This is a genomic window from Dactylosporangium sp. CA-233914, assembly GCF_050942935.1.
In the GTDB taxonomy this organism is placed as follows: Bacteria; Actinomycetota; Actinomycetes; order Mycobacteriales; family Micromonosporaceae; genus Dactylosporangium.
The window spans coordinates 3465780-3581122 of sequence record NZ_CP192030.1 but is presented as its reverse complement, the minus strand read 5'-3'; the positions used below and the strand labels follow the sequence as shown (position 1 = coordinate 3581122).

The 115343-nt window shown below is 69.4% G+C and carries 93 protein-coding genes (2 of these 93 cut by a window edge); 47 read left to right on the top strand and 46 right to left on the bottom strand.

Features of this window, described 5'->3' with window-relative positions:
- The 5 genes in view from ACQPY0_RS16465 to ACQPY0_RS16445 are tightly spaced (at most 46 nt apart) and all read right to left on the bottom strand, a layout consistent with a single transcriptional unit that may run on beyond the window.
- On the bottom strand, positions 1-840 hold the 5' portion of the coding sequence (locus tag ACQPY0_RS16465; protein WP_432989630.1) for a hypothetical protein. Its footprint begins 378 nt before the window's first position; only the first 840 of its 1218 coding nucleotides appear in the window; it begins with the start codon at positions 838-840; its stop codon lies beyond the left edge, outside the window.
- The gene (locus ACQPY0_RS16460) at positions 833-1654 is read right to left on the bottom strand and encodes a hydrogenase maturation protease (protein ID WP_432989628.1); all 822 of its coding nucleotides are present in this window, start codon (positions 1652-1654) and stop codon (positions 833-835) included. Before ACQPY0_RS16460 ends, ACQPY0_RS16465 begins: the two co-directional genes overlap by 8 nt.
- Positions 1655-1666: 12 nt before the next feature.
- A complete protein-coding gene (locus tag ACQPY0_RS16455) occupies positions 1667-3271 on the bottom strand; it encodes a nickel-dependent hydrogenase large subunit (protein WP_432989626.1) in 1605 nt (534 codons plus the stop codon).
- A 46-nt stretch (positions 3272-3317) separates the two neighbouring features.
- Positions 3318-4289: a hypothetical protein gene (locus ACQPY0_RS16450; protein WP_432989625.1), complete on the bottom strand. Its 972-nt coding sequence runs from the start codon at positions 4287-4289 to the stop codon at positions 3318-3320.
- 15 nt (positions 4290-4304) lie between these two features.
- Positions 4305-4877: a DUF1641 domain-containing protein gene (locus ACQPY0_RS16445; protein WP_432989623.1), complete on the bottom strand. Its 573-nt coding sequence runs from the start codon at positions 4875-4877 to the stop codon at positions 4305-4307.
- A 315-nt stretch (positions 4878-5192) separates the two neighbouring features.
- Here ACQPY0_RS16445 and ACQPY0_RS16440 point away from each other — a divergent pair, with 315 nt between their 5' ends.
- The 7 genes from ACQPY0_RS16440 (at position 5193) to ACQPY0_RS16410 (ending at position 10851) form a co-directional block, all read left to right on the top strand.
- A complete protein-coding gene (locus ACQPY0_RS16440) occupies positions 5193-6242 on the top strand; it encodes an AraC family transcriptional regulator (RefSeq protein ID WP_432989621.1) in 1050 nt (349 codons plus the stop codon).
- 48 nt (positions 6243-6290) lie between these two features.
- Complete coding sequence (locus ACQPY0_RS16435) at positions 6291-6632, top strand: hydrogenase maturation nickel metallochaperone HypA (protein WP_432989619.1); 342 nt, start codon at positions 6291-6293, stop codon at positions 6630-6632.
- A 1-nt stretch (position 6633) separates the two neighbouring features.
- Positions 6634-7413, top strand: a complete 780-nt coding sequence (gene hypB, locus ACQPY0_RS16430) for a hydrogenase nickel incorporation protein HypB (RefSeq protein WP_432989617.1) — start codon at positions 6634-6636, stop codon at positions 7411-7413.
- The gene (locus ACQPY0_RS16425; RefSeq protein ID WP_432989615.1) at positions 7400-8068 is read left to right on the top strand and encodes a response regulator; all 669 of its coding nucleotides are present in this window, start codon (positions 7400-7402) and stop codon (positions 8066-8068) included. The genes hypB and ACQPY0_RS16425 overlap by 14 nt, the downstream gene beginning before the upstream one ends.
- The gene (locus tag ACQPY0_RS16420) at positions 8065-9219 is read left to right on the top strand and encodes an ATP-binding protein (RefSeq protein ID WP_432989613.1); all 1155 of its coding nucleotides are present in this window, start codon (positions 8065-8067) and stop codon (positions 9217-9219) included. The genes ACQPY0_RS16425 and ACQPY0_RS16420 overlap by 4 nt, the downstream gene beginning before the upstream one ends.
- Positions 9220-9363: 144 nt before the next feature.
- The gene (locus tag ACQPY0_RS16415) at positions 9364-9828 is read left to right on the top strand and encodes a hypothetical protein (RefSeq protein ID WP_432989611.1); all 465 of its coding nucleotides are present in this window, start codon (positions 9364-9366) and stop codon (positions 9826-9828) included.
- 81 nt (positions 9829-9909) lie between these two features.
- Positions 9910-10851, top strand: coding sequence for a hypothetical protein (locus ACQPY0_RS16410; protein ID WP_432989609.1), 942 nt, complete (start codon positions 9910-9912; stop codon positions 10849-10851).
- Between the two features lie 136 nt (positions 10852-10987).
- Here ACQPY0_RS16410 and ACQPY0_RS16405 read toward each other — a convergent pair whose 3' ends face one another.
- Both ACQPY0_RS16405 and ACQPY0_RS16400 read right to left on the bottom strand, forming a co-directional pair.
- Entirely contained in the window at positions 10988-11461 is a 474-nt protein-coding gene (locus tag ACQPY0_RS16405; protein WP_432989607.1) for a hypothetical protein, read from the bottom strand.
- 119 nt (positions 11462-11580) lie between these two features.
- Positions 11581-12522 carry an ArsR/SmtB family transcription factor gene (locus ACQPY0_RS16400; protein WP_432989605.1) on the bottom strand — a complete coding sequence of 314 codons (942 nt, stop codon included), beginning with the start codon at positions 12520-12522 and terminating at the stop codon, positions 11581-11583.
- A 410-nt stretch (positions 12523-12932) separates the two neighbouring features.
- Between ACQPY0_RS16400 and ACQPY0_RS16395 the strand changes: the two genes are divergently transcribed.
- From ACQPY0_RS16395 to ACQPY0_RS16355, 9 genes are read left to right on the top strand one after another with little or no spacing between them, the layout of a single operon-like run.
- Entirely contained in the window at positions 12933-13826 is an 894-nt protein-coding gene (locus ACQPY0_RS16395) for an ABC transporter substrate-binding protein (RefSeq protein WP_432989603.1), read from the top strand.
- A 59-nt stretch (positions 13827-13885) separates the two neighbouring features.
- Entirely contained in the window at positions 13886-15001 is a 1116-nt protein-coding gene (locus tag ACQPY0_RS16390) for a M24 family metallopeptidase (protein WP_432989601.1), read from the top strand.
- A 15-nt stretch (positions 15002-15016) separates the two neighbouring features.
- Complete coding sequence (locus ACQPY0_RS16385; protein WP_432989600.1) at positions 15017-15721, top strand: GntR family transcriptional regulator; 705 nt, start codon at positions 15017-15019, stop codon at positions 15719-15721.
- Positions 15718-16515, top strand: a complete 798-nt coding sequence (locus tag ACQPY0_RS16380; RefSeq protein WP_432989598.1) for an ABC transporter ATP-binding protein — start codon at positions 15718-15720, stop codon at positions 16513-16515. The genes ACQPY0_RS16385 and ACQPY0_RS16380 overlap by 4 nt, the downstream gene beginning before the upstream one ends.
- On the top strand, positions 16512-17264 hold the full coding sequence (locus tag ACQPY0_RS16375; protein WP_432989596.1) for an ABC transporter permease: 753 nt from the start codon (positions 16512-16514) through the stop codon (positions 17262-17264). Before ACQPY0_RS16380 ends, ACQPY0_RS16375 begins: the two co-directional genes overlap by 4 nt.
- A 38-nt stretch (positions 17265-17302) precedes the next feature.
- Positions 17303-18475 (top strand): mandelate racemase/muconate lactonizing enzyme family protein, encoded by a 1173-nt coding sequence (locus ACQPY0_RS16370; RefSeq protein ID WP_432989594.1) that lies wholly within the window; start codon positions 17303-17305, stop codon positions 18473-18475.
- The gene (locus ACQPY0_RS16365) at positions 18472-19569 is read left to right on the top strand and encodes an NAD/NADP octopine/nopaline dehydrogenase family protein (RefSeq protein WP_432989592.1); all 1098 of its coding nucleotides are present in this window, start codon (positions 18472-18474) and stop codon (positions 19567-19569) included. The genes ACQPY0_RS16370 and ACQPY0_RS16365 overlap by 4 nt, the downstream gene beginning before the upstream one ends.
- Positions 19566-20561 (top strand): LLM class flavin-dependent oxidoreductase, encoded by a 996-nt coding sequence (locus ACQPY0_RS16360; protein ID WP_432989590.1) that lies wholly within the window; start codon positions 19566-19568, stop codon positions 20559-20561. Before ACQPY0_RS16365 ends, ACQPY0_RS16360 begins: the two co-directional genes overlap by 4 nt.
- Before the next feature lie 34 nt (positions 20562-20595).
- Entirely contained in the window at positions 20596-21819 is a 1224-nt protein-coding gene (locus tag ACQPY0_RS16355) for a cytochrome P450 (RefSeq protein ID WP_432989588.1), read from the top strand.
- Between the two features lie 85 nt (positions 21820-21904).
- Here the strand turns inward: ACQPY0_RS16355 and ACQPY0_RS16350 are convergent, their stop codons facing one another.
- A complete protein-coding gene (locus ACQPY0_RS16350) occupies positions 21905-26725 on the bottom strand; it encodes an AAA family ATPase (protein ID WP_432989586.1) in 4821 nt (1606 codons plus the stop codon).
- Between the two features lie 478 nt (positions 26726-27203).
- Between ACQPY0_RS16350 and ACQPY0_RS16345 the strand changes: the two genes are divergently transcribed.
- From ACQPY0_RS16345 to ACQPY0_RS16325, 5 genes are all read left to right on the top strand, one after another.
- The gene (locus tag ACQPY0_RS16345) at positions 27204-27401 is read left to right on the top strand and encodes a helix-turn-helix domain-containing protein (RefSeq protein WP_432989584.1); all 198 of its coding nucleotides are present in this window, start codon (positions 27204-27206) and stop codon (positions 27399-27401) included.
- 92 nt (positions 27402-27493) lie between these two features.
- Positions 27494-28306, top strand: a complete 813-nt coding sequence (locus ACQPY0_RS16340; RefSeq protein WP_432989582.1) for an ABC transporter ATP-binding protein — start codon at positions 27494-27496, stop codon at positions 28304-28306.
- 2 nt (positions 28307-28308) lie between these two features.
- Positions 28309-28593 carry a hypothetical protein gene (locus ACQPY0_RS16335; protein ID WP_432989580.1) on the top strand — a complete coding sequence of 95 codons (285 nt, stop codon included), beginning with the start codon at positions 28309-28311 and terminating at the stop codon, positions 28591-28593.
- Positions 28590-30044, top strand: coding sequence for a hypothetical protein (locus ACQPY0_RS16330; protein WP_432989578.1), 1455 nt, complete (start codon positions 28590-28592; stop codon positions 30042-30044). The genes ACQPY0_RS16335 and ACQPY0_RS16330 overlap by 4 nt, the downstream gene beginning before the upstream one ends.
- Before the next feature lie 88 nt (positions 30045-30132).
- Positions 30133-30840, top strand: coding sequence for a hypothetical protein (locus ACQPY0_RS16325; protein ID WP_432989576.1), 708 nt, complete (start codon positions 30133-30135; stop codon positions 30838-30840).
- 30 nt (positions 30841-30870) lie between these two features.
- Here the strand turns inward: ACQPY0_RS16325 and ACQPY0_RS16320 are convergent, their stop codons facing one another.
- The 9 genes from ACQPY0_RS16320 to ACQPY0_RS16280 all read right to left on the bottom strand — a co-directional run bounded on the left by ACQPY0_RS16320 (position 30871) and on the right by ACQPY0_RS16280 (position 40266).
- Positions 30871-31419: a MarR family winged helix-turn-helix transcriptional regulator gene (locus ACQPY0_RS16320; protein ID WP_432989574.1), complete on the bottom strand. Its 549-nt coding sequence runs from the start codon at positions 31417-31419 to the stop codon at positions 30871-30873.
- 105 nt (positions 31420-31524) lie between these two features.
- A complete protein-coding gene (locus ACQPY0_RS16315; RefSeq protein ID WP_432989572.1) occupies positions 31525-32484 on the bottom strand; it encodes an electron transfer flavoprotein subunit alpha/FixB family protein in 960 nt (319 codons plus the stop codon).
- Between the two features lie 9 nt (positions 32485-32493).
- On the bottom strand, positions 32494-33273 hold the full coding sequence (locus ACQPY0_RS16310; protein ID WP_432989570.1) for an electron transfer flavoprotein subunit beta/FixA family protein: 780 nt from the start codon (positions 33271-33273) through the stop codon (positions 32494-32496).
- 64 nt (positions 33274-33337) lie between these two features.
- Positions 33338-34807, bottom strand: a complete 1470-nt coding sequence (pntB, locus tag ACQPY0_RS16305; protein WP_432989568.1) for a Re/Si-specific NAD(P)(+) transhydrogenase subunit beta — start codon at positions 34805-34807, stop codon at positions 33338-33340.
- A gap of 3 nt (positions 34808-34810) precedes the next feature.
- Entirely contained in the window at positions 34811-36424 is a 1614-nt protein-coding gene (locus ACQPY0_RS16300; protein WP_432989566.1) for a Re/Si-specific NAD(P)(+) transhydrogenase subunit alpha, read from the bottom strand.
- Positions 36364-37230, bottom strand: coding sequence for an SDR family NAD(P)-dependent oxidoreductase (locus ACQPY0_RS16295; protein ID WP_432989564.1), 867 nt, complete (start codon positions 37228-37230; stop codon positions 36364-36366). The genes ACQPY0_RS16300 and ACQPY0_RS16295 overlap by 61 nt, the downstream gene beginning before the upstream one ends.
- Positions 37203-38423 carry an imidazolonepropionase gene (gene hutI, locus ACQPY0_RS16290; RefSeq protein ID WP_432989562.1) on the bottom strand — a complete coding sequence of 407 codons (1221 nt, stop codon included), beginning with the start codon at positions 38421-38423 and terminating at the stop codon, positions 37203-37205. The genes ACQPY0_RS16295 and hutI overlap by 28 nt, the downstream gene beginning before the upstream one ends.
- Before the next feature lie 40 nt (positions 38424-38463).
- Positions 38464-39768 (bottom strand): NAD(P)/FAD-dependent oxidoreductase, encoded by a 1305-nt coding sequence (locus tag ACQPY0_RS16285; protein WP_432989560.1) that lies wholly within the window; start codon positions 39766-39768, stop codon positions 38464-38466.
- 54 nt (positions 39769-39822) lie between these two features.
- Positions 39823-40266, bottom strand: a complete 444-nt coding sequence (locus tag ACQPY0_RS16280; RefSeq protein WP_432989558.1) for a nuclear transport factor 2 family protein — start codon at positions 40264-40266, stop codon at positions 39823-39825.
- Positions 40267-40436: 170 nt separating this feature from the next.
- Here ACQPY0_RS16280 and ACQPY0_RS16275 point away from each other — a divergent pair, with 170 nt between their 5' ends.
- The 3 genes from ACQPY0_RS16275 to ACQPY0_RS16265 all read left to right on the top strand — a co-directional run bounded on the left by ACQPY0_RS16275 (position 40437) and on the right by ACQPY0_RS16265 (position 43981).
- Positions 40437-42422, top strand: a complete 1986-nt coding sequence (locus ACQPY0_RS16275) for a flavin-containing monooxygenase (protein WP_432989556.1) — start codon at positions 40437-40439, stop codon at positions 42420-42422.
- A gap of 54 nt (positions 42423-42476) precedes the next feature.
- Positions 42477-43361: an alpha/beta fold hydrolase gene (locus tag ACQPY0_RS16270; protein ID WP_432989554.1), complete on the top strand. Its 885-nt coding sequence runs from the start codon at positions 42477-42479 to the stop codon at positions 43359-43361.
- A 179-nt stretch (positions 43362-43540) separates the two neighbouring features.
- Positions 43541-43981 (top strand): HutD family protein, encoded by a 441-nt coding sequence (locus ACQPY0_RS16265; protein WP_432989552.1) that lies wholly within the window; start codon positions 43541-43543, stop codon positions 43979-43981.
- Between the two features lie 7 nt (positions 43982-43988).
- Here ACQPY0_RS16265 and ACQPY0_RS16260 read toward each other — a convergent pair whose 3' ends face one another.
- The 7 genes from ACQPY0_RS16260 to hutH form a co-directional block, all read right to left on the bottom strand.
- A complete protein-coding gene (locus tag ACQPY0_RS16260) occupies positions 43989-45275 on the bottom strand; it encodes a formimidoylglutamate deiminase (protein WP_432989550.1) in 1287 nt (428 codons plus the stop codon).
- A complete protein-coding gene (locus tag ACQPY0_RS16255; protein WP_432989548.1) occupies positions 45272-46483 on the bottom strand; it encodes an allantoate amidohydrolase in 1212 nt (403 codons plus the stop codon). Before ACQPY0_RS16255 ends, ACQPY0_RS16260 begins: the two co-directional genes overlap by 4 nt.
- A 243-nt stretch (positions 46484-46726) precedes the next feature.
- Positions 46727-47500 (bottom strand): alpha/beta fold hydrolase, encoded by a 774-nt coding sequence (locus tag ACQPY0_RS16250; RefSeq protein ID WP_432989546.1) that lies wholly within the window; start codon positions 47498-47500, stop codon positions 46727-46729.
- Positions 47472-48260 (bottom strand): amino acid ABC transporter ATP-binding protein, encoded by a 789-nt coding sequence (locus ACQPY0_RS16245; RefSeq protein ID WP_432989544.1) that lies wholly within the window; start codon positions 48258-48260, stop codon positions 47472-47474. The genes ACQPY0_RS16250 and ACQPY0_RS16245 overlap by 29 nt, the downstream gene beginning before the upstream one ends.
- Before the next feature lie 14 nt (positions 48261-48274).
- Positions 48275-49159 (bottom strand): amino acid ABC transporter permease, encoded by an 885-nt coding sequence (locus ACQPY0_RS16240; RefSeq protein ID WP_432989542.1) that lies wholly within the window; start codon positions 49157-49159, stop codon positions 48275-48277.
- 268 nt (positions 49160-49427) lie between these two features.
- Complete coding sequence (locus tag ACQPY0_RS16235; RefSeq protein WP_432989540.1) at positions 49428-50345, bottom strand: ABC transporter substrate-binding protein; 918 nt, start codon at positions 50343-50345, stop codon at positions 49428-49430.
- Positions 50346-51214: 869 nt separating this feature from the next.
- Complete coding sequence (gene hutH, locus ACQPY0_RS16230) at positions 51215-52747, bottom strand: histidine ammonia-lyase (RefSeq protein ID WP_432989538.1); 1533 nt, start codon at positions 52745-52747, stop codon at positions 51215-51217.
- Positions 52748-52921: 174 nt separating this feature from the next.
- Between hutH and ACQPY0_RS16225 the strand changes: the two genes are divergently transcribed.
- Complete coding sequence (locus ACQPY0_RS16225; RefSeq protein ID WP_432989536.1) at positions 52922-54004, top strand: NADP-dependent oxidoreductase; 1083 nt, start codon at positions 52922-52924, stop codon at positions 54002-54004.
- 21 nt (positions 54005-54025) lie between these two features.
- Here ACQPY0_RS16225 and ACQPY0_RS16220 read toward each other — a convergent pair whose 3' ends face one another.
- From ACQPY0_RS16220 to ACQPY0_RS16210, 3 genes are all read right to left on the bottom strand, one after another.
- Positions 54026-54883, bottom strand: coding sequence for a MurR/RpiR family transcriptional regulator (locus ACQPY0_RS16220; protein WP_432989534.1), 858 nt, complete (start codon positions 54881-54883; stop codon positions 54026-54028).
- 1 nt (position 54884) lies between these two features.
- Positions 54885-56915, bottom strand: coding sequence for a hypothetical protein (locus ACQPY0_RS16215; RefSeq protein ID WP_432989532.1), 2031 nt, complete (start codon positions 56913-56915; stop codon positions 54885-54887).
- Positions 56916-57308: 393 nt separating this feature from the next.
- A complete protein-coding gene (locus ACQPY0_RS16210) occupies positions 57309-57704 on the bottom strand; it encodes a winged helix-turn-helix transcriptional regulator (protein WP_432989530.1) in 396 nt (131 codons plus the stop codon).
- 143 nt (positions 57705-57847) lie between these two features.
- On the opposite strand from ACQPY0_RS16210, the gene ACQPY0_RS16205 reads away from it, so the two are divergent.
- Positions 57848-58423 carry an NADPH-dependent F420 reductase gene (locus tag ACQPY0_RS16205; protein ID WP_432995268.1) on the top strand — a complete coding sequence of 192 codons (576 nt, stop codon included), beginning with the start codon at positions 57848-57850 and terminating at the stop codon, positions 58421-58423.
- Between the two features lie 243 nt (positions 58424-58666).
- Entirely contained in the window at positions 58667-64150 is a 5484-nt protein-coding gene (locus ACQPY0_RS16200) for an AAA family ATPase (RefSeq protein WP_432989528.1), read from the top strand.
- A 76-nt stretch (positions 64151-64226) separates the two neighbouring features.
- Here ACQPY0_RS16200 and ACQPY0_RS16195 read toward each other — a convergent pair whose 3' ends face one another.
- The 9 genes from ACQPY0_RS16195 to ACQPY0_RS16155 all read right to left on the bottom strand — a co-directional run bounded on the left by ACQPY0_RS16195 (position 64227) and on the right by ACQPY0_RS16155 (position 74133).
- Positions 64227-65246 carry a nucleoside hydrolase gene (locus ACQPY0_RS16195; protein WP_432989526.1) on the bottom strand — a complete coding sequence of 340 codons (1020 nt, stop codon included), beginning with the start codon at positions 65244-65246 and terminating at the stop codon, positions 64227-64229.
- Positions 65247-65476: 230 nt separating this feature from the next.
- Entirely contained in the window at positions 65477-66460 is a 984-nt protein-coding gene (locus tag ACQPY0_RS16190) for a sugar phosphate isomerase/epimerase family protein (protein WP_432989524.1), read from the bottom strand.
- A gap of 5 nt (positions 66461-66465) precedes the next feature.
- Positions 66466-67902, bottom strand: coding sequence for an FGGY family carbohydrate kinase (locus tag ACQPY0_RS16185; protein WP_432989522.1), 1437 nt, complete (start codon positions 67900-67902; stop codon positions 66466-66468).
- Positions 67895-68857 carry a transketolase family protein gene (locus tag ACQPY0_RS16180; protein WP_432989520.1) on the bottom strand — a complete coding sequence of 321 codons (963 nt, stop codon included), beginning with the start codon at positions 68855-68857 and terminating at the stop codon, positions 67895-67897. Before ACQPY0_RS16180 ends, ACQPY0_RS16185 begins: the two co-directional genes overlap by 8 nt.
- A complete protein-coding gene (locus tag ACQPY0_RS16175) occupies positions 68854-69735 on the bottom strand; it encodes a transketolase (RefSeq protein WP_432989518.1) in 882 nt (293 codons plus the stop codon). Before ACQPY0_RS16175 ends, ACQPY0_RS16180 begins: the two co-directional genes overlap by 4 nt.
- 76 nt (positions 69736-69811) lie before the next feature.
- Complete coding sequence (locus ACQPY0_RS16170; RefSeq protein WP_432989516.1) at positions 69812-70807, bottom strand: D-ribose ABC transporter substrate-binding protein; 996 nt, start codon at positions 70805-70807, stop codon at positions 69812-69814.
- Positions 70808-70868: 61 nt separating this feature from the next.
- Positions 70869-71948 (bottom strand): ABC transporter permease, encoded by a 1080-nt coding sequence (locus ACQPY0_RS16165; protein ID WP_432989514.1) that lies wholly within the window; start codon positions 71946-71948, stop codon positions 70869-70871.
- Positions 71945-73471 (bottom strand): sugar ABC transporter ATP-binding protein, encoded by a 1527-nt coding sequence (locus tag ACQPY0_RS16160; RefSeq protein WP_432989512.1) that lies wholly within the window; start codon positions 73469-73471, stop codon positions 71945-71947. The genes ACQPY0_RS16165 and ACQPY0_RS16160 overlap by 4 nt, the downstream gene beginning before the upstream one ends.
- Positions 73468-74133, bottom strand: coding sequence for a DUF2291 family protein (locus tag ACQPY0_RS16155; RefSeq protein ID WP_432989510.1), 666 nt, complete (start codon positions 74131-74133; stop codon positions 73468-73470). Before ACQPY0_RS16155 ends, ACQPY0_RS16160 begins: the two co-directional genes overlap by 4 nt.
- Positions 74134-74347: 214 nt before the next feature.
- Between ACQPY0_RS16155 and ACQPY0_RS16150 the strand changes: the two genes are divergently transcribed.
- Positions 74348-75346, top strand: coding sequence for a sugar-binding transcriptional regulator (locus ACQPY0_RS16150; protein ID WP_432989508.1), 999 nt, complete (start codon positions 74348-74350; stop codon positions 75344-75346).
- 614 nt (positions 75347-75960) lie between these two features.
- Positions 75961-77382, top strand: a complete 1422-nt coding sequence (locus tag ACQPY0_RS16145) for a nucleoside hydrolase-like domain-containing protein (protein WP_432989506.1) — start codon at positions 75961-75963, stop codon at positions 77380-77382.
- Between the two features lie 180 nt (positions 77383-77562).
- On the opposite strand, the gene ACQPY0_RS16140 is transcribed toward ACQPY0_RS16145, so the two are convergent.
- The 3 genes from ACQPY0_RS16140 to pruA all read right to left on the bottom strand — a co-directional run bounded on the left by ACQPY0_RS16140 (position 77563) and on the right by pruA (position 80761).
- Positions 77563-78102, bottom strand: a complete 540-nt coding sequence (locus tag ACQPY0_RS16140) for an AAA family ATPase (RefSeq protein ID WP_432989504.1) — start codon at positions 78100-78102, stop codon at positions 77563-77565.
- 88 nt (positions 78103-78190) lie between these two features.
- A complete protein-coding gene (locus tag ACQPY0_RS16135) occupies positions 78191-79120 on the bottom strand; it encodes a proline dehydrogenase family protein (protein WP_432989502.1) in 930 nt (309 codons plus the stop codon).
- Between the two features lie 15 nt (positions 79121-79135).
- On the bottom strand, positions 79136-80761 hold the full coding sequence (gene pruA, locus ACQPY0_RS16130) for an L-glutamate gamma-semialdehyde dehydrogenase (RefSeq protein ID WP_432989500.1): 1626 nt from the start codon (positions 80759-80761) through the stop codon (positions 79136-79138).
- A 109-nt stretch (positions 80762-80870) separates the two neighbouring features.
- Here pruA and ACQPY0_RS16125 point away from each other — a divergent pair, with 109 nt between their 5' ends.
- On the top strand, positions 80871-82475 hold the full coding sequence (locus tag ACQPY0_RS16125; protein ID WP_432989498.1) for a PucR family transcriptional regulator: 1605 nt from the start codon (positions 80871-80873) through the stop codon (positions 82473-82475).
- Between the two features lie 20 nt (positions 82476-82495).
- A complete protein-coding gene (locus tag ACQPY0_RS16120) occupies positions 82496-83221 on the top strand; it encodes a MerR family transcriptional regulator (protein WP_432989496.1) in 726 nt (241 codons plus the stop codon).
- 11 nt (positions 83222-83232) lie between these two features.
- On the opposite strand, the gene ACQPY0_RS16115 is transcribed toward ACQPY0_RS16120, so the two are convergent.
- Positions 83233-84198, bottom strand: a complete 966-nt coding sequence (locus ACQPY0_RS16115; RefSeq protein ID WP_432989494.1) for a GntR family transcriptional regulator — start codon at positions 84196-84198, stop codon at positions 83233-83235.
- A gap of 138 nt (positions 84199-84336) precedes the next feature.
- Between ACQPY0_RS16115 and ACQPY0_RS16110 the strand changes: the two genes are divergently transcribed.
- The 3 genes from ACQPY0_RS16110 (at position 84337) to ACQPY0_RS16100 (ending at position 87387) form a co-directional block, all read left to right on the top strand.
- Positions 84337-84936 (top strand): GNAT family N-acetyltransferase, encoded by a 600-nt coding sequence (locus ACQPY0_RS16110; protein ID WP_432989492.1) that lies wholly within the window; start codon positions 84337-84339, stop codon positions 84934-84936.
- The gene (locus ACQPY0_RS16105) at positions 84906-85850 is read left to right on the top strand and encodes an alpha/beta fold hydrolase (RefSeq protein ID WP_432989490.1); all 945 of its coding nucleotides are present in this window, start codon (positions 84906-84908) and stop codon (positions 85848-85850) included. Before ACQPY0_RS16110 ends, ACQPY0_RS16105 begins: the two co-directional genes overlap by 31 nt.
- A gap of 397 nt (positions 85851-86247) precedes the next feature.
- Positions 86248-87387, top strand: coding sequence for an acyltransferase family protein (locus ACQPY0_RS16100; protein ID WP_432989488.1), 1140 nt, complete (start codon positions 86248-86250; stop codon positions 87385-87387).
- 66 nt (positions 87388-87453) lie between these two features.
- Here the strand turns inward: ACQPY0_RS16100 and ACQPY0_RS16095 are convergent, their stop codons facing one another.
- Positions 87454-89262 (bottom strand): endonuclease/exonuclease/phosphatase family protein, encoded by a 1809-nt coding sequence (locus ACQPY0_RS16095; RefSeq protein WP_432989486.1) that lies wholly within the window; start codon positions 89260-89262, stop codon positions 87454-87456.
- A 240-nt stretch (positions 89263-89502) separates the two neighbouring features.
- Entirely contained in the window at positions 89503-92136 is a 2634-nt protein-coding gene (locus ACQPY0_RS16090; RefSeq protein ID WP_432989484.1) for a ricin-type beta-trefoil lectin domain protein, read from the bottom strand.
- 270 nt (positions 92137-92406) lie between these two features.
- On the opposite strand from ACQPY0_RS16090, the gene ACQPY0_RS16085 reads away from it, so the two are divergent.
- The 3 genes from ACQPY0_RS16085 to ACQPY0_RS16075 all read left to right on the top strand — a co-directional run bounded on the left by ACQPY0_RS16085 (position 92407) and on the right by ACQPY0_RS16075 (position 95594).
- Positions 92407-93726, top strand: coding sequence for an ABC transporter substrate-binding protein (locus ACQPY0_RS16085; RefSeq protein WP_432989482.1), 1320 nt, complete (start codon positions 92407-92409; stop codon positions 93724-93726).
- 72 nt (positions 93727-93798) lie between these two features.
- Positions 93799-94764, top strand: coding sequence for a carbohydrate ABC transporter permease (locus ACQPY0_RS16080; protein ID WP_432989480.1), 966 nt, complete (start codon positions 93799-93801; stop codon positions 94762-94764).
- On the top strand, positions 94761-95594 hold the full coding sequence (locus ACQPY0_RS16075) for a carbohydrate ABC transporter permease (protein ID WP_432989478.1): 834 nt from the start codon (positions 94761-94763) through the stop codon (positions 95592-95594). The genes ACQPY0_RS16080 and ACQPY0_RS16075 overlap by 4 nt, the downstream gene beginning before the upstream one ends.
- On the opposite strand, the gene ACQPY0_RS16070 is transcribed toward ACQPY0_RS16075, so the two are convergent.
- Entirely contained in the window at positions 95587-96720 is a 1134-nt protein-coding gene (locus ACQPY0_RS16070) for a LacI family DNA-binding transcriptional regulator (protein ID WP_432989476.1), read from the bottom strand. The genes ACQPY0_RS16075 and ACQPY0_RS16070 overlap by 8 nt on opposite strands.
- 66 nt (positions 96721-96786) lie before the next feature.
- Here ACQPY0_RS16070 and ACQPY0_RS16065 point away from each other — a divergent pair, with 66 nt between their 5' ends.
- The 4 genes from ACQPY0_RS16065 (at position 96787) to epsC (ending at position 104876) form a co-directional block, all read left to right on the top strand.
- The gene (locus ACQPY0_RS16065) at positions 96787-98865 is read left to right on the top strand and encodes a glycogen debranching N-terminal domain-containing protein (protein WP_432989474.1); all 2079 of its coding nucleotides are present in this window, start codon (positions 96787-96789) and stop codon (positions 98863-98865) included.
- A 204-nt stretch (positions 98866-99069) separates the two neighbouring features.
- Positions 99070-101097, top strand: a complete 2028-nt coding sequence (locus tag ACQPY0_RS16060; RefSeq protein ID WP_432989472.1) for a phosphocholine-specific phospholipase C — start codon at positions 99070-99072, stop codon at positions 101095-101097.
- Positions 101098-101398: 301 nt separating this feature from the next.
- Positions 101399-104044: a magnesium-translocating P-type ATPase gene (gene mgtA, locus ACQPY0_RS16055; RefSeq protein ID WP_432989470.1), complete on the top strand. Its 2646-nt coding sequence runs from the start codon at positions 101399-101401 to the stop codon at positions 104042-104044.
- Positions 104045-104327: 283 nt separating this feature from the next.
- Complete coding sequence (gene epsC, locus ACQPY0_RS16050; RefSeq protein ID WP_432989468.1) at positions 104328-104876, top strand: serine O-acetyltransferase EpsC; 549 nt, start codon at positions 104328-104330, stop codon at positions 104874-104876.
- Positions 104877-104931: 55 nt separating this feature from the next.
- Here the strand turns inward: epsC and folE are convergent, their stop codons facing one another.
- Complete coding sequence (folE, locus tag ACQPY0_RS16045) at positions 104932-105528, bottom strand: GTP cyclohydrolase I FolE (protein WP_432989466.1); 597 nt, start codon at positions 105526-105528, stop codon at positions 104932-104934.
- A gap of 158 nt (positions 105529-105686) precedes the next feature.
- On the opposite strand from folE, the gene ACQPY0_RS16040 reads away from it, so the two are divergent.
- From ACQPY0_RS16040 to ACQPY0_RS16020, 5 genes are all read left to right on the top strand, one after another.
- The gene (locus tag ACQPY0_RS16040) at positions 105687-106343 is read left to right on the top strand and encodes a helix-turn-helix transcriptional regulator (RefSeq protein WP_432989464.1); all 657 of its coding nucleotides are present in this window, start codon (positions 105687-105689) and stop codon (positions 106341-106343) included.
- Positions 106344-106536: 193 nt separating this feature from the next.
- A complete protein-coding gene (locus ACQPY0_RS16035; RefSeq protein ID WP_432989462.1) occupies positions 106537-107952 on the top strand; it encodes an alpha/beta hydrolase fold domain-containing protein in 1416 nt (471 codons plus the stop codon).
- 58 nt (positions 107953-108010) lie between these two features.
- Positions 108011-109222 (top strand): sensor histidine kinase, encoded by a 1212-nt coding sequence (locus tag ACQPY0_RS16030; RefSeq protein ID WP_432989460.1) that lies wholly within the window; start codon positions 108011-108013, stop codon positions 109220-109222.
- Positions 109219-109914, top strand: coding sequence for a response regulator (locus ACQPY0_RS16025; RefSeq protein ID WP_432989458.1), 696 nt, complete (start codon positions 109219-109221; stop codon positions 109912-109914). Before ACQPY0_RS16030 ends, ACQPY0_RS16025 begins: the two co-directional genes overlap by 4 nt.
- A 69-nt stretch (positions 109915-109983) precedes the next feature.
- Positions 109984-112074, top strand: coding sequence for an MMPL family transporter (locus tag ACQPY0_RS16020; RefSeq protein ID WP_432989456.1), 2091 nt, complete (start codon positions 109984-109986; stop codon positions 112072-112074).
- 62 nt (positions 112075-112136) lie between these two features.
- On the opposite strand, the gene ACQPY0_RS16015 is transcribed toward ACQPY0_RS16020, so the two are convergent.
- Together ACQPY0_RS16015 and ACQPY0_RS16010 are read right to left on the bottom strand one after the other, a co-directional pair.
- Positions 112137-114020: a multicopper oxidase family protein gene (locus ACQPY0_RS16015; RefSeq protein WP_432989454.1), complete on the bottom strand. Its 1884-nt coding sequence runs from the start codon at positions 114018-114020 to the stop codon at positions 112137-112139.
- On the bottom strand, positions 114017-114475 hold the full coding sequence (locus ACQPY0_RS16010; RefSeq protein ID WP_432989452.1) for a DUF6220 domain-containing protein: 459 nt from the start codon (positions 114473-114475) through the stop codon (positions 114017-114019). Before ACQPY0_RS16010 ends, ACQPY0_RS16015 begins: the two co-directional genes overlap by 4 nt.
- Positions 114476-114827: 352 nt before the next feature.
- On the opposite strand from ACQPY0_RS16010, the gene ACQPY0_RS16005 reads away from it, so the two are divergent.
- Positions 114828-115343, top strand: the 5' end (the start) of a protein-coding gene (locus tag ACQPY0_RS16005) for a sensor histidine kinase (RefSeq protein ID WP_432989450.1). Its footprint extends 654 nt past the window's final position; 516 of the gene's 1170 nt are visible here — the first part of the coding sequence; it begins with the start codon at positions 114828-114830; its stop codon lies beyond the right edge, outside the window.

The window sequence follows — 115343 nt, the reverse complement described above, 5'->3', positions numbered from 1 at the left end:
GCCGATCGCCACGCCGAGCCGCAACTGGTCCGACGCCTCCACCATCGGCATGGTGAGGTACGCGGTGCCCAGGTTGGCGTGCGCGGCCGCGTACAGCTCGGGAGCCTGTTCCCGCGTGACGAGCTGCAGCGCGCAGTGATAGTGGTGCACCGCGCGGGTCACCAGCTCCGGCCGGTCCGCGGCCAGCTCCTGGTAGGTCGCAGCCAGCTCGACGTGCTGCTCGGCGCAGCCGAGGGCAAGGTCGGTGCCGCTCAGCAGGCCGATCCCGGCGGTGAGGTGTTCGATCGCCGCCGCCGGCGCGCCGGCGTGCTTGTGTGCCTGCGCGATCGCCCCGTGCAGCACGCCGGCCAGCGCGGAGGACACCGGCGCGGCCGCTTCGATCGCCCGGTTTAACCGGGACACCGCACCGGCGCTGTCGTCCGCGGCGAGCGCCGCCACCGCCTGGGCGGCGAGCGCCATGGCGGCCAGTTCGCCGGTGAGGCCGCTCGCGTCCGGCACGGCGTCGCTGCGCCCGGTCGCGAACGCGACCACGTCGACGAGCGGGGCCAGCTCGGCGCCCAGTGCCGCCCGCAGTTCGCTGGGATCGGCCGAATCGGGGTCGAGTACGAACCGGTTGAACCGGCTGACGGCGTCGTCGCCGGCCAGTTCCCGCAGGGCTGCCGCGTCGTCGCCGGCCAGGGCGAGCTCGTGCGGGCGCAGGGCCGGTGGCCAGGCCGCGGGCAGGCGACCGGCCAGCAGTCCTTCCCGGATCGGCTCCAACTCGCGCTCCGGCGGCAGCAAAAGGAACCCGAACGGCAGTGGGAACGCACCGAACGGCAGTGGGCGGCGGGGCTCAGCCATGACGGTCCTCACTGGTCACGCTCCGGCGGATGCGCAGGACGCCCTGGCCGCTGTCCCAGCGCGCCGGCCGGGATCCGACGGGTACGTCGTCGCGTAGTGCCTCCCGGACCAGCACGCTGCGGTCGCCGGCCGGGTTGCGCCGCTTGAGCAGCAGACCGCCGTTGTCCGTGGCCCGCAGCGGCACCAGCCACACCTCATCGTCCTTGTCCAGCACGACGGCGGCATCGGCGGGAAAGTGCCGCGCGGCCGACCCGGCGTCGAGGCGCAGGTATCCGTCGTCGGTGAACTCGACGACCAGCTCGTCGGCGGCGAACGCCGGCTCGTCCCGGATCATGCCCAGCACCCTCCGCATCGCCGCGCGGACGGCGGGGCCGAGCTCCCCACCAGGCGTGAAGTCGGCCGCTTCGATGAGATAGACCGTCACGTCGCGCGGGTACGCCTCGCCGAGCAGCCAGCGGGCGAACGCGAGAGCATGGTCCCACCGGAACGAGTGGGTGTGCAGCCCGGACAGCGGCGGCAGTTCCTCGACCGCGGGCCCGGGAATCCGGTACACGGTTCCGGGTTCGCCGCCGCTGGTGCAGGCATCGACCAGGATCACCCGCTGCGCGCCGCGCATCTGGAAGGCCACGTCCATGCCGGCGGTCCCTCCGTCGACCAGCCGTACGCCGTCCGGAACGCCGCCCTCCCACAGGTGGCGGATCAGGATCGGCCCGACTCCGTCGTCGGCCCGCAGCAGGTTGCCGCAGCCGACCACGAGCAGGGCGTGCGTCGACCAACTCGCCATCTGGTCGACGTACGCCACCGGTTCGGCCATGCTCACTGCCCCTCAGACGGACCCGTTGATGACGAACTTGCTCAGCTCACGGCCCTTGCCGTCGTAGGCGTGCACCGTGCAGACGAGGCAGGAGTCGAACGAGCGGGCCACGTGGCCGAGCTCGACCGGGTCGTCCTGGTCCACGACGGGCGATCCGACCAGCGCCTGCTCGATCGGGCCGAGCATCTCCTGCGCGTCGCGCGGGCCGATGTTCCACGCGGTCGGCGTGATCACCTGGTAGTTCGCGATCTTCCCGTCCTCGATGACGATCCAGTCCGACAGCGATCCCCGGGCCGCCTCGGTCGAGCCGAATCCCTTGCCCTCGGCGTACTCGGTCGGCTTGGTGTAGAAGGAGTCGTGCAGGTCGATCTGGTCCAGCCACTTCCGCACCCACTGGTAGTACTTGGGTGCCTCGTGCATGCGGGCGAGCTGCCGGACGAACACCGACGGCCCCTTCTTGGCCATGATGTCCATGAACAGCGGGTCGTCGTCCTGGTGCGCCGCGGCCCCCGGCGCGCCGGCGACGATGCGGCGGGCCAGCGGTCCGGCCTCCAGCGGCACGTAGCCGAGGCCGGGCACGTCGTAACGCGGCGACTTGGCGAAGCTGTACTTGCCCTGCGCCCGGGCCTGCGCCGGGTCCAGTGGCTTGGTCTCACCGTCGAACGGGTGACGCGCCTCGGTGCCCTCGTAGAAGGAGTGGGTGACGTCCTCCCGGACCCGGGCCTGGTCGAACTCGCTGAACCGGCCGCCCGCGTAGATCCCGGAACGGCTGATCAGCGCGGCGTTGCGCCCTTCGATGGTCGGGTTCTCGTAGAGGTCGGGCAGGAAGTACGTCCCGGTGGCGAGGAAGTTGCCGACTCCGGCGCCGTACTTGTCCAGCCCCACGTCGAGGCAGAACCGGATGAAGAAGCCGCAGTCGCTGTTGTGCTGGGCCTCGTTCTCGTCCACCCAGGCGAGCACGTCCTCCCAGGTCCGGTTGGCGAGCCAGCGCTCGACCGAACAGCCCAGCCAGTGCTTCTCCAGCCAGTTGACCTTCCAGTGTTCGAGGATGGCGATGGAGCGGGTGATGTCCGACAGCGTCGGCGCGCACATCACCCCGCCCGGCACCATGAAGCTCGAATGGGGCCACTGGCCGCCGAAGATGGCGTACACCTCCACCGGCTTGGCCGAGAGCACCACGCCCGGGCCGTAGCTGGCACCCACGTACGGAGCGAACCGGCGTACGGCCTCGTCGTACAGCGGCGACCGGGCGTAGTTCTTGTTCGTCAGGTCGATGGCGAACAGGGCGTAGAAGTATCGCGGAATGCTCTGCAGCGTCTCGCACGCCTGGGCGATGTTGCGGATCAGGGTCGCGTTGGGCGGCAGGTGGGTTCGCCACGCGGTGTCCAGCGCGTAGGCCGACTTGTACAGGTGGCTTCCGCCGCAGATGCCGCAGATGCGCGGGGTCACGATCAGGCCGGCCTGCGGGTCCTTTCCCTGCAGGATGATCTCGAAGCCGCGGAACATCGCCGCCTCGGTCCACGCCGACGTGACCACGCCGTCCTCGATGGTGACACGCACGTCGAGGTCACCTTCGACCCTGCCGAGCGGGCTGACGAACAGGTCAACTGCCGTCATGGATCTCCTCCTCCAGTGGCTGATGGGACGGGGCGCGAGGCCCTCGTCAGACGACGAACATGTCCTCCTTCGACCACTGCGGCGCCGCGATCCGGGCCGCGGTGGCGTGGGCCATGTACGTGAGGTGGTCACTGCCCTCGGGCACCTCGCGCGGGATGACGCCGCTGACCTTCTGCGTCTTGAACACCGTGCCGGGGGCGAGGTCGAAGAACGGGTACTCGGGCTCCGTGCAGCCCGTGCACGGCATGCCGGCCCGGGTCTTGGACGACTGGCGGTTCCACAGGATGCGGTTGCACGGCGAGTGCGTCATCGGCCCGCGGCAGCCGAACTCGTAGAACAGGCAGCCGGTGCGGGTGCCCTCGCCGAATGCCGTGGTGGACTGCTTGTACTCGAAGAACTGCACCCGGGTGCAACCGGTCTGCGTGAACGTCTTGAAGAAGGTCTGCGGCCGGTGCAGCTCGTCCAGGGCGATGTCACCGGCCCGGCCGGTGGCCAGCGCCACGATGATCTGCGTGATCCAGTCCGGGTGAGCCGGGCAGCCCGGGACGTTGATGACCGGCAGCCCCGACTTCGAGCGGAAGGACGGCCCGAGAAAGCCGCCCTTCTCCCGCTTGTGGAACTGCAGGCCGGTCGAGTCGGTGGGGTTGGGGGCCATCGCCGGGATGCCGCCCCACGCGGCGCAGTCGCCGATGGCCACGACCACGCTCGCCTGCGCCGCCAGGTCGGTGACCCAGTCCTTCATCGGCCGGCCGGCGAACACGTCGTAGCGGCCCGAGCCGTCCGGCCCGTTCATGACGGTGCCTTCGAACACGAAGATGTCCAGCGCCCGGGTGCCGTCCGCGCAGTCGCGGAACAGCTGCTGAGCGTTGTTGCCCAGTTCAAGGCCGAGGGACGGATGCCAGAGCAGGTCGAGGCCGAAATCGGTGATGAGGTCGACGACATTGGGCTCTTCGGCGTTGAGGAACGACATGGTGTTCCCGCTACATGCGCCGCCTTGGAACCACAGCACTGACGACATCGCGTTCCTTCCGGGTCAGGCGTGCGAGGACTGGGTGGTGCCGGCCTTGCGGTCGGCGGCGAGCTCCTGGCCGAGGGCTTTCGCGATGGACACGGCGAAGGTGAGCGCCCGCGCGACGTCCTCGTCCCGGGAGGCCCGCAACAGCGTGCGCAGTCCGGCCTTGCGGGCCGGCTCACGCTTCGCTTCGGCCGCACCGCGTACTGCGGCGCGGGAGACGGTCGAGGCCAGCTCGATCAGGCGCGGGTCGCTCAGCTCGGAGTCCGCGACGTTCTCCAGCACCGGCAACATGGTGAGCACGGCCGGGGCGGCTGCCACACACTGCTGCCCGAGGTCGAGCAGTGCTCCGACGTCGACGGACGAGCCGGCCGGGCGCAGTTCCCGGACCGCCTCGCCGATCGATTCGGCGATCGTGTCGCCCCGCTGCAGCAGCCCGTCCAGCCCCACCACCAGCAGCGCCAGCAGGTCGAGGTGGTCGAGCAGCCGGTTGAGCGACTCGACCGTCCTCGGCTCGGCCAGCCGGGCGAGCAGGTCGTTGAGGGGCTCCGGCGCTACGCCGGCAGCGGGATCGGTGTCCAGGGCAGAAACCACGGGTACCTCCGAGCTGTCCGGATTGTTGTCATGCATCCGGCGCGTTTCCGCTGCGTTACGCCGAGGCACCGGACTCTAGGCGTACGGCCTGACGGGTGCCTATCGCGAAAGCGCAGCTCCTATCAAGTTCGCGCAACTTTCGCGGTTGGTGCCCCAGCGGCTATCCGAGAAGCGCAGCTTTCGCGTGCCACCGCAGCCAGCATAGTCGGCATAATGCGCAAAACGGGCCATGCCCGGGGTACCCGATCCGGAACACAACTGTCATGATTGCGAAACCTCAGCCAGCCACGGAGAGTGGGGATTCGGTTGTCCCGGTTGTCGAGGCTCGCCTTCATCGACACCCGGCGGACGCTTGAGCCGGTCCGCCGGCGGATCCGCTCGCGCGGGGTACCACCGGCGCTGAGCGGGCACGAGGTGTTCTACACCGAGGACACCGGCGAGGCCGAGCACCTGATCGGCAAGACGCTGGCACCCACCCGGCTGACGCTCGGCGAGGTCGGCGCCCGCGGCTTCGCGGCCCACCTGCACGGCGTCCGGCTGCGCGACATCAGCCTGCTCTACCTCGACCTGCACGTGGCGGCGACGCTCGACATCGAACAGTGCGGGCCATACTATGCCGTCCACATGCCGACCAACGGTCGCGCGGTCGGCACGATCAACGGCCACGGCATCGAGGCCAACACCGTCATGGCCCTCGTGACGAACCCGCAGGACCGCATGCAGGTGCGGCTCGACCACGACTCGCCACAGCTCATCGTGCACATCCGGCAGGACGCGCTCGATCGGCATCTCATGCGCCTCATCGGCCGCGTGCTGTCGCACCCGGTCGGCTTCGAGCCCACCTTCGACCTCACCACCGCCCCGGCGATGCGGTGGAACGGGGCCATTCAACTGCTGCACACGGAGGTCTTCTACGAAGGCTCACTGGCCCACAAGGGGCAAGGAATCGGATCGCTCGAGGAGTTCATCATGAGCAGCCTGCTGCTGGTCCAGCCCTCGAACTACCACTCGCTGCTCGCCGTCGCGCCGACCCGCCCCGGCCGGCGCGCCGTTCGCAACGCCCTCGACTACATCGAGGCGCACCTGTCCGAGCCGATCACCATGTCCGATCTCGCCGAACACACGGGCGGCAGCATCCGCTCGATCCAGCAAGGATTCCGCGACGAGCTCGGCTGCACGCCCATGGCCTACCTGCGCGACCGGCGGTTGGAACGGGCCCACCAGGAGCTCATCGACGCCGACCCGGCGGCCGGGATCACGGTGACCGACGTGGCCCAGCACTGGGGCTTCAACCACCTCGGCAGCTTCGCGGTGTTGTACCGCAAGCGGTGGGGCGAGTCCCCGTCGGAAACGTTGCGCAGGTAGGCAGGCGTCGAGGTACTGTTCCGCACTCAATCCATCCGGGAGTCGCCGATGCACGAGTTGTCGCTCTGCGGAGCCATCGCCGACATCGTCACGCGCCACGCCGAGGGCCGGCCCGTGCAGACCATCCACCTGAGAATCGGGCAGTTGCGCCAGATCGTTCCGGACACGCTCGTGTACTGCTGGTCGCTGTTCACCGCCGATACCGCGCTCGCCGGCTCGCGCATCGACGTCGAGCACGTGCCGGCCCGGCTCGCCTGCCGTGCCTGCGGTGACCGGCGGGAGTTGGACGCGGCCCCGGTCTTCGCCTGCCCGTCGTGCGCCGGCACCGACCTCGAGGTGGTCACCGGCGAAGAGTTCCTGATCACCTCACTCGACCTCACGGGAGCTTGACATGGGCCGCTTTCACCGTCATGACGACGGCACCGAACACGAGCACCACGACGACCACGCGGGCCACGACCACTCCGGATACGCCACCGGCGTCGAGCGGGTCGAGGTGCTGGAGCGCATCTTCGACGAGAACGACCGGTGCGCGGCCGAGAACCGGGCCGTCTTCGCCGCGCACGGGCTCCACGTGGTCAACCTGATGTCCTCGGCCGGCGCCGGCAAGACCACGCTCCTGGCCCACACCCTGCGCCGCCTGGCCGGGCAACTGCGGGTCGGCGTCATCGAAGGGGACATCGAGACGAGCCTCGACGCCGACCGGCTCGCCGGGTTCGGCGCCGCCATCACACTGGTGAACACCGGTGCCGGCTTCGGCGGCGAATGCCACCTCGACGCGCCGATGGTCCGCTCGGCGCTGCCCCGGCTCCCTCTCGCCGAGCTCGACCTCATCGTCATCGAGAACGTGGGAAACCTCGTCTGCCCGGCCGAGTTCGACGTCGGCGAGTCCGTCCGGGCCATGATCTACGCCGTCACCGAGGGCGAGGAGAAGCCGCTCAAGTATCCCGTCATGTTCCGCGCGGCCGACCTCGTCATCGTGAACAAGATCGACCTGCTGCCCTATCTGGACTTCGACGTGGAGCTCTTCCGGGCCAACCTCCGCGCGGTGAACCCGGCGGCCACCGTGCTCGAGGTGAGCGCCCGCACCGGTGCCGGCATCGACGAGTGGTGCGCCTGGCTGCGTGCGCGCCACACACCGTCCACAGTGGTGTCCGGTGCACCCGGCTGACCGGACCGCGATCCGGGTGCTGCTGGTCGACGACCACGAGATGGTCCTGCAAGGCCTGCGCGCGATGCTGTCGCGGTTTCCGGACGCGGTCACGGTGATCGGTTCGGTGAGCGACGAGGCGGCCGCGGTCGAAGCCGTCCGCGAGGACCAGCCGGACATCGTGCTCTGCGATGTGCGCCTGCGCCACGGCAGCGGCTTGGACGTGTGCCAGGCCGTGCGCGCCGCGGAGCCGAAGACGAAGGTTGTCTTCCTGACCGTGTACGACGACGAGCAATACCTCTACCAGGCGCTACGGGCCGGCGCGTCCGGGTATCTGCTCAAACGCGTCGACGGCCACGAGCTGGTGCGGCACCTGGAGAGCGTGCAACTGGGCGATGTCGTCATCGATCCCGGCCTGGCCGGGCGGGTCGCGGCCACCGCCGCGCACCTGCGGCAGGGCGAGTTCTGGCCCGGCGCCCGGCTCGGTCTCACCCAGCGCGAAAGCGAGGTCCTGGCGCTGCTCGTGGGTGGCTTGTCGAACAAGGCGATCGCGGCGCGTCTGGTGGTCAGCGACGACACCGTGAAGACGCACCTGCGCGGCCTGTATCGCAAACTCGAGGTCAACGACCGCGGTTCGGCCGTCGCGGTCGCGCTGCGGGAAGGACTCTTCCATTGACGGATCTCATCGACGACGTCCGTCGGTGGGTGACTCGCGAGCCGTCGCTCGCCATTGTGCTCGACCGGGTCGCCCGCAGCCTCACCGACGCGCTGGCCGCCGACGGGTGCCTGGTGTTCCGGGTGACCGGCGAGGGGGAACTGGTACTCACGGCCGGCCACCCGGCACCGGAAGGGCCCGAGCTGCGTCTGCCGCGCGGCTTCGGCGTAACCGGCCGGGTGGCAGTCGACGGGATCCCGGTCGTCCTGGTCGACGACCACCCCCGCAATGCGCGCCACCGGGAACTGCTCGGCCTGGCCGCGGGCGAACCGGTGTCCCGGCTGTGCGTACCGGCGCGGGTGCCCGACGCGGGAAGCGCAGCCGTCCTGGCGGTGTTCAGCCGCCGGCGGCACACGTTCAGCAACGCCGACGTCGACACCGCGCAGGCGGTGGCCGACCTGGTCGGGCTGCGCATGCACCTGTCAGCCGTGGCCGCGCTCGCCGGCGGCTACCGCGACCGGTGGAACAACGCGGTGGCGACCACGGTGGCGATGCAGGAGGCGGAACGCCGCCGGATCGCCGGCGACCTCCACGACGGTGTGACGCAGGCGATCGCCAGCCTCAGCTTCCACCTCTCGGCCGCGAAGTCCGCCCTGCGGGACGGGGACATCGCCGACGTCGTGACCCAGGTCGACGCGGCCCGGTCCCTGGCCGACCTCGCCTTCGGCGAGACCCACAGCGCCATCACCGGGCTGCGCAGCCCGGTGCTCGACGACCTCGGTCTCGCCGCCGGCCTGGTCAGCCTGGCCCGCTCCGTGCCCAATCTGCCGATCCGGGTGGACGCGCAGGATCTGTCCCTGCCGGACCATGTCCGCACCTCGCTGTTCCGGGTGGCGCAGGAGGCGGTCCACAACATCGTCAAGCATGCCGCGGCCGACAACGCCGTCATCCGGCTGGTGCGACGCGGCCGCATGGTCGCGCTGATCGTGAGCGACGACGGCCGCGGCTTCGAACCCACGCAGCAGCGGGCGCCGCAGGCACCGGGTGCCGGCGTCCCGCACGGCCTGCGCGGCATGGCCGAGCGGGTTCACCTGATCGGTGGCACGCTGCACCTGCGCTCCCAGCCCGGCCAGGGGACCACGATCGAGGTACGGGTGCCCGACGCGTCCTGACCGCTCAGCCGCGTTTTGCCGGCAGCGTCGGCTACGCCTTTGCATCGAGGCGCAAAGGCTCGATCTGAGGTGCCGATTGTTGAACCCTGGGTTCAGGCAGCCAGTCCGGCGCCGAGTCTTCACCAGACCGATAAGGGGTCAACCATGCTCCGAAAGGCTCTCACCACCTTGCTGGCAACCGCCGCCGTCTCGGGCGCGGCGGTGGTCATGGCAGCCGCACCGGCGTCGGCTGCGGACTCTCCGACGTGGTGCGGCAACTGGCTGCAGAACCCGGCGAACGCGTCGAGCATCAAGGCGGTGCCCAACACCCAGACCAGCGTCTTTGGCACGTCGGCGTACATCCGGGTCAACGAGGGGACATACGGAGGCCGCTGGTTCGCCTGGGCCAAGGTCTACAACCCGCAGGAGAGCGGCCAGGTCGCCCTCATCTGGAGGTACACGTCGAACAACAGCCTTTACCAGTGCGGTAACCGTGACGGCGTCGGCGGCTATTCCTGGGACTACACCGCCGGCGTGCGGGACACCCAGTCGTCCCTGGTCCAGGCGAAGTACTCCCGCAATGGCTCCTTTGGTCCGTTCACGTATGGAGCGGCAGTCGCCTGGCGGTAGGCAACCGTCCCTCGCAGCGTTCGGGCCGTCGACAGAAGTCGGCGGCCCGGCGCCACCACAGCGACGCGAAGGTGAGGAACCATGTGGAAGGTGAACTGGGCGACCTGCGCGTTGGTGCTGGTCGCGGCGACCGTGACAGGCTGCTCGACCGACGAACGTGCCCAGTTGCCGCCCATTCCCGTTGTTTCGCAGGCGGGTACCGCCGTCGACCTGAGCCTGCCACTGGACGCATATGAGTTGTCACCGGGCGAGAACCACCAGGTGCAGCGGGCGGTGCTGCGGACCCTGGGAAACTGCCTGGACGCCTTTGGCCTCCAGGTGCCCCTTCCCGAGACGCGGATGGCGACCTATCCCGTACACGCTACCCAACTCAACTGGCTCGGCGTCTACGACGTGGCAAGATACGGCTACCAAGGGCCACCGGGATTCGCCGAGGAGATGTCCGCGGCCGCGCGGCGGGGAAGCAGACCGATCGCCTTCTCGAACGAGGCGCTTGCCGTGTTCATCGGCGAGGTCGCCACCCACGCCGGCCGACCGGTTCCCGCCGGAGGCTGCGACGGAGAAAGCCAGCGGGCCGTGAACGGCAGCCAGGATCCGCCGACGATCGCCGGAATCGACCCGGCAGTGCCGGCCGAGCAGGGCATCCAATGGCTCGAACAGCAGGCTGCGGACCGCGCCCGCGCCGACAAGAGGTTCCACGCCGTCACCGACCAGTGGCGCGAGTGCATGAACCGGCGCGGCTATCGATACGCCACCCCTGACGAGGCGCAGAGTGACCCCCGGTGGAACGGTGACCAGAGCGAGAATTCAGCGTCACCGTCCCGCGACGAGTTGGACACGGCCCTCGCTGATCGGGCATGTCGAGAGGCGACCAACATGTCCGGGGTGCTGAAGTACCTGATTACGGAGCAGGAGAACCAAATCATTGACACCCGCTCCGACACCGTGCACCAGGTATCGGACCTCCTGCGAAGACGAGCCGGACACGCCGCCCGAATCCTCGGCGAGCCTCGGGCTGGATAGTCCCGCATCGCCGCCGTGGCGCATCCAGGGTTGTGGAAGAGAGTCAGCGGCCACCGCAAGATCTGACGATCACGCGGTGGCCGCGCTTTCCACCCGGTCCGACCAGCGGCATCTCGAATGGCGGCTGCCGTACTGATCAGGTGCCGACCGTGATCCACTCGGAGCACGTGGCGTCGTAGATCGCATTCGCCGGGTAGTTGCCCGAGCAGGCCCGGAAGGTGACCTGCTTGAGTGTGATTCCCGGCTGGTTCTCCGGGAACGACTTGTTCACGTAGCGCCAGCCGGCGGCCTGGCCGGCGGTGTTCCAGATCGTGCCCTCGCGGACGATGGCGCCGACCGGACTCACCTCGTCGTCGAAGAATCGCCACTCGATGACGACCGGGTAGCCGTCGGCCCACGAGTCGGCGATCCGGAACCACTCGCCGTACGGCGCGAAGCACCCGACGGCGTTGGCGCTGCCATACGTGCAGTGCCAGTCCTGACCCGCTCCCGGCCCCACCGCGTCGGTCGCCAGCTGCTTGCCGTCGGCCGCCGCGGCGGGCGATCCAAAGCCCAGAACCGCGATCCCCGCGGCGGCTACCGCCAGTGCTGCCGCTCGTATCCGTCTCATTCCCGCTCCCTTTCCTGTACGCCAGCCTGGTCGATCGCGCTCGATGCGTCCACTGTGGCCGATCAAGGAAGCTGGTTCCACCCTTTGCCGCAGCGCGCAATAGCACAGTTCAACGCAGGTCAGACCGGGAGTTCTCCGTTGAGCAGAGCGATGCCGAGCCCGGTGGCCCGGTGCCATACCGAGCCGCCGCGCCGCCGGGTCTCCACCAGCCCGGCAGCACGCAGGACGGCGGAGTGGCGACTCACCACCGGGTCCGCGACCCCCACCCGCCGAGCCAGATCCCTGGTACTGCCGCCGCCCGCCGCCGCCTCCAGGACCGCCGCGCGGGTGCTGCCGAGCAGCGCGACGACCGGCAACGCCCCGTCCCGCCCAACGGAGGCGTCGCGGAACAGACCCAACCGCGGAGCGAGCGGGTACACCAGGACGGGCGGCCGGTCGGCGTCCAGCAGCGTGATCGGCTGTATCCGGCAGAAGAAGGAGGGAACCAGTACGATTCCCCGCCCCCTCAGATACACGTCCTGCTGCGCGTACACCGGTATCAGCAACACCGGCGGCTGCCAACTCACTCGGGGGTGAAGGCTTGCCAGGAGCCGGTCGACCCCACCGGCCAGCAGCGCGTGCGCCCGGCGGGCCCGATCCGCCTCGGCCTGCGCGCGAAAGGCGTCCCGGTGCGGCGCCAAGGCCAGCCGGTGGTAGGCCGCGAGCGCGGCTTCGAGACGCCGCAGCGCGGAAACCTCGCCCCTGCCGACGGCCCCGGCCCAGGCGCTGATCGGACTCCCCCCGGCCAGGGTCTCGATGTCCGCCCTCAATTGCTGGCGCGGGGTGGACAGCAATCGGTCGGCCAGAACCTCGAATTCGGCGTTGCCCCGCCCAGGGGTGAGGAAATCGGGCGAATACCCCCAGGGCCGGGCCAACTGCGCCAGCAACCGCACCGAATCGGGCCTGGCGGAGCGCACCCGCCGGAGCCACCCACCGAACAGCACTGAGGCACCGCGCTCCTGCAGCAGGTGCAGGCTGAGGAGCGTCTCCCACAGCGGATCGACTCCGTCGGCGACGGTCACCCGCCGCAGGTCCTCGCTGGTGAAATGAATACGCAGCACAACGTTCCCCCGATTTGCGATACGCCACAATCGAGTATCGCCAATGGCATGAAGGGGCCGCAAGCCATCACAGGACGTGCAAATCGCCCCTCCTCGCTGGTATTGCAGCATTTTCCGCCAACCCGCCGGGGCAGGGCGCCGACACCAAGTCGTTACCGATTGGAAACCTAAAAGCAACAAGGCGCTCCTAGCGTCCTCGTCACGCTTATATCCAAGAGATATCCATGCTGGATCTAACAGACGGTCGAGGGTTCGCGATGCTTCGAGAGCGGCTTGTGGTAGTGGCGGCGGTCCTCGCGACTGTCGGTATGGGTGCTTCGGCGTGCGGTTCCGGTTCGCCGAAGAGCGCGGCGGACAGCGGCGGCGGCGCCGTGAAGCCGGTCAGTTTGCAGCTTGACTACCTGGCCGGTGCTCAGCACACGGGCTACCTGGTGGCCAAGGCGAAAGGCTTCTACAAGGATGCCGGCATCGACGTCGGCATCACCGAGGGCCAGGGCTCGGTCACGACCGGAACGCTCGTGGGCCAGGGCAAGGCGGACTTCGGGATCATGGGGGCCGGCGAGATCCTCGCGGCCGCCTCGAAGGGCATTCCGCTGACGGCGGTGTTCACCCAGATCCAGAGCTCACCCACGGCCATCGTCTACAACCCGGCGAAGGTGCAGTTGAGCAAGCTCGCAGACCTGTACGGACACAAGCTCGGGGTCACGCTGACGAGCACGGTCTACAAGGAGTGGCTGTCGGTCGCGGCCGCGAACCATCTCGATCGCACCAAGATCGAGGAGGTGAACGTCGGCACGAACCTGATACCGGCGATGCTGGCCGGCGACGTCGACGCGATCGTGGCGTACCCGTACAACCAGGGCGTGTCCCTCGGCCTGCAGGGGCTCGCGGTGAAGTCGCTGATGCTCGCCGACGCCGGCGAGCCGGCGATCCCGAACTCGGCCGTCGTGGTCAACAGCGCATTCGCCCAGCGCGACCCGGCGTCGGTCAAGGCCTTCGTCACGGCGACGAAGCAGGGCTGGGAGTACACCAAGGCACACCCGGACGAGGCGCTCGACATCCTCGCAGCGCAGTACCCGAAGCTCAATCCCGAGGCGGGTAAGCAGATGCTGCCGATGATCCTCGCGCTGATGGGCGACGCGTACGGCCGCTACGACGAGGCCGCGTGGACGAATCTGCTGGAGCTGTACAAGAGCGAGAAGCTGCTCGGCTCGAAGGCGATCACGCTCCCGGACGTCTACAACGCGTCGTACCTGGGTTCTTGACCGCCCCGTCCAGCCGCCACGGCAAGAGTGAATTACCACAGCAAGAGAAAGAGAGCCCCGTGACCCGAGACGTCGCAGCGTTCCGGCCGATCATCGACGACCTGCGGGTCGACGGTCTATTGCTGATGTCGCCCCAGTCGTTCATCTGGTCCACCGGACTGCGCATCCCGTCGCACAGCCTGATGCGCTGGCGCTACGCGTGCGCCTTCGTCAACGCCGCCGGTGTCGACGCCGTTCTCAGCGTCGACATGGAGGCCAGCACGGTCGCGGAGGCCCTGCACGGGCCGGCGCTCTACGTGTGGCGCGAGTTCGACGACGACGCCATGGCCGTTCTCGCCGGCATGATCCGCGAGCGGGCCGGGACCGGCCCGCTCCGGCTGGGCGTCGAGACCGACTACCTCCCGGCGCGAGCGATGGACGCGCTGCGTGACCTGCTGCCGGCGGTGACCTGGGTGCCCTGCGAGGAGGAGGTCGCCCGGGGCCGGATGTCGAAGACGGCGGACGAGACCGAAGTGATCCGCAAGCTGGTGACGGCCTCGGACTCGGCGCTGGCCGACGCGCTGGCGGCGGTCAGGGTGGGCGACACCGAGTTCGAGATCGCGGAGCGGATCGTGTCCTCGCTGTACACCAGCGGCGTCGACGAGCACCGCGCGCTCATCGTCGCCAGCGGTCCCCGCAGCCAGTACCCCAACGTGCCCCCGTCCGATCGAAAGATCGAACACGGCGACCTGATCCGGGTCGAGGTCTTCGGCGGGGCCGGCGGGTACCACGGCGGCGTGGCCCGGACCGCCGTGGTGGGCGAGCCGGCGCCGGAGGTGGCGCAGCTGTGGAGCGCGCTCAGCGGCGCCCGCTCCGCCGGGCTGGCGGCGTTGCGCCCGGGCGCCGATCCGCGCGCCGTCTACGCGGCCTACGTCGAGGCCCTGGGCCCCCTCCGCGAGTACGCGATCGCGTTCTGGGGGCACGGGATGGGGCTCGACCTGCATGAGCCGCCCTACATCAGCGCGGGCTCGACCGACGAGCTGATCGAGGGCGCCATCGTCGGTGTCGAACCGTTCGCGATGGTCCCGGGGCGATTCGGCCTGCAGGTCAAGGACGTTGTGCGCCTGACGTCCGGCGGCGTCGAGCTGTTGTCGCAGCGATTGGACGGCGGCGTGCTCCACGTCGTCGGTGACTAGCGGAGCATTCTACCTATGGAGATTCCCACGAGCCGCTCGGCGGCGAAACCGGACGAGACCAGTCAGGCCCAGTTCGCGTACGAGGGGCTTCGCCGGCTGGTCCGCGAAGGACGGTTCAAGTTCGGCGAGCTCGTTTCCGAGCAGGCCCTCGCCGAGGAGGTCGGCGTCGGCCGGACGCCGATCCGGGAGGCGGTCTCGCGGCTGGCTCACGAGGGGCTGCTGCACCGGATCGCCAAGCGCGGGGTGATGATCCGCCCGCTCGATCTCGACGAGATGCGCGACCTCTACGACGTCCGCGAGGTGATGGAGGTGCTCTGCGTGCAGCGGGCCGTGCAGTACATGACGGACGCCGACGTCGAACGGCTCGCGAGCACGATCGAGGCGGCGCGGCACGCGGTCGAGACGGGCTGCACGTGGCTGGACTACCGGGCCTTCGACCGGCGATTCCACGAGCAGCTGTGGACGGCGAGCCGGAACAAGCGGATCATCGCGTACCTCGACTCGCTGCACGACGCGTCGATCCTCGACCTGACCTTCCAGCGCGGCATCGACATGCCCGCCCAGGGCCAGACCTCGATCCGGGAACACACCGCGATCTACGAGGCGATCGCCGCGCGCGACGCCGACGCGGCCGCGGCGGCGGCCTCGCAGCACGCGCGTTCCTATCAGAAGGTCCTCACCGCCCAGATCATCGGGGACCGAGCCGAGGTCCGGCGATGACCGGCCCCGCGGCCGCGCCGGCCCACGTCGACCTGGACGGCATCCAGCTGCGGTACCGCAGCAAGAAACGCGACGTCGTCGCCGTCGAACGGGTGGACATGAGCGTCCGGCGCAACTCGTTCGTCAGCATCATCGGACCGTCGGGGTGCGGCAAGAGCTCGCTGTTGAAGGTGATCTCCAAGGTGCTCAAGCCCCACTCGGGCCGGCTGCGCTTCGACGGCGTGCCGGCCGAGGACGTCGACGTCACCGGAACGCTCAGCTTCATGTTCCAGCAGCCGCTGCTGCTGCCGTGGCGGACGGTGCTGGACAACGTCATGCTGCCGCTGCAGATCACCCAGCGCAAGGTCGGCCCCGAGGGCCGCGCGCTGGCGATCGGCCTGCTGGAGACCGTAGGCCTGCGGGACTCGTTACGCCTGCGCCCGCACGAGCTCTCCGGCGGCATGCGCCAGCGCGCCGCGTTGGCCCGGGCGCTGGTGACCAAACCGAAGCTGCTGCTGATGGATGAACCGTTCGGCGCGGTCGACGAGATCACCCGCGAGCGGCTCCAGGAACAGCTGCTCACGCTCTGGCAGCGGGAGCAGACGACGATCGTCATGGTCACCCATCAGATCGAGGAGGCGATCCTGTTGTCGGACCAGGTCGTGGTCATGTCCGACGGCCCGGGAACGGTGCTGGCCACGGTGCGCATCGACCTGCCCCGGCCGCGCGATCCCGAGTCGCGCCGGACGCCGGAGTTCCATGAACTCGTCGACCACCTGCGGGGCCTGCTGCATCCCAGCGCGGTGCGGCCATGAGGTGGCGGCCTGCCGTCCTCGCCGCGGCGGTCCTGCTCGCGTGGGAACTCGTCGTGCGGGTCCTCCATGTCGCCGACTACCTGGTGCCCGCGCCGTCGACCGTCTTCTCCGGCATGTGGACGCAGCGCGAGTACCTCTGGCAGAACATCGGCCCCACGGCGTACGAGATCTGGACCGGCTTCGCGCTCGCCGTCCTCATCGGTCTGGGTCTGGGGCTACTCGTCTCGCTGACCCGGTTCGGCGACGAGGCCGTGATGCCGCTGCTCGTCGCCACGCAGTCGGTGCCCAAGACCGCGCTCGGGCCCGTCTTCGTCGTGTGGTTCGGCTACGGCTCGCTGCCGAAGGTCGTGATGGCCGGGGCCCTGGCGTTCTTCCCGATCGTCGTCAACCTCGTTCGCGGGCTGCGCGCCGTCGAGCCGGAGATGGTGCAGTACCTCGTCACGCTCGGGGCATCGCGGCTCGACGTGGTGTGGCGGCTGAGACTGCCGGCGGCGCTGCCGTACCTGCTGTCCGCCATGAAGGTCGCGATCTCGCTGGCCACGGTCGGCGCGATCGTCGGCGAGTTCCTCGGCGCCTCGGAGGGGCTCGGCTACGTGATGCTGCAGGCGAGCAACAGCTACGACACCAGCACGCTGTTCGCCGCACTCGTGGTCACATCCGTCATCGGTGTCGTCTCGTACTCCGTGATCAGCCTGATCGAGCGCTTGACGCTCGGCTGGCAGCCGGCCGCCCTGGCCTCCGCCGCGTAACCCCGGCCCGCTCGCGGCGCCTCATCGAGAGGGAAGAAGTGAAGATCGAAAGCTTTGTTCTGCATCGCGTCAACCTTCCGCTGCGCCGGCCGCACCGCTGGGCCGGGCTCACCGAGGACATCGGCCGGTACCTGCTGCTCGAGGTCGTCTCCGACAGCGGCGGGCACGGCTGGGGGGAGGCGACGGCGCTGGCCAGCTGGGGCGGAGACCACGGCCGGTACTACGGCGAGACCCTCGACACGGCCGACTACGTGCTGCGCGAACTGGTCGCGCCGGCCGTGCTCGGCGTCGCGTTCACCGACCGGCACGAGATCCTGGCGCTCGCGGACGCGCAGGTCCGGGGCCATCCGTACGCCAAGACCGCGTTCCAGTGCGCCGTGCTGGACCTGCTCGCCCGTGACCTCGGCGTCCCCGTCTACGAGCTGCTCGGGGGCAAGCGCCGCGACCGGATCGAGCTGGGCCACAGCATCGGCTTCATGGACACGACGACGGCCGTTGCCGAAGTCCTCGCCGCCGTCGCGGAGGGAGTGCGGGCGATCAAGGTCAAGGTCGGCCAGGACGCCGACCGTGAGGTGGAGCTCATCCGCCGCATCCACGAGGAGGTCGGTGACACCGTGCACCTCGCGGTGGACGCCAATCGGGCGTGGTCCAGCGCGGTGCAGGCCGAGCGCGTCCTGCGGCGCCTCGCCGACGTCCCGCTGCGATACGTCGAGCAGCCCACGGAGAGCCTGGCCCAGCTGGAGAGCCTCGCGGCCCGAATCCCCTTCCCGGTCATGGCGGACGAGTCGATGTGGACCGCGTACGACATGGCGGAGATCGCCCGGCACGGCATCGTGCAGCGGGCCTCGATCTACACCTCCAAGGCGGGCGGGCCGATCGGCGCTCTGGCGGCGGACGCGGTGGCCACGGCGTTCGGCATCGGGACCAACGTGAACGGCTCCGGGGAGACCGGCGTCGGCAACCTCGCCAACCTTCACCTGGCCGCCGCGATGACCAGCATGTCGGAGGCCTGCCTCGTGCCGCTGTCCACCATCGCGGAGGACCCCCGGACCACGGTCGCCGGCCGGATGTACCTCGACGACGTGCTCACCGAATCGATGGACTACGTCGGCGGCGACGTGATGATTCCGACCGGCCCGGGCTGGGGCATCGACGTCGATGCGGCCAAGATGGAGCGGTACACCGTGAGCAGCGAGGTGGTCCGGAAGTGAACGCGGACAGCTTCGTCATCGTCGGCAACGGCTCCGGCGGATGCGCCGCGGCCGCCACTATCGCCCAGCGCGGCATCCCGGTCCAGCTGTACGGGCGCGACGCCGCCAAGACCGAGCGGTTCCGCGCGGCGGGCGGCATCACGCTCGTCGAGGGCGCCGCCCGGACCACCACGACGAACGTCGAGTTCGTCTCGGAACTCGACGGCGCGGCCGCACCGGGCGCCAGGATCGTGGTCATGGTGCCCACATCCGCCATCGGGCAGTACGCGCGGATGCTGGCCCCCCATCTACGGCCGGGCAGCGCGGTGCTGCTCGCGCCCGGGCACACCGGTGGCGCGCTGGCCTTCCGTACCGTCGTGCGGAGCCTGCGGCCGGATCTCACCGACGTCGTCATCGGCGAGACCTGCACGCTGCCGTTCGTCGCGCGGCTGACCGGCCCCACCGAGGTGGCGGTGTGGCGCCGGCTCGACAACCTGCTGACCGGCGTCCTCCCGGCCACCGCCACCGCCGCCCTGGTGTCCACCTTCGCCGCCGCGTTCGACGGCCTGGTACCGGCCGGCTCCGTCATCGAGTCATCGCTGTCCAACCTGAACGCGGTCATGCACCCGGCCGGAATGATCGGCAACGTCGGCTGGATCGAGGCGACATCCGGCGGCTTCCGGTTCTACCGGGAAGGTGTCACGCCGGGCGTGGCCCGGATCATGGACGGCGTCGACCGCGAGCGGCTGGCCATCGGCAGCGCGTACGGCGTCGAGCTGCCCGGTTTCCGGGACATGTTCCACGCGGCCGGCCTGATCACGCAGGAGGTCTGGGCCCGGCACGACACGTACCTCGCCGTCCACCACAGCGGCCCGAACAGCGAGATCATGGCGCCCGGCTCCCTGCGCGACCGCTACGTCGAGGAGGACGTCGGCGCCGGTCTGGTCGCCATGCGCGCGCTGGCGCGGTGCGTCGAGGTGCCCACCCCGGTCATCGATGCCCTGATCGCGCTGGCCGGCGTGGTCAACGACACGGACTACCTGAGCGCCGGAATGACCGCGGCGCGCCTGGGCATCGACGGTCTCGACCGCGATCGACTGCTGGCGTCGCTATGACCGCGGGCGCGTTCGAGTTCTCCTGCACGACGATCCCGTCGCGGCAGCCGGCCGAGCTGCGCGACCTCGCGCTCGCCGCGACACGGCTGGGGTACGACCGGTTCTGGGTGCCCGACCAGGAGCTGTACGCCGACCCGTTCCTGCTGCTCAACGACATCGCGGCCGCCACACCGATCCACCTCGGGCTGGCCCTGACCAATCCGTTCAGCCGCCATCCGGTGCAGATCGCGCGGGCGATGGCATCGCTCGTCCATCTGGACCGGCGCAATCCGGCGCAGCGCAGCTGGGTGCTCGGCCTCGGCATGGGCAACGTGAACCTCGTCCTCAACCCGCTGGGCCTGGGCGCCGGCGCGACGACGTCCCGCCTGGTGGCCTCGATCTCGCTGGTGCGGGCGCTGCTCGCCGGCGAGACGGTGCAGCCGGCACCGGACGCATTCGTGCACACCGCGCTGTCGCTCGACATCGAACCGGCCGACTGCCGGATCTATCTGGGCACCCGCGGCCCGAAGACGCTGGCCGCCGGCGGACGCGTGGCCGACGGCATCCTCGCCGAGGCGCTCTTCCGGCCCGAGCTGGTGCGCTGGACCCGGCAGCAGGCCGGCCTGCTCCCCGGCGACCGGCACGTCAGCTGGCAGACCGTCGTGATCCTGCGTCCCGGTGAGGCGATACCGGAGGCTGTGCGGCACTTCGCCGCCATGCTCATCCGAACCACGGCCCCGGCGGTCCTGGAGCTGATGGGGGTGTCGGATCGGGCCCGCACGCGAGCGCGCGAGCGGCGGTTGACCCCGCAGGACGTGACCGACGACGACGTCCGCCGCTTCGTCGCCTGCGGTTCGACGGAGGAGATCGCGGCCATGGTGATGGCGGCCCAGGACGCCGGAGTGACCGGGTGGACCGCCATCTTCCTGGGCGGCGCCGCCCGGATCGCCGACGCCATGCACGAGTTCGCCGAAGGTGTCATCGCTCCCGTCCGCGCCCGTTCCACGGGCTGATGAGCGTCCGTTCCGCTGCCATGAGGAGGCGACTGTGACCATCCCACCGGATCTGCCCGCGGGCACGCTCGTGTCGGACGTGGACCCGTACACCGACGCCGCGCTGGAGGACCCGACCGAGTTCCACGACCTGCTGCTCGGTGACGCGCCGCTGGTCTGGCTGACGAAGTACGGCGCCTACGCCGTGGGCCGGCACGAGACCGTCCGCGAAGGGCTCCGCGACTGGCGCCGTCTGATCTCCAGCGCCGGTGTCGGGCTGACCGATCGGCGTACCCAGGGCATGTGGCGCACGCCCAGCCTTCTCCTCGAGGCCGATCCCCCGGAGCACACGTCGCGGCGCGCCGTGCTCAACCGGATGTTCTCCCCCAGAGCGCTCGGCGGCCTGGAGGAGACGTTCGACCGAGCCGCGGACGCGTTGATGGACGAGATCCTCGAAGCCGGAACGGTCGACGGCGTGCGAGACATCGCCGAGGCGTACCCGCTGAAGGTCTTCACGCTGGCCTTGGGCCTCCCGCCCGACATCGCGCCGCACCTGGTCATCTACGGCGACGTGGCCTTCAACGCGACCGGCCCGGCCAACGAGCGGACGCGGCGTACACTGGCCGCCGCCGAGGAATCGATCGCCGTCGTCACCCGGATGACCCAGGACCGCAACCTGCAACCCGGCAGCCTCGGCGCGCTGCTGTGGGAGGCCGTGGACGCCGGCGAACTCGCCGCCGACGAGGCGCCGATGCTCATGCGGTCGATCCTCGGCGCCGGGGTGGACACCACGGTGGCCGCCCTCGCATCCGCCATCCACCAGCTCGCCACGCATCCCGGGCAATGGGCGCGACTGGCCCGCGACCCGGGCCTGGCGAAGGTGGCGTTCGACGAGGCGATCAGGGTCGACTCTGCGGTGCAGATGTTCTACCGGCTCGCCGTGACCGACACCGACCTGCCGGGCCCGGTCCGGCTTCCGGCCGACTCCCGGGTGCTGCTGAGCCTGGGCGCCGCCAACCGCGACCCGCGCCGGTACGAGCATCCGCACCGCTTCGACGTGATGCGCGCGGCCTCCGGCCATGTCGGCTTCGGAGTCGGCATCCACGCCTGCGTCGGCATGCATCTCGCCCGGCTGGAAGGCCAGTCCCTGCTGTCCGCCCTGGCCCGCAAGGCCGGCTCGATCGAGCCCGCGGGCAAGCCCGAACGGCTGCTGAACAACACCCTTCGATGCTGGGGCTCGTTGCCCATCACCGTACATCCGCCGCGATCGACCGGCTGAGCCTCGGCCCCGCCCTGGCACGGCTCGTGGGTCTCGGTGGTGATCGGCGGCCGGCCCGATCGCCACCGCGATGCGACGGACGCGGTCAGCAGGGGGTGACGTCGCTGTTCGTGGCGGTGAGCGGGAGCTCTACGCGCAGGCTGGTTCCCGCCCCGCGGGGGCTGTGGAGGGTGATTCGGCCGCCGAGTGCTTCTACTCGGTCTTTGAGGCCGAGCAGGCCGGTGCCGCGGGTGAAGTCGGCGCCGCCGATGCCGTCGTCGTCTACTGCGACGTGCAGGACGGTGTCGGCGGGGTCGGTTTCGGCGGTGACGGTGACGGTCGAGGCGTGTGCGTGTTTGGCCACGTTGGTGAGCGCCTCGGCGACGACGTAGTAGGCGCTGACCTCGACGTGTTCGGACACCCGCGCCCCGGTACGCAGGTCGAGGTGGACGGGGATCGGGCAGCGGCGGGCGAGCGCGCGTAGTGCTGGGCGGAGGCCGCCGTCGGTGAGGATCGCCGGATGGATGCCGCGGGCGATCTCGCGTAGCTCGTCCAGCGCGTCGGTTGCCGTGGCGACGGCGTGGTTGAGCTGTGCGCTGAGCGCGTCGAGTTCGGGTGGCAGCGTTGCTTGTGCCGCGCGGAGTTGCAGGGCCAGGGAGACCAGTCGCTGCTGGGCGCCGTCGTGCAGGTCGCGCTCGACGCGTCGGCGGGTCTGGTCGGCGGTGGCGACGATCCGTGCGCGGGAGGTGGTGAGTTCGGCGTAGAGGTGGGTGTTGTCAAGGGAGACGGCGAGTTGGCTGGCGATGAGTTTGACGGCGTCGAGTCGTTCGGTGGTGAAGGCGCCTCGGATCAGGCGGTTTTCCAGCAGTAGTACGGCCCGTAGCCGGCCGCGGCTGAGGACGGGTACGGCCAGGAGTGAGCAGCAGCCGAGGCCGGTGAAGTAGGGGTCGCGGGCGAAGCGGTCGTCGCGGGTTGTGTCGGCCACGACCAGTGGTTCACCGATACGCTGAACGTATCGCAGCACTGACATCGGGACCGCGTGTTCGGTGCCGCCGTGTTGGGTCAGCGGCAGCCAGTCGTGCCGCTCGTCGCTCCACAGCGGCAGGTTGACGTCGGTGGCACCGGTCATGGCGCTGACCACCTGGACCACGCGGGCGTGCAGCCGTTCGATGCTGGTCTCGGAGCTCAGGGCCTGCGAGGCGGACAAGATGCCGAGCAGGTCGAGCGCTCCGGTGGTGACGGTGGCCCGTTGGTGCGGGGAATCCCCGGTCTGGTTCCCGTTCTGGTCAGCGCGCTGCGCGACGGTGGTGCCGGGTTGTGGGCGCAGGGTCGGGTAGGCCCAGTCGAGTTGGTCGACTTTCGCGGTGGCACCCCAGGCGAGGTACTCCTGGCGCGCTTCGAGAAGCAGGTCGTAGCCGGCGTATTCGAGGCCGTGGGCGAGGTGGAAGCGGGCCGCGTGCTCGGTGATCAGGGCTCTGTGCCATGGCCGCTGATACTGGGCGGCCTCGCGCCGGGCGGCGTCGAAGGCGAGGGCGGCGGCATGGAAGTCACCGACCGCCCACGCCCGCTCCGCCTCGAGCAACCGGAGCAGGTGCTGGAAGTTCGCCGGCGCGTCCGCGGCGCGTGCGGCCAGCCACTGCGTCACCTCGTCCAGTTCGGTCAGCAGAGCGCCGCGCTCGCCACCGTGGCTGGCTTGAGCCTGCCCGGCGAGGGCCAGCCCCCGCAGCAGGTAGGCCATACCGGTTACATAGAGACCCAGGACAGCCGGTACCAGCGACATCGCCGCCGTGGCGTGCCGCGTCAGGCCGGCCGGATCAGCGAGGATCGCGGCGGCGGCCGCGCGGGTGACGTGCGCGTGGAAGAGCGCCGTCGGGTTGCCGGCGTACCGGTCGATGGAGACCGCCTCACCGGCTACGGCGGAGCTTTCACCGCGCAGCACACCGGCCAGCCACCGGAACGAGTCGAGCCAGTGGGTAATCTGTTCGTTGCCGGTACGGTGCACGAAGGCCAGTCCTTCCTCCACCTCGGCGACGTAGAAGTCCAGCGATGGTGCGCAATCCAGCAGGCTCGCCGCGGTCGGGGAGTAGCTGTATCCGGCGTTGGCCAGGTAGCCGCCCGCGATCAACCCTTCGCGGGCCCGCTGAACTGTTGGGACACTGCTTTCGATCGGCTCGAACCAGCAGCTCACGAGAGCGGACAGGAAGCGCACCTCTGAGGTGTCGGGCTCGTAGCCGCGCGCCTCGCTGAAGGCCAGGATGCGCTGCGTCGCCTGATACGCGGCGCGGTCACTGCGCAGCCCCACCGCGGCGAAGGCAGCGGTACCGGCCGGTCCAACCAGGGTACGGGCAGGGCCGTGCTCGATCCATATCCGCAACCCCTCCAGGCTCAGCCAGGCATACAGGGGAAGGTCGGCGAAGTAGGCCGCCGGGAAGAGCGTGTCGAGCAGACGGGTCGCGGTGAGCAGTGTCGGCTCGGTGATGTCCGGCCGAGTCAGCCCGTCGGCGTCTTGCTCGAGCCACCGGTACAGATAGTTGAGCTGGTGGTCGAGCTCCATCGGGAGCCGGTCTGTGGCTGGTACGGCGATGCCGAGCTCCTGCAGCGACTCCAGGCCGAGTCCGATCGCCTCCGCAAAACGGTGCTGGTGGGTCAGGCTGCGCACCTGGATGCACGTCGCGTCCGCACGCTGCATGGTGGTGCTGGACAGCCGGTCGATCGAGCGGTACTCCTCGTCCGCCTCCTCCAGGCGTCCCATGCTGTACAGCGCGGTGTGGCGGGCGGTATGCACCTCGATCAGCGTGGCGGTCTCACCCGGGTCGATGAGCTGCAGCGCGGCGGCCAGCAGCCTTTTCACCAGCACGTAGTCCCCGATCAACGCGGCCTGGTCGGCGCCGCGCCGCAGCAGCCCCGCCACCCGACGCCGCTCCACGGCGTCGTCGACCGCGTCGACCACCGGGAGATACTGCTCCGCCGCGACCGCGTACAACTCCGGCACCGCCGCCAGCCGCCGCGCCATGGCCAGGTGCAGGGCGTGTCGCTGCTGGGGATGCAGCCCGCGCAGGATCACCTCACGGATCCGGTCGTGTCGAAACCGCACCGCCTGATGTATCCCGGGCTCCACCACCAGGAGGCCCTCGTCGAGGGCGGGTGCCAGCCGCTGATCCACCACGCTCGCCGGCTCGCCGGTGGCGGTCTGCAACAGGCTCAGCTCGACTCGCCCGCCGAGACACGCCATCTCCTGCACCGTCTGCCGCGACGCCGGCGGCATCGCCTGAACACCGGCCGCCAGCAGCCCGGCAACCTCGGACCGGCCCAGGTGAGCGCGTAGGGCCGCCGCGTCCCACCGCCACCCGGCGGCCGTCGCGGCCAGCACGCCGTCACGTCGCAGCGCGTTGAGCACCTCCACGATCTCGTAGGGATTGCCGGACGGGTTGATCACGTCGACCAGGCCCGCCGCCGTGGCCCGGTCCACGCGCAGCATCTCGGCCACCATGGCGACGCAGCCGGACACTGGCAGGTTGACCAGCCGTAGGTGCTGGACTCCGGCGAGTTCACGCCATCGGGACAGCGGCGCCACCAGCGGATGCGCCGGGTCCACGTCGTCCTCGCGGTACGTGGCCACCAGCAACAGGCCGTCGATCCGCTCCCCGCTCAGCACGAGGTCGACGAAGCCGAGTGGCGTACGCCCCGCCCACTGCAGGTCATCGAGGAAGAGGACCACCGGCCGTTTGCGCGAAGCGACCGCGCGCAACACGTCCACACCCACTCGCTGCGCCCGGACCTGCGCGGTCAGCGGATCTCCCGCATCGGGCGGCACCGCCAGCAGCGCCGCGAACTCAGGCACCACCGCGGTCATCAGGCCCGCGTTCTGGCCGGTCGTCTCCAGGATCCGATCGCGGACCTTGGCCAGCTCGTCCTCCGGCTCGGCCAGCAACAGCCGACCCAACGCGCGGAACGCCTGATGCCCCCCGTTGAACTCCAGATCCCGCCGGTACTCGTCGAACTTGCCCGCCACGAACCAGCCGTCGCCGGCCGTCACCACCGGCCGTAGCTCGTCGACCAACGCCGTCTTGCCCACCCCCGGCGCCCCGTCGACCAGCACTCCGCGGCACCGGCCCGCCAGCGCATCTTCGAACGCCGCCTCCAGCGCCGCCACCTCGTCATCGCGTCCGACCGGCCGCGACGGGGGCAGCAGCCGCAGCGGAAAATCGCACTCGCCGACCCGCAGCGCAGCCGCTTCCGGGCGCACGCCGGTGTCCCGCAACCGCTCCAGGTCGTGGATCACGCCCTCGGCAGTCTGGTACCGGTTGTCCGGTTCCTTCTCCAGCAGATGCATGATGATCTCGGACAACGGCTCCGGCACCGCGGGGTTCACCCGCGCCGGCGGCACCGCCACCCGCGCCAGATGATCATGCGTGAGCCGCAACGGATCCCCGGAACCAAACGGCGGCGCACCCGTTGCCGACTCGTACAACGTCGCACCCAACGCGTACAGATCGGCCCGCTGATCCACCGGCCGGCCAGTGCGCCCCGTCTGCTCCGGCGCCAGATACGCCAACGTCCCCACGATCTCGGTGTGATGGGTGAACTCGGGACGGATCTCGGCGAACAACGTCGCCAAGGCGAAATCCACCAGGCACGGCGCACCGTCACGGGAGATGAGCACGTTCGCCGGTGTGATGTCCCGGTGCAGCACATCCCGCCGGTGCATCCCCGCCACCGCCCGGGCCAGTCCCACCGCCAGCCCGACCAGCTCACCAACCGCCAGCGGCTTCGCCAACCCGGCCAGGCTCACCGCACCAGCGTCCGCCAGCACGATCGACCCCGGGCACCGCGACACCTCCACCAACTGCGCGACCCCTTCGACGCCGCGCAGCCGCTCCAGTATCGCCAGCTCGTGTCGCACCCGCCACTGGGCATCCGGTCCCAACGGCTCCTTGCGGACAACGACATGCCCATCGACACACAGCCGAGTGACGCGGGTGTGTTCGCTCTCGTGCACCACGCCCCGAGCGGCCGAATCTCGCCTAACCATTGTTTCAGCTGCCCCCATCCGACAGCCTCACACACAGAGTCGAAACCGCCTCATGCCCTGCATACCCCCATTTCAGGGCAACGGCGAGCGGCGCGCTGCCGACCGCGACCATCACCGGCTCAGCCGGCGAGTCCCATGCCCCAGCCCCATGCGACTGGTGTAGATGGTGGCCGCCGCCGACGCGACATCCATCGCCTTGTATCCGCACGACTCACGCCATTAGTGCGATTACTTAAGCGGGGTGACGGCACCTCGGGGTATCGAGGTCTTGACGGCTCCGATCGCTCCGGCCGAGCTGATACACTCGGATCAATCATTCGACCATGATCGATTTGATTGCGGCGACTCACATGGAACCCTCGGGGGAGGTTTCGTGCACGTCGGTTACCTCAAGACCTTTGTCGAGATCGTCGAGTGTGGATCAATATCCCAGGCGGCCAGGAACCGGCATTGCTCGCAGTCCAGCGCCCTCATCACCCAGGCCTCCGTCGGAGCGGTTGCGATCGCCGGCATCGGAAAGACCGATAACCCGAAAGATACCGATTCTTATATCACGAATGCCGATGGCTAAACGATTCCGAAACCTTGCCGTGTACATCGGATTCGACTGCTTCGAGTTCCGCAGCCAGAACCAGCCGTCGGCGATAGTCAGTGGAGGGCAGGATGGGCGACACCCCGCCGGAAACGGTGCTCGAAGTGGCCGGGCTGACGAAACGGTACGGCCGATTCCTGGCCGTCGACGACGTCAGCCTGCACGTCGCCGCGGGCTCCGTGACCGGACTTCTCGGCCCGAACGGCTCCGGCAAGTCGTCCATCCTGCATTCCGTCACCGGCGTGATCGAGCCGACCGCCGGCTCGATCACGATCGCCGGGCACGGCCATCAGAGCCCGGAGGCGAAGCGCGAGCTCGGGTTCGTGCCCGACGACCTCGCACTGCCGACCAGCCTCACCGGCGCGGAGTTCCTCGACCTGGGCCGGCGGCTGCAGCGCGAGTTCTCCACCGAGCTGATGGCCGACCTGCTCGACCTGCTCGACCTGACCAGCGCCACCCGCAAGCTGGTGGCCGAATACTCCCACGGCATGAAGCGCAAGCTCCAGGTCGTGTCGGCGCTGTGCCACGGCCCGGCACTGCTCATCCTCGACGAGCCGTTCCGCGGCCTCGACCCGGAGGCGGCGGTGGTGCTGCGCGCCCTCGTCGAGGCGTTCGTGGCCCACGCGGGCGGCGTGCTCGTCGCCACCCACGACCTGCTCACCGCGCAGACGTTCTGTGACCAGGTGTGGATCATCGCCGGCGGCCGGCTGGTCGCCGGCGGGTCGCCGGCCGCGCTGATGGCCGAGTTCGGCCGGTCCACGCTCGAGGACGTGTTCCTCACCGCCACCGGCATCGAGTCGCGCGCGCAGGGCGCCCGGGCCCGCATCCGGGAGATCTCATTGCTCGGCCGGCGCCACGAGCCGGTCGCCGGAGTAAGGAGCTGACGATGGGACGCAACAACCGGTGGTTCCTGGCGTTCGGCAGCGGTGCCGTCCTCGCCGTCTTCGCCGTGATCGTCATCGCCGTCGGCGGCATGATCACGGCGGTTTCCAACGAGCGCACGGTCGACATCCCGCTCCTGCTGACCGCGCACTCAGGGACCGGCCAGGACCTGCTCTCCGTGGACCTCAACCCGGTCGGGCTGCTGGTCTGGCTGCTCGCGCTGACCGTGCTCGTCGGGCTGCCGATCGGCCTCACCCGCCGCCGGACGAGCGCGAACGGGGCTCCGTGAGGAGCGTTACCGCCGTCGCCGAGGCCATGCTGCGCAGCTGGCGGCGCGAGATGATCCGGGCCCTCGGCGACAGCGTCGGGGCCTACCGGGCGGTGGTCGTGACGCTGTTGCTGGCCGCGGCCGGGTGGGTGTACCTCGCGGTCAGCACCCGCAAGGCGGTCGGCGCCGACGAACTGCACCGGGCCGGCCTGCACGAGCTGCTGCTGGCGCTCACCCTCAACCTCACCCTGGCCACCGCCGCGCTCGGCGCCGTCGGGCTGATCCTGCTCATCCCCAACGAGTCGGCGTTCGGCACGCTGCTGGCGACCGCGCCGATGCGGGCCGTCCAGCGCCGGCTCGCCCTCGACCTCCCGGCGATGCTGCTGACGCTCGGCCTGGCCGGGTCGATGTCCGCGCCGTTCCTATGGCTGTCGATCCAGGGGGCGCCGGGCCCGGCCGAGGTCACCGCGGTCGTCGCGTCCTGGCTGGCGGTCGCGCTGGGCGGGATGCTCGTCGCCGCCAGCGTCTTCCGGCTGCTGGTCAGCCTCACGGTGCGGCTCGTGGGCATTCACCGCCCCCTCGCGCAGGCCGTGGGCGCGTTGGCGATGTTCGGGCTCGTCGGGTACCAATGCGTCGCCAACCAGGCGAGCACGGACGACCCGACCGCGGCCCGGTGGCTGCTGCGGGCGCTGACCCACGCCAGCCTTGCCGCCCCCGCCGGCGCGCTCGCCATCGCGTTCAGCGTCGTGCTCCTGGCGGCACTGGTGTGGTGGGCCACTTCCAGCCTCGTCGATCGGCACCCCGCCGGCGACCGTTCGCGGCTGATCGGCCTGCGCACCGCCCGCGTCGGCCGCCGCCCGCGCTCGCTCACCCTCCTCGAACTGCTCCAAGCGACCCGCCATCCCGGCAACGTGGCCCTGATCTTCGTCCTGATCGGCGCCGCGATCGCGGTGGCCGTCGTGGAACCGGTCCGTGACGTCCTGTTCTGGCCGGCCGGCGGGCTGCTCATCTTCGCGATGCTCGGCCTGGTCCCGCTGTCCAGTTACGGCGCCACCTGGACCCACCACTGGATCTACCGGGCCGCCACCGCGAGCCGCGGCCGCTGGGTCGGGCCGAAGTGGGCGGCGACGGCGATCCTGTGGCTGGTGGTGTTCGGCGCGATCAGCGCCGCGCTCCTCGCCACCCCCGGCTGGGACCCGGGCCTCGTGCTCGGGGCCACCCCGCCGATGGTCGCCACGTTCGCCACCACCATGCTGGTCGGGCTCGTCATCCCGGTCGGCGAGGAGCAGCCGCTCTCGTCGGTCGCCGCGGTCGTGCTGGCCACGACGGTCGGGCTGGCGGTCTCGATGGCCTTCAACGAGCTCGCCGCCAGCAACGTGCTGCCGATCGTGGTGGTGGTGCTCGTGATGGGCGGCGGCATCCTGCTGTACCGCAGGCTCGCCCGCTGGCGGGAACGTGACCTCGTCTTCTGATCGCGTCGCCGGCCCAGTGCTCCACCCGAGCGCCGGTGTCGAGCCCGGTGTGCCGGGGGTGCTGCACAATGCGCACCGTGCGGTTGATGTGGCGGTACCGGAAGGCGAGTGGGACCTCTTCACCCGCGCGCACGCCGCAGGCCGATTGCCGCTCGCCCCGGCCGACATCGGCCCCGCCCTGGGCCTCACCCGACTGCGCGCCGTCCACGTCCGGTTCCCGCCGGGCGCACCGCGCCGCGCCGCCCTCCGGGCACTGCGGCACGGCGACGACGCCGAGTTGCGCATGCTGCTGGACCTGGCGATCCGGCGGGTCCCCGTGCCCGCCGGAGCGCCCCCGGCCGTCGCCCGCTGCGTCGCCCACCTGCTCGGCCGGGCCTGGCGCACCCTCGCCCTGCTCGGTCTGCCCGTGGCCGCCGTGGCCCGGCTGCTCGGCGGCGACCCGGCCGCGGTGCTCGCCGCCGCCCTGACCCCGGCCGCCGTCGCGGTCACGCTGGCCCTGCACGAGGCCGCCCACCTGATCGCGCTGCGCCGCCGCACCGGCCACCCCCGCACGGGCGCCCTCCTCATCGGCCCGTGGCACCTCGCCGTGATCCGCCCCGACCTGACCGGCGCCCCGCTGCGCTGGGTCGCCGCCACCGGCCCGCTCACCGGAGCGGCCGCCGCCCTCCCCCTGACCGTGGCCGGGGCGTGGCAACCCTGGCTCTTCGCCGCGGGGATCGCGGCGCTGGCTGTGCACCTGGCAAACCTTTGGCCAACGTCGGTCGACGGCCGTCAGCTGTGGCGCGGCCTCGCCTGACCGTTGATCCGATGAACGTGCGGCTCGCGGTCAGGCCCCGGGAGGCTGCGATCCCGCGTGGGGTATCGGCTGGTACCCGTCGGCGATTGCCGCGTCTGCCAACTTTGCGAGCAACCGCCTCAGTTCCTCGCGGTCGGCGCGAGGCCAATCGTCGAGGGATTCTCGTAACCGCTGTTCGGCATGGCCGATGATCTTCTCCCCGATGTCGCGTCCCCTGGACGAGAGGGCGATGAGGACCCCTCGGTCGTCGGCCGGGTCCGCAGTCCGGAGGATGAGATCGGCCTCCTCAAGGCGCCGGGTGATCTTGGTCATGTTGGAACGTCCGGTGCCGAGCGCTCGGGCGAGCTCGGTGGGGCGGAGTGCTCCTCGGTAAGCCAGTTGATTGACGGCGAGGAAGAGCACGACGTCGTCGACCGGAAAGCCGGCGGCCTTCATCGTCGACACCCGAACGTCGTGGCTGTCCGACCAATGGACGATGGCCCCCAGCGATGCGAGGAGGCCGCCCGGGTCGACCCTGCGAGCGGGTGACAGATCCACACTGCCGGCCGATGCCAGCTCGTGGGCGGCGGGTCGAGGCACACGCCCTCCTCTCAGCAACGCGGGCCCCAGCCTACGTGGACGCCTCCTCGCGGCCGCTCGCGGCTCGGATCTCGGCAGCGAGCGATGGCCGGGCAACGCCTCCTGTCACCTGCGCTTGCGGATCTCCTCGGCGGCCTGCGGGACGACCGTGAACAGGTCGCCGACGACGCCGTAGTCGGCGACTTCGAAGATCGGGGCCTCGGGGTCCTTGTTGACCGCGGCGATGGTCTTCGAGGTCTGCATGCCGGCGCGGTGCTGGATGGCGCCGGAGATGCCCAGCGCGACGTACAGCTGCGGGGAGACGGTCTTGCCGGTCTGCCCGACCTGGAACTGGTGTGGGTAGAAGCCGGAGTCGACCGCGGCGCGGGACGCGCCGACGGCGCCGCCGAGCAGGTCGGCCAGTTCCTCGACCAGTGTGAAGTTGTCGGCGTTGCCGAGCCCGCGGCCGCCGGAGACGATGACCGAGGCTTCGGTGAGCTCGGGGCGGGTGCCCTTCTGCTCGGCGACGCGCTGCACCACCCTGGCCAGCTTGTCCGTCTCACGAACCTGCACGGTGAGCTGCTCGACGGCCGGTGTGGCCGGCGCCGGGGCCGGGGTGAGCGAGTTCGGGCGGACGGTGACCAGCGGCAGGCCGCGGGTGACCTTGGACTTGACGATGGTGGAACCGGCGAACGCGACCTGCGTGGCGGTGCCGTCCGCATCGAGGGCAACCACGTCGGTCAGGATGCCGTTGTCCAGCTTGACGGCCAGCCGGGCGGCGATCTCCTTGCCCTCCTGCGACGAGGCGAGCAGCACCGCGGCCGGCTGTACCCGCTTCACGAGGTCGGCGAGCACGGTGGCCTTCGGCGCCACCAGATAGCCGTCGATCTCCTCACTCTCCGCGGCGTAGATCTTGCCCGCGCCGAACTCGCCCAGCTTGGCGGCCAGCGCCTGTGCGGCGCCGGCGCCGCCAAGCACGACCGCGGCCGGGGTGCCCAGCTCGCGGGCGAGGGTGAGCATCTCCAGCGTGACCTTCTTGACGCCGAATTCCCGGGTGGCTTCGACGACGACGAGAACCTCAGACATGCGGACCTCTCACACGAACTTCTCGGTGGCGAGGAACTCGACCAGCTGCACGCCGCCGGAGCCCTCATCGGTGACCTTGGTGCCGCCGGACCGCGGCGGGCGCGTGGAGTGCTCCAGCACCGTGCTGGTGGCGCCGTCGAAGCCCACCTCGGCGGGGGCGACGCCCAGGTCGGCCAGGGACAGCGTCCGCAGCGGCTTCTTCTTCGCCGCCATGATGCCCTTGAAGGACGGGTACCGCGGCTCGTTGATCGTGTCCCACACCGACACCACCGCCGGGGTCGAGGCGGTGACCACCTCGTACCCCTCCTCCGTCTGCCGCTCCACCGTCAACGTCGCCCCGTCCACGGTCAGCTTGCGCGCACCGGTCAGCGCCGCAACACCCAGCCGCTCCGCGATCATGTGCGGCAGCACCTGCACTCGACCATCAGTCGACTCCGAACCGCACAGCACCAGATCCGCATCGAGCTGACCGAGTGCGGCCGCCAGGACCTTCGAGGTGGCCACCGCACACGAGCCGTGCAGGGCATCGTCCACCACGTGCACCGCCTTGTCCGGGCCCATCGACAGCGCCTTACGGATCGACTCGGTCGCCCGGTCCGGACCCATCGTCAGGATGGTGACCTCACCGCCGTGCGCCTCCTTGATCTTCAACGCCTCCTCGATGGCGTACTCGTCCATCTCGTTGATCACGTTGCTCGCCGAACCGCGGTCGACGGTGTTGTCGTCACTGCGCAGGCTGCGGTCCGCGCCCGAATCAGGCACCTGCTTGACGAGTACGACGATATTCATCGCGCTTCGACGTCCTCTCTACGCTCAGTTGGATGAGATCTCTTCGGTCCTGATACCCGATGGATCAGGCCAGCGCCGGACGACGGACGGTTGCCCCGCTCACTTCTGAAGCACGGTCCAGGGCGCGGAGGATATCCTCGACGCGCTCCTTGGCGTCGCCGAAGAGCATCTGGCTGTTGTCGCGGAAGAACAACGGGTTCTGCACGCCGGCATAGCCTGTGGCCATCGACCGCTTGAAGACGATCACGTCGTGGGCGTTCCAGACCTTGAGAACCGGCATGCCGGCGATCGGCGAGGACGGGTCCTGCGACGCGGCCGGGTTGACCGTGTCGTTGGCGCCGATGACCAGGACCACGTCGGTGGCGTCGAAGTCGTCGTTGATCTCGTCCATCTCGAGCACGATGTCGTAGGGCACCTTGGCCTCGGCCAGCAGCACGTTCATGTGGCCGGGAAGGCGACCCGCCACGGGGTGGATGCCGAACCTCACGTCGACGCCCTTGGCCCGAAGCTTCGCGGTCAGGTCGGCGACGGGGTACTGCGCCTGCGCCACCGCCATGCCGTAGCCGGGAGTGATGACGACCGAGGATGCGCCGGCCAGCAGTTCGGCGACGGCGTCGGCCTGGATCTCGCGGTGCTCACCGTAGTCCTTGTCGCCGGCGGGGCCGGCCTCGATGCCGAAGCCACCGGCGATGACGGAGATGAAGGAGCGGTTCATCGCCTTGCACATGATGTAGGACAGGTAGGCACCGGATGAGCCGACCAGCGCACCGGTCACGATCAGCAAGTCGTTGTTGAGCAGGAACCCCGAGGCGGCCGCGGCCCAACCCGAGTAGCTGTTGAGCATCGAGACCACGACCGGCATGTCGCCGCCACCGATGGAGGCGACCAGGTGCCAGCCCAGGGCCAGAGCGAGCACCGTCAGCCCGACGAGGACGACGTCCTGGCCGGTGCTGCCGGCATCAACGGCGACGTAGACGACGGTGAGGATCGCGAAGAGGACCAGCGAACCGACGTTGATGAAGTTCTTGCCCGGCAGCATGAGCGGGGCAGACTTCATCTTCGCCGAGAGCTTCAGGTTGGCGACGATCGAGCCGGTGAACGTGACCGCGCCGATGAAGATGCCGATCGAGACCTCGGCCTCGTGGATGTTGTTGAGGCTCTCCAGCGCGTAGTGCGAGCCCTCGAGGTGGCCGCTCCAGCCGATCGCGACGGCGGCGAGGCCGACGAAGCTGTGCAGCAGCGCGATGAGCTCGGGTATTCCGGTCATCTCGACGATCTTGGCCCGCCACAGGCCGATCACGGCACCGATCGTGATCGAGGCCAGCATGAGCGGGATCGAGATCGTGCCGCCGTCGAGGTCGGTGGTGACGTCGATGACCAGAATGACGGTCGCGACGAGCGCGATCGCCATGCCGACGATGCCGTAGGTCAGGCCGTTCCTGGCGGACTCGTGCTTCGACAGGCCCGCCAGCGAGAGGATGAACAACAGCGAGGCGACGATGTACACCGCGCCAGTGGAAGAGACGATGTCCATGGCTCAGGCCCCCTTGTTGAACATGCCGAGCATGCGCCGCGTGACCGCGAAGCCACCGAAGATGTTGATCGAGGCAAGCAGGGTCGCCGCGGCGGCGAGGATCCGTATGGTGGTGTCCTCCGAGGCGACCTGGATCAGCGCGCCGACCACGACCACGCCCGAGATGGCGTTGGTGACCGACATCAGCGGCGTATGCAGGGCGTGCGCCACCTTGCCGATGACGTAGTAGCCGATCACGATCGAGAGCATCAGCGTCGTGAAGTGCCGCGGGACCGGGTCCGGCGCGGTCGCGTTGACCAGCCAGAACAGGGCAGTGCCGCCCAGCACCAGGCCGGCCTTCGCACCCGCGGACAGCGGCGCCTTCTCCTTCTTGGCCGCAGCGGCGGCCGAGGGTGTCGCGGCCGAGGGGGCGGCCGAGACCTGCACGGGCGGCGGCGGCCAGGTGGACTCGCCCTCCTTGACGACGGTGATGCCACGCTGGACGACGTCGTCGAAGTTCAGCGTCAGGTTGCCGTCCTTCTCCGGCGTCAGCAGCTTGAGCAGGTTGACGACATTGGTGCCGTACAGCTGCGACGTCTGCGCAGCCAGGCGGCCCGCGAGGTCGGTGTAACCCAGGATCGTCACGCCGTTCTCGGTGACGACCTTCTGATCCGCCACGGTGCCCGCGACGTTGCCACCGTTGGCCGCGGCCATGTCGACAATCACGGAGCCGTTCTTCATGCCGGCCACAGCCTCGGCGCTGAGCAGGTTCGGCGCAGGGCGTCCCGGGATCAGTGCGGTGGTGATGACGATGTCGGCGGCACGCGCCTCCTCGTCGTACATCGCGGCGGTCGCGGCCTGCTGCTCCTCGGTCATCTCCCTGGCGTAGCCGTCGGAGGACTGCTCCGCCACGAACACGGACGTGTCCAGCTCAACGAACTGCGCGCCCATCGACTCGACCTGCTCGGCCACCTCGGGACGCACGTCGAACGCGCGCACGACCGCACCCATCGCCGACGCGGCACCGATCGCGGCCAGACCCGCGACACCGGCACCCGCCACGAACACCCGGGCCGGCGGGATCTTGCCCGCGGCCGTCACCTGGCCGGTGAACATCCGGCCGAACTCGTGCGCGGCCTCGACCACGGCGCGGTAGCCCGCGACGTTCGCCATCGAGGACAGCACGTCCATCGGCTGCGCGCGCGAGATCCGCGGCACCGCGTCCATCGCGAGCGCGGTGACGCCCTGCGCTCGCAGCTTCGCCAGCAGCTCGGGGCTGCGGCCCGGCGCCATCATCGAGATGATCGTGGCGCCCCGCCGGAGCCGGCCGATCTCCTCGTCGGTGGGGGCGTTGACCTTCACGACGACGTCGGCGGCCCACACCTCCTCCGTCGTACCGACCCGGATACCAGCACCGGTGAACGCGCTGTCGGGCTGGTCGGCGAGGTCGCCGGCGCCCGACTCGACGATCACGTCGTAACCGAGGCCGGTCAGCTGGGACACGGTCCTGGCGGTCGCCGCAACCAGGGCGCCCTGTTTCGACTCGCTCGGGATGCCGATGAGCATCGATACCCTCCTCAGTAGAGAGCCTTCCCGCCATCGAGACGGATGACCGTGCCGTTCAGGTAGGGCGAGCACGTCGAGAGGTAGAGCAGCGTCTCCGCGACATCGTCGGCATCCCCGTTGCGGAACTCGTACCGCGTCCCGACCCGGTAGGTGTCGCCGTCGACGAGCGGTTCACCACGATAACGACGCAGCGCGTCATTGGTGCCGTCGTCCGAGCGGAAGAACTGCGTCGGTGCCACCGCGTTGCATTGCACCGTCGGAGAAAGCGCGACGGCGAGCTGCTCCATGAGCCTGATCAGAGCCGTCTTGGACAGGCCGTGCGGAATGAGATTCGGCCATGCCTCGTTGGTCGAGTTTCCCACCAGCGCGATGATCCTGCCGTACCCCTGCTTCTTCATGACCGCCGCTGCGGCTTGGCTGAGGAAGAACGGTCCCCGGATGTTGACCCCGAATGAGGCGTCGAAGTCGTCCTCGGTCACGTCTTCGAACTCCTTCGCGCGAAGGGAGCTCGCATTGTGGATCAGCACGGAGAGATCGCCGCGCCAGGCCGCCGCTTGGTCCACGAGCCGGCGGCCGTCCGCGGTGTCCGACACGTCCGCCTCCACGGCGATCGCCTCGCCGCCCTCGGAGCGGATGAGCCCGACGGTCTTCTCGGCGAGCTCCGCCTGCTTCCAGTGGTTCACGACCACGGCCGCCCCGGCCGCTGCGAACCTGCGCGCGAACACGCGGCCCGCACGTTCGGCCGCGCCGGTGATGAGGACCGTCCGGCCGGCGAGAGTTGAGTTCATGATGTCTCCAAACAGGCAGAGTGAGGGGTTTGCATGCTCGGGTGTCCCCGGCGGACGGGAAGTCAGACCTGGCGGATGCCGGCCCGCCACACGGCGCTCGTGAGCGGGACTCCGGGACGGTAGGCGAGATGGGTGACCGAGGGCGCGTCCAGCACCTGGAAATCCGCCCGCCGGCCAGGACCGACCACCCCGACGGCCGGCTGCGCCGTGCCCCGGGGATCGAGCCACCCCTCCTCGTCCATTCCCAACGCGATCGCCCCTCCCAGCGTCGCCGCGCGGACCGCCTCCTGCACGGTGAGACCCATCTGCAGCACGGCGGTGGCGACGGAGAACGCCATCGAGGTGGTGAAGGACGTGCCGGGGTTGCAGTTCGAGGCGATCGCGACGACCGCGCCGGCGTCCAGGAGACGCCGGGCCGGCGCGAGCGGCATCCGAGTGGAGAGGTCGCAGGCCGGAAGAACCGTCGCGACCGTGCCTCGCCTCGCGTCCGCCCACGAGGAGGCCAGGGCCGCGACGTCGTCGTCGGTCAGGAAGCCGAGGTGATCCACGCTGAGGGCGCCGTACTCGACAGCGAGCCGCACCCCTGGCCCGTGCCCGAGCTGGTTGCCGTGCAGGCGACGCGCCATTCCCCGCGTCCTGGCCACGTCGAGGATCCTGCGCGTCGCCGCCTCGTCGAAGGCGCCGACCTCGCAGAAGACGTCCACCGCCGACACGAAGGGAGCGACGGCCTCGAGCATCGGACCAGCGACGAGCGCGACGTACTCGTCCGGGTCGGCGCCCGCAGGCACGACGTGTGCGCCGAGGAACGTCACCGCGTCCGCGTGCCGGCCGGCCAGGCGGGCTGCCCGTACCTCGTCGGTCAGCGTCAGGCCGTACCCGGTCTTCGTCTCGATCGTCGTCGTCCCGCCACGGCGCGCCTCCGCGACGAGCCTCTCGATATTTCCCTCGAGATCCGCGTCGCTCGCCGCCCGCGTGGCCTGGACCGTCACGTTGATACCGCCCGCCGCGTACGGCTCACCGGCCATCCTCGCCTCGAACTCGGCAGTGCGGTCCCCGGCGAAGACCATATGGGTGTGGGAATCGACCCAACCCGGGAGCACAGCTCGTCCGGCCAGGTCCACCCTCCGGTCGGCGGGGGGCGCCGCACGAGACGGCCCGACCCACGCGATCCGATCTCCTTCGACGACCAGCGCGGCATCGGGGACCCGCCCGCCGTTGGCCTCGTCGTTCGTGGTCAGCTCTGAGATGCCGTCGATGACGACGGCTTCCTGTGGCTCGTTCACGTCCTCATGCCTCTGTCCGGTCCGCATGCTGGCAGGCCCGTCATCCCCGGGACTGACCCTTGCGCGGATCACGCAGCCGGGAGAACTGCGCAGTCGAATAGGTGCGCCCGCTGGTCGGGGCGAGGAACGGTTCTGCGGTGTGGTCCCGGCCGTCCAGCTCTGTCTCGATGACGTGGCGAAGTAGCTCACCCACGACCGGCGCCGTCTTGAACTGTGTACCCGAGGTCGCCATCGCGACGAACAGCCCGTCGAAACACGTCCGGTCGTAGATCGGCAGCCAGTCCTCCGCCGCGTCGTACAGCCCGACGACGCCGGCTCGAGCACGCGGGATGCCCAGCGCCGGGATGCGCCGAGCCAGCCGCAGCGTCGCGCGTTCCCAGCCGTCGGCAGTCACCAGCGGGTTGAACACATCGGGGTCCTCGATGACTGTCTGCTCCTCGACGAGATCACCGTTACTGCCACCGAGGAACGCGTTGCCTAGCTCTGGACGAAAGTTGATGTTGAGGTCGCCGTCCACGAGGTGTACCCCTTGAAGCGCGAGGTCCAGCCCAGCAGGCGCGGGCACGTGGACCAGTTCCTCCCGTATTCGCCGGGTTCGGACCCGGAAGTCGGAGGTTCCGCCGATCGCACTGACCAGTGAATCGGAGTGCGGTCCGGCGGCGACGAGAACAGCCTCCGCTCGCAACCTGCTGCCATCGGCCAGCGTCGCTCCCACCGCGCGGGCACCCTCGAGATCGATCCGAGCGACAGTGGTCGACGACCGCAAGCGGGCACCTTCTCTGCGGGCCGCTTGCATCAGATTGACTGCCGCGAGGGTCGGGTCACCGACGTACCCCGACTGCGCGGTGAAGAGAGCGCCACGCAGGAACTCTGTCGGCTCCGACCAGAACTCGTCGTCGTCCACGGGCCGGGGCGGTCCGAACCGGTGGAAGTCGAAGTACGGGAATTGATCACTCATTTCGTCCAGCGACCACTCGTCGAACGAGACCTCGGCGGCCCTCATCGCCGCCGCGGCCCGCTCGACGAACCCGGTCCCGGCGTCGAGGATCAGCGAGCCACACCGCACGAAACGCGTGACCAACTCAGTGCTGTCGGCACCGAGGAAGTCGCGCCAGTTGTTCCACACGGTCAGGGAGTCGGCAGCGAGCGCTGAGCTCTGCACGTCGCTCGCGTGGACGCGGATGATGCCTGCCGACGACCCGGTCGAACCGTCGCCGACCCCGCTGTTGCGATCGACCACGAGCACGTCGTGGCCAGACTTCGCCAGCGCGAAGGCGGCGCTGGCGCCGATCACCCCCGCCCCGATGATCAGCACGTCAGCGCGATTCTCTACCTCGGTACCCATGCTCCCTCACAGTCTGGATCAACGCGGCGCTCGACGATCGTTGACGGCGCGGACTCAGAGACCCCAACCGGCGTGAGGCTGAAGAGCACCCTTTTGCTTGACGAACGACTCGCGCAGGTCTGCGACCCTGTCCCCGGCGAAGGTCAGCAGGAAGTTGCCCGCCAGGGTGTAGTCCTCCCCGCCCGAGCGGAGGGTGGCCCACCATTCGACACCCACCCGGTCTCCCTCGATCACCGGTGTCCCGTAACGGAAGTCGACATCGGATACGCCAACGAGCGCGGCATCCCAGAACCCCGCGATGGCGTCGTGGCCGACGAACGGCTGCTCCAGAAAGGGACTGTTCCGGTAGCTGGCGCCCTCGGTCATGATGGCCGCCGCCCCCTCCACGTCGCCTTCGCGCCACACCCGCCCGAACTCCTCCAGCCATGCCTTGACGACGTCAGCCGAAACGCTCACTTGTTCTTCCTCGCTCTCGTTGGGGCGGAACCGCTCGGCCACGGTGCGGCCGGCATCGCGGCCGGCCGTTCACCCCGGCCCGGCACAACTCTATGCGAACTGCCGCCGCTAGCATAGTATTATGCGAGCGAGAAACGGCCAGCTCTGACGGTGCTCATCCCGCACGGACGTCCGTCTCACTAGACCTACAGACGAGGGGGGTAGCAACCCGAATGGCACCGACTCCCGAACCTGATGCTGACGAGATCCATCGGTTCGACGACCTCTACCAGGTCTCCCAGTCCGAAGCGATCGTCGAGGACGACGAGTTCCTCAAGCAGGTATCGGCCGGCTCGGAGCTGCCCGTCCTGCTCGCTGCGCTGGCGGCAGCGCTCGGCGACCCGTCGATCCTGCACGCGGACCTCCAACCGCCCCTGACGCCGATCGACACGCAGCCGCACCCGCACGGAGGGATGTCGGAGGAGCAGAAAGCAAAGGCTGTCGCCGTCGCCGCCGCTGCGCTGACCGCCCTGCGCGACAAGGGGATCACCACGGTCGACGTGCTGCCGGACGAGACAGTTCGAGAGATCCTCCACTATCTCAGCGGCGGTCGAGACGAGTGGTACCGGATGCTGACCCATGAGCTCGACCTCGCAACCGACAAGGGCGGCCGGCCGTCTTGGAAGTTCGGGGAGGTCGCGAACGGACGACCCTTCCCCACGCTCATCATCGGCACAGGTGTCGCGGGGATCGCCGCCGCTCACCGATTCGCCCAGGCGGAAGTGCCGTTCACCCTGATCGAGGCCAGCACTTCCGTGGGAGGTACGTGGGCGAAGAATGCCTATCCCGGGGTCCGTCTCGACACTCCCACGTTCGGATACTCCTACTCGTTCGCGCAGCGTGGGGATTGGCCGCACCAGTTCGCGCAGGGCGGTGAGATCCTCGACTACCTCCGCGACGTGGCCGAGCGCGCCCGAATCACCGACCGGATCGAATTCTCGACCAGGCTCCTCCGCCTGCGCTGGGACGACGACGGCAGGTTCTGGGAGGCGACCACCCGCGGGCCGGACGGCAGCGAGCAGGTTCGCCGGTTCGCTGCGGTGGTCAGCGCGTTGGGCCAGCTCGACAGACCGAACATCCCGGAGTTCGAAGGCCAGAGTCTGTTCCGCGGAACGACGATGCACTCGCAGGAGTGGGATCACGCGGTCGACCTGAAGGGCAAGCGGGTTGCCGTCATCGGCACCGGCGCGAGCGCCTACCAGATCGTGCCGGCCATCGTCGGGGATGTGGATGCCCTCACCGTCTTCCAGCGCAGTGCGCCGTGGATGCTGCCGGCACCGAACTATCACCACCCGGTGACGGACGCGTTCAGCTGGCTCGCGCGGAAGGTTCCGCACTATGCGCAGTGGTACCGCCTCTGGGTGATCCTCACGGGCATCCCCGGACGGACCCACACCGTTACAGCGGAAGCGGACTGGCCCGGTGCGCCGCTCAGCGTCTCGGCCAAGAACCAGGAGCTGCGGGAGTACCTCATCACCCAACTCGAGGCCCAGTTCCAGGGCGCCCCGGAACTCCTCCAGCACGTCGTACCGGCGTACCCGCCCGGTGCCAAGCGCATGCTCCGGGACAACGAGGTGTGGGCCGCCGCGCTGCTCGCCGAGAAGACGACGCTCGTGACTTCTGGAATCGAGCGGTTCACCGAGGACGGGATCGTCGACACCGACGGTCTCCTGCACGAGGTGGACGTCATCGTATACGCGACGGGCTTCAAGCCGTCCGACTATCTCGACGAGGTCGAGGTCCTGGGACGCGACGGTATGGAGATCCATGAGTTCTGGGATGGTGACGCACGCGCCCACAACGGCGTCATGGTCCCGGGGTTCCCCAACTTCTTTCTCATTTACGGCCCCAACGTGGGTGGCGTTGTCGCGGGCAGCTTGCACTTCATGCTCGAGCGCGCGGTCGAGTACTCACTCAAAGCGATGCACGAGGTTCTACACCGGGGGGCGGCCGCGATCGACGTACGCAGGGAAGCGCTTGACCGCTTCGTCGCGTGGGTCGACCAGGGCAACCGGAGGATGGCGTGGGGCCAGCCGTATGTGAGCACCTGGTACCAGAACCGGCACGGACGGGTGTCCCAGATCTGGCCGTACACCAATGTGGAGTACTGGGAGATCACCGAGTCGGTCATCGAGTCGGACCACGAGTTCCTCGACTGACCGCCAGTTCCCTGATGACCCCTGGCACCTGCATCGCTCGACAGGAGACACCGCATGTCGGCAATCAAGCGAGACCAGATCAGCGTCGGCGGGCTTGTGACGAGCTTCCTGTCGGCGGGATCCCCATCCGCACACCCCCTGCTGCTGCTGCATGACGGGGCATGGGGTGGTTCGGCCGAGGCCAGCTGGATCAACGTGATCCCCACCCTGGCGGAGTACTACAGGGTGATCGCACCAGACCTCTACGGCTACGGGGCCTCCAGCAAGATGGTGCAGCTCGACGTGGCGCCGTACGAGTTCCGGCTCCGCCAGGTAGCGGCGCTGCTCGATGCGCTCAGGCTGGAGGACCGCCCCGCCCATCTCATCGGGAACTCCTTCGGCGGCGCCATGGCGTTGCGGGCAGCGACCCTGCCCTGGTTCTCGTGGCGCATCAGGACGGCCGTGTCGATAGCGGGAACGGGTGGCCCGTACCGCACCAAGGAGGCGTTGGCCGCGCTGTCGCACTTCGACGGCTCCCAGGCGGACATGCTGCGGATCGTACGCCTGCTCACCGGTCATTTCCCGGCGATCGACGAGCACGTCGAGCTTCGGCTACGTGACGCGCGCGACCCAGGTCACTACCGAGCCGTCGCTGCCGCCGGGCTCGCCACCCCGTTCGAGGGCACGCCGAGGCCCCACGACGACTACCCGCGGAGCCTCCGAACGGTCCGCACGCCACTAGCGCTGGTGAGCGGACGCCAGGACAACCTCGTCGAGCCGGACTGGGCGCACAGGATCGCCGAGCACGCACCCAGCTGCACGGTCTACGAGATCGACGCGAAGCACTCACCCAACATCAGCGACCCCGAGACGACGGCGACTCTCCTGCTCACGATCCTGGGGGAGCTCGAGAGTGGCGCCGTGGCGCAAGACCACACCGCGCTCGCGACGAATCGGTGACGCGCAACCCGGCGGTCCGCCACGGCGCCAGTCGCGTTCGCGGGGATCTCGCTCAGGGGACCGCAGACGCCCCGGCGAGCGGGCCCCTTGGCGACGGCGGCCTGCCGGCACCGCTGCGCCGCTTCTGCCAGCTCCGGCCGACTCATTGGGCGACGGGTGCGGGTGTCACCCGCGAAGTGGTGTCCTACCACGAGAGCCAGGAGCTGGCCACCGGCCGGCCACCCTGGCGCCTGAGCATCGCCGACCTGACCGGACCAGGCCCGTTCTCAAGCCTGCCGGGGATCACGCGCACCTTCGTTCCGGTTGACAGCTCCGTCGAGCTGCGGGTGGACGGTGAGACCCGGCGCATCGCCGCAGCCACGCCGTTCTCGTTCGCCGGCGACTCCGAGACGATACTGGTCCGGCTGACGACGCCGTGCCGTGCCGTCAACCTCATGGTCAAGGCCGACGACTCCGACCCCGCCGAACTCCTACCCTGCCGGTTTCCGTGGCTGGAGTTCCCGACGGCCGCCGTCGTGATCGCCCTCACCGCTGGCCGCGGTACGAGCAGGTTCGACGTCTGGCGACCGTCGGCCGCCCTCGACGGGCTAGGGGTGCGGCGGTGGCTCGCGGTTCGGTGACCTCAGCCTAACGGCCGGGACGGGTCAACCGACCGCCGACGATGGTTGCCCGTACATCGCCGGCACGTGCCGCGAGTGGCAGCTGCCACGGGTCGACACCTCGGAGCCTCGTCGACGTCGTGTCGATCTCGACCGCGTCCCAGTGCTCGCCCACGCGTAGTCCCGGGAGAGATCCAGGATTCCGCGACAGGCCGAGGGATTCGTACCCCCCGACTGTTCCCGCCGCCCAGAGCGTTTCCGGCGGGAAGACCCCACGCCGCTGCAGCCGCAGGCGCTGGTCGAGCTCCAAACGGCTGAGCTCCTCGAGCGGATCGATCACGACGTGCTGGTCCGAACCGATGGCGAGGCGTGCCCCCGCGTCCTGAAGCTCGGGGGCAGGGCCGATCCCGTCGCCGAGATCGGCTTCGGTCGTGGGACACATCACGATCGTCGCGCCGACGTCTCCGAGCAGGCCGATGTCGCCAGTGGTCAGGTGCGTCGCGTGAACCGCGGAGAACCGCGACGACACCAGCCCGTGATCCGCGAGCAGCCCGACCGGAGTCAGGCCGTACGCCTCGATGCATGCCTGGTTCTCCGCAGGCTGCTCGGACACGTGGGCGTGCAGCGGCACGTCCTGGGGCAGGCCGTCGGCAATCACGGAGAGGTCGGATCGCGACACGGCTCGGACCGAGTGTATGGCGGCGCCCAAGGTGACGAGCCCGTCGCCTCGTCCGGAAAGCGTGTCGCGCAGACGATGCCAGCGCTCCAACCAGCGATGGGCGTCTCCGTCGCCGAACCGCTGCTGCTGCGCGCCCAGTGGCTGGTGGACGCCACCCGACAAGTAGCAGGTGTCCAGCAGTACCAGCCGAATGCCGGCGGAAGTCGCCGCCGCCACCAGCGCCAGCTCCATCTCGTGACCGCCGTACGGCGCTCCGCCGGGCTGGTGGTGCAGGTAGTGAAACTCACCGACTGCCGTGTAGCCGGCGTCGCGCATCTCCTTGAAGACCCGCTCCGCGATGATGTGGTAGCTGTCCGGCGTCAGACGGTTGGCAACGTCGTACATCTGGTGCCGCCACTGCCAGAAGTCACCTCCGTCGGCGTGTGTACGACCGCGCAGCTCTCGATGAAACGCATGGGAATGGGCGTTCGCGAATCCGGGCACGACCACCCCGAGCACGACGTCGCCGGGCTGCGGAGGCACGCCGGCGACGACCTCGACGACCACGCCGTCCACCGCCTCCACCCGCACCCGCTCGGCCAGGCGCCCCTCCACGAGCGCGACCTCGCAGTGGACGCGCTGCCGCTCGCCGCTCATCGGGAGGCCTCGCCGGTGAGGTTCCGGAGAACGGCGGCAAGCCCTTGGGCTCCGGCCTCGCAGTCCTCCTCGCGGGCGGCCTCCTCCGGGGCGTGCGAGACGCCAGTCGGATTCCGAACGAAGATCATCGCGGATGGGACGTACGCTGAGAGGACACCCGCGTCGTGGCCGGCGCCGGTCGGTATCGCCGGCACGCCGCCGAGAAGACCGGCGATCCTCGCCGTGAGCGGCTCGTCGAAGAGGACCAACGGCGAGAACGACTCCTCGTGGACCTGAAGAGCGCAACCCTCGGCCGCAACCCGCTTCTGGATGAGCGCGATCGTCGCGTCCAGTTGCGCGCGTACCTCCGAGTCCGAATGAGCCCGGATGTCGAGCCAGGCGTCAACCCGCGAGGCGATGACGTTCGTGCCGTTCGGGGTGACCGAGATGCGGCCGACGGTGCCACGAGCAGCCGGTCGCTCCAAGGCGATCTCGCGGACCGCGAGAGCCGCCGACGAGACCGCGACCACCGGGTCGCGGCGGCCGTGCATCGGCGTGGTCCCGGCATGGTTACCCTCCCCGACGATCGAGAGCCGCCACCTGCCGTGCGACATGATCGCCGAACCCACTGCGAGGGGGAGACCACGGTCCTCCAGGTCGAGGCCCTGCTCGACATGAAGCTCGAGGAACATGTCGATGCCAGCGAGGCGGTCGGGGTCCGGGCCGATGGCGGAGATCTCCAGGCCCGCCTGCCGCCAGGCCTCCTCGAGGGTGACGCCACCGCGGTCGACCCGGGCGAGTGCGTCCTCCGGCGCGATCTCACCGACCATCAGCCGAGAGCCCAGGCACGGCATGCCGAAGCGGGATCCTTCTTCCTCCGCGAACGCGCACACGGCGATCGGCCGTGCGGGACGCCAGCCCTCAGCCTTGAGGATCGCGACCGCCTCGAGTGCACTCACCACGCCGAGTGGTCCGTCGAACGCACCTCCGCCGGGGACGGAGTCCAGGTGACTGCCGGTCGCGACGGCTCCCCGCCGGGACTCGCCCCACCACGCCCACAGGTTCCCGTTCCCGTCCAGCTCGACGGATAGACCCAGTGCCTCTGCTGAGCTTCTGAACCAGCTGCGAAGCGCCACCTCCGCCGGGTCCAGCAGGTGACGCGAGTAGCCACCGCGGACGTTGTCCCGGCCGATCGCGCTGATCTCCGCCAATCTGTCACGAACCGACACGGCGCCCGCTCCTTGCGTCGACGCGCGTCATTGGTCGCCGTCGGCCGATAGCGATGTACTCATGGAAGGGTGTACTCGGCATAAGTTCTGTCAACGTCGTTTCTATCGGAGGACACAAGTCCTCAGCGGCATCTCGAGTTCGTCAGCAGGCGCGTTCTACATGTCGCCTCCTTCGGCACCACGACATGGCAATGGCGGTTCGGTCTTCCACTCTCGAACGTGACGTCACGCGCGGTCGGCGGCTCACAGACCAAGGAAGAAGTCGACCAGCAGGCCCGCGACGATCGTGGGCTGCTCGATGGGCGCCGCATGCGCCGCACCAGGGACGCACTGGACGGACCCGCGCGGCAGCTTTCGAGCGAGCTCCGCCGACTTGCGCTCGGGGACGAGCTGGTCGTGCTCGCCCCACAGCGCGAGGGCGCGGACGTCCATCCGTGGCAGGTCAGCGGAGACGTCGTAGGCGGCTAGAGCCTCGCACGCCCACGCATAACTGCGGTCGTCGGTGCGACGAAGTGCCTCGACCATCGACGCCGCTCGCTCGCCGCGGTGCTCCCGCGTCGCCGGCGCGAACCAGCGCTGCAGCGATCCCTCCGCCAGCGCTTCAGTCCCTTCCAAGCGCACCGAGGCAGCGCGTTCAGCCCAGGCCGCCGGCGCGTCGACGTTGGCGCCGGTGGAGATGACCGCAACGCCGTCGATGCGCTCGGCATGGCGGAGGGCCACGTCCATCCCCACGGTGCCACCGATGGAGACGCCCGCGTACAAGAACTTGGCGACCCCCCGTGCACCGAGCTGACCGACCACCGCGTCGGACAGGTCGCCGATCGTGAACGCGCCGTCGGCGGCGGGCGATGCGCCGTGCCCGGGAAGGTCCCAGGTGATGACCCGGAAGTGCTGTGCGAGCAACGCGGCCGCGTCGGCCCAGAGGTCGGATGACGTACCCAAGGAATGGCCGAGGACCAGAACCGGAGCATCCGCGGCGCCGCGTGGCTCACCGAACGCGATCTGCAGGCTGACCATGAGGACTCTCACTCTTCACGTGGTTCAGGAAGTTCTTCGTACGCTCGGACGTCGGCGAATCGATCAGCTTCTTGGCGTCGTCGATCTCGACGATCCGTCCCTGATCCATGAAGGCAACCCGATCGGCGACGTCCCGCGCGAATCGCATCTCGTGGGTCACCACGATCATGGTCATCCCCCGCTCGGCCACGCGACGCATCACCGACAGCACCTCCCCGACGAGCTCGGGATCCAGGGCGCTCGTCGGCTCGTCGAACAGCATGAGCTTCGGCTCCATGGCCAGCGCGCGGGCGATGGCGACACGTTGCTGCTGCCCACCGGAGAGGTGGCGCGGGTACGAGTTCTGCAGGTGCTCCAGTCCGACGTCGGACAAGGTCTTCCGCGCACGGGCGACCGCCTCGCTCTTCGCGAATCCCCGGACCTTGATGAGGCCGATGGTCACGTTCTCGAGTGCGGTCAGGTGGGAGAAGAGGTTGAAGTGCTGGAAGACCATGCCGATGCGCTGGCGGTACTTCGCGATCTCGGCCTCGCTGGGCTCGTGGAGCTCGCCATTCTTGACCGTCGCGCCCGCGAAGTCGTTCTCTACCTGGATGTAGCCGCCGTCGATCTGTTCGAGGACGTTCACGCAACGAAGCAGCGTACTCTTTCCGGAGCCTGACGGTCCGATCAGACACAACACCTCTCCGTGCATGACGTCGAGGTCGATGCCTTTGAGGACGTCTATCTCGCCGAAGCGCTTCCGCACGTCCCGGATGGTCACAAGTGGCCGCTGCTTCACTTCGACGCCTCCTCGACCCGAGATTTCACAAGTTTCCTCTGCGGTCCTGCGGACAGGGAGTACTTCTTCTCGAGGAAGTGCTGGCCCAGGGTCGCCAGCATGACGATCGCCAGATACCAGAAGCTGACCACCAGGAGGAGCGGGATGACCTTGAAGTTGGAGCCGTAGATCTGCTGGGCCCGGGTGAGCAGGTCGCCTCCACCGATGACCGCGACGAGCGAGCTCGCCTTGAGGAGGCTGATGAACTGGTTGCCTGTCGGCGGAATAATGACCCTGATCGCCTGTGGGATGACGATGGTCCGCATGGTGAGGCCACGCTTCATTCCCAGGACCTGGGCCGCCTCACGCTGGCCGGGAGGCACCGACATGAAGCCCGCTCGGATGATCTCGACCATGAAGGCACCCTCATGCAAGGAAAGGCCGATGATGGCGGCCGTGAAACCGGTGATGAGGGTGTTCGTTTCCCAACTGGCTCCGCCGAACCCGATCCGCGGGATGAAGAGTGCCGCGTTGAAGCAGATCAGCAGGAGAACAAGCAGTGGCAGCCCTCGGAACAACCCGACATATGCCTTGACGAAGGCGCGGAAGACGGGGTTCCGGGACTCACCGAGAAGGGCGAGCAGGCAACCGATCAGCACTGCGATCAACTGGGAGACCAACGAGAGCTTGACCGTCATCCACAAGCCCTCCAAGATGGGATCGGCGAAGAGGTAATCACCTATGACATCCCATTCCAGGTTCTCGTTCGTCACGAGTCCGTAGACGAGGAGGCCCAGGATCACAACCGCGACAAGCCCGCTGATCCAGTAGCTCGGGTGCCTGCGTGGCCGGGGTTTCGCGAATGGATCTCGCACTTCGACGTCAGCTGCCGGGTGTGTCACGGTGCACCTTCTCTTGTTTTTCACTACGCGCGGGTCACGTTGGTGGCGTTCCAGACGTATAGGGGCCTGGTCGACGCTCCTCGTGGCGCTCGCGACAGGCGGTCGGCGTGGACCGCCGGGTTTGGCACTCGAGTCAGTCTGACCACAGGGTCTGGTGCGGCGTGGATGTCCGCGCCGCACCAGACCTGCGTCCCACGAGTCCACGACGATGCGTCAAGAGGTCATCGAAGAGCTCGGGGCGACGCCCATATCGGCGCGTGCTCCTCGGTCAGGAGCCGCACGACCCGCAGATCTTCGGCAGTTCGAGGGGGCGCTCGGTCGCCAGGTTGATGCCGGGCTTGTCCAACGCGATGTCGTTGAGCTCCCACTTCGACATGACCTTGCCGTAGGTGCCGTCCTTGACGATCGCCTCGAGCGCACCGAGCAGGGCCTTGGCCGTGTCGTCAGCCTTGATGTCCACCACGATGCCGACGTAGGTGCGCGACAGGAGCGGACTCGGGATGACCTTGAAGCGGCCGTTGCTGGCCTTCGCCTGCCACACTCCGGTCGCAGTGTTACTGAAGGCGAAGTCGATCCGTCCGGACTGCAGTGCGGTGTTCTGGTCGCCGGCGGTCGGGAAGTTGGTGATCTGGAGCGCGTCCTTGCCCTCCGACTTGCAGTTCTTCGAGAACAGTTCGGCGTCTTCGACGAACTCGGTTCCCGTCTGAACACCCGCCTTCAGCCCACACGTGGTCAGGGGATTCGCCGTGATGCCGTGCTTGTTCTCGGAGGTCGTGATGACACTCTTGGTGGCGTAGGCGTAGTCGACGAACTTCACCGTCTTCTGGCGCTCCAGGTTGTCGGTGATGCACTCCATTGCGGCATCGAACCGACCGCTCTGGACTCCGGGAAGCAGGCCGTCGAAGGCGATCCCCTCCTGGCGGATCTCGACGCCGAGTCGCGGTGCCATCTCCATCAGGATGTCATGGTTGAAGCCGTCGATCTTCCCGGACTGGTTGGTGAAGTCGCACGGCGGGTACTGCGGATCGGTGGCCACAGTGAGGACGCCCGAGTCCCGCACCTTCTGCGGCAACAACTTATTCAGTTCCGGGACGAGCAGAGCATTGTCCTTCGGCGTGCTGGCCTCCGCCCCGCAACCGCTCACGAGGAGCGCGGCGGCAGCAAGCAGGGAGAGGGTGGCGATCACTACACGGCTTCTCGGCATCGTTGGCTCCTGGGGGCTACTCGAGGCTGAAAGTGAAAGAAACCATTCAGCACTGGCGGAACGGTATCCCCTTCCATGCAGCACGGCAAGCCCTTCGCGCATGCGATCTGCGGATGCCGCGCAGGTGCAACACAATCGTGTTCAGATCGCCCTCGCAGAGACCGTTGGGCAGCCGGGACCTCGGCAAACTCGTGACGGGTGTCCGGCTTGAGGTGCTTGGCGCGGACGCGCCCTTGCCGGCAACCGCTCCTGAACCGCGATCGGGGAATGGGTCGGTGATGTCGACCCTGGCGGCCGAATACCGCCGCCCACTATGGGGCATGCGCGACCGCTACCAAGCCACCGTCTGCGCCCGCTGCCACGGCAGCATCCATGAGCAGCCACACACGCAATAGCAACACTGGAGAGCCGCGATGCGGGGACTCGCACGTCCGGTTCGGGCAACGGACCGGCCAACCGGCCGGCACCGCGCCCTGAGCCGACTTCCCGCACCAGCAACTGGCCGGCCGGCCCTGGCGGCTCATGCCCAACGCCGACCGCGACACCACCCGCGAATCCGCACCCGCATCGACTCCCCCACACCGCGCAGGCGACGCGGATCCGACGCCGCCGACGCCGTCTCGACGAGCCGAAACGCTCCACCACCGAGACCGTCTACGCGATCACGAATCTCCGCGCACACCAGGCGAAACCGATCACGACGAGCTTCGCCGGCGGGTGTGGGTGGCGGCCGACCGAGAGCCGGAACCGACCGCGGCGAGCGCTCAGAACGGACGCAAAGGGGGGTGGGCACGTCATGCCCACCCCCGTGGCGAGGCCCACCTCATTCGGCAGGAGCGAAGAACTGACGGTCAGGCGTCAGCTTCCAGCCGACCACCGACGATCTCGATGAACACCCCGTCAAGGATCTCCGCGGCAACGGCCTCCATCTCCCCCGCCATGATGCGGTCGTCCTCGAGGAACTCGGCCTTGGAGCGGACAAGGTCATAGGTGGGGCGATTCGCCGGCGCCGGGGTCCCGCCGTTCCTCAGGTCCAGGCCCTGGGCAGCACACAGCAGCTCGATCGCGATGATGTACCCCGCGTTGCGCACCATGGGACCAAGGCGCACGGAAGCATGCGTCGCCATGCTGACGTGATCCTCTTGGCCGGCGGAGGTCGGAATGCTGTCGACGCTGTTCGGAGTCGCCTTGGCGCGATTCTCCGCGACGAGCGCGGCACTGGTGACCTGAGCCATGATGAACCCCGAGTTCAGACCCGCGTTGCCAACCAGGAACGGCGCCAACCCGCTCATGGAGGCATCCATGAGCATTGCCTGGCGGCGTTCGGAGATCGACCCGATCTCGCAGACCGCCATGGCGATGATGTCCGCGGCGTAAGCGATGGGCTGGCCGTGGAAGTTCCCGCCCGACAAGATGACACCGTCGTCGGGGAACATCAGCGGGTTGTCGGAGACCGCGTTGACTTCCTGCTGGATCGTGCGCGCGGCGAACGTCAGGAGATCCAGCGCTGCCCCCATCACCTGTGGCTGGCAGCGCAGGCAGTAGGGGTCCTGAAGCCGACGCCCCTCGAACTCCACGTCGAGGACCGAACTGTCGGCGACCAGGCGCCGCAGGAGGCCTGCGACCCGGATCTGGCCGGCGTGCCCGCGGATCTGCTGGATGCGGTCGTCGAGAACGACCTGTCGACCCGCCGTCGCCTCCAGCGTGAGCGCACCCGCGGCCAGGCCGGCGTTGAACACGGCCTCGGCGCCGAAGAGTCCGCGCAGGGCGATGGCGGTGGATGCCTGGACCCCGTTCAGGAGTGCCACCGCCTCCTTGGGGCCCAGTTCGACGGGAGCGAGTCCGACCTTCGCGAGACCCTCTACAGCGTTGTAGGTAACGCCGCCGATCCGAACGCGGCCCTCTCCCATCAGTGCGCCGGCGAGGTGCGCCAGCGGCGCCAAGTCTCCCGAAGCTCCGACGGAGCCCTGCGTTGGGATGACAGGCAGCACATCCGCGTTGATCATGTCCACGAGCATCTCCGCGGTCTCGACGCGGATTCCGGAGTGCCCGCGCGCAAGACCGATGAGCTTGATGACCATGATGGCGCGGACCGTATCGTCAGGAAGCGGGTCACCCACCCCGACCATGTGCGACAGCACCGACCGGCGTTGCAGCTCCACGAGGTCCGAAGGCGAGATCCGTCGGTCCGCCAGCTTCCCAAAGCCGGTGTTCACCCCATAGACCACATCTCCACGGCTGATCGCGTCCAGGATCACCTGGTTCGCGCGTCGCAGGTTCTCCACCGCCCCAGGAGCGAGCGCTACGTGGACAGGGCCCCGGAATACGGGACGAAGCGTCTCGAGGCTCAAATGCTCGCCCGTGATCGTGATGGTGATGCTCACGATGATCAATCCTCCTGTTCGCTGATCTCTTGAGGCTCACATTCGACGGTCGACCCAGCGACGGGAGCGACGGCAGCGACGGGTCGCCCGGCGACCCGCGTCCTCGACGTCGAGCGAGGACTTGCCCTTGCTGTAGAAAAGCATTCACTTGCCTCGGGAACCGTATCCCGCTCTATGCAGTGCGGGCAACCTTCAGTTATGTTGCCCCGTGTGAGCCAGTCCCGTGCCGTCGTCCTCGCCTCCCGACCCGTCGGCGAGCCCGTCCGCTCGAACCTTCGTCTCGAGACGCGCGAGCTGCCGGCCGTCGGCGACGGCCAGGTGCTGCTGAGGACGATCTACCTCTCGCTGGACCCGTACATGCGTGGCCGGATGAACGCATCGCGCTCCTACGCCAAGCCGGTGGAGGTCGGCGCGGTGATGGAAGGCGGTACCGTCTGCGAGGTCCTCGAGTCGGCGTCGCCTTCCTTCAGCCCCGGCGACATCGTCCTCGCGCACTCCGGCTGGCAGACCCACGCCGTGCAGGACAGTCAGCCCCTGCGCAAGATCGACCCGGCCAAGGCGCCTATCTCAACCGCGCTCGGGGTGCTCGGCATGCCCGGTTTCGCGGCGTACGTCGGACTTACCGAGATCGGGCGCGTCCGCCCGGGCGAGACGCTCGTGGTGGCGGCCGCGACCGGGGCCGTCGGGTCCGTCGTCGGCCAGATCGCGAAGATTCAGGGCGCCCGCACCGTCGGTATCGCGGGCGGCGCCAGCAAGGTGGCATGGCTGCGCGAGCTGGGATTCGACGTCGCCCTCGACCATCGTTCACCCACCTTCAAGAACGAGCTGAGCGAGGCCGTACCGGACGGAATCGACATCTACTTCGAGAATGTCGGCGGCGCCGTGTGGGAAGCCGTCTTCGATCACCTCAACGATTTCGCACGGGTGCCCGTCTGCGGCCTGATCTCTCAGTACAACCAGACGTCCGCGCCGACTGGGCCCGACCGGCTCCCGCAGCTGATGAGCGCGATCAACATCAAGCGACTCGTCGTCCGCGGCTTCACGCAGCGAGACTTCATCTCGACCCACTACTGCGACTTCCAGCGCGACATGTCGGCGTGGCTCGCAGACGGCCGGATCAAGTTCCGAGAGGATTTCGTCGATGGGCTCGAGAACGCCCCCGACGCGTTTTTCGGCCTCCTGAAGGGGAAGAATTTCGGGAAGCTCATCGTCAAGGTCGCCGACGACCCCACGCGCCCCGCACCGCCCATGCCGTGATGCGCTGGCCGGCAGCCTCGGTCACTCCTCGAAGACCACGAGGTCGGTGGCGTGTCGTTCAAAGCGCTCGAGCCCGTCCTGTGAGGCTTCGGGTTTGGAGTCGGCCATGGCGTGCAGGAGCGCAGACGAGGCGATGTTCATCGCCGCGGACGTGTCGAAGAGCAACCCACTCCCGAGCCTGACGGTAATGAGCTCATCGGTCTCGTGCCCGACGGTCGCAAACGACTCGTCACTGAGAACCGCGGCCTTGAGCCCGATCTGTCTCGCGTAACGCACCAGGTCACAGGCTTCCCGCGGATAGCGTGGGAGGATGAACGCCAGGCACCAGGTGCCTCCCTCCGCCGCCGCACGAGCAAGGCTCTCCTTGGCCTCGGTGTCGCCGCGGTCGATCACCGAGATGTTCGGGTGCACCTTGGCACCGAGGTAGGCGAAGTGCTGGGCAAACGAACGCGAGATTCGCAACCCGATAACCGGCAGTCGCTGCGAGGACATGAGGGCGGACCCGACCCGGGAAATCTGCTCCTCGAGGGTGACCGACTGGCCGAGCCATTGAAGATTGGCCACCTCGGCCCCGATCGCCTCGGCCAACGGACTCGTGCTCTCACCTGGGGGCGAAAGTGCCGACATCTCGGAGCGGGCCCACTTCTGCAGCGCTCGCTTGAAGTCCGAGAACCTGGCGTAACCGAGCGCGGCCGCGAACCGCGAGACCGAAGGCTGACTGACACCGACCTGCCGCGCGATGCTCTCGCTGGTGAGGAACGCCGCAGCATCACGGTGATCGATCACATAGCGCGCGATCCGTCGTTGCGCAGGCGACAGCCGAGCACTGGTCAAGCGCTCATAGACGTCGGCCGGCGCCGTGGCCACAGTGGCGGTCATTTCAAGATCTCCTAAGGCCTGTTGCAAACTCGGGTTTGGTGTCCGGGTTGTGAACAGTCCGGGTTGTGCGTCTCGTCGTTCCGGTGTGGTCCCGCATGTTGGGGTGCGGGCCTGGTCCGGGGTTGTCGAGCGCGTCGTTCCGGCAGTTCGCCGAGCACGCCGGCACCAGCCGTCTGGGGTGGCTGGTGCTGCGCTGCGGCCGCCGCGGCCGGGCACTGGTTGGGTGCCGGTCGGGGCGGTGGTGTCCGCTTGACTCAGGCAGGGCTCCTTGCAGCCCCTCATTGATGGCATCCACGCCGTGGGTGGCGAGGGTGGTCTGCGCGGCGACCCAATCCACCCGGGCGGTGCCGGGCACGGCCGGGTCGCTCAGCACGGTGTGCGCGCCGACGAGGGCGGCGACGAGGTCCCGGTCGCCGGTCAGGCCACACTGCGGGCAGGTGTGACGGCGGTGGCGGAGGTGTTTGGGGACGCGGGCGGTGCAGAGGCAGTGCTGGGTCCAGGCGGTGTGCCGGGTCCCGGCCCGGACCAACCCACCACCACCAGCCAACGCGGCAACCTTGGCGGCTTCCCGATCGACGGCGGCGACGAGGATGCCGGGGGTGAAGGCGTGGATGCCGCGGCCCCACCGCCGCGCCCACACCCGCAAGTCACCGGCCTCCACGACCAGGTTCGGGCCATGGGTGGCGACGATGCCGGCGGCGACGATCCGGGCGCGGGTACGCCCGGCCTGGGTACGGGCCGCGCCGTCGACGGCGGCCTGAGCGCGTAGCCGCAGGTAGCCGGCCGAGAGCTGGTCGCGGCGGTAGGCCTGCACTGGGATACCTGCCGTGTTGGCGATGCGGGCGCCGCCCGGCACGGCTACCTGCACGGGGGGCAGGCCGGCGGTTCGGCGACGGTCGGCTCGCCGCTGCTGCCGGGGCGAGAGCCGGTATTGGGTGGGGTTGGTGGCGCGGCGGGAGCGTTGCAGGGCGCGGTTACGCCGCCGCTGCCGCAACCGTTCCGCCGCGAGCCGGTCGGCGTCGGCGCCGGTCTTCGTGATCTGGGTGGCCCGCACCCCGGCACCACCACCGTCGATCGGGACGGAGACGACGGCCAGGTTGGACACGTTGACGTCGACGCCGCCGCGCCGGTGCAGGGCCGCGGCCGTCTGGCGGCGGGCCACGACCGTGAGGGAGGTGTAGCCGGGGCCGAGGACCATCAGGTGCGCCTCGTAGCGCCACCCACCCAGTGCGCCCGGGTCGCGATACCGCACGAGGTCGATCTTGTGCCAACGCTGCGGGTCGGCGAGGTAGTGCTCCAGCACCGGCTGACGGGCGGGTCCCTGCGGGAGGCGGACCGGCAGCACCAGATCCCGGGCGCCGGTGCCGGTCAGCACCACGGCGAGGGGGCCGTCGTGGTCCCACCACGACCGCACCGGCCGGCCACCCGCGACGGGGGTGACGGCAGGCATCCGCCGCGGCTGCCACAACCGCCCCGCCCGGCCGAACACCGCCCGATGCCCCGCCAAGGTCCCGGCCAGACGGAACGTCTCCCACTTCCGCGCCCTGGTATGCGACCGCGCCCGCCCCGGAATGCGGCTGAACGCCCACCAGCCACCGACCCTCGGCCGGCCGTGGCGTCGTCCGGCCGCGTCGGGGAACAGGTGCCGATCGGCAGCCTGCCACACGCCGTCGGCGACGTGCATCGCCACCGCTTTCGTACAGTACCGGCGCAGGTGCGGGGCACGATCCAGGTGTCGGTACGCGGCATGCTCCAACCCGGTCCGGGTCAACCCCAGCCGATCCCGGACCACAGCCGGCCCGGCGACGGTACGCGCGTGATGTGCGGCCCAGTACGCGTCCACCCTGGCGCGGGCGTCACGCTGCACCGCCCGCCGCACCGCGAACACCGCCGCGAACACCCGCTCCACATGCCGCCGCGTCCCCGGGTCATGCACATCCAACGGCAGCCGCAACACCGACACCGCACCGTCCCACCGCCACGGCACCACCCGGTTCGGCCCACGCCGCCGTATCGACCCCGCTGCCGCCACACCAACCAATATAGGGCCACACGGCCCCCAGCGCCATCGCTGTGCCGAAACTTTGCGACACGGGCTAGCGCAGATCAACACACGATCGGGCGGGTGTGGCGCCTCGCCGGTAAGGAGGGCCGGTCTTCTGATGCAAGCGATACGAGTGATGTTCAGTTGCACCAAGTTCTGAACTGAGCGTGACGTTGAAGGAACCACGGCAGAAAGGGCCATGCTCATCTTTCACCCTTCCTCCTGAGACGCGAGACTCAGGCGACAGGTCGACCCGCCGAGCCAAACTGCATAGCTCCATGCATCCTACCAGTGATTGGCATGCACCACTCCATCGGACGACCGGCAAGGCCAGGAGCGTCAACTTGACGGCGGATGTGGATTGTTGAACCGCACCACGCCTCAGCCCCCGCCGGGCAAACGGTTCCTCGAACGGCAGTTTGTTGACGGGCCGACGAGGTCGGCTTGGTTGTCGGCGGCCCATTGGGCAAGCTGCGCGAGCGGTCCAGACGCGAACGATTCGCCGAGCGGTGACAGCTGATAGACGGCGCCTTCCCGGCGCGGGGCTTGGCCGTCGTTGCCCAGTCTCGTGACAAGCCCTCGTGCCGTCAGGCGTTGTAGTGATTGGGTGAGGACCTTGTCACTGACGCCCCCGATGCGGCCGAGCAACTCGTTACGGCGTGTCGGCCCCAGACGCAGCGCCGAAAGGACAACCGGATCCCACGCGTGGTTGATCAGTTCGGCCGCCGCTCGGACGTGACAGTCGCAGACAAACGTCTGACAGGTCTTCTCAAACACGGGTTCCAGTGTCCCATCGCGTTCCTACCAATCGGTAGGAACGGGCCTCCTAGCGTTCTGAGAGCACCGATCCAGACGAAGGAGCACACTGTGAACATCGGAATCCTGGGAACCGGCAATCTGGCCGTGACGCTCGGCTCGGCCTGGGCTCTTGCCGGGCACACCCTGCTGCTGACCAGATCAGTCAGACAGCCCGAGCTGTTGACCCGGCTGACTTCGCGGCCCGGACCGACGCTGTCGTGGTCGCGGTCCTGTGGGACGGGTTGGAGGAGGCACTGTCCCTTGTAGGCGCACCCGAGGGAGCGCTCGGCGGCAAGACCGTGATCGACTGCACGAACCCGATCAACTACGCGACCGGAGACCTGATCCCCGCATCCGGCTCGGCCGCCGAACTCGTCGCGCGCGCGGCCCGGGGCGCGCACGTGGTCAAGGCGCTCCACCTGTTCGCAGGAGCCTCATGGCCGTTCACCGGTCCCCCGGAGTCGGCGCCGGTGGTGGCCGTCTGCGGTGACGAGGCGAGCGCACTCGATCGCGCCGCGGCGCTGATCGGGGACCTTGGCGGCCGAACCGCGGTGGTCGGTGGACTCACCAGCGCCCGGCAGCTCGAGGAAGCCGCCGGATTCGTCACGAGGGTCGCTGCGGCCGGGTCCAACCCGAGACTCGCCGTCCCCGACGTGGACCCCGCACTCCTTCGAGCATCGCAGCCTGCCGACAACTGAGCTGACTGACCGACCATTCCGAGCGGGCCGCGACGACGCCGCGGCCCGCTCACAACCTGCGCGGCCGTACTGCCGCTCCTGCGCCTCGGCCAGGCCCTTGTCGTCCAGGCGGTCGAGTGCCCGGTGGATGCGCTTGACGACCGCGCAGGTCCGACCGGTCGATTGTCGTGATCGGTCGTCCTCGCCCTCGACGACTGTTTGGTTACGCTATGAGGTGGGCTTGATCCTGCGTGGAGGTGTCGGATGTGCGCAGGCGGAGCGCCGCCGGCCCGGGACCCGCCGATTCGGGCCGTGGTGCATGAGAGCAACCGTACGCGTGTCACTCGGCTCTTCTTGGCAGGCCGCCCTTGTGTGCGTAAGGAGCCGCTGGGCTGTGACGCGCGGCGGCGGGTGCAGCATGAGTTGGCGATGCTTGAACGGCTGCGCGGGGTTGACGGGGTCGCGCAACTGGTGGAGGCACCGCGAGATGCACAGTCGATCGTGTTGGCGGACGCCGGTGGAGCAAGCTTGGCCACGTTGGCGAAGCCGTTGGCGGTTGATGAGTTGATCGGGCTGGCGGCGGGGTTGGCCCGGGCGGTGGCGGGGATGCACCGGCGAGGCGTGTTGCACCGGGACATCACGCCGGCGAACGTCGTGGTTTCTCGCGACGGCGCCCCGTGTCTGGTGGATTTCGCCTTGGCGTCGTCGGTGGCGGAGCTTCGTCCCGAATTCACGCATCACACCGAGATCGTGGGGACGTTGGCGTACCTGGCGCCCGAGCAGACGGGGCGCACCGCGCGGGCGGTGGATCAGCGGGCCGACCTCTACGGGTTGGGTGCGACGCTGTACGAGCTGGCGACGGGTGCGCCGCCGTTCGGCTCGGGTGACCCGCTGCGGCTCACCCATGATCATTTGGCCCGGGTGCCGGTGCCGCCCACCGAGGTGAACCCGGCCATACCTGCGCCGCTGTCCGGGATTGTCATGCATCTGCTGGAGAAGGAACCGGACCAGCGGTACCAGACGGCCGAAGGCGTGGTCTACGACCTGGAGCGGTTGCGTGACGCCGATCCTCATGCGGCGGCCGAGCTGCGGGTCGGCGAGCATGATGTTCCGCTGCGGCTGTTGCCGCCATCGCGGCTGGTGGGCCGGGACGACGAGGTGACGGCGCTGGAGGCGGCGTTCGACGGGGCGCTCTCGGGTCGATGTCGTGGACTGCTGGTCAGCGGGGCGCCGGGGGTGGGCAAGACTGCGCTGGTGGATGAGCTGCGGCCGATGGTGACCGGCAGTGACGGCTGGTTCGTGGCGGGCAAGTTCGACCAGTACCGGCGGGATCTCGAGTTCGACGCGGTGCATCAGGCGTTCCGCGCGCTGGGTCGGCTGTTGCTGGCCGAGCCGGAGGATGATCTGGCCAGGATCCGTGGACGGATCCTGGAAGCGATCGGGCCGAACGCGGGTCTGCTGACTGCGGTAAACCCGGAGTTCGCGGCGCTACTGGCAGTACCGCCAGATCCCGGGGAACCGCTGACGGCGCAGGTCCGGGCGCAGCGGATGTTGCTGGAGATCCTGCGCGCGGTCGCCTCGCCGAAGCGGCCCGTGGTGGTGTTCGTCGATGACCTGCAGTGGGCGGGGCGCGCGCCGCTCGGTTTCGTCGACCTCGTGCTGAGCGAGCAGCAGATCGACGGCCTGTTGCTGGTGGGTGCCTACCGCGAGGATGACCTGGACACCGCGCATCCGCTGGCCGCTCCACTGTCCCGATGGCGGGAACACCCGGCAGTGCGGCACCTGCGGCTGGCCAACCTGCCGGAATCCGGCTCGGTCGCGATGGTCGCCGAGATGCTGCACGTGGAGCGGAGCACGGCGGCGGACCTGGTAGACGTGATCAACCCGTACACGTCCGGCAATCCGTACGAGACCGTCGAGCTCATCAATGTCCTGCGCCACGAAAGCGTGCTGATCGCCACGGCCGCCGGGTGGCGGTGGGACACGACGCGCGTGGAGGCTCACCTGCACCGGTCCGAGGGCGCCGGGCTGCTGGCAGCACGGGTTGAGGCCATCTCGACACAGTCGCGCCGGATGCTGGAGGCGATGGCGTGTCTGGGCGGGCGAGCCGAGCTCGGTCTGCTGCAGGCCGCCACCGCCGCCCCGGTGAGCCTGGTGAGACGGCGGCTGGCGCCTGCCCTCGACGAGGGCCTGCTGGTGGCCGAGCCGGGGGTTCACGAGGCGGTGCGGTTCCGCCACGATCGGATCCGCGAGGTGGTCCTGTGCGGGCTGCCGCCGCAGCGGCGACGCGAGCTGCAGCTGGCGATGGCGCGGCGGCTGGCCGGGGTGCCGGAGTTGTTCGCGGTCGCGGCGGAGCAGTACCTGCCGGTCGTTGACACGGTCGACGATGCCGCGGAGCGACGCCGGGTGGTTGGGCTGTTGCGGCGCGCCGCCGGCCAGTCGACGTTGATCGGGGACTATGCGCTGGTGAACGCGCTGCTGACCGCCGCGGTGCAGCTCGTCGACGGGGGCGACGTCGCCACGCTCGTCGAGGTCCACACCGGCCGCCAGGCTGCCCTGTACAGCCTGGGCCGCTTCGAGGAGGCGGACGAGGAGTACCGCACGATCGAAGGGTTGTGCACCACTGCCCTGGACCGCTCGGACGCGACGGTGGTGCAGACGCGCAGCCTGACCCATCGGAGCCGGTTCGCGGAGGCGGTCGGGCTCGGCGTGGCGTCACTACGTCAGCTGGGCGTCGCCATACCGGATCCGGATCGGCTGCCGGTGGAACTCGACCGCCAGTTCGACTATCTGTACCGGTGGCTGGAGCACACCGACGACGCCGACGAGCTGACCCGGCCGGAGATCACCGAGCCGACGCTGCTCGCCACGAGCCGTCTGATCAACGCGATCCTGCCGGCCGGCTTCTGTGTCCCCGACCATGCCACGGTCGCCTGGTTGAGCCTGGAGGCGCTGCGGATCTGGATCGAGCACGGCCCCGCCCGAACGCTGCTCGGCCCCGTAGCCCACACCGCTCTCGCCTCTGTCACCGTACGTAGCGACTACGCCGCCGGATGGCGGGCGGTGCGGCGGGTCCTGGCGTGGGGCGAAGCCCGCGGCTACGAGCCCGACACCTCGCAGGTGCGCTTCCTGTCCGCACTCCTGACCTGCTGGTTCGAACCGCTCGAAAACTGTGTCCAAACAGCTCGACGGGCTCGGGAGGGGTTGATCGCGGGGGGCGACCTGGCCATCGCCGGGTACACCTTCCACCCGGCCGCGGGGGCCCTGCTGGACAGCGTGTCACCGCTGGACGTCTACGTCGCCGAGGTGGAGGCCGGGCTGGAATTCGCCCGCCGGATCGGTGACAAGCAGAGCAGCGAAGCACTGGAGAGCTACTGGTGGCTCGCCGGCGTGCTGCGTGGCGAATGCTCCGCCGCGGCCGGTCCGGCGGTCCCGGTCGAGAGGTACGCCGGCAACCCGCTGGCGCTGCTCCACGCGCATATCGCCCGCGCGATCACCGCCGCCGTCTTCGCTGATCCGGTCGCCTTGACGCGGCACACCACGGCGGCGATGTCACTGCTGCCGGCTGCCCCAGGTATCTACGCGACCGCGCACGCCCACATGTTGCGCGGGCTGGCGCTGGCCGCGCAGGCCCGGGACAGCCAGCGTGGCGAGCGGGCCTCCGTGCTGTGTGAGCTGGACGAGGTGATTCGGTGGCTGGCTGCCCGCGCGGTGGATGCACCGATGAATTTCCTGCATTGGCTGCGGATGCTGGAGGCGGAGCGGGCGTGGGCGGTCGGGGACCTGCGTGTCGCTGCCCTCGCCTTCGACGCCGCGCTGCGCGAGGCCGCCCGGCGGCAGCGCCCCTGGCATCAGGCTCTGATCGCCGAACGGGCGTCCCGTTTCTCCCTCGCCCACGGCCTCGAGCACGCCGGCTACACCCTGCTGAACGAGGTTCGCCGCGATTATCTTTCCTGGGGCGCGACCGCGAAGGTCAACCAGATGGACTGGGCGTACCCGACGTTGCGGCCTGAAGTCGAGGAGACACCTGCGCCGGGGAGCGACCAGGCCGGCGGCGGCTTGCATCAGCCGGCCATGCTCACGACCGGAACGCTCGACCTGCTTGGCATCCTGTCCGCGTCGCAGGCGCTGAGTTCCGAGACCAGCGTTGATGGGCTACACGCCCGTCTGGGGCAGGTGCTGCGCACGATGACCGGCGCCACCGGCGTACACCTGCCGTTGTGGAGCGAGGACCGGCGAACCTGGTTGCTGCCCGCACCCGGCGGCGACGGCGCTGTCCCGGTAAGCGCGACCGGCCATGAGTGCACGGTGCCGATGTCCGTGCTGCGCTACGCCCAGCGGATGCCTGAGCCGCTGGTCGTGGCGGACGCCGCCCGCGACGACCGGTTCGCCCCTGACCCCTACTTCGCAGACGTCGCCTGCTGCTCGCTGCTGGCCGTACCGATCCTGAGCCGAGGTACGCTGCGGGCGGTACTGCTGCTGGAGAACCGCCTCATCCGCGGCGCGTTCACCAGCGAACGGCTCGACGCCGTCAAGCTCATCGCCGGCCAACTCGCGGTCTCCCTCGACAACGCCCAGCTGTACGCCGAGTTCCGCCGTATCGCCAACGAGCAAGCAGCCTTGCGGCGGGTGGCGACCCTGGTCGCCCGCAGCGCGCGACCCGATCTGGTGTTCACAGCGGTGGCCGAAGAGGTCGCCGCCCTCTTCAGCGCCGACCACACGACCATCGTCCGGTTCGAACCGGACGGCGGGACGAGCGTCATGGGAGGCTATCCGTCCCAGCACGCCCAGTCGGGTCCGCGTGCCGACCTCGACCCCGACTCGGCCATGGCGTGGGCCATGGCGTCCGTGCAGGCCACCGGCCGGACGGTCCGCCATGACGTGGATGACCCCGCGTGGGCGAGCCTCTCCACGGCACCCCGCTGGGTGGTCGCCAGCCCGATCCTCGTCGAGGGCCGGATCTGGGGCGCAATGGGTGTCGGGGCATGGCGGCAACGATTGCTCCAGGACGCCGAACACAGGCTGGCCGACTTCACCGAACTGGTCGCGACCGCCATCGCCAACGCCGAAAGCCGGGCCGAGCTCACCACATCCCGCGCCCGGATCGTCGCCGCCGGCGACCAGACCCGCCGACGCATCGAACGCGACCTGCACGACGGCGCCCAGCAGCGACTGGTCTCCCTCGCCCTGCAACTGCGCGCGGCGCAGGCTGCCGTGCCACCCGTCCTCGACACGCTCGCCGCGCAGCTGGACCGTGCCGTCGCCGGTGCCACCGACGCGGTCGACGAACTTCGCGAGATCTCCCGGGGCATCCACCCGGCGATCCTGACCGAGGGCGGCCTCGGCCCGGCACTGCGCGCGCTCGCCCGCCGCTCGCCGATCCCGGTCGACCTCGACCTGCACCGGCTGGGGCGACTGCCCGAACACGTCGAGGTCAGCGCGTACTACATCATCGCCGAAGCGCTGACCAACGCCACCAAACACGCCCACGCCGCAACCGTCACGGTCACCGTCGAAGCTGACCCCACGGATACCGCCAACGCCGCGCTACGCCTCGCGGTGCGTGACGACGGTATCGGCGGCGCCGACTTCACCCGCGGCACCGGCCTGGTCGGCCTGAAGGACCGCGTCGAGGCGCTCTGCGGCCGAATCGACCTCCAAAGCCCACGCGGTGCGGGCACCAGCCTGCGCGTGGAACTCCCACTCACCGCCACGGACAGCGGCGCCACCTCCCACTATCCAGCTTGACGGATCAGCGCCGTCCGGCCCGTACGCATCACGCACCCCCAAGGCCTTGCAAGTGGCCGTGGGTCGCAACGCCAAGCTAATTCTTCCCGTACCGCAGACGCAACTTGGCGAACAAATCGCCGTGCATCGTGCGAGTGTCCAGCGCCTCGTATACTTTGATCGGGCGCCCGTTCGCCTGCGGAGTGTAGGTCATATCCGCATTCAGGCGCGGGGTCTTCAATTGTTCGAACGTACCCGCGCCACCCGTCGGGCCGGTAGGACTGAAGCCGTACAAGGCAGTCAGCAGGGCAAGGGGACTGTCGCCCAGGGAATACGCGTCTCCCGGGGTGATCACCTTTCGTAAGCCGACCAGAAAATCGTCCAGTGCGTCGAGCAGGTAGTTCCCGACTTTACCGGCTTGACCAAGCTCGAGTTCGAGCTCGGCGAACGATACCAGGCACTGCCCATATGCGGCTGAGGTCACCTGCCAGATGGCGACGTCGCTCTCATTGAACACAACCTGGCCGGCTGCCGTGTCGAGGCTGAGGTTGTACTCGAATCCGCCGGCTGGATGGGGCGCGCCGCCGATCCACACGAGCGTGAACTTCTTGGCGATCGCGGGTTCCATGAGCAGGGCGCTGGCAACATCGGTGAGGCTTCCGCCGCAGGTGACGAAGAGCGGCAGAGTCGTATCAGTGCGGGTTGCTTCCTTCACGATCGCCCTTGCGCCGTCGGTGACGCGGGGCGACCTGGTGTCTCGCAGTGGCGTATTGGAACCGGTGTAGACCGGCGTCCTCTGGTAGCCCATGATGTCGAGAAGCCGGCGGGCGGCGGTGCTGGACTTCGCGGCGCTGTCCGCCGCTGTGGGTGCGCCTGGCAAGGTGAAAAGGCCACCGACCGCGCCGCGGAAATCCGTTGAGGTCTGCAGAACGGCCTGCGCGAGCGCGAACAAGCCGTCGGGATCCCCGGCAAAATCGTTCAGCACGAGAACCCGGCTCTTGACAGGATTGTTGAACCGGCGCCTTGTCTGTGCTTGCGCCTCGGTTCCGGTGGCAAGAATTCCCGCACTTGCGGCGGCAACGCCAGCAGACTGAAGAATTGCGCGTCGACCGACCATGGCTTCCCCTTCGAACAGTGGAATAGAGTGTCAAGATAGAGTTTCTATTCACTATTGAGCCGTGGCGACATCCCCCTGCGCGTTTCCTGAGGTCGCCGCCGAAGTCGCTGGCGTGACCCGATGTTGCTCGCCGCGCCCAGACCAGCGGCGCGGGCGATGACCCGCCGGCGGTGCCGGTCCCCCGGGCTCGCCGTGCGGGCGCGGAGGAGCGGCACCGGCGTGGTGTGAGGTCAGTCGACGGCGCCGAAGAGGGCGTCCTGGACGATGCGCTGGGCGGCCATGGCGTCCTGCCGCTCCTGCGCCTCGGCCAGGCCCTTGTCGTCCAGGCGGTCGAGTGCCCGGTGGATGCGCTTGAGGATCTGGATGGACGTGCGGGCCGCGTCGACGCTGTCCTCGCGGAAGGGGAACTGGTCGAGCTGCCAGACGCCGTCCCAGTTGTTCTTGCGCAGCGTGTGGAAGAACTCGAAGATCTCGGTCAGGTGTACCGTGCCGACGACCAGGTCGTCGTCCCAGCCGCGCAGGTTGTCGTTGACGTCCATGCCGTAGAGGCGGCCGTGGTCGATGATGAGCTGGGCGGCGTCGGCGGGCGACTCGCCGCCGTAGAGGCTGTGGCCGAAGTCCAGCAGGATGCCGACGTTGTCGAGGCCGATCTGTTGAATGCCCAGCAGCGATCGGGCGGCCGAATCCCAGGTCATCTTCACCCTCGGCTCGCGGGGCTTGTACTCGATGGCGAACTTGAGGTCGGGGTGGGCGCCGGCCAGTTCGCGCATGCCGTCGACGGCGAGCTTCCACAGGGTGCGGTGATCGACCTGGAACGGGTAGTCCCAGCCGTCCTGGCCGGGCCAGATCTTGACGTAGTTCGCGCCGAGTTCACGGACCACGCCGGCGGCCTCGTGCATCAGGTCCAGGGCCGCGGCGCGGGCGGCCGGGTCGGGGTTGGTGAACGCGCCCCGGCTGAACTTGCGCAGGTAGATCTCCGGGGTGATGCCGATGGCGCCGAGCCCCTGCGCGGCGAGGGCGTCCTTCACCTCGCTGAGCCCGACACCGGGGGTGAAGGGGTAGTTGAGGTCGACGACGGACAGGTCCTCGACCTGACCGGCCAGCTCGATGGCGTCGAGGGTGGTGCGGGCCGGGCCGTAGCCGTCGCTGGCGTACCGGTCGACGTAGGTGGCGAAGTGCCAGAGGCCGGCGCCGAAGCGCGGGTACTCGGTCATGCGGATCAGCTCCCGAGGTGGTTTGCGGACGGGGTGGAGGCTCGCTCGACGGCTTGACGCCATCCGGAGCGTAGATCGGCGGCGGCGGTACCGGCGCGAGGAGCGAAGTCGTCGTAGGCGATGCCGGCCGGTGGCCCGTCGTCCGGCCAGAGACCGGCGGCGCGGCCCGCGAGGTGGGCGGCGCCGAGGGCGGAGAGATTCGCGGTCCGGGCTCTGCGCACCGGCACGCCGGTGAGGTCGGCCTGGATCTGCATGAGCTGATCGTTGCCGCTGGCGCCGCCGTCGGCGAGCAGGTGTCCGGCGGTACCGATGGCATCGACGACGTCGGCCACCTGGTGCGCGATCGACTCGATCGCGGCCCGGGCCAACTGGGCCGCCCCGGCGCCCAGGGTGAGGCCGGTGATGGTGCCGGTGGCGGTGTCGTCCCACCACGGCGCGGCGAGACCGCCGAACGCCGGCACGAGCTGGACGCCGTCGCTTTCGGCGGTCGCGGCCAGCGCGGCGATCCGCTCCGGGGTGGTGCCGAGCAGGTCGGCCAGCCACGTGATCGTCGCGCCGCTGGAGCGGATGTTTCCCTCGGCGGCGAGCCGAGGGCTCGGATCACCCCAGGCGACGGTCACGCAGACGGCGTCGCCGGGTTGCGGTGCCGTGTCGGGCAGCAGCCGCATGACCGACGATCCGGTACCGTAGGTGACCTTGACACCGTCGGTCACGTGCGCCCCGTGGGCGTAGAGGGCGGCGTGGGAGTCGCCGAGCACGGCGGTGATCGGCAGCCCGGCCAGGATCTCCCCGCGCTTGCCGATCGTGCCGAGGTCTCCGGCCGATGCCACGATGTCGGGCAGGGCGCTCGCGGGTATGCCGAACAGGCCGAGCAGGTCGCCGCTCCAGGTTGCCGTGTGTACATCGAGCAGCTGCGTGCGCGAGGCGTTGCCGACCTCGATGCGGTGCTCGCCGGTCAGGGCGTACAGCAGCCAGGCGTCGACCGTGCCGACGGCGGCGTCCGGTGCCCGCTCGAGCAGCCACCGCAGCTTGGCCGCGCTGAACATGGGGTCCAGCGGCAGGCCGCTGACCGCCCGGACGGGCCGGTCGTGCCCGCCGGCCCGCAGGTCGTCGCAGAAGGTCTGGGCGCGCTGGTCCTGCCAGCCCAGGACCGGGCCGGCCGGTCGCCCGGTGCGCCGGTCCCAGACGACGGCCGACTCGCGCTGGGTGCTCAGCCCGACGGCGACGACCGTGTCGCGGGCGACGCCGTCGAGGCAGTCGGCGGCGGCCCGCAGCACGCTGTCGAGGATGTCGTCGGCGTCCTGCTCCACCCAGCCGGGCCGGGGGTAGCGGATGCCGACCGGGGCGGCACTGGTACGAACCACCGCCCCGGTCCGGTCGACCAGCAGGCACTTGGTCGAGCTGGTGCCCTGGTCGATCGCGAGGATGAGGTCCTCAGGCATCGGAGCGGGCGAGCGTGACAGCGGCGACCCGGATCTGCTCGGCGGTGAGGCCGAAGTGCTCGAGCAGCATGGCCGTGTCGCCGGTCGGTGCGAACTGGCGGGGAACGCCGAGCATCCGCATCGGTACCGGCCGGGGATCCGACACGACGATGGCGGCCACCGCCGCGCCGAGCCCGCCGGTGACGGTGGCTTCCTCGGCGGTCACGATCGCGCGCGTCTCGCGGGCCGCGCGGCGGATGGCCGCCTCGTCCAGCGGGGCGATGGTGGACATGTTGAGCACGCGCACCGAAACGCCTTCGGCCGCGGCCTGCTCCGCCGCCTGCATCGCGCGGGAGACCATCGTGCCGGTCGCCACGACCGTGACGTCGTCGCCGTCGCGCAGGCAGCTGGCCTCGCCGAAGGTGAAGGGCCGGTCGCCGGTCACGGCGGGCACCTTGAACCGCCCGATGCGCAGGAAGACGGGGGTGCGGGCGCCGGCGGCCCACCGCACGGCGGCCCGGGTCTCGGCCGGGTCCGCGGGCACCACGATCCCCAGGCCGGCGATGGCCCGCAGCCACGCCAGGTCCTCGATCGAGTGATGGGTGGGGCCGAGCTCGCCGTAGGCCATGCCGGGGCTCATCCCGCACAGCACGACCGGCGACTCGCTGTATGCGACGTCGGCCTTGATCTGCTCCAGCGCCCGGCCGGTCAGGAACGGGGCGGCCGCGCACACGAACGGGATGTAGCCGCTGAGCGCGAGCCCGGCGCCGACGCCGACCATGTCCTGCTCGGCGATGCCGACGTTGATGAGCCGGTCCGGGAACTCCTTGGCGAAGGCGACGAGGTTGCTGGAACCGACCGAGTCGTTGCAGACCGCGACGATGCGCTCGTCGGCGCGGGCCAGGGCGAGCAGTTCCTCGGCGAAGGCGACGCGGCAGTCGTACGTCTGCGCGTCGGTCTCGACGACCGCGCTCATCGGGCCAGCTCCGCCGCCGCGGCGTTGATCTGCTCGGTCGTGGGCACCTTGTGGTGCCATTCGACGCGGTCTTCCATGAACGAGACGCCTCTTCCCTTGATCGTGTTGGCGATGACGCAGGTGGGCCGCTCGCCGCGGGCGGCGGTGAACGCTTCCAGCAGCGCCAGGTGGTCGTGGCCGTCGACCGTGACGACGTCCCAGCCGAAGCTGCGCCACTTGTCGTCGAGGGGGTCGAGCGCGTTGGTTTCCTCGGTGCGTGCGCCCTGCTGCAGGCGGTTGCGGTCGACGACGGCGGTGAGGTTCGTCAGCCGGCGGTGCCCGGCCGTCATCGCGGCCTCCCAGTTGCTGCCCTCCTGCAGCTCACCGTCGCCGAGCACCACATACACCTGCCGCTCGGAGGCGTCGAGCCGGGCGGCCACCGCCATCCCGACCGCCACCGGCAGGCCGTGGCCGAGCGGGCCGGTGTTGGTCTCGACGCCCGGGACCTTGACCCGGTTCGGGTGCCCGTTGAGCGCCGAGTAGGGCGCGGCGAAGGTGTCGAGCTCCTCGGCGGCGAAGAAGCCCGCCGCGGCGAGGGTGGCGTAGAGCGCACCCGCGGTGTGGCCCTTGCTGAGCACGAGCCGGTCGCGGTCGGCCCAGTCCGGTCGTTCCGGGTCGACGCGCAGTACTGCGAAGAACAGGGTGGTGAGGATGTCGAGGACGGACATGTCGCCGCCCACGTGGCCCAGCCCGGCACGGCCGATCATCGCCAGGTCGGTGGTGCGGGACTGGTTGGCACGCCGCCGCAGCATCTCGCGGCGATGTTCGGGCTCGGCGTCGGCGAGTTCCTTGCGGAACCGGCGCCAGTCGGCGGCGGCCGAAGAGTCGGCGACCAGCATGGGAGTCCTCTCGTTTCTGCTGTGGTGACCGGTGGAGCCGGGCGGGCCCGGGTGCCGAGCCCGCCCGGGCAGCACGTCAGGAACCTTCGACGGCGAAGGCGTTGACCTGCTTGGCGTTGTCGGCGTTCACCAGCACGCAGTCCACCGACTGCTTCTCGGGCTGGCTCGCCTTGCCGTTCTTGATGTAGGAGTCGGCCTGGTCCACGGCCATCTGGGAGATCTTGCTGGCCGGCTGGAGCACGGTGGCCTTGATGCCGTCCTTGAGGATCGAGGCGACGACGTCAGGGCTGCCGTCGAAGCCGACGACGACGATGTCCTTGCGGTTCGCCGCCTGAATGGCCGCGTACGCGCCGAGCGCCATGGTGTCGTTGCCGGCGATGATGCCCTTGATGTCCGGGTGGGCCTGCAGGATCGTCTGGGTCTTGCTCAGCGCCTCGGCCTGGTCCCAGTTCGCGCTCTGCTGCGCGACCATCTTCATGTCCGGGTACTGGTCCAGCACGCCGTGGAAGCCCTGGGAGCGCACGCCGGCGTTGGTGTCCGTGGCCTTGCCGGTCAGCTCCGCGTAGTTGCCCTTGTTGCCCATCACCTTGGCGAACTCCTGGCCGCCGAGCCCGGCGCCCTGGGCGTTGTTGGCCACGATCTGCGCGACCGCGACACCGGTCTTGTTGATCTCGCGGTCGATGAGGAACGTCGGGATGTTCGCGTCCTTGGCCCGCTGGATGGCCGTCACCGAGGAGTCGGCACCGGCGTTGTCGAGGATGATCGCGGCCGCCTTGCGCGAGATCGCGGTGTCGATCTCCTGGCTCTGCTTGGTCGGGTCGTCGTCGTGGCTGAGCACGAGCGTCTCGTAGCCGAGCTTCTTCGCCTGGGCGGCCGCGGCGTCCTGCTCCGCCTTGAAGAAGACGTTGTCCGGCGATGGGGTGATGATGACGATCAACTTGCTACCGCCGGCGCCGCCGGACGACGAGGAGGAGGGGCTGTCGGCCTTGTCGCTGCCGCAGGCGGAGAGGGCGAGCAGGGCGGCGACGCCGACCGGCAGGACGAAGCGGCGCAGGGCCGAGGGTGTCTTCATCGGGTGAACCTTTCGGGTGGGAGGCGGGTTGAGGTGACTGACGAGGTGGTGACGGTGCCGATCAGGCGGCGCGTTTGGCGAGCCGCGTCTGCAGCCCCTGCTGTGCCTGCTCGGCGATGATCGCGAAGATGATCACGGCACCCTTGACGACCGACTGCCAGAAGGTGGAGACGCCGACGAGGACGAGGCCGTCGCTGAGGAAGCCGATGACGAAGGCCCCCATGACCGTGCCGATGATCGTGCCGCGCCCGCCGCTGAGGGCGGTGCCGCCCAGGACGGCCGCGGCGATCGCGTTGAGCTCGTAGGTGGTGGCGGTGTCGGGGTACGCGGCCCCGAGCTCGGAGGTGAGCAGCAGACCGGCGAGCGCGGCGCAGCCACCGGAGATCACGTACACGGCGATCTTGATGCGCTTGACCCGGATGCCGGACAGTACCGCCGCGCGCTCGTTGCCGCCGACGGCGAAGACCCGCCGGCCGAACGGGGTACGGGTGGTCACGACGATCGCCGCCACGGCGACGGCCACCATGATCCACACCGCGACCGGGATGCCGAGCAGACTGTCCACACCGATGACGTGGAAGCCCTCGTTGCCGCGTTCGGGCGTGCCGGCCAGGTCGGGGAAGGTGCCGCCGTTGCTCAGCAGCTGCGCGGCGCCCCGGGCGACGTAGAGCATGCCGAGCGTGGCGATGAACGGCGCCACCTTGAACCGGGTGACCAGCGCCCCGTTGACGGCGCCGACCAGCGCGCCGACGGCGATGCCGACGACGATGACCACCGCGACGGAGAAGAACAGCGTCCCGCCCGGCACGTCCAGGCCCTTGAACAGCAGCCCGCCGGCGACCATGCTCGCCAGCCCGGCGATCGAGCCGACGGACAGGTCGATGCCGCCGGTCAGGATGACGAAGGTGACGCCGATGGCCAGGATGGCGTTGATCGCCACGTGCTTGGTCATCAGGATCAGGTTGCTCTGGGTCAGGTACTCCGACGAGATGGCGCTGAATACGATCACCAGCGCCACCAGCACGATCAGCGTCCGTCCGCGCAGCAGGAGCAGGGCCGCCGAGGCCAGCCGCGAGCTCGAGGCGGGTGGTTGTCGCTCCGGCGCGACGGGATCGGACTTCGCGACATCGGCGTCGATCATGGCTGTCCCTCCAGGACCCTGTCGGATGCGGAGGCGCCGACCAGGGCCTCCTCGGTGACGTTCGCGGCGGTGAACTCGGCCGTGATCCGGCCCCGGGCCATCACCAGCACCCGGTTCGCCATGGCGATCACCTCGGCGAGCTCCGAGGAGATGAACAGCACGCCCAGGCCGTCGGCGGCCAGCCGGGACATCAGGGCGGCGATCTGCGCCTTGGCGCCCACGTCGATGCCCCGGGTCGGCTCGTCGAGCAGCAGTACGACCGGCTCGGTGAGCAGCGCCCGGGCGAGCACGACCTTCTGCTGGTTGCCGCCGCTGAGGGCGGTGACCGCGGCGGCCAGTCCCGGGACCTTGATGCTCAGCTCGCTGACCTGGCCGGCCGCGATGCGCTGCTCGGCCGATGCGGGGAGCACTCCGGCGCGGCTGAGCCGGTCGACCGTGGCGAGCAGGATGTTGTCGCGCACGGACATGGTCTGCACCAGGCCGTCGCGCTGCCGGTCCTCCGGCACCAGGGCCAGCCCGGCGGCCATGCGCGCCTGCACGGTGGGCTCCGGCGCGAGCTCGCCCCGCACGCGCACCTCGCCGCTGGTGGTGCCGCGCACGCCCATCAGCGCTTCGACGAGCTCGGTACGTCCGGCGCCCATCAGCCCGTAGATGCCGACGACCTCCCCGGCACGCACGGTGAACGACACGTCGTCGACCAGCGGGCGCACCGGCCCGGGCACGGTGAGATGGCGTACGTCGAGCAAGACGTCACCGACCGGCGTGCTGTTGTGCTCGTACAGCGAGTCGGGGTCCCGCCCGACCATCTGCCGCACGATCCACCCGGTGTCGGTGTTGCTCATGGATTCGTGGGCGACGACGTTTCCGTCGCGCAGGACGGTCACCCAGTCACCGATGCGGCGGAATTCGTCGAGCTTGTGCGAGATGTAGATGATCGTCACGTCGCGCTTGCGCAGGTCCGCCATCACGTCGAACAGGACGTCGACCTCGTTGTTCGACAGGGCCGACGTCGGCTCGTCCATGATCAGGACGCGGACGTCGGAGAGCAGGGTCCGGCCGATCTCCACCAGTTGCTGCTGACCGATGGGCAGGTCACCGACGAGCATGTCGGGATCGAGGTCCTGACCCAGCCGGCGCAGGATCTCCGCTGTGCGGCGCCGCTGCGCGCGGTCGTCGACGAACCGGCGTCCCCGGCGCAGCTCGCGGCCGGCGAACATGTTCCGGGCGATGGACATGTTCGGGAAGAGGCTGAGCTCCTGATGGATGATCTCGATACCCCGTGCCATCGCCGCCCGCGGACTGGGCAGCTGCACGGGCTCGCCGTCCAGCAGGATCTGCCCACGCGTCGGCTGCTCAGTGCCGGACAGGATCTTCATCAGGGTCGACTTGCCGGCACCGTTCTCGCCGACCAGCACGTTGACCTTCCCGCGGTACGCGCTGAACGTCACGTCCTTGAGGGCCCGCACGCCGCCGTATTCCTTACCCACCCCGCGCGCGACGAGGACCTCGTCGACGGCCGTCACGGCGCGACCTGCAACTCGGTCGGGACCACCATGATCTGGCCCGGGGCCAGGGCCGAGAACGCTCCGTAGAACGTGATCGTCTTACCGGTGAGGCCGGCGCGATCGACCTTGGCCACCACGTCGGTCTTGACCCGGTTGTTGATCTGGTTGGCCACGTCGGCGTAGGCGATCTGGTTGGTGAAGTCGCCGAAGGAGATGAAGCCGACCCCGTCGCGGATCGCCGTGCCCGCGATGACCGGCCCCGTGGCCACGTACAGCGTCAGCGGCTGACCGCCGTCCCGGGCGATCTCGACGGTCACCGGCCCGGTCGGCGCGGACGTGTCGACCTTGGCCACCGTGCCACTGCCCTTCACCAGAAAGGCATACGGGCTGCCGGTGCCGGCCTGGTGACCGTACTGCTTGCCGGCCGCGTTGACGTCCTGGGCCACAGCCGCCGCGACGGTGGTGATGTCGACGGCGTGCTCGTGCACGGTCGGCACGATCTTCGACGCCCAGATGCCGTCGACATAGACCTTGGCATCGAACGCCGACGCGCCATTGGTCTTGCCGCCGGCGGGCTGAGGTTCGTAGACGTACACCCCTGGCATACGGGCGCACGCCGATAGCCCTAGCAGAACGAGCAGGCCTGCGAGCGTGTACCGCAGCAGAAGAGTCACCTTCATGTGAATATCCATTCAGTTGTGATTGGACATGCCTGTACTGTGAACGCTGAGCAACCAGTTTGTCAACGGGTTGAGCTCCCAGAATCGCCTCCGTGGCTCATTCGCCAGCTGGCGGCGGCGGTCAAGCGTTCCAGGGCGCCGAGGCGCCTTTCCCCGCGCGGCGCGGGCTGTCCCGGCCCGATTACGCTTCGCAGACGACGTGGAGGAGGCACCAGTGAGCCCGAGGCCCGGCCCGACTGACGGCGGGGAGCCCTACGCGGTTGCCGCCGAACACATCCGGTTGCTGACCAAGGTCGCCCGGATGTACCACGAGCGCGGTGTACGGCAGCCACGCATCGCCGAGCTGCTGCACATCTCCCAGCCACGCGTGTCCCGGTTGCTCAAACAGGCCGTGGCCGCCGGCATCGTACGGACCGTGGTGATCACCCCGCGTGGCGTCCACGCGGAGCTGGAGGACGCCGTCGAGCAGCGATACGGGCTGAGCGAGGTCGTGGTCGCCGACACTGCCGGGCAGACCGACGAGATCGCGGTGACCCACGCGATCGCCGCGGCCGCCGCCGTGTACCTGGAGACCACACTCAACCGCGGCGACCGGGTCGGGATCTCCTCGTGGAGTGCGACGCTGCTCGCCACCGTCGACGCCATGCACTCGGCACCCGGCCTGGCCGCCGACCGGGTGGTGCAGATCCTCGGTGGCGTGGGCACGAGCGCCGCGCAGAGCCAGGCGACCCGGCTCACCGGCGGCCTCGCCCGCCACACCCGCGCCGAGGCCGTCTACCTCGTCGCCCCCGGTCACGTGGCGACGGCCGAGATGCGCCACGCACTGGTGCGCGAGCCGAGCATCGCGGCGGTGCTGGACGCCTGGCAGGACCTGACCGTCGCACTCGTCGGCGTGGGCAGCCTCGAACCCTCCACCCTGCTCCGGCAGAGCGGCAACGCGATCGCCACCCAGGAGGAGCAGCGACTGCGCGAACTCGACGCGATCGGCGACGTCTGCATGCGCTTCTTCGACGAACACGGCCAGCACATCGACTCCGAACTGGACGACCGAGTCCTGGGCATCAGCGCCGAAACCCTGAAGAAAGTGCCCCGCCGCATCGGCGTGGCCGGCGGCGAACGCAAGTGGCGCGCCATCCGCGCCGCACTGCGCGGCGGCTGGCTCAACGTACTCATCACCGACCAGGCCACCGCCGCCGAACTCGTACGCGACTGAAGCCTCACCGACCCCGGGAACCGCCCGTCGAGCACGATCGTGGATCACAGTGGCGGGCCGACCTCGGCCTCGTTACTGGACCACGCCGACCAAGTGACAGGCCCCACGCGGTGACGGCACGCGCCAAGGCCGATGACCGAGGCCACGTTCGACCGGGCCCGTAGCCCACCCGGGCGACCGGGCATCGCTGACGCTCGCCGTCGTCGAGTCGGCGGTCGTCGTTGGAGCCGTTACCGCGCCGGCGTCCAGTGGATCAGCTCGCACACTCCGCGGTCGCGGACCTCAAGGCATGTTGCCGTCTCATAACGAGACCATTTCCGACCGTTGACAGCGCAGAACTCCCGGCCGATGATTCCTCCCACATGTTTATCCGCCAGTGAATAGAAATGCAGGGAGGTCGACGCCACATGACTACGTCCAGTAGTCGACGAAGGGTGTACCGGCGCCTCGCCGGACTCGCGCTCGCCAGCGGGCTCCTCATCGGCGGGAGCGGAGCGGCTACGTACGCCGCAACCGGCACAGCCGAAGGCACGCCTCCGCCCGTCGTCGATCGACAGTCCTTGCCACGAACAATCGTGACAACGGATTCCGAATCAGACGACATGAATTCATTCATGCGGCTGCTCTACTACACGAACGAATTGGATATCGTGGGCCTGGTCTACGGCTCATCGGTCCATCACTGGCAGGGAGACGGGGAGCACACGCTCAAGCAGGCCAAGGAACTGGGCCTCATCACGAGCTTCAAGGGCGAGACGGCAGGAAGCCCGGCCCGGTCCGACGACGCCAAGACGTGGCGATGGGAACCGCTCGGATGGATGGAGGAGAAGGTCACCGAGGATTACAACCAGGTCTATCCGAACCTCGTCAAGCACGACCCCAACTACCCCAGCCCCGCCGAACTCTGGTCGAAGATCGCCGTCGGGAACACCAAGTGGGAGAATGACTTCCACGAAGACACCCCCGGCTCGAACCTGATCAAGAACGCCCTGCTCGACGCCGATCAGAGGCCCCTGTACCTGGAGGCGTGGGGCGGCACCAACACGATCGCCCGGGCGCTGAAGTCCATCGAGCAGCAGTACAAAGGCACAGCGGACTGGGCCACGATCCAGGCCAAAGTCAACAAGAAGGCCGTCATCGCCACGATCGGCCAGCAGGACAACGCCTATAACGACTACATCTCCAAGTCGTGGCCGGGTGTCAAGGTGCTCGACTTAGGAACCGTCTTCGGTGGATTTACATCCTTTGCCAAGGACAACGCACCCGCAGCGATCAAGCCGTACTACCAGGCGTCCTTCTGGGCGACCAACATCAAGTACGGCCACGGCGCCGTGTTGGACCACTACGGGTTGATTGGCGACGGCACCTACATCGCCGGCGAGGGGAACAACCTGGGCTGGCAGCCGGGCCAGGCCAAGGATCTGTCCACGTGGAAGATGTTCAACTCCAGGGGCGGCTATCAGCGGCTGGACTGGACCAGTGAGGGTGACAGCCCGTCATTCATGTTCCTGGTACCGACTGGTCTTCGTGGGGTACAGGATCCAAGTCTTGGGGGCTGGGGCGGCCGGTTGAACCCGTCGACCACGCCTGGCTACTACTCCGGCGTCGCGGACCTCAACCCGAACACCAACAAGTCTGACGGGACCTACTCGATCGCCCGGTTCATGCCCGCGATCGGGAACGACTTCGCCGCGCGAGCGGACTGGGGGATCACCGATCGCTATTCGGATGCCAACCACGCGCCGAAGGTATCGGTGCCAAGCGTTTCCCTACAGGGTCGCCCGGGTCAAACTGTGCAGCTGCGCGTCGACGCGAGCGATCCCGACCGTGATGCCCTGAAGACCGAGTGGTCCGTGTACACGGAGGCGAGCACGGTTACCGGCACGCCGACGCTCTCGGGCAACCGCTCGACGGCAACCATCAAGATCCCGGCTTCCGCGACGCCAGGTCAGCGGATCGTCGTCATTGCCGCAGTGTCGGACAGCGGGACGCCATCGTTGACCCGCTACGGCCAGATCGTCGTGACGGTGAAGTAGCTGAGCCTCCTTCCGATCCGATCGGTGCTTGTGATCACGTAAACAGGCTGTGCAGATGCCTGGTCGATCTTGCGATCGACCAGGCATCTTCCGTGATCACGCAGGCAATGAGCGCGCACTCGCGCGCTGACGTTTGCGTCACTGAGCGGCACTTGCAAGGCGTGGACCGGACGTGCCGGTTTACCCAAGTCGGTACTCGCCTGAAGCGAGGACGCGCCGGACCTCGGCGCTCGTCTGCTCCGCGTTGAGCTCGCCCGTGTCGATCGCGTGGTGCTCGAGTTTCCCGAGCTGTGCAAATGCGCTGTGCAGGCCGGTGATCGCGTCAACATCCTTGAGTTCGTCCCCTACGCGTTCCTTCGCGCGCGACAACGTGGTGTCGAGATCTGGGCGGAGGACTACGTACGACACCGTCAGATCGTCGCTCTCGCAGAGCGCGCGAAACGGCGGCAGAAACCACGGCCCGACGATCCCATCGACCACGACGTCGTAACCGCCATGGGCGAACGTCGCGACAGTGCCGACGATCGCCTCGATGACCACCTCGTTCTGCCGTTGCGCTTCAGGCAGGAACGGGAGGACGAATCCAGTGCGGATCGAGCGGTAGAACAGGTCGGTCGTCAAATGAACCGTCGGGACGCTCGCGTTGGCAGCGAGGAGTTCGGCCACGGTCGTCTTTCCTGCGGCGGGCGGCCCAGTCAGGATGATCACTTCATTGTTCACGATCCAGAAACTAGTCGTCCGACCTCGAGAGAAACAGTCTTGTCATTCTGCCCGGGTTCAGCCGCCCGCTCCGAAGCTCCACAGCTCGTCAGTTCCGATGCACGAGCGAGTTCAGGAAGAAGGTCAGGTTCGCCGGCCGCTCAGCCAGCCGTCGCATGAAGTACGGATACCATTCGGTGCCGAACGGCACGTAGGACCGCATCCGGAAGCCTCGGGCCGCGATCTCCTGCTGCGTGCGCGGTCGCACCCCGTAGAGCATCTGGAACTCGAAGTCTTCGGCCGAACGGTTGGTACGGATGGCCAGCTCCTCGGCGATTCGGATCATCCGAGCGTCGTGGCTGGCCACCATCGGGTATCCCTTGCCCTCCATCAGGATCCGCAGGCACCGCACGTATGACGCGTCCACCTCGGACTTGTTCTGGTAGGCGACCGAGGCGGGCTCTTTGTAGGCGCCCTTGCACAGGCGGATCCGCGAACCCTGGTACGCGAGGTCCGCGCAGTCCGCCTCGGTGCGCCTGAGGTATGCCTGCAGCACCACACCGGTCGACGGGAAGTCTTTGCGCAGTTCTCGCACGATCGACAGGGTCGTGTCGGTCATGGTGTGGTCTTCCATGTCGACGGTGACGATCGTGCCGGCGGCGTCCGCGGCGACACAGATCAGCCGGGTGTTGTCCAGTGCGATCTTGTCGCCGTCGGTGGACACGGCCTTGCCGAGCGCGGAGAGCTTCACCGAGACCTCCGCCTTCGTGGCCAGGCCCTCGTCGCCGAGGCGGCGCAGTGCGATCCGGTACGCCTCGACGTTGCGCGCGGCCTGGCCGGGGTCGGTTGTGTCCTCCTCGCCGAGGTGGTCGAGTGAGACCAGCCGGTCCGCCGTGATGACGTGTGCGGTGTGGATGGCATCGTCCACCGTGGTCCCGGCGACGAAGCGGTCCACGATGGGGCGCATCATCGGCGTGCGTTCGACGACCGTACGGCAACGGGCCGATCGGGCCCCGGCCAGCAGTGCGGAGCGAAGCATGTGGCTACCTGCCTGTCAGCCCTGGTGCGGGTGGGTGGACACCACCGGTGGACGGAAGTTCTCCTTGATGACGCGGGGGCTGACCCAGCGCATGAGGTTGTAGGTGGCGCCCGCCTTGTCGTTGGTGCCCGAGCCCCGAGCGCCACCGAAGGGCTGCTGGCCCACGACGGCGCCGGTCGGCTTGTCGTTGACGTAGAAGTTGCCGGCGGCGAAGCGCAGCGCCTGGCTCGCCCGCAGTACGGCGGAGCGGTCCCGCGCGATGACCGCACCGGTCAGCCCGTACTGGCTGCGGCGGTCGATCTCCTGGAGCGTCCGGTCGTAGTCGGCGTCGTCGTAGACGTGCACCGCGAGAACCGGGCCGAAGTACTCGTCGGCGAACACCTCGTGCGTGGGGTCCTCGCCGACGACGACCGTCGGCCGGACGAAGAACCCGTGGGTGTCGTCGGCCGTGCCGCCGGCGATGACGCTCAGGGTGGGGGACTCGTGGGCCATGCGCAGCACGCCGGTGAGCCGGTCGAACGCGCGGCGGTCGATGACGGCTCCCATGAAGTTGCGCAGGTCGGTGACGTCGCCTACCGTCAGCGACTCGACCTCGGACACCAGATCGTCCTTGAGGCGATTCCACACCGAGCGCGGAACGTACGCACGCGAGGCGGCGGAGCATTTCTGCCCCTGGTACTCGAACGCGCCCCGGACCAGCGCGGTGCGGAGCACGTCGACGTCGGCGGAGGCGTGCGCGACGACGAAGTCCTTGCCGCCGGTCTCGCCGACGACCCGTGGATAGCTGCGGTACCCCGCGATGTTCGCACCGACGGTCGCCCACAGGTGCTGGAAGGTCCTCGTGGAACCGGTGAAATGGATACCGGCCAGCGCCGGGTCGGCCAGGATCACCTCGGAAGCCGCCACACCGTCACCGGTGAGCAGGTTGATGACGCCCGGTGGCAGGCCGGCCTCCTCCAGCAGCCGCATCGTCAGGTGCGCTGCCAGGCCCTGGGTCGGCGAGGGCTTCCAGATCACCGTGTTGCCCATCAATGCCGGCGCCGTGGGCAGGTTGCCGGCGATCGCGGTGAAGTTGAACGGGGTGATCGCGTAGACGAAGCCCTCGAGCGGGCGGTAGTCGAGCCGGTTCCAGGTGCCGGGCCCGCTGTACGGCTGCTCGGCGTGGATCTGGCGCGCGTAGTGCACGTTGAACCGCCAGAAGTCGGCGAGCTCGCAGGCCGCGTCGATCTCGGCCTGTACCACGGTCTTTGACTGGCCGAGCATCGTGGCCGCGTTGAGGATGTCGCGCCACGAGTGTGCGAGCAGGTCGGCGGCGCGCAGCAGGATCGCGGCCCGCTCGTCGAACGGCGTGCTCCGCCAGGCTTCGGCGGCTCGCAGGGCGGCGGCGACGGCTTCCTTGGCGTCCTGGTGGGTGGCGTTGGCGGTGGTGCCGAGTACGTGTGCGTGGTTGTGGGGCTGCACGACGTCGATCCGATCGCCACCGCCCATCCGCTGCCGGCCGTCGATCGTCGAGGTCAACTCGACCTGCTGGCTGGTGAGCTCACCCAGTTTGAGGGCCAGGCTCGCCCGCTCGGGGGACCCTTGTGCGTAGTCACGCACGGGCTCGTTGTGCGGGGCGGGCGGGAAGGTGATCGCGTCCATCAACAACCTCTCGATTCGGTGTGCCGGAAACGTAAGGCAGCATGAATCGGGAGCGATTTGGCTGGTCGGCTACAGTTCCCCCCAGGTCATTGTTCGATCGGACAACACGATGAGCGCGGAAGCCCCTGGCACCACCCTCCGGCAACTGCTCGCCGCCGTAGGCGATCACTTCATGGATCTGGTGGCGGGCAGCCTCGACGTCGCCGTCGGCGGGCTGGCCATCGTCGACCCCGACGACGAGCTCGACAGCTACCCGCAGGAGCTCATCCTCGTCATCGGGGTCCGGGGCAGGGAGGCGATCCGATACGTGCGGGCGGCCGCACGCGGGGGCGCCTCGGCCGTCGCCGTGAAGGCGGGTGCGGACGGAAACGTCGCCGAGCTGCGCACGGCCGCGGAGGAGGCCGGGATCGCGCTGCTCGTCGTACGGCCCCAGGTGCGATGGGACCAGCTGGAATCCCTGGCCCGCGAGGTCGTGGACGGTGCGATCCTGGCCGCCGCGGTTCGCACGGACGAGGGCAACGGTGACCTCTTCGCCCTGGCACAGAGCGTCGCGGTGCTGACCGCGGGCAGCGTGACCATCGAGGACGCCGAGAACCGGGTGCTGGCATACTCGCGCACCGACGACGACGTCGACGAGCTGCGCCGGCTGTCGATCCTCCAGTGGCAAGGCCCGAAGCCGTACATGGCTCTGCTGCGGGAATGGGGGGTGTTCCAGCGGCTGCGCTCGGACGAGGACGTCGTGCACATCGAGGAGCGCCCGGAGCTCGGGATCCGGCGCCGGCTCGCCGCCGGCATCCGGGCCGGGCGGCAGCACCTGGGCACGATCTGGGTGCAGGAGGGCGGCCAGCCGTTCACCGAGCAGGCGGAGAAGGTCCTGCTCGGCGCCGCGCGGGTAGCCGCGATACACCTGCTCCGGCGCCGCGGTTCGCCGGGCGTCCGAACCCGCGAAGACCTCCTCACCGGCCTGATCAGCGGCCGGATCGGCGCGGAACTCGTCGCCGAGCAGCTCGATCTCAACCCGGCCACTTCCGCGATCGTCATGGCGTTCGCGGCCAGGGCGGACGAACGCGACCAGGCCGAGCACGAGCTGCACCGGGTCGAACTGAGCAAGATGGTCTCGATCCATCTCGCCACGTACCGGCGTGGAGCACTCGTCGGTACGCTCGGATCGCGGATCTACGCGGTGCTCCCGGACGTGTCGCCGGTCGCGCCCGAGCCGGCACTGATCACGCTCGCGGAGGCCGTCGTCGCCGTCCTGCGGCGGCGGACCGGCATCCGGGTGCAGGTGGGAGTCGGTTCGCCGGTCCGCGCCCTCGATGACATCGCCACCTCACGTTCGGAAGCCGACCGAGTGCTCGCCGCGATGGCGCACACGCCGGATCGCGACGTGGGGACGATCGCGAACCTGCGCGCGGATGTCCTGCTCAACGAGATGCTCGGTCTGCTCGAAGCGAACGCGCAACTGCGCGACCCGGCGGTTGCCGCGCTGGTCGAGCACGATGGCACGCACGGAACGGAGCTGGCCCGATCGCTCTTGGCCTACCTGGACGCGATGGGAGATGTGCGGGCCGCTGCCATGGCGCTGCACGTACATCCCAACACGCTTCGGTACCGGATCCGCCGAGCGAAAGCGGTGAGCGGCATCAACGTCGCCGACCCCGTCGAACGCCTGGTCTGCCATCTGCAACTGCTACTCGCCCTCCGGGCGGGCTGACCAGCAAGGAGACGCCCCTGATGCCGTGGAGCACCCGCCAGCTCGCTGAGCTGACCGGCACGACGGTAAAGACGATTCGTTACTACCACCAGATCGGGCTGCTCGACGAACCCGAGCGCACGACGAACAACTACAAGCAGTACACGGTGCTGCACCTGCTCCGGCTGCTGCAGATCCGCCGGCTCGCGGACCTCGGGCTGCCGCTGGACAAGATCGCCACGATCGAGCCCGCGGACGGGCAGCCGGACGAGGCGATCCGTGTCCTCGACCTCGAGCTCGAAGCTACCATCGAACGGTTGCAGCGGATCCGCGGCGAACTCGCGTGCATCATGCGCCATCGCACCCCCGTCGACGTGCCGGAGGGGTTCGCGGCCGTCGGTGACCGCCTGAGCGCGGCCGACCGCGCACTCATCACCGTATTGTCCCGCGTGCTTGACGAGGACGCGCTGCGCGAGATACGCGAGATCGCCGGCCGCCGAGACCCAATCGACGACGAGCTCGACGCCCTGGCCGACGATGCCGACGACGCCACCATCGAGCAACTCGCGCAGCGTCTGTCCGCGCAGATCATCGCCGAACGTGCGGGAAACCCGGCCCTCGCGAACCTCGCTGCGCACGCGCCATCCGAGCGAAGCCTGGCGATGGCGGCGATCGGGGAAACGCTCGTCAGCGTCTACAGGCCTGCGCAGCTGCGTGTCCTCATCCGCGCAGGCAAGCTCTCCGAGCGCGGCGACGACCCCGCGTGAGTATCGCAGGACTACGGGCGTATTCGGGCCGGGTCCTCCACCAGGGCGGCGAAACCGTCGAGATGGCGCGCGAGGCTGTACTCGAACAATCCGTCCACATCCGACACCACTTCCCCGGGAACCGTGGCCAGCAGCGGAAACCGCCCGGAGTGAAGGAGCTCGTCGGCCCGCGTCCGTCGCGCGAGCCACCACCGGTCGAGCGTCACACCGGTCTCCTGCTCCGCTTCGACCTCGTCCGCCATGGACAACGCAACGGTGAGGACCAGCGCATGCAGCGCGAGCGCCTCTCGAAGCCGGGTCGCCATGGGCAGTCCAAGCCCGTCGATTGCGCGCAGGGTCCACTCTGTGTGCGCCATCATGTTGGGCACGAGCAACGGACGCGTGAACGAGATGGCCCTGGGCAGCCAGAGATGTAGCCGGCACAGCTGCCATTGCCGGCGGGAGATGAGTTCGAGCTTGGCTCGCCATCCGTCTGGGCCCAGGACGGGCAGCTCTGGTTCGCCGAAGACTTCGTCGGTCATCTGCATCACCAGTTCGTCCTTGTTCGCCACATGCCGGTAGAGCGACATCGGACCGACGCCGAGCTCGGCCGCGAGTCGCCGCATGGATACGGCGTCGAGGCCCTCCACGTCGGCGATCGCGATGGCGGCACGGAGCACGTGTTTCCGGTTCAATGCCAGCCGGAAAGCGCCGGCGCGCCGCGGTCTCAAGGGCACGCTCGGGCCGACCGGCTGCTTGTGACCCACGAGGGTACTGACCACTGCGCCGGCACCGACCCTCGTTTCGACCAGCCCATCGTCGCGGAGAGTGGCCATCGCCCTGGTCGCGGTCGCGACCGCGACACCCCATCGCTGGGCGATCGCCCGGATAGAGGGCACCCGATCGCCGGGCCGCAGGTCGCCGGTCAGGATCCGCGCACGGATCTCCGCGACGATCTGCTGATACGGCGGTTCCGGTCGCTGCGTTGACGACGCCATCGGAGCCCTCATCCTCGTGGTGCGGCTGCTGCCCTCCCCCAGACTGTACTAGTGCAACAACCTCAGTGCTAGTGCACTTCTTACCCCTGTCCTGTTCAGAATCAAGGGTTTCTTAGGTTGCTCAAGTACGGTGTACGCATGGCAGTTGATACACCGTACGCATCCCTACGGCGGGCGGACGGCGCAGACCAGCAGGCAGTACTGGACGTCCTGACCGAGGCGTTCATGAACGATCCCCTCGTCTGCTGGCTCTTCCCCGAGGTGGGCCAACGAGGTCTCCTTCAAGCGCACTTCTACCGCCCCCTGCTCGCCCATCCCGCCGCCGAGGCGTATCTGGCCGGCGGTCGCGAGGGCGCCTCGGTATGGCTGACACTGGCCGCGGGACAGTCGCCATACGAGGAGAACTCGGGCACGCCCGAAGGGGTCTTCGGTGACAACGGCGCGCGATTGCTGGCCCTGGGCCAGGCGCTCGCCCCACGGCACCCCGTTCACGAACCGCACCTGTACCTCCCGTGCATGGGGGTGATCAGGCAGCGCCAGGGCACCGGACTCGGCTCGGCGATGTTGCGGCACCGACTGGAGCGAGCGGACGCCGACGGGCTCGCCACCTATCTGGAGGCGAGTTCACCCCGAAGCCGCTCCCTCTACCAGCGGCACGGATTCGAGGATCTCGGCGAGCCGGTCCGCGTGGCGGACAGCCCGCTGCTGTGGCCGATGCGGCGTCCGCCGCACCGCTGACTCACACCACCCGTCAACAGACAAAGGAGAGAACGTCCATGACAACGAACCGTGACGCCGACCGCCGACCGGCGACCTTGGTGTTCATCCACGGCACCAACTCCTCGGCGGCCTGGGCTTCAGGGCTGACCAGCGAACTCACCCTGCGCGGGCACCGGTGCGTGGCCATCGACCTTCCGGGACACGGCCAGGAAGCGTTCTACCCCCGCTCGTACCAGGCCCCGCAGAACCTCGAGGCGCTGGCGACTGAACCGTCGCCGCTCGCCAAAATCACCATCGACGACTACGTCGAGCGCGTTGTGGGCGTGGTACGCAGAGCCCGCGACCACGGACCCGTGATCCTTGTCGGCATGAGCCAGGGCGGTGTCACCGTGAGCAGGGTCGGCAACGCCGTCCCCGAACTGCTCGACAGGGTCGTCTACGTCGGGGCGTACTGCTGCGTGGACCTGCCGAACATGGCCGCCTATCTCGAAACGCCGGAGAACAGCGACAGCCTGCTCCACCGGGTGGCCGCGGCCATGGTTGCCGATCCCGCGGTCCTGGGGGTGAGCCGGCTCAACTGGCGCTCGGCCGACCCGGCGGTGTTCCAAGGCGTCAAGGCCGCCCTTGCCGCAGACTTCACCGACGAAGGGGTGAGCCGATTGCTCAACCTGCTCGAGCCGGACGAGAGCGCCAGCATTCCCGTGGCTGAAGCCCGGGGCGAAGCACACACCTGGGGCCGAATTCCCCGGACTTATGTGCGTCTCACGCTCGACCGGCTGATTCCGCCGGCGCTGCAGGACCGATTCATCAGAGAAGCCGACCGCCTCACTCCTGACAACCCGACTGATGTGCGAAGCGTCGCGGCACCCCACGTCGGCCCGTTCGACCGGCCGGAACTGGTGGAGATCTTCTCCGAGCTCGCCAGCCGCTGACCCCCAGGGCCCGGGGCCCGGGCGACATATCGACGCCGCACCCCGGTCCAGGATCAGGCGTCAACTCCCCGCGCTCGGCCACCGCCCGGGGTAGCGGTGAATCGGATGGGTACACGTTCAGGGCGGTCCCCCGCACCGGTGGCGCCCGCCGGGCGGGGCCGGCCGTACGCGAGCAGCCCAGCGCGAGCACGGCCGCGATCCGGATGGCACCCCGCAGTCGCCGGGGGTCAACCCCACCACCAGGCCGGCCCGCCGCCCTGCGGGTTGCCCGCAGTGGTGCTGCGGAGCCTCCTCGCCAGGGGGCTTTCCCTACCCTCGCCCGGGAGGCCAGCCGGATCGATCTTCGCCGTGATCGTTCATATCGTCGATGGTACGAGACACCGACGGGAGGGACGTCATGCAGCAGCGCGACCGGTTCATCGACGGGCTCCGAGCCCTGGCCATCCTCGGCGTCGTGGGTGGGCACTGGCTGGTCGGTGCGCTGGTCGCGACCCCGGCCGGCGGTCTGCGGATCGACAGCCCGCTGCGATACCTGCAGTGGCTCCACCCGGCCACCTGGTTCCTGCAGATGCTGGGCCTGTTCTTCCTCGTCGGCGGGTACACGGCGGCACAGGGACTCCGCCGTGCCCGGGCGCGCGGCGAGACCGACGCCGAATGGGTGCGCCGCCGGCTGTGGCGGATCGGGCGGCCGGTTGTCGCCGCGACGATGATCCTGGCCGTGGCGCTGCCGCTGCTCGGCGTCCTCGGGCTCGGCGCCGGCACCGCGCGCACGACCGTGGTGCTGTTCCTGCAGCCGTTGTGGTTCATGGCCGTGTACGCGGTGATCACCGCCCTCACGCCGTACGCCCTCAGGCTCGACCGGCGTGGTGGGCTCTGGGTGGTCCTGGCGCTCGCCGCCGCCGTGGCCGTGGTGGACCTGGTGCGCTTCGGCCCGGACGTCGAGCCGGCCGCCGTCGGGTACCTGAGCGTGCTGCCGGCCTGGTGCTTCGCGTACCAGCTGGGCGTGGCCTGGTCGGCGGGGCGCGTCGACCGGCGGGTCGCGGGCGGTCTGCTCGCCGGGGGCCTGGCGCTGTTCGTGTTCCTGCTCACCGTGCTGGAGTACCCGGTGAGCATCGTGAGCGTGCCCGGCTCCCCGCGCTCCAACTCGAACCCGCCGTCGCTGATGGTCCCGGCCCTCGCCGCGATCCAGGCGGGCGCCGCACTGCTGCTGCGCGACCGGATCGAGCGGCTCCTGCGCCGGCCCCGGGTCTGGGCCGCCGTGGCAGTGCTCAACCTGAGCGCGATGAGCGTGTTCTGCTGGCACCAGGTGGCGCTCGTCGGCGTCTCGGAGGTCGCCCGCCGGTTCGGCACGCTGCCCGGCCTCGGCGACGCGCCCGTCGACATCGGCTGGGTCGCCGCCCGTCTCGCCTGGTATCCGGTGCTCGCGCTCGTGCTGGCCGGCCTGGTCGTGCTGGTGCGCCCCTACGAGCACCCGGTGCCCGCCGTTGCCCTGAAGCCGGCGGACACCGCGGAGACTGCCGAGCCGGTCAGCCGCTGAGCTCAGGCGACCGGCCGGATCGGGGGTTTCCGCACGTGGCTGGCGTGCGGAAACCCCCTGGTGTGGTCAGTTGACCGCGAAGGTGGTGAGGACGGCGGCGTGGTCGGAGGGCCAGGCGTTGCCTGACGGGTTGGTCTGGGAGGGGGTGCCTTCCCAGAGTGCGTCGGAGGACAGGACGGTCAGCGGGCCGCGGTAGTGGACGAAGTCGATGCGGTCCTGGGGTTCGGGCTCGCCTTGGTGGGAGTCGTATCCGTATCCGCCGGTGAAGATCTTGTCGACCGGGGACCAGGTGTTGCCCGGGTCGCGGGCCGGGTCGGGGTGGGCCTGGCGGTAGGAGTCGGTGAGGCCGGCATTGGCGGGGGCTGTGGAGGTGGGCCAGGGCACGGCGCCGTACCCGCAGCGGGCGTTCGCGGCCGTCCAGTCCAGGTGTGACGGCGCGTTGAAGTCACCGGTCAGCAGGACCGGGGTGCTCGCGGACGCGGCGAGGTCGGGCGCCATCGCGGCGATGATGTCGTTGATCTGGCCGGTGCGGCCGGAGGACGCCTCCCTCGCCAGCAGCTGCTGGACCGTCAGCCGGCCGAAGCACGCGTCGTAGGGGCCGTAGGGCGTGTACCCGAGGTGCGCGCTCCACACCCGCAGCGACCGGGAGCCCAGATCGATCCGGGCCGCGACCGCCGAACCGGCAACGGTAGGCGTGGTAGCCGTGATCGGGTAGCGGCTCACCACCGCGGTGTCAGCGTTCTGGAAGTACGACCACCCAAGCGCGGTAGCCAGCGACTGCACCGCCGTCCCCTGGTTCTCCTGAATGCCGATGACATCGACGTCCCGCTCGAGCAGGAACTTGAGCTGCTTCTCAAGCCCGCCGGACACGACCGTGCCGCCGTGCCACAGATTCCAGCTCACCGCACGCAACTGCGGCACCAGCGCACCGGCCTGCACCCGGATGGTCACCGTCGCATCAGCCGTCCCAGCGGCTGTCGTGGCGCGAATACCGACCGTAGCGGTCCCCGCCGCGGTCGGCGTGCCCGTGACCACGCCGGTGCTGGACACCGTGGCCCAGGCCGGCCCGGACGTCTTGGCGAAACTCAACCCGGCCGTGTCACCCTGCGCCAGGCCACCGACCGCAGCCGAATAGGCGACACCAACCTTGGCGTTACGCAAGGTGAACGCCCCCGTCGGGAAGTGCGGCGCACCGCTGCCGGTGATCCGCAGTGTCACCGGCTGAGCGAGCCACGTATACCCGTCGTTGTATAGGTAGTACACAATGTAGTCACCCGCGGCCAGCCCGGACGTGGGCAGTGAGGCGGAGCCGCTGGCGCCCGCCGTGTAGGCCCAGCGTTCGGACTGCCCGACGAAGGCCTGGTTGACCGGCCCGTTGCCCGGATTGCGGTACAGCCCGATCCAGTTCGTGCCGCTCGGCTTCGAGGTCGTGTACGTGACCTGGACCGGCGCACCGGCGGCAACCGTGGTCGAGGCCAGCGTGAGCGTGCCCGACACAGCGATCAACTGCACCCGCACCGGCTGAGCCAGCCACGTGTAGCCGTCGTTGTAGAGGAAGTACAGGACGTAGGCACCCGGGGCCAGCCCAGCGGTCGGCAGCGAACCCGAGCCGCTCGCCGACGCCGCGTACGTCCACTGAGTGGACGGCCCGACAAAGACCTCACCCACCGGGCCGTTACCAGGATCGGCATACAGACCGACCCAGTTCTTCGCATTGGGCCGAGGCGTCGAATAGTTGAACCGCAGCTCGGACCCGACCGCAACCGACGACGCGGTCAGCGAGCCGTCAGCCGCCGCGAGAGCGGGCCGCACGGGCGCGGCAACAGTCAGGGCCGCAAGGAGGACGGCCAGCACCACGGGGAGAAGTCTGCGCATCTGGTCTCCAATAAATCGAAGTCTGACGATCAATGGTCGCATTCGCAGTGATGCCGGGCAATGACTGTGGCTCCCGGTATATACGGCACCGTTGCCATGAGCCTTTGGCACGTGAGTCGCCCTCGCGGCTACCGAACTCGCCCCAGCGGACCCGACACGGGTGTTCCTGACCGCGACGCCGCGCGGGAGAGACTTGGTTGGCCACACCGCCTGCGCGGTGTGGCCAACGTCAAAGCGGGCCTATCTCGGTAGTGTCCACTGCTGGTTGGCGGCTCCGGCGACGCAGTTCTGAATCTGGAGCTGGGTGCCGGATCCCCCCGAGCCGGGGTCGGAGAGGCAGCGGCCGGACTGCGGGTTGACGAGGGTGCCGTTGGACTGCGGCTGCCAGACCTGTGCGCCGGTGCGGTTGCAGGTGTACAGCTGAACGGATGTGCCGTCGGCGGTGAGGCCGCCGCTCACGTCCAGACACTTGCCGAGTGCTTGCAGGGCTCCGTTCGATGCCACCGTCCAGAACTGCGAGGCGGATTGGTTGCAGGTATACACCTGGACGGGCCTGCCATCAGTGTTGATGCCCCCCGACACATCGATGCACAGCCCGGCGTAGCCGGTGATCGGGCCGGCCGGCGGCAGCTGCGGGACGGCTGACGTGCCCCAGCAGCCCCAGCTGTTCGGATCGCTGAGCGATCCGGCCTGGGAGAAGGCGGACTGGTTGTACGGGTAGCCCGTCGCGCAGGCGTCGTTCATGTCGAGTGCGACGTGCGCGCCGGAGTCGGCGACGCACTTCCAGTCGTAGGCGGTGGTGCCGTCGAGGCTGACGCCGCCGATGTTGCCGATGGACTTGCAGTAGCCGCCGAGGTCCAGACCGCCGAGCCGCTGGAAAGCCGGCGCGGTGGACATCGTGACGGTGACGCCGGTGGCGCCGGCGGGCAGGGTGACGACGCCGTTGGCGTTGTCGACCGTGCCGGCGCTGGCGGATGCGATGTTGCCGACGAACGCCGGGATCTCGAAGCTGACACCGCCGGTCGGCGCGGCACCGCTCAGTGCGAGCGTGACGGAGTTGCCGCTGGTGGTGATGGTGGCGCCCATCCGCTTGCCGCCGGCGACGGGGTAGTTGGTCGAGCTGATGGTCTGACCGCCGCGCAGCCATTCGTTGGGAATTCCGCGGCCGACGATGACCTGGCCGTTGGACTTCTCGGCGATCAGGGAATCGAGCAGGACGTGGGAGGCGTTGGCCTGGCCCCACATGTGCGGGCCGGAGCCGGAGCCGGTCGTGCCGTGGTTGCCGGGGCCCCAGTTGTTCGGGCCGGCCGACGGGATGCCCTCCCACCACGAGAACGGGGCGCTCTGCGTGTTGCTGATCATGAATTGGTATCCGTAGATGCCTTCGGTGCGGTGTCTGGCGCTCGCCAGTCCGGCTTCGCCGTAGCCGGCGTTGTATCCGGTGCTGTAGCCGGGGTAGCCGCCGTAGGTGTGCGGGGGCAGGCCGGCCAGGTGGGCGAAGCCGTAGTCGTAGGTGGCATCGAGCATGGTGGCCAGCGGACCGGTCTTCGCGGCTCCGAACAGATAGCCATCCCAGTTCCAGCGGCCGAACAGCAGCATGGAGGCCCAGTTGGCGTCGTTGGAGTTGCCGCACACGTTGGCGGTGTTCGGGGCGTTGATCGCGCAGGGGATGTAGCTGAGGTTGTTGGCGGTGATGGTGGACTGGATCTGGGTGTTCACCGCGGAGAGCAGGGTGTTGTACTGGTTGGTCGCCCAGGTGGCCTCGGCAGTGTTGCCGAGCTTGCCGGCGATGTACTTGTAGGCGAGCAGCCCGAGCAGCGCGGACTCGTTGTCGACGGTCCAGTAGCCGGTGGCGTCGATGGCGTAGGACGCCTTCATGGTCCCGCCGGGGCCGGTGGCGTTCGCGGCGATCTGGTGCGCGTTGGACTGGATGGTGCTGAAGTTGGCGGACACGAACGCGGTGTCGCCGCTCTTCTGCAGGTACAACGCCCACGGCCAGCTGTACTTGTACTGCGCGTCCGGGTAGAAGTTGTAGAAGAGGGTCTGCAGGTAGGCCCGCGCGTTGGACAGGTCGCCCTGGATCAGCAGGTTGGCCAGGATGCCGGTCAGGTCGTGGTCGAACAGCTCGTCGTAGCCGTTTTCACCGACGTTGAGGTTGTTGCCGTCCTTGACGATGTGCGTGTAGATGTAGCCGGCCTTGTAAGCGTTGACCAGTCGCGGGTCCGGGACGTTGAGCTGGGCTATTCCGGCGAGCTTGGCGTCCCAGTACGACGTCATGTGGGCGTAGTGGGCGTCGAAGCCGCCGGCGGCGATCAGGCTGGCGTTGGCGGGCCAGGGGTAGTTGTTGCCGAATTTGTCGATGGCGACGACGTAGTCGTGGTTGACGGTCTGGCCGGGCGACACCGTGTTCGGGGCCGAGTTGAGTGCGAGGAGCTGGGCCGAGGGCGCCGGGTCTTCGGTGTGGGCGACGGTGTCGTGGTTGTAGACGCTCACGCGGGAGTACGCGGCGACGTAGGCGTTGCCGCCGATCGTGACCTTGTCACCGAAGTTGGTGATCGTGACCGTGGTGTTGTCGCGCTGGAACCGCGTGACCAGAGCCGGGTAGTAGCCGCCGGCGTTGAACCACTGCAGGCTGGCGGGGTTGTTGTAGATCCCGAATCCGACGGTGATGTTCTTGCCGGCGCGGATGTCGAAGCTTCCGTCGCGGTGGACGATCGCCGCGTCCCGGTCGCCGTCCCAGCCGATCACGCCGCTGTCCACCTGTGTGGTGCTGGCCTGCACCGGCGCTTGGGACGCGAGCTGCGTTACCCACGTCGCGACCAGCACGGCGGCCAATCCGGCCGCCAGCCGGGCGCGGGATCTGTGCTTGTTCATTCGGGGTGTCCCCTCCTCCGTTCGCGCCCCGCGCTCACAGGCTGCACAGGGCGGCTATGGATCGAAAAAAGTCGGTGAGCCGGACGTAACCATCGTGAGACATCTCTGTCAAGAGCGGGTCATCAAGTGCAACGTATTCATAACGGAGTCTTGCTACGCGCGAGGGGGCTGGTGTCAGATTGGATCGGTCAAAAGCGCCCCCGGGGCGCTCCTGACGCCTCACACCCCATCCGGACGCCCACCGAGGCGGCGCCGTCGGAAGGAAACATTATGGACAAAACCACCATCGCGCGCAGGACACTGCGCCGAGGCCCCGTCGTGGCCGCGCTGATAGCCCTGACGGCCGGACTGGCGGCGTGTTCGTCCTCAGCGCCGAGCACCGACACGAGCGCGGGCGCGGCGGGGGACCGCGGCCCGATCACGCTGGCCACCGGCAAGGACACGACCGGCACGCTGCAGAAGCAGCTGGACGCCTGGAACAGCGCACATCCCAGCGAGAAAGTCACGCTGATCGAGCTTCCGACGTCGGCGGACCAGCAGCGTCAGCAGCTGGTGCAGAACGCGCAGACGAAGTCCGACGCGTACACGGTCGAGGGCTTGGACGTGGTGTGGACCGCCGAGTTCGCGGCACACCGCTGGATCGACGAGATCCCGGCCTCCTCGGTGCCGACGAGCTCGATGATCGCCTCGACGGTGGCGACCGGCCAGTACTTCGGCAAGCAGTACGCGATCCCCTATCAGACCAACGCCGGCATCTTGTTCTACCGTAAGGACCTGCTGGACGCGGTCGGCGCCGGGGCTCCCAAGACGTGGTCGGACATGCAGGCGGCCTGCGCGAAGATCGCCAAGCTGCCGCAGGGCGCGGGTGTGGACTGCTACGCCGGCCAGTTCGACAAGTACGAGGGCCTGACCGTGAACTTCTGCGAAGCCGTGCAGTCGGCGGGCGGGTCGGTGATCGGCCCGGACGGCAAGCCGACGTTGAACACTCCGGCCGCCAAGAAGGGGCTGCAGACGCTGGTCGACGCCTTCAACAGCGGCATGATCTCCAAGACCGCCACGACCTACAAGGAGGAGGACGGCCGCAAGCAGTTCCAGGACGGCAACCTGGTCTTCCACCGGCAGTGGCCGTACCAGTGGGATCTGGCGAACAAGACCGACGGATCCTCCAAGGCGGCCGGAAAGTTCGCGGTGACCGCGCTGCCGGGCATCGACGCCTCGCCCGGGTCCTCCACGCTCGGTGGACTGAACCTGGCGATCAGCGCCTACGGCAAGAACAAGGCCACCGCCGCCGACTTCATCAAGTTCCTGACGGGCGAGAACAATGAGCGGCAGGCCCTGGAGGACAACTCGACCGCTCCGGTCTACCCCAACCTGTACACCGATCCGGCGCTGCAGGCGAAGTTCCCGTACCTCGCGACGTTGAAGGCGGGGCTGGACACGGCGGTTCCGCGGCCCAAGGTCGCCAACTACGGTGACGCCACCGCCCTCATCCAGAACGACGTGGCCGCCGCGGTCTCCGGGTCGATGTCGGTGGATGCCGCCCTGGCCGACCTGCAGTCCAAGCTGACCGCGCTGGTCAACGCCCAGTAGCCGACAGTCTGTCCATGGCAAGGCGCCGACGGTCGTCGCGCGCCTTGCCTCCGTCGTTGATAGGAGGCTGCGTTGGCCACCGCCACTACCACCAAGACTCAGGCCAGCCGCCAGGCCGGACGAACACCCACCGGACGGATGACGAAGAGCCGGCTGGCGGTGGTGTTGCTGTCTCCGACCATGTTGTGCCTCGCGCTGGTCATCGGGTATCCCGTCGTATCCGCGTTACGGCTGGCCTTCCAGATGCAGAGCGAGCGCATCGACAAGACCACCGGTTTCTTGACCACCACGACGTCCTTCGGGCTCGGCAACTTCACCGACGCCTTCACCGGGGACGAGGCGTCACGGTTCTTCAACGCCTTCTGGAACACCACCACGTTCACCGTCGTCTCGGTGGGGATCGAGGTGGTCATCGGGGTGGCGATGGCGCTGGTGATGCACCAGGCGGTGCGCGGCCGCGCCCTGGTGCGCGCCGCGATCCTGGTGCCCTGGGCGATTCCGACGGCGATCTCCGGCCTGCTGTGGCGCTGGGTGTTCGCGTCCGACGGCATCGCCAACAACCTGCTGCACGCCCATGTGCTGTGGACCGCTGACGGCTTCCCGGCCTGGTGCGCGGTGGTCATCGCGGACACCTGGAAAACGGCGCCGTTCATCGGCCTGCTGGTTCTGGCCGGCTTGCAGACCATTCCGGCCGAGGTCTACGAGGCCGCCCGGCTGGACGGGGCGAGCGGGTGGAAGTCCTTCTCCAGGATCACACTGCCGCTGGTGCGGCCGGTCCTGGTCGTCGCCGTGCTGTTCCGGCTCCTGGATGTGCTGCGTATGTTCGACCTGCCCTACGTGCTCATCGGCCCGCGCAAAGGCTCGGTGGAGACACTCACCATGATCGCCGTGGACGAGATGCAGAACCTGCACTTCGGGGCGGCCTCCGCCTACGCGGTCGTGCTGTTCCTGTACATCGCGGCCGTGGCCACGGTGTTCGTCAGTGTTCTCGGCGCCGACGTCCTCGGCACCTCCGGCCGGAAGAGGCCCGCCCGATGAATCGACCCCGCACCCACCGCAGTTGGCTGGCCTATGCCGGGATGGCGCTCATCGTCGCCTACTGCCTGGCGCCGTGCTACTGGATGGTGGTCTCCGCCCTTCGGCGCCCCAACGACCAGTTCTCCAACTCGCTGCTGCCGAACCCGGTCTCCCTCGACAACTTCTCCGCCGCGTTCGCCCCGGCCAGCGGTTTCGGCCGTGGTCTGTTGAACAGCCTGGTCGTGGCGGGCATTACTACGGTGATCACGCTGGTGCTGGCGTCCTGTGCAGCCTATGCGCTGGCTCGGTTGCGATTCCGCGGCAGGCCGGTCGTGCTCGGCCTGATCGCGGCCACGGCCATGTTCCCCGGCATCACGCTGCTGATCCCGCTGCTGAAGCTGTTCGCGGGGGTCGGTTGGATCAACACCTACCAGGCGATGGTGCTGCCAAGCCTGACGTTCGGACTGCCGCTGGCCGTGTGGAACCTGACCGCGTTCTTCCAGCAGTTGCCGCGCGAGCTGGAGGAGGCTGCCGAAATCGACGGGTGTTCCCCGGCCAAGGCCTTCCTCAGGGTGATTCTTCCGCTGTCTGCCCCCGGGGTGTTCACCACCGCGATCCTGGTGTTCATCGCCTCCTGGAACGAGTTCCTGTTCGCGGTCAGCGTCGTGAACAAGAAGGACATGATGACGGCCAACGTCATCGTGTCGCTGTTCAACGGCCGCTACGGTTACGACCAGCCCTATGGCAGCCAGATGGCCGCAGGCGTCGCGGTGACACTGCCCTTGGTGCTCGCCGTCCTGTTCTTCCAGCGCCGCATCGTCGCCGGGCTCACCGCCGGCGGCGTCAAGTAGTCGCCGGCTTCTCGCGCCGCCGGCTCAGACCGCGGCGCGAGGAGCCCCGGACGATCAGTTCCGGTTCCAGGAGCACGGACAGCGGCGCGGGCGCGACTTGCCCCGGGGTCAGCGCCTGCATGATCTCGGCACCGGCATGGGACAGCGGCTGGCGCACGCTGGACAGGTCCATGACCCCGGCCGACGGCGTGTCGTCATACCCGACCAGCGCCACCTGGTCGCCCGGCGTCAGTCCCAGGTCACGCACGGCCTGCAGTGCGCCGGCCGCCAGGGTGTCGGAGACAGCTACCAGGGCGGTCGGCGGATCTGCGCGCTCCAACAGGTGCCGGGCCATCTTCGCCCCGCTCGTGAACGTGTCCTGGCCCCGGACGTCCAGGCGGTAGCTGCCGGCCAGCAATCCGTGCCGATCCATCGCGGCCACCCAGCCGTTCGAGCGGTCGTCCCCGACCCGGTGGCCGTCGGGGAAACCCAGGAACCCGATCCGGCGGTGCCCGGCGTCAACGAGGTGGTCGACGACCAACTCGACACCACGGGTGTTGTCGATGTCGACCCAGGACACCTCGCCGCCGTGCTCGGGGGCCCGGCCGAAGCAGACGAACGGCACCTGGGCTGCGAGCAGTTGCGCCGGCCGGATGTCGTCCGGCCGCGGGTCGCAGATCACCACGCCGTCGACCGCGCCGGTCCGCCACAGCCGGACGCACGTGGCCGCCTCCTGCTCCGCGTCGTCGGCGGCGAACAACATCACATGCCGTTCTGAGACCCGGCCCGCCTCCACCAACGCGTGCAGGAAACGGTCCTGCCAAGAGCTCAGGGCGTCCGAGGCAATCGGCTCGATCCGGCACGCGATCATCCCACTGGAGCTTGCCTTCAGCGCCCGCGCCAGGCGGTTCGGCTGGAAATCCAATTCGGCCACCGCGCGTTCGACCCGCTCGCGCGTTTCAGGCCGCACCCGCTCCGGATAGTTCAGCACGTTGGAGACGGTCTGCTTGGAAACACCAGCGGCAGCAGCCACATCGGCCATCGTCACGATCTCTGCCCCCGGCCGCTGCGGCGCGCTCTGGGCGGGCGCTGTCCTCACCTTGACCCCTCTCCCGTCGTCACCTCGCCTAGGGTATCGTCTTGCCAAAGATTTTTCGATAAAATTGCTGAGCGGGCCGCCGTTTCAGAATCCCCCGACAGAATCGAGTCCGCTGTGGCCGCATCCACAACCGCCAGTTCCACCTCCTCGGCGCCGGTGGATCCGCAGTCTCCCGGAGCCGTCCCCCATAACCAGCCTGACGTGTACGACCTACTGTGCGCCGTTGCGGCTCCGGTCCAGTGGCTGTCCCCGCACAGCGGACAGACCGCCGGGGGCGTGGAAGGCCTATACATCGCCGACCGTCGGGCTCTCGCACGTTTGACCGTGACAATCGAGGGCGCGGACGTTCGTCCGATCGCAGGCGCTTTGACCGGCTCGGGCTCGGCCCGCTTCCTGGCCCGGCTTTTCGGTCTCGGCGACGCCACCGGCGATCCGACCGTGACGCTTGAACGCCACCGCACCGTCTTTCCCGATCGGGGAGTTGAGCGACTGACAGTGGTCAACTCCTCCCGGGCCACGCTGTCGACGACGCTGATCCTTGCCGCCGGGACCGACCTGGCACCGATCGGCCTGGTCCGGGCCGGGTACCCGACGGCCCTGGTGGCGCCCGAGATCCGGACCGGCCGGGACGGGCTGATCTGGCGCTCCGAGGACGGCTACGCCGCTTCGCTGGTGGTCACTGAGCAGCCGGCGGTCGCCGACGTGGCGCCGGAGGCCGGGACCGTGAGCTGGCCGCTGACCCTGGAGCCCGGCCAGAGCTGGTCGGCGGAGGTCACGATTCACATGGAGAGCGAGCCGGCGCGATCCCAGGGTTCGTTTGTGCCGCTGCCGGTCGCCGACCCGGACGCTCTGCTCACCATGCCCCAGGTGCACAGCGCCGATCACCGTTTCGACGAGATGGTGCGCACCGGGTTCGCCGACCTGAAAGCACTGCTGCTGGCCGACTCCGCCGATCCCGGGGACGCGTATTTCGCCGCAGGATGCCCGTGGTACCTGACGCTGTTCGGGCGCGACTCGCTGTGGGCCGCGCGGATGTCCCTGCCGCTCGGATGGCGTGTGGCCGCCGGAACCCTGCGAGCCCTGGCACGGCGCCAGGGTCGAGCCGTGGACCGCGCGACCGAGGAGCAGCCCGGCAAGATCCCGCACGAGCTCCGCCCCGTCGACGGCGCGACCTGGCTGCCGCCGGTGTACTACGGCAGCATCGACGCCACACCGCTGTTCGTCGTGACCCTGGCCGAAGCGTGGCGTTGGGGCATGCCCGAGGACGAGGTCCGCGCTCTGCTCCCCGCGGCCGAAGCGGCGCTGGCATGGATGGCCGCCTTCGGCGACGCCGACGGCGACGGCTTCCTCGAATACCTGCCCGGCAGCACGGCCGGTCTGACGAACCAGGGGTGGAAGGACTCCGACGACGCCGTCCGCTTCGCCGACGGCACGCGCGCGACCGCCCCGATCGCCCTGTGCGAAGTACAGGGCTACGCCTATGAAGCCGCGATGCAGGGCGCGCTGCTGCTGGAGCACTTCGGGCGGCCCGGCGCCGACGGCTGGCGAGCCTGGGCCGGCACGCTTGCTCAGCGCTTCCGCCAGGCATTCTGGATCGACGACCCCGACGGCGCCTACCCGGCGATAGCACTCGACGGCCGCAAGCGGCCGGTGGACGGACCCGCCTCGAACATGGGTCATCTCCTCGGCACCGGAATCCTGTCGCAGCACGAGGAAAGCCTGGTGGCCGCGCGTCTCATCGGCCCGGACCTGTTCAGCGGCTACGGGCTGCGTACGCTGAGCGCACGTACTGCCGGCTACAACCCCCTGTCCTACCACGCCGGATCGGTGTGGCCCCACGACACGGCGGTCGCCGCCTACGGATTGCACCGATCCGGGCGGACCGAGCAGGCGGCGTGGCTCGTGTCCGGCCTCCTCGCCGCAGCACCCCACTTCGGTGCCCGCCTGCCGGAGCTGTTCGGCGGCCACCCGACCGACACCGGCCTCGGACCCGTGCCGTATCCCTCGGCCTGCAGCCCGCAGGCGTGGGCCGCCGCGGTCGCACCCGTGGCCCTCACCGTGATGCTCGGTCTGCGGGTCGACATACCCGCTGGAAAGCAAGAACAGCACCCCCCGCGGCAATTCGGCGTCAGGGAACTGTCCATTCAAGGACTACCCATCGGGGCACACAGGCCGACCGACACAGCTGCGTGAGACGCTCGACGACCTCCCATCCGTCAGCCAACGCCCTCGTGCGCTGACCGCGCTTCACACCAGCTTCGGCGGCAGCGCCCTACTCGATCCCTTCACTATCCGTTCCCCTCAATCGACGGCGAGTTGGCCGAGAAGTCAGTCCGGGTTCGCTTCGTAGCTCATGCACTGCCCGACGATCAGGACTCACCCCGAAGGAGACCTCACATGGGACGGTTAAGCCGCAGAAGCTTCGTCACGCTGTCCGCAAGCGCCGCCGCGGGCGCGGTGATCGCACCGGGAATCGAAACCGGCACACCGGCCAAGGCCGCCGCGGCGACCACGGGCACAATCACCGATGTGCAGCACGTGGTCATCCTGATGCAGGAGAACCGCAGCTTCGACCACTACTTCGGGACCCTGAAGGGAGTACGCGGCTTCGGCGACCGCAGCGCCATCACGACCAGCACCGGCAGCTCGATCTTCCGCCAGCCCAACGGCACCGGGTGGCAGTACCCGTGGAAGATGAGCAGCACCCTTCCCGCGGGCGGCGCGGACCCCGACGACATCGCTCAGTGCAACGGGCAGTTGGCGCACAGCTGGTCATCGCAGCACGCGGCGTGGAACACCGGCAAACTCGACAACTGGATCTCAGGAGTCGGCAACGTCCGCACGATGGGCTACCTCGACCGAAGCGACATCCCATTTCACTTCGCGCTCGCCGACAACTACACCATCTGCGACGCCTACTTCTGTTCGGCGCTCAGCGCGACCGGGCCCAACCGTACCTTCCTGTGGAGCGGCAAGATCGACGCGAACAGCAAGGACGGCGGCGATGAGTCGGGGCTGACCTGGCAGACCTACGCCGAGGCGCTGCAGAACGCCGGGGTGACATGGAAGGTCTACCAGCGCTCCAGCGACAACTTCGGCGACAACGGCTTGGCCTACTTCCAGCGGTTCACGAGCGCCTCGCCGGGCAACCCCCTCTACGATCGCGGCATGGCCTCGGTGCCTGGCACGAAGCCCACGCACGAGGCGATCGCCGACGCCATCAGGGCCGACGTCCTCAACGGCACTCTCCCGCAGGTCTCGTGGGTGGTCGCCAACGAGGCGTTCTCCGAGCACCCCTCCGCCCCGCCCGGCGACGGCGCGCACTTCGTCAACCTCGTGATCCAGGCCCTCAACGCCGACGCCAGCGTCTTCAACTCGACCGTGCTGTTCCTCAACTACGACGAGAACGACGGCTGCTTCGACCACGTGCCGCCGCCGGTTCCCCCGGGCGGCACCACGGACGAGTTCCTCAGCGGCGTACCGATCGGGCTCGGCTTCCGCGTACCCATGCTGGTGATCTCGCCGTGGACCCGTGGCGGCTGGGTGAGCTCGGAGGTCTTCGACCACACCTCCGTCATCCGGTTCCTGGAACGGTGGACCGCGGCCCTCGGCAAATCGGCAACCTGCCCCAACATCAGCGCGTGGCGCCGGAAGGTGGTCGGCGACCTCACCGGCGTCTTCGACTTCGCCTCGCCCGTGTACGGGCTGCCGCAGCTGCCCGGCACAAGCGTGATCACCCACGCCTACTGCAAGACGCTGCCCAACCCGACCCCGAGCAACAACGCCCTGCCCGCACAGGAGCCCGGCACCCGGCCGGCCAGAGCCCTGCCCTACCAGCCCAACGGATACCTCGACCGGCTCGAGTTCGGCGCCAGCGGCAAGATCCTGGCCTGGTTCCAGATGGTGAACCAGGGCGCTGAGGCGACGCGCACGGTCCATTTCTCGATCCACCCCAACGCGTACCGCAACCGCGACCCCTGGCAGTACACGGTCAACGCCGGCGGCACCGCAACCGACTACTTCAACATCGGGGCAGGCTACGGCTCAGGCCAATATGACCTGAGCATGGTCGGCCCGAACCGCTTCCTGCGCCGCTTCATCGGCAACGCCACCACCGCCGGCAAGGACGCCTTCGTCAGCAGCTACTACGCGGTGGCATCCAACACCGGGAAGCAGGCGATCTGGTTCCGGATGAAGAACACATCAGCGTCAGCGATGACCTTCACCATCACGTCGAACCAGTACCGCACGGACGGCCCCTGGACCTACCGGGTGGGTGCCGGGCAGACCGTGGACGACTGGTTCAACGCCGTTGCGTACAACAACGGCTGGTACGACTTCACGATCACCGTTGACGTCGACCGGGCCTGGTCGCAGCGCTTCACCGGCCACATCGAGACCGGCACGCCCAGCGTATCCGGATGACCACCGATGGCACCGTCGCATTGAGCATCGGCAGGTGCAGCGGTTCACGCCGCTGCACCACCGCCCTGGCCACGACACCGAGGACCGCGAACGGTCCGTCCCGGTAGGCGCCGGAAGCCAGCACCAACGCGGCGCCCGGATGCGCATGTCGGAGGCGAAGGTCCCGGTGAAGTCGGGACCGCAGGCCCAAGCCACCATTCCGGCGCCCACCGTACGTTCGCAGTGACGGCCACAAACCGGCGTCAGCCGCACCGGTGCGGGTCCGGACGCGGACTGCGACGACAGGCGAAGGAGCGGCACCGTGACTCTCCACTCGGCAGTCGCCTCCAACACCGAACGGCGCTGGGACGCCGACGTGCCGCTCGCGCGTGCTGCGACCATGACCAGCGACGAGGTTCTGCACGCCCTCGTCAGCGGTCCCGATGGAATCAGCGGCGCTGACGCCACGTCCCGTGCGGCGACGACCGGGCCCAACGCCGTGCATTCGCATCGGGTGCAGGGCTGGCGCATCCTCGCCCGGCAGCTGCGCAGTGCGCTGCTCGTGCTGCTCGCCGCCACGGCGACGATCTCGTTCGTCCTCGGCGACCACACCGACGCGGTGATCATCGGCAGCATCCTCGTCGCCAGCGTCGGTCTGGGGTTCGTCAACGAATATCGGGCCGAACGCGCGGCACAGGCCCTGCACGCCGAGATCCGCCACACCGTCACGGTCATGCGCGACGGAGGCGCCGTCGACGTCGACGTCAGTGCCCTGGTCCCCGGCGATGTGGTCCGGCTGACGCTGGGCGCCGTGGTGCCCGCCGACCTGCGGCTGCTGCAGACGAACGGCCTGGCCTGCGACGAGGCGGTGCTGACCGGAGAATCGCTCCCGGTCGACAAGCACACCTCGCCGGTGCCGGCCGGCACGGCGCTGGCGGACTTCACCTGCTGCGCCCTGATGGGCACGGTCGTGCACAGCGGCAGCGGTGCCGGGGTCGTGGTCGCGACCGGCATGCACACCGAGTTCGGGCGGATCGCCGCGGGGCTGAGCCAGCGCTCACCCGAGACGTCGTTCCAGGCGGGGTTGCGCCGGTTCTCCGTGCTGCTGCTCCAGGTCGCGGTCGTGCTCACGATCGGGATCTTCGTCACCAACCTGCTGCTGCACCGGCCCCTGCTCGACTCGGCGATGTTCTCCCTCGCCATCGCCGTCGGGATCACCCCGCAGCTGCTGCCCGCCGTGGTCAGCACCAGCCTGGCCGCCGGATCCCGGCAGCTGGCCCGGTACAAGGTACTGGTCAAGCGGCTGGTGTGCATCGAGGACCTCGGTGACATGGACGTTCTGGTCACCGACAAGACCGGCACCCTCACCGACGGCACCATCAGCTTCCGCGCCGCTGTCGACCACACCGGCGCCGACAGCACCGAGGTCCTCCTGCGCGGGCTGCTGGCCACCGACGCCGACGGTCAGGCCGGCGCCAACCCGCTCGACGCGGCCCTGTGGCAGGCGTCGCACCCGCGGGAGGAAACCACTGCGTACCAGCGGATCGCATCGGTGCCCTTCGACCACGAGCGGCGGATGACCTCAGCGCTGGTACGAGATCCACAAGGGGCGTCGCACATCATCGTCAAGGGAGCACCCGAGTCGGTGCTCGCCCGCTGCGCCGACGTCCCGGCCGAGGCGCACACCACCCTGGACCGCTTCTTCGCCCAGGGCATCCGCGTCGTCGCCGTCGCCGGCCGCCCCGCGCCCGCCGCGACCTCCCTCACCGCCGCCGACGAACGCGACCTGCACCTCGACGGATTCCTCGCCTTCCTCGACCCGCCGAAAGCCGACGCCGCCGACTCACTGCATCGGCTGGCCCGGCTCGGGATCACCGTCAAGATCGCCACCGGCGACAACGCCGTCGTCGCCGCCAAGGTCTGCGGCGACCTCGGTCTCACCGACACCAGAACGCTGTCCGGCACCGACATCGACGCGCTCGACGACACCGAGCTCGCTGCCGCCGCCAACGCGGCGACCATCTTCGCGCGAGTATCACCGGAGCAGAAGGCCCGCCTGGTCCGGCTACTGCGCCGCTCGCACGTCGTGGGTTTCCTCGGCGACGGTGTCAACGACGCGCTCGCCCTGCACACCGCCGACGTCGGCATCTCCGTGGACACCGCAGCCGACGTGGCCAAAGACGCAGCCGACGCGGTGCTGCTCGAGAAGGACCTGGGCGTGCTCGCCGACGGCGTCACCGAAGGCCGCCGGATCTTCGCCAACACCATCAAATACGCCCTCATGGGCACATCCAGCAACTTCGGCAACATGTTCAGCGCCGCCGCAGCCTCGGCGATCCTGAAATTCCTGCCGATGCTGCCGAGCCAGATCCTGCTCAACAACCTGCTCTACGACGCCAGCCAACTCGCCATCCCCACCGACCGCGTCGACGCCGAACAAGTGGCCGCGCCCGCACACTGGGACGTCGCCTTCATCCGCCGGTTCATGCTCGTCTTCGGCCCGATCAGCTCGCTGTTCGACTTCGCCACCTTCTGGCTGATGCTGCACGTCTTCCACGCCAGCCCCGCCCTGTTCCGCACCGGCTGGTTCATCGAGTCCCTCGCCACCCAAACCCTGGTCATCTTCGCCATCCGCACCCGCCGGATCCCGTTCCTGCGCAGCAGGCCCAGCCTGCCGCTGACACTGGCAGTGGCCGGCGCCATCCTCGTCGGCGCCCTGCTGCCCCTCTCACCGCTGTCACACCTGCTCGGCTTCCAACCCCTGCCGATCGGCTTCTTCGCCGCCCTCGCCGGCATGGTCATCGCCTACCTGGCACTGATCGAACTCGCCAAGCGCGCCTTCTTCACCCGCCGAGCGGCGCATCCGCCGGCGCCGCACCGACGCGGCCACACCCACCACGTGCAGCGCCGCGCCGGCCGCTTCAGCTACGCGGGCAGGCCGGTGCCGAACACCACAGGCATCAGGTAGCCGACCGAACCGACTGTGCCCCTTCGCCATCCGGCCCGCCCGGAGGTCGCCGCGGGCCGATGAGGGTGCCGACGAAGCCGCGCGGCGGGACTTTCGGCCCTGCCCGCCGCCGATGTGCGCGGATAACGTCGTGGCCATGAGCGAACACGGTACCCAGCGGCGGCTCGCCGGCTACCGGTTCGCCGTTCCTCTGGCGGGTGCGCACGTGCGGCGGATGTTCGACGAGCGTTGTCGCGGGCGGTGAATCCGGGAACCTGTCCGCCTGCCCATCGAAGGAACCGCTGTGCTGGAAGACATCCGCGCCGCGTGCCGGCGTGATCCGGCGCTGTACGGCATCCGCTGCGTCGAGGTCCTGCTCTACCCGGGCCTGTGGGCGCTGTGGGGCCACCGCGTCGCGCACCGGCTGTTCCGCTGGGGCGTGCCGCTGCTGCCCCGGCTGATCTCGCAGATCATGCGCAATGCCACCGGCGTCGAGATCCACCCCGGCGCCGTCGTCGGCCGGCGGCTGTTCATCGACCACGGCGCCGGGGTCGTCATCGGTGAGACCGCCCGCATCGGCGACGACGTGACCATGTACCACCAGGTGACCCTCGGCGGCCGCGGCTGGCGCCGCGACCCGAAGGGCGCCCACCGCCACCCGAGCGTCGGCGACCGCGTCGTGCTCGGCGTCGGCGCGACGGTGCTGGGGCCCGTGCGCATCGGCGACGACGCCGAGATCGGCGCGTTGTGCCTCGTCCTTTCCGACGTCCCGGCGGGCGCCCGGCTGCGCGCACCCACCGCCGAAACCGTACCCAGCAGTCACGCACGGCTCACGCCGACATCACCGCACTGATCGGCCGTACGCCGCTGTTCCGGCTCTCCCCTGTAGACAGTCCGACGTGGACTGTTCAGGCATGCGGGATGCCGGCGAGGGTGAAGAACTCCACCCTTGATCGAGGGTCGTCGCGCAGCGTGCCCAGCAGCGTGGAGGTGATCGTTTCGGCGCCGACCGCCCGCACGCCGCGCAGTGTCATGCACAGGTGCTCCGCTTGGATCACGACGCCGACACCTTTCGGCTCCAGATGGCGGGTCAGCCAGTCGGCGATCTGTTTGGTGAGGCGCTCCTGGACCTGGGGGCCGTGGGCGAACAGTTCGACCACGCGGGCGAGCTTGGACAGGCCTAGGATCCGTTCGCCGGGCAGGTAGCCGACGTGGGCCACGCCGAGGAACGGCAACAGGTGGTGCTCGCACACGGACCGGATCGGGATGGCGCGGGCAAGCACCAGTTCGTCGTAGCCCTCGTCGTTGTCGAACGTGGTGAGCCGGAACTCCCGGGGCGTCAGGAGCTCGGCGTAGGCGCGGGTCATCCGGCCCGGCGTGTCGGCCAGGCTTTCGGACTTCAGGTCGATGCCGAGTGCGGTGAGGAAGTCCGCGGCGGCCCGTTCGGCGGCGGCGAGATCGCGTTGGGGCCGGCGGTGGACGACCGGCAGCGGGGTGAAGGTCATCTCAACTCGCCCCGATGCCGAGCATGGCGAATCCGCCGGTGACGGCGTTCCATCAGGCACCTCCGCATATTTTCACCAATCAGCGCTGGCGTTAATCGCTATCCTGGCCCCAGTGGTCGATAATTTCAAGAGCCAGTGTTGGTGATAATCTCGGCGGGGTGCAGGACCACTGGGCCGCCTTGACCGCACTGGCCGATCCGACACGCCGGGCGCTGTACGACTACGTGCAGCACCAGGACCACCCGGTCAGCCGGGAGGAGGCAGCCGACGCCCAGCGCATGTCCCGCGGGCTGGCCGCATTCCACATGGACAAACTGGTCGACGCGGGACTGCTGTGCGCACGCTACGAGGCGTCTGCCGACCAGCCCCGCGGACGGGGCCGGACACCCAAGGTGTACGAGCCGGCAACGGACGGCCTGGCGATCACCGTGCCCGAGCGCCGCTACGAACTGATCGCGGAGATCCTCGCCGACGCGGTCGCGGACGACCCGGCAAACGCCGGTGCGGCCGCGCGGCGACGAGCGCACTCGACCGGCCGGGAGATCGGCACCCGGTTCGCGTCCGGTCGGGTCGACCTGATCGCAGCACTGTCCGGCCTCGGGTTCGAGCCGCAGCCGGCGCCCGCCGGACGGGTACTGCTGCACAACTGCCCGTTCCACGCCCTCGCGGCACGGCAGACCGCCCTGGTGTGCGGGCTCAGCCACACCCTCCTCGCCGGCCTGCTCGAGGGACTGGGAGCCACCGACCTGGAGGCCCGGCTGGCGCCACGCCCTGGCGCGTGCTGTGTCGAACTCGTGCCGGCGACGACCGGGTAAGGCACCAGGCGACCCCGATCGGCACCAGCGGACCAGAGCCAGCCCAGACACGCCGCAACCAGCCAGGCGGGTAACCGAAGCAGTGCGCTACTCCCGATGGAGTACGCGAAAGAAGTACAACAAAGGTCAGCGTGATCCGGTTGTCTACCGGGGACGGACGATGCCGCGCGCCTGGGTCGCGACGATCGGTGGCATGCCAGAAAGACTTCCGCGGCGGAGCCCCCTGTTGATCACGTCGCTGCTGGCCACCATGGGCGGCGCTTCGATCTACCTCGCTCCACTGGCCGCAGTGTGGCGTACCGCGTGGCCGTACGCTGTGTTGTTCGCCGTGCTGGGCGTCGCACAGCTGGGTGCGATTGTCCTCGTGCTGGCCCGTCCGACGTCGCGTCGGGTGCTGCTGGCCGCCGCCGCGGCACTGGCCGTGCTCGTCGTGTGGCTCCTGACCCGCGGCACACCGGTCCTGCCCGGTCCGTCGCCGTGGATACCGGTCGACTCGGTGATCGGGTTCACCGACTCCATCTGCGCCGCCCTGCAGGTCATCGGGGTGGCGGGATTCGGCATTGTGCCGGTTCTCCGCATGGTGGCGGCCTCCCACGGAACCGACGACGCGCGAGCCCAGCCCCGGCAGCATCTGCGCCGGATGGCTGGGGCGGTCGCTGTCGCACCGGTGACGCTGGTCGTGCTCGTGGCCACGTTCGTGGGGTTCAGCGGGGCCAGTGACGGGTTCGCGGGAGCCGGGTTTCCCGGCGGCGCCGTGGCTCCACGCCACCTGCCCGCCGGGAAGCGCAGCACGGTGGAGTACTGCCGGATCGACGGGGTTCCGCTGGCCATGGACATCTATACCCCGCCGGCCACCGCCGCGACGCCGGGCCGTGGCGCGCCGGTGGCGATGTACATCCACGGAGGTGGCCTGGTACTCGGCGACCGGAAACGCTCCGGGCTGGGCGCGTCGCTGTCCAACCACCAGGCCGCGTTGTTCACCCCGCTGCTGGAGCGGCTGAACGCCGGCGGCTACCTCGTCGCCTCGGTCGACTACCGGCTGACCCCCGCCGCCGCGTGGCCGGCTCCGATGGAGGATGCCAAATGTGCGGTGCGGTTCCTCCGGGCGCACGCCGCCGACCTCGGCATCGACCAGTCCCGCATCGGCGTGTGGGGCGCCAGCGGCGGTGGTTGGCTCTCGTCGATGCTGGGTCTGACCCATCACCAGAGCGGGTCCGGGCCGTACGCCGAACAGTCCAGCGCGGTTCAGGCCGTGGTGGACATGTTCGGCCCCACCGACCTCAACGACTTCGCCGACGCGCCGCCGTTCATCCGGTTCCTGCTCGGGGCCGGTATTGGTACGTCCACGGCCACCCGCCGCTCGGCCAGCCCGATCAACTACGTCACTGACGATGCGCCGCCGTTCCTGATCCTGCACGGTACGCAGGACGAGGACGTCCGGCCGCGACAGTCCGTCCGGTTCGCCGAGCGGCTGCGCGCCGCCGGTGTGCCGACCACGTTCGTCACGGTCGCCGGCACCGGGCACACACTGGCCACCCCCGGACAGCAGCCGTCGACGCAGGAGGTGACCGGTATGGTGGTGGACTTCTTCACAGCCACACTACGGTGACACCCCACCGGCGGCATGGTCCGTGGCGGTCGGGCGTCCGGGCGCCTACGGTGAGCCCGTGTTGAGGGGCGAGCCGCTGCGGCGGTGGATGGTCGACGCCGGGATCGTGCTCGCCGTGCTGGTCGCCGACGAGATCGCGATAGCGACCGGCCGCGAGGTGGGTTCGGCCGACCGGGACTGGTTCGCATACGTGCTCGGGATCGCGATGGCGGTGCCGCTGCTGCTGCGCGGGCGATACCCGACGGTCGTGCTGTACACGGTCTCGGTGGTGTTGCTGGTGTTCTACGCCCTCGACTACCCGGGGTTCCCGCCAGGGCTGGTGCTCGCGGTGCCGCTGTACGACGCGACGCGCGCCGGGCGGATGTGGTGGGCGGTGCCGGTGCCGGTGTTCTTCCTGAGCGCCGGTGCCATCGCGCTGATCGCGCACCGGGGGACGCCGGCGCTGGACGTGCTCTCCGCGTTTCTGCCGCAGGCGGCGACGCTGGCGGTGGCGATCCTGCTCGGCGCGCTGATGCGGAGCCGGGCCGCGTACACCGCCGAGGTGCGGCTCCGGCTGGCCCGCGCCGAGCGGGAGCGTGAACTGGAGGCGCAGCGCCGGGTCAGCGAGGAGCGGCTGCGGATCGCCCGCGACCTGCACGACACGGTGGGACACGCGATCGCCACCATCACCGTGCAGTCCGCCGCCGCGCTCCGGCTGCTGGACCAGGATCGGGAGCGCAGCCGGGAGGCGCTGGAGGCCATCCGTGGTACCGGACGGGCGGCGCTGACCGAGATGCGGGCCACCCTCGGTGTGCTGCGTTCCAACGATCCGGCCGGGGAACCGGCCGTCCCGCCGGACCGGGACGCCGGCCTGCACCGGCTGCCCGAACTGCTGGCGGCGGTGCGGGCCGCGGGGCTGCGGGTCGACGTGGACAGCGAGCTCGCCGACCAGCAGCTGCCGGGACCGGTGGATCAGGTGGCGTACCGCGTGCTCCAGGAGGCGCTGACCAACGTGCTTCGGCACGCCGGGCAGCAGTCCGGCGCCGAGGTGCTGCTGCGGGCGACGGACGACTCGGTGACCGTCGAGGTGCGCGACGACGGGCCGGGCCCCGACGCCGGTGCGGTACCGCCGGACGCCCCCGGCGGTGGTCGTGGCCTGCAGGGTATGCGGGAACGGGTCGAGACGCTTGGTGGGCGGCTGAAGGCCGGGCCTCGGCCGGACGGCGGTTTCCAGGTTCGGGCGATACTGCCCCGGGATGCGCCGCGGGCGCTGGAAGGTGAGGCGTCGTGATCCGGGTGCTGCTCGTCGACGACCAGGCCCTGGTGCGGGCGGGGTTCCGGGCGCTGCTGGAGGGTGTGCCCGACATCGAGGTGGTGGGCGAGGCCGGCAACGGAGGCACGGCGGTGGCGCTCGCCCGGCAACTGCGCCCGGACGTGGTCCTGATGGACATCCGGATGCCCGATGTGGACGGGGTCACCGCCACCCGCCTGATCACCGGCGACGCGCGGATGTCCGGGGTCCGGGTGCTGGTACTGACCACATTCGCCGAGGAGGACAACGTGTTCGCCGCCCTGCGCTCCGGCGCCAGCGGCTTCTTGGTCAAGGACACCGACCCGGACGAACTGGTGCAGGCGGTGCGCGTGGTGGCCCGCGGCGACGCGCTGTTGTCGCCCGCCGTCACCCGGGCGGTGATCCGACGCTCGGTCGAGGCCGGGCAGCCCGCGGCCAGGCCGAGACCGGAGTCGCCGGAACTGGCCCTGCTCACCGCCCGGGAACGGGAAGTGGTGCAACTCGTCGCGGCCGGACTGAGCAACGACGACATCGCCGCCCGTCTCGTGCTCAGCCCCCTCACCGCCAAGACCCACGTGGCACGCGCGATGGCGAAGGTCGGCGCGCGGGACCGAGCCCAGCTGGTGGTCTTCGCCTACCAGAACGGCCTGGCCACGCCGGACGGATACGACACCGGGAGTACGAGCCGGTAGGAGGCCACGCCGCAGAGTGTCTTCGCCGGCAGGACGTTTCGGTCGTGGATGCGCCGGACGATCTGCGACATGACCGACTCGTCACTCGCCCGCCTCGCCGCCTTCTGCCACCGGCGCCGGTACACGGTGCTGTCCGGCTGGATCGTGCTCGCCGCCACCATGGTGCTGCTCGCCGCCGGGTACGGCGCCGGCTCCGACAACACCTTCAGCACCGGCGCCACCCAGTCCGGTCAGGCGCGGCAGCAGATCGCCGAGCACTTCCCCGGGTTCACCGGCGACAGCGTGACGCTGGCCGTGCGGTCCGACGCCACCCTGGACGACCCCGCCGTGCAGGCTCGGGTGCGCCATGTCGTCGAGTTGCTCGCCACCACCGAACACGTCAGCCGGGTCAGTTCGCCGTACGACGCACCGGACCAGATCAGCGTCGACCGGCACACCGGGTACGCCGTGGCGGTGCTCGACGTCCCCAGCGACGAGATGCCGGTGGCGCAGACCCGCAACCTGCTCGACCAGGTGCGTGAGGCCGGCGGGTCCGGGGTGACCTTCGCCCTGGCCGGACCGGCCGTCAACAACGTCGAGACCCCCGGCGGCGGCCCCGCGGACGCGGTGGGGCTCGCCGCGGCGGCGGTCATCCTGCTCGTCGCGCTCGGCTCGGTGCTGGCGATGGGGCTGCCCATCGCCACCGCGGTCCTCGGCATCCTGGTGGGCCTGTCCGGGATGTCCCTGCTGGGCCACCTGTTCCCCGCCCCCGGGTTCGCGCCGGTCCTGGCCAGCATGATCGGCCTCGGGGTGGGCGTCGACTACGCCCTGTTCATCGTGAGCAGGTACCGCGAGGCGCTGCACGCCGGACGCACCCCGCGGGACGCCGTGGTGACCGCGACCGCCACTGCCGGTCGGGCGGTGCTGTTCGCCGGCGCCACCGTCGTGGTGGGCCTGGCCGGGCTGCTACTCACCGGACTGGGCTTCATGCGCGGCCTGGCGGTCGGTGCGGCGGTGACGGTCGTGGCGACCATGCTGGCGGCGGTCACCTTGCTCCCGGCGCTGCTCGGCCTGGTCGGGCACCGCATCGACCGGCTGTCGGTGCACCGCCGCCGCGCCTCGACCCGGCCCTGGTCGTCCCGCTGGGCCGACAGCGTCATCCGCCGGCCGGTGGTCGCCGTCCTGGCCTGCGGACTGCTGCTGGCGGCGCTGGCCGCCCCTGCGCTGGACCTGCGGCTGAGCATGCCGGACGCGAGCACCCAGCCGCGGGACACCAGCGCCTACGCCGCGCACCGGATGCTCACCGAAGGGTTCGGCGCCGGCTTCGACGCCACCCTGTCGGTGGTGGTCCGCCTGCCCGAAGGCGACCCGGACCGCGTCGCCGCGGCGATCGCGGCCGAGCCCGGGGTGGCGTCGGTGAGCCCGCCGCGGCGCAGCGACGACGCAACGATCGCGATCCTCGCCGTCCGTCCGACCACCGGCACCCAGGACGAGGCCACCACCGAACTGGTATCCCGGCTGCGGGCGGTCACCGCCGGCCAACCGGTCCTCGTCGGTGGTGTGGTCGCCACGGCCATCGACTTCGCCGCGCTGACCGCCGACCGGCTTCCCCTGGTCGTCGCGATGGTGGTCGGCCTGTCCCTGCTGCTGCTCGTGATGATCTTCCGATCCCCGCTGCTCGCGGTGAAGGCCGGCCTGCTCAACCTGATCTCGATCGGCGCCTCGTTCGGGGTATTGGTCGCGGTGGTGCAATGGGGCTGGCTGGGGAGCGTACTGAACTTCCCCACCACGATGCCGGTCACCGCCTGGGTTCCGCTGATCATGTTCCCGGTGCTGTTCGGACTCTCCATGGACTACGAGGTCTTCCTGGTGTCCCGGATCCGGGAGGCGTACGACACGATCGGCGACACCCGGACTGCGGTGCGCGAGGGACTCACCCGCACCGCCCGGGTCATCACCGCCGCCGCTGCCATCATGATCGCGGTGTTCCTGTCGGTGATGCTCGGCGCCGACGTCGGCGTCAAACAGCTCGGCCTCGGCCTCGCCGTGGCGGTGTTCGTCGACGCCACCATCGTGCGGCTGATCCTGCTGCCGGCCACGATGGAACTCGTCGGCCGATACAACTGGTGGCTGCCACGGTGGCTCGACCGGGTAATGCCCAGCGTCCACGGTGGGGCGTAGCGAGACGACTTGAACGTTCCCGGCTCGGCCGGTCAGCACGGACGTGCGGCTGGAGTAGGAATTCAGGTGCCGAATCCCTCGTACGCCAGGTGCAGCATCATGCCCTGGTCGGCGTGGCTGAGGTTGTGGCAGTGGTTCATCCACAAACCGGGATTGGTGGCGCGGAACGCCACGTCCCACACCTCCCCCGGACGCACGTCGAACGTGTCCAACCACAGCGGACTGCCGGTCGGTGCGCGCCCGTCGCGGGCCAGCACAAGCACCCGGTGGCCGTGCAGGTGCCACGGGTGGGTGTCGCGCCCGCGGTTGACCACGGTGAACCGGACGAGGTCTCCCTGGCGGACGACCTCGGTCGGGATGGACGGGAACGCGCGGCCGTTGACGGTGTACGCGTAGCGTGGCCGGGCGCCGGACAGCGCGACCCCGCGGTCGAGGACCAGCGTGAAATGCCGGTCGAACCGGCTGTGCACATCAAACGGGGTGGCGGCGGGCGTGCCGTACCGGGCCAGGTCGAGTTCGGGCCAGCCCGCGGTGTCCTCGGCCATGGCCGGCCCGCCGTCGGCTTCCGGCGCGAGCCGCAGGCCACCGGCGCGATCGTTGTCGACCAGCAGGGCGACCGGGTGGTCCGGCGCGCGGAACGCCAGGTCGTAGCGGCCGCCCGCGGGCAGCCGCAGCCCGGCCCGGGTCAGGTCACCGGGACTGTTCAGGTCGTTGCCGTCGGCGGCGACCAGGCGGTACACGGTCCCGGCCAGGGTGAACCGGTGCGGCGTGTTGTCGGTGTTGACCAGTCGCAGCCGCACCTGCGTGCCGGGCGCCACGCGTTGTCGCACGGGCTGGTCGGCGCTGCCGAGAACGGTGACGCCGGCAAGGGTGTGCACGGCCACGGTCGTGTCCAGGCCTGGTGCCGGATCACCGCGCGGGGTCACGACGAGTGTCCCGTACAGTCCCATTCTGACGCCACGGTCCGAGACCTCGTGGGTGTGGTACCAGTACGTGCCGACCTGGTCGGCGACGAAGCGGTACACGAACTCCTGTCCGGGCATGACCGCGTCCTGGGTCATGCCCGGCACCCCGTCCTCGCCCGCGGGCACGTCGTAGCCGTGCCAGTGCAGGGTCACCCCGGCGCGGATGTCCACGTTGCGCAGTGTGACCTCGACGAGGTCGCCCTCCACGGCGGTGATCGGCGGTCCGGGGACCTGGCCGTCGAAGGTCCACGCCTGGACCCGGCGGCCGGAGGACAGCGTGATGGTGGCGGTGCGGGCGGTCAGCGTGAACCGGCGCACCGTGCCGTCCCCGGGCGGCGCAGCGGGGCCGCGCAGCGTGGCCGGCTCAACCGCGTGCCCGCCATGATGACCACCGGTCGCGGCGCTGTCGTCGCCGCCGGTCCCCATCGCCAGTCCCACGCCCACCAGCCCCACCGCGATCGTCGCCGCCACGCCCGCGCGCATGCCCGGCACAGGCCCGGCCGGTACCGCCACCCGCCAGGTCACCAGCGCGGCGAGACCGACCAGCGCCACCGTGATCAGCGCGACGCTCCAGGTCGCTGGATACCCGACCAGAATCGTGACGAGCAGGCCGCCGGCCGCGGCGTACCCGGCCGTCAGCAGCGGGACCACGACGGCCGTGCGGTATCCGGCCGAACTGTCCTGGCGCTGCGATCTGGCGGCCCGGGCCAGGCGCGGGCCGGCCAGCAGCACGGCGGTCACACCGGCGGCGCCGAGCAGCGGCAGGGCCAGCGTCGCCTTCTCCTGTGCGAACCACCAGCCGCGACCGGCCAGAGCGAGCACCATGCCGGCCCGGGCGAGCGTGGCCAGTACCGCCACCGCGCACAGGGCCAGCGCCGGCCGCGGCCGGCGGGCCGCGGCCGTCACGCCCGCGCCCAGCCACACGGCCGTGACCACGGCACCGGCGACCAGGTCCAGTACGAGCAGAAGGTCGGTCGTCATGCTGACGGCGTGGCGGCGGATCGGGCCGCGCCGGCCGGTTCGCTCGCAGGCGCGGCGACGGCCAGCAGCCGGGCCCGCCGGAACACGACACCCGCGACCGCCATGATGGCGAGCCCGTTGATCGCGTGCAGGCCGAGGATGGTCAACCCCGCCGCAGTGGTGGTGTCTTCGGTGCCGCTGACCGCGCGGCCGAGGGTGACGATCAGAACCTGGACGACCACAAGACCGAGCGGCAGGATCGTCAGTCCGATCAACTTGCCCGGTGCCCGGGCCGTCGCGGCGGCGATGGTCGCCAGCAGTGACAGCAACGGGATGACCATCATGCCCGTGGCGTCGTGCAGCGCGAACGAGTCCTCGTGCTGCGGTTTGGCGAAGGCGCCCACCGCGGCGAAGTAGAACTGGGCGAGCACGGCGAGCAGCAACAGAGCGCTGAGCCCAACGTACACCTTGCGCATGGCGCACTCCTTGTCGTGATCGGCCGGCCGGCGCCAGCGCCCCGTTGACCGAGACGGCCGGCCGGGTACGGATACGGGTCTCGACCGGCCCGTCCGTGTACCGACACCGTAGGCAACCATGGACGAATCCGGCGTCCACGCTCTGACGTACCCATGGATACGCCGGAGTGCGGACGCCACTACGGCTGCGTACGCCCAGCGGCGAAGCCGAGCTGTTCGAGGAGCATGGCACTCGCGGTGATCAGGTACGCAGGATCGCGTAGCGGCTCCGGGCCGGCTGCGTTCACCGACGTAGGCCGGGATTCGAGCGGTGGCGGTACCGGCGTGCCGTGATTCGATGCATGATCGGTTGGTGCGATGGGCTGAGCGGTTGGGGCGCCGAGCGCTGGTGGGCGACGGCCTGCTGGCGGTGGCCCTGGCCGGCATGGCGCTTGCCACGGCGATCGGGGCACAACGGTGGCAGGACGCCAGGCACCCCATCGACGCGCTGGGCGGTGCGTTGATCGTGGGTGCCGCGCTGCCGCTCGTCGTTCGTCGGGCCTGGCCGTTGGCCACCTTGATGCTCACGGCCGCCGCCACGTCGGCGTACCTGATCCTCGGTTACCCGTACGCCCTGATCCTGCTCTGTCTCGCGGTGGCTGTGTACACAGCGGCGGCCCGGCTGCCGGCCCGGCGAGCCACGCTCGGCGGCGTCGTGGCCCTCGTCATGCTGCTGGGCCACGTACTGGTGCTGGCCACCGGCCCGGGCCGCGGCAGCGCGTTGGCCGGATTGGTGCCGGGCTCGGCGTGGGTGTTCCTACCCTTTGCCGTGGGGCGAGTGGTCCGGGTCGGCCGGGAATCCTCGGCGCGGACTCGTGCTGAGCAGATC

What these genes read in the sequence shown, in the direction of transcription:
- ACQPY0_RS16460 (WP_432989628.1), bottom strand. Translation starts at nt 1,654, where the DNA reads ATGGCCGAACCGGTGGCGTACGTCGACCAGATGGCGAGTTGGTCGACG.
- ACQPY0_RS16455 (WP_432989626.1), bottom strand. Translation starts at nt 3,271, where the DNA reads ATGACGGCAGTTGACCTGTTCGTCAGCCCGCTCGGCAGGGTCGAAGGT.
- ACQPY0_RS16450 (WP_432989625.1), bottom strand. Translation starts at nt 4,289, where the DNA reads ATGTCGTCAGTGCTGTGGTTCCAAGGCGGCGCATGTAGCGGGAACACC.
- ACQPY0_RS16435 (WP_432989619.1), top strand. Translation starts at nt 6,291, where the DNA reads ATGCACGAGTTGTCGCTCTGCGGAGCCATCGCCGACATCGTCACGCGC.
- hypB (WP_432989617.1), top strand. Translation starts at nt 6,634, where the DNA reads ATGGGCCGCTTTCACCGTCATGACGACGGCACCGAACACGAGCACCAC.
- ACQPY0_RS16415 (WP_432989611.1), top strand. Translation starts at nt 9,364, where the DNA reads ATGCTCCGAAAGGCTCTCACCACCTTGCTGGCAACCGCCGCCGTCTCG.
- ACQPY0_RS16410 (WP_432989609.1), top strand. Translation starts at nt 9,910, where the DNA reads ATGTGGAAGGTGAACTGGGCGACCTGCGCGTTGGTGCTGGTCGCGGCG.
- ACQPY0_RS16405 (WP_432989607.1), bottom strand. Translation starts at nt 11,461, where the DNA reads ATGAGACGGATACGAGCGGCAGCACTGGCGGTAGCCGCCGCGGGGATC.
- ACQPY0_RS16385 (WP_432989600.1), top strand. Translation starts at nt 15,017, where the DNA reads ATGGAGATTCCCACGAGCCGCTCGGCGGCGAAACCGGACGAGACCAGT.
- ACQPY0_RS16380 (WP_432989598.1), top strand. Translation starts at nt 15,718, where the DNA reads ATGACCGGCCCCGCGGCCGCGCCGGCCCACGTCGACCTGGACGGCATC.
- ACQPY0_RS16375 (WP_432989596.1), top strand. Translation starts at nt 16,512, where the DNA reads ATGAGGTGGCGGCCTGCCGTCCTCGCCGCGGCGGTCCTGCTCGCGTGG.
- ACQPY0_RS16360 (WP_432989590.1), top strand. Translation starts at nt 19,566, where the DNA reads ATGACCGCGGGCGCGTTCGAGTTCTCCTGCACGACGATCCCGTCGCGG.
- ACQPY0_RS16340 (WP_432989582.1), top strand. Translation starts at nt 27,494, where the DNA reads ATGGGCGACACCCCGCCGGAAACGGTGCTCGAAGTGGCCGGGCTGACG.
- ACQPY0_RS16335 (WP_432989580.1), top strand. Translation starts at nt 28,309, where the DNA reads ATGGGACGCAACAACCGGTGGTTCCTGGCGTTCGGCAGCGGTGCCGTC.
- ACQPY0_RS16315 (WP_432989572.1), bottom strand. Translation starts at nt 32,484, where the DNA reads ATGTCTGAGGTTCTCGTCGTCGTCGAAGCCACCCGGGAATTCGGCGTC.
- ACQPY0_RS16310 (WP_432989570.1), bottom strand. Translation starts at nt 33,273, where the DNA reads ATGAATATCGTCGTACTCGTCAAGCAGGTGCCTGATTCGGGCGCGGAC.
- pntB (WP_432989568.1), bottom strand. Translation starts at nt 34,807, where the DNA reads ATGGACATCGTCTCTTCCACTGGCGCGGTGTACATCGTCGCCTCGCTG.
- ACQPY0_RS16285 (WP_432989560.1), bottom strand. Translation starts at nt 39,768, where the DNA reads ATGGGTACCGAGGTAGAGAATCGCGCTGACGTGCTGATCATCGGGGCG.
- ACQPY0_RS16275 (WP_432989556.1), top strand. Translation starts at nt 40,437, where the DNA reads ATGGCACCGACTCCCGAACCTGATGCTGACGAGATCCATCGGTTCGAC.
- ACQPY0_RS16270 (WP_432989554.1), top strand. Translation starts at nt 42,477, where the DNA reads ATGTCGGCAATCAAGCGAGACCAGATCAGCGTCGGCGGGCTTGTGACG.
- ACQPY0_RS16260 (WP_432989550.1), bottom strand. Translation starts at nt 45,275, where the DNA reads ATGAGCGGCGAGCGGCAGCGCGTCCACTGCGAGGTCGCGCTCGTGGAG.
- ACQPY0_RS16250 (WP_432989546.1), bottom strand. Translation starts at nt 47,500, where the DNA reads ATGGTCAGCCTGCAGATCGCGTTCGGTGAGCCACGCGGCGCCGCGGAT.
- ACQPY0_RS16225 (WP_432989536.1), top strand. Translation starts at nt 52,922, where the DNA reads ATGCAGTGCGGGCAACCTTCAGTTATGTTGCCCCGTGTGAGCCAGTCC.
- ACQPY0_RS16220 (WP_432989534.1), bottom strand. Translation starts at nt 54,883, where the DNA reads ATGACCGCCACTGTGGCCACGGCGCCGGCCGACGTCTATGAGCGCTTG.
- ACQPY0_RS16200 (WP_432989528.1), top strand. Translation starts at nt 58,667, where the DNA reads ATGTGCGCAGGCGGAGCGCCGCCGGCCCGGGACCCGCCGATTCGGGCC.
- ACQPY0_RS16195 (WP_432989526.1), bottom strand. Translation starts at nt 65,246, where the DNA reads ATGGTCGGTCGACGCGCAATTCTTCAGTCTGCTGGCGTTGCCGCCGCA.
- ACQPY0_RS16190 (WP_432989524.1), bottom strand. Translation starts at nt 66,460, where the DNA reads ATGACCGAGTACCCGCGCTTCGGCGCCGGCCTCTGGCACTTCGCCACC.
- ACQPY0_RS16185 (WP_432989522.1), bottom strand. Translation starts at nt 67,902, where the DNA reads ATGCCTGAGGACCTCATCCTCGCGATCGACCAGGGCACCAGCTCGACC.
- ACQPY0_RS16180 (WP_432989520.1), bottom strand. Translation starts at nt 68,857, where the DNA reads ATGAGCGCGGTCGTCGAGACCGACGCGCAGACGTACGACTGCCGCGTC.
- ACQPY0_RS16175 (WP_432989518.1), bottom strand. Translation starts at nt 69,735, where the DNA reads ATGCTGGTCGCCGACTCTTCGGCCGCCGCCGACTGGCGCCGGTTCCGC.
- ACQPY0_RS16170 (WP_432989516.1), bottom strand. Translation starts at nt 70,807, where the DNA reads ATGAAGACACCCTCGGCCCTGCGCCGCTTCGTCCTGCCGGTCGGCGTC.
- ACQPY0_RS16165 (WP_432989514.1), bottom strand. Translation starts at nt 71,948, where the DNA reads ATGATCGACGCCGATGTCGCGAAGTCCGATCCCGTCGCGCCGGAGCGA.
- ACQPY0_RS16155 (WP_432989510.1), bottom strand. Translation starts at nt 74,133, where the DNA reads ATGAAGGTGACTCTTCTGCTGCGGTACACGCTCGCAGGCCTGCTCGTT.
- ACQPY0_RS16145 (WP_432989506.1), top strand. Translation starts at nt 75,961, where the DNA reads ATGCGGCTGCTCTACTACACGAACGAATTGGATATCGTGGGCCTGGTC.
- ACQPY0_RS16135 (WP_432989502.1), bottom strand. Translation starts at nt 79,120, where the DNA reads ATGCTTCGCTCCGCACTGCTGGCCGGGGCCCGATCGGCCCGTTGCCGT.
- pruA (WP_432989500.1), bottom strand. Translation starts at nt 80,761, where the DNA reads ATGGACGCGATCACCTTCCCGCCCGCCCCGCACAACGAGCCCGTGCGT.
- ACQPY0_RS16125 (WP_432989498.1), top strand. Translation starts at nt 80,871, where the DNA reads ATGAGCGCGGAAGCCCCTGGCACCACCCTCCGGCAACTGCTCGCCGCC.
- ACQPY0_RS16120 (WP_432989496.1), top strand. Translation starts at nt 82,496, where the DNA reads ATGCCGTGGAGCACCCGCCAGCTCGCTGAGCTGACCGGCACGACGGTA.
- ACQPY0_RS16115 (WP_432989494.1), bottom strand. Translation starts at nt 84,198, where the DNA reads ATGGCGTCGTCAACGCAGCGACCGGAACCGCCGTATCAGCAGATCGTC.
- ACQPY0_RS16110 (WP_432989492.1), top strand. Translation starts at nt 84,337, where the DNA reads ATGGCAGTTGATACACCGTACGCATCCCTACGGCGGGCGGACGGCGCA.
- ACQPY0_RS16100 (WP_432989488.1), top strand. Translation starts at nt 86,248, where the DNA reads ATGCAGCAGCGCGACCGGTTCATCGACGGGCTCCGAGCCCTGGCCATC.
- ACQPY0_RS16095 (WP_432989486.1), bottom strand. Translation starts at nt 89,262, where the DNA reads ATGCGCAGACTTCTCCCCGTGGTGCTGGCCGTCCTCCTTGCGGCCCTG.
- ACQPY0_RS16090 (WP_432989484.1), bottom strand. Translation starts at nt 92,136, where the DNA reads ATGAACAAGCACAGATCCCGCGCCCGGCTGGCGGCCGGATTGGCCGCC.
- ACQPY0_RS16085 (WP_432989482.1), top strand. Translation starts at nt 92,407, where the DNA reads ATGGACAAAACCACCATCGCGCGCAGGACACTGCGCCGAGGCCCCGTC.
- ACQPY0_RS16075 (WP_432989478.1), top strand. Translation starts at nt 94,761, where the DNA reads ATGAATCGACCCCGCACCCACCGCAGTTGGCTGGCCTATGCCGGGATG.
- ACQPY0_RS16060 (WP_432989472.1), top strand. Translation starts at nt 99,070, where the DNA reads ATGGGACGGTTAAGCCGCAGAAGCTTCGTCACGCTGTCCGCAAGCGCC.
- folE (WP_432989466.1), bottom strand. Translation starts at nt 105,528, where the DNA reads ATGACCTTCACCCCGCTGCCGGTCGTCCACCGCCGGCCCCAACGCGAT.
- ACQPY0_RS16035 (WP_432989462.1), top strand. Translation starts at nt 106,537, where the DNA reads ATGCCAGAAAGACTTCCGCGGCGGAGCCCCCTGTTGATCACGTCGCTG.
- ACQPY0_RS16020 (WP_432989456.1), top strand. Translation starts at nt 109,984, where the DNA reads ATGACCGACTCGTCACTCGCCCGCCTCGCCGCCTTCTGCCACCGGCGC.
- ACQPY0_RS16015 (WP_432989454.1), bottom strand. Translation starts at nt 114,020, where the DNA reads ATGACGACCGACCTTCTGCTCGTACTGGACCTGGTCGCCGGTGCCGTG.
- ACQPY0_RS16010 (WP_432989452.1), bottom strand. Translation starts at nt 114,475, where the DNA reads ATGCGCAAGGTGTACGTTGGGCTCAGCGCTCTGTTGCTGCTCGCCGTG.